Source organism: Glutamicibacter sp. NPDC087673 (assembly GCF_044743255.1).
GTDB lineage: Bacteria > Actinomycetota > Actinomycetes > Actinomycetales > Micrococcaceae > Glutamicibacter.
Genome location: NZ_JBIUWB010000001.1, coordinates 453,882 through 566,642 on the forward strand (window position 1 = coordinate 453,882; position 112,761 = coordinate 566,642).

Genomic DNA, 112,761 nt, shown 5'->3' on the forward strand with positions numbered 1-112,761 from the left:
GGCCCACGGCAGCCGGGACGTCTCGAGTTAGGCCAATGCATCGCTGGCCTGTAGACTGGAAGCATGGCTCTGGTTGTCTCAACGCATGCGCAGCGGCTTCTCGCTGCCGTTTTCCCCAAGGGAAAACTGCTGACCAAGCTAGCCAGCGGCACCAATGGGTGGTTGAGTTCCTGGGGAACCAACGCCCACGGCGAGATCGCCGGCTGCCCTCCACCGCGCCACTAGTTGCGCGGTCCCGATTCCTGGTTTTTCTCCGGTGGATTCCGCGCGCCCTCGTGCCCTTTTCCCGGATCCCAGAAAGACCCGTTACTTTGCCATACCCCTCAACTGGCGTATCCCGCCAAGCACCCCACGCCCTGTGGCGTGGAATCCGCCAAACCCTCAAGCAGGACTCGATGGGCGGGCTGCTGCTGCTCTGCGCCACCCTCGCCGCCTTGGTCCTGGCCAATTCCCCTGCAGCCCCATGGTACGAGGGGTTGCGCGACTTCCGTTTCGGCCCCGAGTCCCTGCACTTGAATCTCTCGGTCGGAGCCTGGGCCGCTGACGGCCTGCTCGCCATCTTCTTCTTCGTTGTCGGCTTGGAACTCAAGGAAGAATTCGTTGTCGGCAAATTGCGCAATCCGCGCACGGCGATCGTTCCGGTGGCCGCAGCCGTAGGCGGCGTGGCGCTGCCGGCACTGTTCTACGTCCTTGTCATCTCCGCATCGGGAAGCTCCGCCATCAACGGCTGGGCAATCCCCGCAGCCACTGATATCGCCTTCGCGATCGCCGTGATCGCAGTGGTGGGCAAGTTCCTGCCCCCTGCCCTGCGCACCTTCCTGCTCACGCTGGCGGTGGTCGATGACCTGCTGGCCATTTCCATCATCGCCATTTTCTACACCGATGACCTGGCCTGGCTGCCGCTGCTCCTCGCGCTGCTGCCACTGGCGGCATTCGCGCTGGCAGTGCAGCGCGGGGTCCGCGCCTGGTGGGTCCTGATCCCGCTCGGCGCCACCGTCTGGGCATTGGTGCATGCCTCGGGAATCCACGCCACGGTGGCCGGCGTGCTGCTGGGCTTCATGGTTCCGGTGATTGCCACCCAGCGGGCGCATGTGCGCACTGGGAGCACCGAGCAGGGCGAAGCGATCCACGAAGGCCTGGCCGCCCACTTCGCGGACCGGTGGTCCATTCCCTCATCCATCATCGCCATTCCGGTGTTCGCCTTCTTCGCTGCCGGTGTTCCGGTCGGCGGCCTGTCCGGACTGGGCGAAGCGCTGGCCAGCCCGGTGGCACTGGGCATCATTGCCGGCCTGGTGCTGGGCAAGTCGATGGGCATCACCGTTGCCACCTTCCTGGTCACCAGGCTTCCGGGAATCAAGCTGGATGGCAGCATCAAATGGCCTGATGTGCTGGGGCTGTCCTTCGTGGCAGGCATCGGCTTCACCGTCTCCCTGCTGGTCGGCGAGCTGGCCTTCGGCCAGGGCGGCGAGGAAGCGCAGTACGTGAAGGTCGGGGTGCTGTGCGGTTCGCTGCTGGCCGCGGTCATCGGCGCGGCGCTGCTCGGGTCGCGAAATCGCGCGTACCGCGCGGCGGCCAAGACTGCTGCATAGCTAGCCCTGCTGCATCCTTCCTGCGGATGGATGCAGCAGGGCTGTTCGCCCGAATCAGGAACGCGCGGTGATCGAATCGATGGCTTCACGGGCATCTTCGGCCAGCTGCTGCGGCATCGGTGCGCTCTTGGCCGAGTCGGACGCTGTCTTCTGCCCCTGGTCGCTGACGACGTACTGGCCGAAGGTCTTGGCCAGTTCCACGGTCTGCGGATCCTCGTAGCCGCTGCAGAACAGCAGGTAGGAGACCAGCACCATCGGGTACGCGCCGGCGGCGGTGGTCTTGCGGTCCAGCTCCAGGGCGATATCGTGCTCACCGCGACCGTGGACCCGTTCCGATTCGGCCACTGCCTTGGCCGCTGATTCCCCGCTGACTGCCACGAATTCCTCGCCGACCTTCAGCTTCACCTTACCCAGCGACTTATCCACCAGGGAATCATCGGCATAGGTAACCGCGCCCACGGCGCGGGTCACGGTGGTCACCACACCGGCATTGCCCTGGGCCTTCTCCAGGCCGGTGGCATCCGGCCAGCCGCCATCCGGTTCGTGCGGCCAGGCTTCGGGAGCAACCGCATGCAGGTACTCGGTGAAGTTCTCGGTCGTGCCCGAATCGTCGGCGCGCGCCACCCCGGTGATCGGCAGGTCGGGCAGCTGGACCTGCGGGTTCAGCTGGGCAATGGCCGGGTCCTGCCACGAGCGGATCTCACCGGAGAAGATCCTGGCGATCGTTGGGGCATCCATGTTCAATTCCTTGATGCCCGGCAGGTTAAAGGCGATGCTGATCGGCGAAATATACGCCGGGATATTGATCGCACCCTGCGGGCCGCAGGTCTCGATGGAGCGCTGGACTTCCTCTTCCTTCAGGTAAGCGTCGGATCCGGCGAATTCGGTGCCGCCTGCCAAGAGCCCGGCACGTCCGGCGCCGGAGCCCACCGAGGCGTACTGCACCTGGACCTGGGGATGCATGGTGGAGAATTCGGTGGTCCAAGCGTTCATGGCGGAATTCTGCGCGGTGGATCCGCCACCGGTCAGCGTGCCTTGGAGGCTAGAGGTATTCGATTCAGCGGCCTTGCGCTGCTCTTCTCCCAGCGGGTAGTCCGACCCGCAGCCCGAAAGCAGCAGGACCAGGCCCATGCTGGCAATCGCGGTGAAAGCGGCGGTTCGAGGCAGAGGTGGCCGGGCAGGTCCGGTGGTTCGCAAAACTTCTCCTGGGGTCCAAGGTGAACGGCGGATGAACTTGAAATTCCAGTGAATCATCATCCCTGCACTTTCCGAAATCATTCCTTGGTTACAGCCGATGAATACTCGGCGGGCGCCGTGGGCGTCGAATTGCTTTTCCAGACACCTAGTCCCCTCCGGTGCCAGTCCTCGAGTCAATGGCAGCGAGGTCCTGCGTAGCGGACCCGGTGAGCCCAGGGCACACGACGATGGCGTCATGGGTTGCGCCCGGCTGGAATTGGCCGGTGCCACCGGAAGAACGCTTCGCCTGCCATAACGACTCCATCATCGCTTTCTCCTCTTGCTCAGTTTGCTGCCGCACCCTGATTCCACGGTATGCACAAGCGCCGAGGTTCGGTACGGCCACGAAAAATTAGGCGAATTCACCCAGCTTGGCCAGCAGCCGCGGCCCGCCACGGCCGCCTTGCCGATCCCGCAGGCTGATTTGCGCTGCGGAGAAAACTTAAGTGATAATGATTCTCATTATGACTCTTGAAGAGCCCGGGCTCGCCCGCCAGCCCCGCGCCCCACTCCCGCCCAGCCCGGCCTTGTGCCTGCGTAACGCGCGCCTGGGACTGCCCGGCGCCGCCAGCCCGCTGCTCGACGTCGAGGAGTTCATGCTTCTTCCCGGCGAGCGCGTGGTCATCACCGGCCCGTCGGGTGCTGGCAAGTCGCTGCTGCTGTCGATGATCACCGGGAACTGGGCACCCGGACTGGAATTCACCGGAACCCGCACTCCCGGATCAACGCGCATCGGCTACATCCCGCAGCGCGGCCAGGACGCCCTGCATCCGCTGCTGCCGCTGGGACGGCAACTGCGCAAGGCCACCGGCGCCAGCGCGCAGCAAGTCCGCGGCATCCTGCAAGACGCCGGGCTGGGCGATCCGCAGCTGCTCGCACGACGTCCCGCAGAACTCTCCGGAGGGCAAGCACAGCGCGCCGCCATAGCCCTGGCCGTGCTCAGCCAGGCCCCGGTGATCCTTGCCGATGAACCGACCAGCGCCCTGGACCACACCGCCCGGGACCTCATCCTGGAACTGCTGGGCACCCTGCTGGGCCAGCAGCAGGCCCTGGTGCTGGTCACCCACGACGCGGCAGTTGCCCAGGCGCTGGCCACCCGGCACCTGGTCCTGGACTCCGGGAAGATCGCCAGCACCCGCGCGCCCCGGCTGGAACGGGTACCGGCTTGAGCATCCCCGCATTGGAAGTATCCGCGCTCAGCACACTGCGCGGGCACGGCGCAGCCCGCCGACTGGTCCTGGAGCCCCTTGGCTTCACGCTGGCCCCGGGCGAATCGGTGGCCGTCACCGGGCCATCCGGCGCCGGCAAATCCACCCTGGCCGACATCGTGCTGGGCCTGGAACTGCCGGACTCCGGAGAAATCCGCGTGCTGGGCCAGCACTGGAGCGCACCGAAGCGCAGCCACGCGCCAGCACGCCGCCGGCTGGTCCAGGGCGTGCCCCAGGATCCTGCCGCCGCCTTCGTGCCGCGCTGGAGCATCCGCACCTCGCTGCAGCAGGCCATCCACCGGCTGGCTCCCCCAGCCGGCCCCGGAACGGGCATCGACCGGGCTGCCGAGCTGGCGCAATTCGACACGGCACTGCTGGATCGGCGCCCGCACCAGCTCTCCGGAGGACAGTTGCAGCGGGCCGCGCTGGCCCGCGCCGTGGCAGTGAACCCCTCGGTGCTGGTGGCGGACGAGCCGACCAGCGCCCTGGATCCGGACACCGCCCAGGCAGTCGCCGGCCAGCTGCTCTCCACCGCCGCCAACTCGGGCATTGCCTTGCTGCTGATCACCCATGACCCGCAGCTGGCCGCGCAATGCTCGCGCACCATCGCCATCCGCCCACCGTCCCGATAACCCGCCCACCAGCTGATCACCCATCACCGATCACCCATCCCCAAGGACCTCGCACCCATGAATCGACCCCGCCCCAAGGCCCTGGCTTTGCTCACCATCCCGCTGGCCGGGGCACTTGCCCTCAGCGGCTGCTTCTCCGCAGCCGCCGAGCAGGCCGGAAGCACCGACCGCATCTCCGTAGCCCACATGCAGCCGCCCCGCTCCGGGCTCAGCCCGCTCAGCGACGACGCGTTCAAGCTCTCGCGCTGGTCCACTGCCGAGACCCTGGTCAGCCTCGACGCGTCCGGGGACGCCCAGCCGGCATTGGCTACCAGCTGGGAACGCAGCGGCGAGCTTGCCTGGGACTTCGAGATCCGCGAAGGCGTCAGCTTCCACAACGGCCAGCCGCTGACCGCCCAAACGGTGGCGAACTCCTTGCAGCAGGCCATCGACTCGACCCCGGTGCCGCGCATCCTGAACGGAACCGCATTGAAGGTCGCGGTGCGCGGGGAGCACGGACTGCGGATCACCACCGCGGACCCCGACCCGCTGCTGCCCCAGCGGCTCTCCAGCCCGCAGCTGGCCATCTTCGCCGCCGAAGCCTACACCGCCAACGGGGTGGATCCGGCCGGCCACGGCACCGGCCCCTTCCAGATCGTGGACGTAGACGGGATTTCCGGGGCCACCCTGGACCGGTACGAGGGCTACTGGGGCGAAAAGGCCGCAGCCTCGGGCATCGACGTGAAGTTCGTGCCCGATGGCACCGCCCGCGCCGCCGCGCTGCGCACCTCGGAAGCAGATGTCATCGAGGCCATCCCCGCCGGGCAGGCCGCCACGGTGGACCAGGAGCTGCTCACCGAAGTGCCGATGCCGCGCACCAACACGCTGTACCTGAACACCGAGAAGGGCCCGTTCGCCGACCCGGCGGTGCGCGCCGCGGCCCGCGAAGCCATCGACCGGGCGGCCATCGTGGAGTCGGTGTACGAGAACCGCGCCGATATAGCCGAGGGCCTGCTCGGCCCGGCCCTGCCCTACGCCGCCGGGCTGCGCGATTCTGGAGAATACCGGCAGCTGCTGGCCCAGCGTGCCGAACCAGCCAAGGTCAAGGACGTGGAAATCACCCTGGGCACCTTCACCGACCGCGCCGAACTGCCAGAAGTCGCGGTGATCCTGGAGCAGCAGCTGGAAGCGGCCGGATTCATCGTGAAGCAGGATGTGCGCGAATACCAGTACATCGAGGCCGACGCACTGGACGGCGCTTTCGATGCCTTCATCCTCTCGCGCGCCACCGTGCTTGATTCCGGGGACCCGGTTGCGTACTTCGCCTCCGACTTCACCTGCGAAGGCGGCTTCGCCATCGCCCAGCTCTGCGACAAGGACGTGGACCAGGCCATCGCCCGGGCCTCGGAAACCGAAGCCGGGGAACAGCGCCAGCAGCAGATCATGCTGGCCGAAGCCCGGATCCTGGGCACCGACGCGGCCATCGCACTGCTGCACGAACGCGTGATCCAGGGCGAGGGCCCCGCCGTGCGCGATGCCGCGCAGGATCCGCGCGAACGCGAGCTGATTACTGCGCAGACCCGCCTGGACAGCGACCAGGAGCCGCAACGCTGATGAACTGGTTCGCTCTGAAGGCGCGGCGCCTCTCCTGGCCGTCCTTCGCATCCTGCCTGCTCAGCGCGCTGGCCCTGCTGATGGTAGCCGGCGCGCTGCCCTGGCTTTCGCGCACGGACCCGGCCGCCGCGGTGCTGCGCGCACGCTATGCCGAACTGGAACCCACCGAGCAGGCGCTGGCCGCCGTGCGCGCGCAGCTGGGCCTGGACCAGGGCCCGCTGGCCACCAGCCTGCACTGGTGGTCCGGGGTGCTGCACGGGGATCTGGGCAGCTCCTGGGTCAGCGGGGCAGAAATCGCTCCCGGCGTCTGGCGGGCGCTGTCGGTCTCCGCCACGCTCACCGCCTTCGCCACCATCATCGCGCTCGCCGTGGCCTTCGCCCTGGTGCTGCCCGCCGCGCTGCGCGTGCTGCGCAACCGGCAGCATTCAGGATCCGGGCCGCTGGGCGTGGCACTGACCGCCTTGCCCGAATTCCTGCTGGCCAGCTTGCTGCTGGTACTGGTGGCGGTGCAGCTGCAATGGCTTCCGCCCTACGGGTGGACCGGGCTGGACACCGCGGTCCTCCCCGCACTGGCCCTGGGCATCCCGGCCGGCGGATTGCTGGGCCGGCTGCTGGCCGATGCCATCGCCTCGGTGGCCGCCGAACGCTGGGCCGGGATCTGGCACCTGGCCGGAGCTCCGGCGCCGGCCATCCTCTCCGGGGTGCTGCGCCGGGCCGCCGCGGCGGTCATCGACCAGCTCGGCTTGGTGTTCATCGGCTTGCTCGGCGGCGCCGTGGCCGTAGAGCAGGTCTTCGCGGTGCCCGGACTTGGCCGCTATCTGCTCGGGGCGGCCAATGCGCAGGATATTCCCGCCTTGCAGGCCGGGCTGCTGCTGATGGCGGGATCGGCGCTGCTGATCGGAATGCTCACCGCAGCGGCCCGGCGCGCGCTGCGCGGCGGCGCCCTGCCCGCAGGATCGCTGCCAGCCCCGCCCGAGGCGCGCGGCAACGGCAGGATCCAGCGCTGGACTGCGGCGATCACCTGCACCGCGCTGCTGGCCATCCTGGCTTTCGGACTGCCGCGCGACCCCTACACCCTTGCCTTCCAGAGGCTGCAAGCCCCGGGGGCCGGTTTGCCATTCGGCGCCGATTCCAGCGGACGGGATCTGCTGGCCCGCGTGGCCCACGGAACCTTGGGCACGGTAGGCCCGGCGCTGGGAATCGTGGCCTGCGCAATCCTGATCGGCCTGCTGCTAGCGGCAGCAGGCGAGATCTCGCGCGGGCCGGCGGTAATCGCCAACGCGACTCCGCCGATTCTGGCCGGGGTGGTCATCGCGGCCTTGCTGGGCCCCTCGGTCGGCGGTGCGGCGCTGGCCGTGCTCTGGGTGAGCTGGCCTCCGCTGGCCACGCATGCTGCCTCGCTGCTCGACGAAGCCCGGGCCATGCCGCATATCCGCTGGCTTCCGCTCTCCGGGGTGCCGCGCGGCCGGATCTGGGTCCAGCATCTGCTGCCCGCGGTGCTTCCGGCCCTGCTGAGGCACGGGATGCTGCGGCTGCCCGGGGTGGCACTGGCCTTGGCTGCCCTCGGATTCCTCGGGCTCGGGGCACAGCCGCCCACCCCGGAGTGGGGCCTGCTGCTGGCCGAAGGCATCGGCTATGTCGAGCGGGCTCCGTGGACTGCCATCGCCCCGGCTACCGCGCTGGTGCTCACTTCCGTATGCGCGGTGGCGCTCGCCGGAATCCCGGCGCCGCAGCGTGCCGGTACCCGAGGCGCGGCAAGGCAGCAGGATCCGGCGTCCAGGAACACACCGGTCCCGGTGAGCTGATACGCGGGCCTATCCCGGCGCTCGAAAAGAAAATGGAGCCAAGGGGCAGCGCGACTTATGCCGCGTTGCCCCTTGGCTCCATCGAGTTTCCGTGGCGATCGACCCTTGCCCAAGCTGGCTTACTGGGCGGCCACTTCGCTGTTGCCGTGCAGTGTTCCCGTGGCCAATCCCAGGCTCACCGGCTGCGGCGAGGTGCAGCAGCTGGCAGCTTCGGCGGGCTCGGTTCCGCAGGCGGTGTCGCTGGCCGCGGGGGCATCGCAGGAACCGCCCAGATCCGTGGAGCAGACCCCGGTTTCCGGCAGATCCAGTTCAACCCGGCCCGCCCCTTCGGCATCGCCGGACAAGCCAGCGGCAATGGAGCGCACCTGCTCGTAGCCGGTAGCCATCAGGAACGTCGGAGCCCGTCCATAGCTCTTCATTCCAACGATGTAGAAGTTCTTTTCCGGGTGCGCCAATTGCTTTTCGCCGTGCGCGCTGACCGTTCCGCAGCTGTGGAATTCCGGGTCGATCAATGGCCCGAGCTGGCGCGGGGCTACAACGCATTCATCCAAGTCCAGACGCAGTTCGGAGAGCATCTGCAGGTCCGGGCGGAAACCAGTGGCCGCGATGATGCGGTCAACGGCCAGCTCGCGCCCGTCAGCCAGCGACACGGATAGCTGCTCGCCGGCGCTCATCGAAGCCACGGACACGTTTTCCAGCAGTTCCACATTGCCGTTCTCAACCAGCCGGCGCAGGGACGTGCCCAGCTGGCCCCGGGCTGGAAGCTGGTCAGCAGCTCCCCCGCCGTACAGGCGAATCGGGTTGGCCGCCCCGCGCAGGCCCCAGAGGATCCGGGTGTCCGGGAACTTCTTCTGCAACCGGCCCAGGGCAATGACGGTATTCGCCGCCGAATGCCCGGCGCCAAGCACCAGCAATTTCTTGCCCGCGAGCTCCTGCTCATCGGCGCCCAGCGGATCAGGAAGCCCGCAGATGATGAAGCCGCGCTCGCGCGCCTGCGCTTCACCGATGGCTTCGATTCCGGCCCGGCCTACCGGGCTTGGCTGGTTCCAGGTGCCACTGGCATCAACCACGGCACGGCCGAGAAGATCCACCGGGCCGCCCGGAGTTTCGGTGCGCACCAGGAACGGGGCTTCATCGCGGTGCGCGGTGCGTGCCTTGTCGGCACCGCGGCCGTCGGCCAGCACACGGCTGATCTTCGCCACGCGGTGGCCGTAGCGGATGCGCGGTGACAGGTCCGGGTGGGCGGCCAGCGGCTGGAGATATTCGCTGACCAACTCCGCGCCGGTGGGAAGCTTGGTGATCCGCGGCGCTTCCCAGCCTCCGGCGTATCCCTCGCTGGGGGTTTCCAGCAGCCGGCGGGCGGCGACATCGATATTGAAACGCCATGGGGAGAAGAGCTTGATGTGGGCCCATCGCGAAATCGCGGCGCCTGCGCTGGCTCCTGCTTCCAGGACGAGCACCTCCTGCCCACGTTCGCGCAGGTGGGCGGCGGTGGCTAGGCCGATGGGGCCGGCGCCGATGACGATGACTGGAAGGTTCTCCTGCATGGGTTTCTCCTTGGCTACTGGAATTCTGGAGACGGTCTGCGCTTAGCTGGCCGGCAGCAGGTCGGCGATGAGGTTCTCAATCCGGGCACGGATTTCATCACGGATTGGCCGCACGCCGTCAATGCCCTGCCCTGCGGGGTCTTCCAGCTTCCAGTCTTCATAGCGCTTGCCCGGGAAGAATGGGCAGGCATCTCCGCAGCCCATGGTGATCACCACATCGGAGTCCTTCACGGCTTCGGTGGTCAGCACCTTGGGGATTTCCGCGGACATGTCGATGCCGACTTCTTTCATGGCTTCCACGGCGGCCGGATTGACCGAATCGGCCGGGGCGGATCCGGCCGAGCGGACCTCGATCCGCCCTCCGGACAGGTGGGAGAGGAAGGCGGCGGCCATCTGGGAACGCCCTGCATTGTGCACGCAGACAAAGAGAACCGAAGGCTTTTCGATAGCAGTCATGAGTTTTTTCCTTAGGCAGAAGTAGCGGGAGCCTTGGCAGCTGGGAAGAATTTCCGGGACCACAGGGCCACGTAGACCAAGGCAACCAGGATCGGCACCTCGATCAGCGGGCCGACCACGCCGGCCAGGGCCTGGCCGCTGGTGGCACCGAAGGTGGCGATGGCTACCGCGATGGCCAGCTCGAAGTTGTTGCCGGCGGCAGTGAACGCCAGAGTGGTGGTGCGCGGGTAACCCAGCTTCAGCCAGTGCCCGATGAGCATTCCGGCACCGAAGACCACCACGAAGTAGATCAGCAGCGGGATCGCCATGCGCAGCACATCCAGGGGCTTGGAGATGATGTTATCGCCCTGCAATGCGAAGAGCAGCACGATGGTGAACAGCAGCCCGTACAGTGCCCACGGCCCGATTTTCGGCAGGAATTTTCCCTCGTACCAGTCGCGGCCCTTGGCCTTTTCGCCCAGGGTACGGGTCAGGTAGCCGGCCACCAGCGGAATGCCCAGGAAGACCAGCACCGAGGCGGTGATGGCGGCAATGGAGAACTCGGCGCTGGTGGTTTCCAGCCCCAGCCACGATGGCAGCAGCTGCAGGTAGAACCAGCCCAGGGCACCGAAGGCGATGACCTGGAAGACCGAGTTGATGGCCACCAGCACCGCGGCCGCTTCCCGGTCCCCGCAGGCCAGATCATTCCAGATGAACACCATGGCGATGCAGCGGGCCAGGCCCACAATGATCAGGCCGGTGCGGTATTCGGGCAGGTCTGCCAGGAATACCCAGGCCAGGACGAACATGAACGCCGGGGCCAGGACCCAGTTGATCACCAGCGAGGTGATCATCAGCTTCTTGTCGGCCAGCACGCGGCCGGTTTCGTTGTAGCGGACCTTGGCCAGCACCGGATACATCATGACCAGCAGGCCGATGGCGATGGGTACCGAGACCCCGGCCACGGTGAAGCGGTCCAGCAGCTCGCCCAGCTGAGGGAAGATGCGGCCCAGACCCAAGCCGACGCCCATGGCCAGCAGGATCCACAGGGCCAGGTAGCGGTCCAGGAAGGAAAGTTTTGCCGCCACGGGGGCAGTGTCTAGCGCAGGCGCGGGTGCCACTGATTCATCACTCCAAGAATAGGCATCGACGATTGTCGATGTTTTGAGTATGATGAAACATATCGACGTTTGTCAATCTCTGGCACCAGAAGAAAAGAGCCAAGGCCCGTGAGCACAGCCACCGTGAATCCTGCCGGAGAAACTTCCCCAGTACCGGCAGCCGACGCCTGCTGCACGCCATCCCAAGGCGAGGCAATCCTCAACGCCGGGCAGGCCGAAGCGTTGGCGCTGCGCTTCAAGGCCCTGGGCGATCCCAACCGCCTGCGCATCCTGTCCATCGTCTCCGCCAGCGAATCGGCCGAGACGTGCGTCTGCGACCTGCCCGAACCATTGGGCCTCAAGCAGCCGACGGTCTCGCACCACCTGAAAATCCTGGTGGAGGCCGGAATCCTGCACCGCGAAAAGCGCGGGGTGTGGGCGTACTACTCCGTCGTCCCTGGCGCTTTGGAATCCCTAGGATCCAGCCTGGCACCCAAGGGCTAGGCCGCAGACCCACCTGGGCAGGGCGCTACCTAGAGCCTGAGCTCACACAGGACGGTATCCAGCCATTGCCCCGCCACTGCCCCGCGGGCACCCCGGGCAATCCGCTCGCGCCGGCCAACCTCGCGGAACCCGGCCCTGGCATGCAGTACCCTGCTGGCTTCGTTGCCGGCGATGACTGCCGACTGCACCATCCAGTAATCTTCTTCCCTTGCCCGGGCGATCAGCTCGGCCAGCAGCCGAGTGCCAATGCCGCATCCGGCATGATCCGGATCAATGTACACCGAGTGCTCCACCACGCCGTGGTAGGCCGGGCGGGCCGAAACCGGGCTGGCCGCAGCCCAGCCGAGAACCTTGGCATCGGGCGCAATGGCCACCAGCGACAAGGCAGGAATTTTCGCCGCGAAGAACTTCTCGCGTGCCGGCACCTCGGATTCGAAGGTGGCCAGGCCGGTCTCGATGCCGCTGGCATAGATGCGGGCGACATCCGCCCAGTGGTTCTGCGCCATCGCGGCTAAGCGGATCTCCATGCTTCAGGCCTACTTGGTGCGAAGATCCGCGATGAAGGACTCGGCACGCTGCAAGTTCAGCGCGAGCTTGTCGCGCTTGGCGCTGGCACGCTGGGTGTAGTCATCGAGCTTGGCCCGGGCGACGGAGTCCTGCGGATCTGCCGCGAGCGCGTCCACCGCGTCAAGCAGCTCCCCCATTTCCTCCAGCGAGAAGCCCAGCGGCTTCATCGAGCGGATCACCAGCATGCGGGCCAGATCCGAGTCGGTATAGATCCGGAAACCGCCTTCGCTGCGGGTGCTCGCCGGCAGCAACCCCACCTCGTCGTAGTGGCGGATGGTGCGATGCGACAGGCCGGTAGCCTCGACCATGTCACCGATATGCATCGAACCGCCAGCACCTTCGGTCTTCGCTTGATCCATGAAGTCCTCCGTTTCCTCCAATTACAACCCTACCCTTACGTTAGGTTAGAGTTGTATTCGATGGCATCAGGTCTACGACCGCTCCGGCAGCTCTTGCCTCGTCTGCGGCGCAATGATGCCCATCCCATGAATTCTACGCACTGCACGTGCCCCACGCTTACTGGCTTGAAAAGAAGGGAGCTCACCTATGAGCACCAGCACCACAGCGGATCCTTCCGCACTGAGTCCCACCGAACGCCAATCGGTGTTGCGCACCCTGAAATCCCCGCGGCTGCTGAAAACCGAGGTCCTGGCAGGCCTGGTCGTGGCCCTGGCCCTGATCCCCGAGGCCATCGCCTTCTCGATCATCGCCGGAGTTGACCCGCGCATCGGGCTCTTCGCCTCCTTCACCATGGCCGTGTCCATCTCCTTCTTCGGCGGACGCCCCGCGATGATCTCCGCGGCCACCGGCGCCATCGCGCTGGTCATCGCACCGCTGGTAGCCAGCCACGGCGTGGACTACTTCATCGCCGCAGTCATCATGGCCGGCGTCTTCCAGGTGGTACTGGCCCTGCTGGGCGTGGCCAAGCTGATGCGCTTCATCCCCCGCCAGGTCATGGTCGGATTCGTCAACGCTCTGGCCATCTTGATCTTCCTCTCCCAACTCCCCGAGCTGCTCGGCGTACCCTGGCTGGTCTACCCGCTGGTGGCCCTGGGCCTGCTGATCGTCTTCGGCCTGCCCAAGCTGACCACCGCCATCCCCGCCCCGCTGGTGGCCATCGTGGTGCTGACGCTGATCACCGTATTCGCCTCGGTTGCCGTACCCACCGTGGGCGACAAGGGCCAGCTGCCCGAGTCCTTGCCAACACTGTTCTTCCCGGATATCCCGCTGAACCTCGAAACCCTGCAGGTACTCTTCCCCTACGCACTGGCCATGGCCTTCGTCGGCCTGCTCGAGTCCTTGATGACCGCCAAGCTGGTCGATGACGTCACCGACACCCACTCGAACAAGACCCGCGAATCCTGGGGCCAGGGCGCGGCGAATATCATCACCGGATTCTTCGGCGGCATGGGCGGCTGCGCGATGATCGGGCAGACCATGATCAACGTCAAGGCCTCCGGGGCACGCACCCGCATCTCCACCTTCCTGGCCGGAACCTTCCTGCTGATCCTGGTCGTGGCACTGGGCGACATCGTGGCGCTGATCCCGATGGCCGCACTGGTCGCGGTAATGATCTTCGTTTCCATAGCCACCTTCGACTGGCACAGCATCCGCCCTTCCACGCTGCGCATGATGCCCAAGAGCGAAACCACGGTCATGCTCATCACCGTGGCTTTCACGGTCGCCACCCACAACCTGGCCATCGGCGTCGGGGTGGGCGTGCTCACCGCGATGGTGCTCTTCGCCAACCGGGTGGCCCATCTGGTCACCGTGGAACGCCGCCTGGCGGAGCACTTCGGGGAGCAGATCGCCAAGTATGAGGTCAATGGCGAGCTCTTCTTCGCCTCCTCCAACGATCTCTACACCCAGTTCCACTACGCCGAGGATCCGGACCGCGTGGTCATCGACATGTACAACTCGCACCTGTGGGACGCCTCTACCATCGCATCGCTGGATGCCATTACGGAGAAGTACGAGAAATACGGCAAAACCGTTCAGATCGAGGGTCTGAATACCGCCAGCCTGAAGATGCGCGAACGCCTAGGCGGAAAGCTCGGCGGCGAGCACTAAGAGGGCGCAGGCAAGCACGGGCAGCCAGGCTGCCGATAAAAATCCGTGCAAATGCTCGGCGGGGGTTTTGAACTGGTCCTCGATAGTTGGCCCAGTTAGAAGAATTCGAACCGCTCTTGGCGCAGGTTCTCGCTTACCAGCCGGTGGCCTCACCGTTTTCCCGCGGCGCCTCGGACTCGATCTGAGCGCAGAAATTCGCGGTAAGAGCTGCAATTGAAGCCCATGCAAACTAGCTGGGTGCTGCGCGCCGGGTTCTGCGAAAGCTTTCTACTATCCGCACTAGGGAGTCTGCGGTTTCCAAACCAAAAGGCCTGGCAGACGCCAGGCCTTTTGGCGTTGAACTAGGACTCACTGGAAGCATGGAAGCCATGCCTGCCTGGCTCCTCGCCAAGAGCGAGACTAGGTGCCCTTGATACGCTCCCACAGATCGTTAACGCGAGTCTCGATATCGCTGAAGATCTCGCTGGTCTTCTCGAATGTCACATCCTGCGGATCGGCGATTTCCCAGTCAAGGTATTCTTTGCCCGGGAAGAATGGGCAGGCATCTCCGCAGCCCATAGTGATCACCACATCGGAGTCCTGCACGGCTTCGGTGGTCAGCACCTTCGGGGCTTGCGCCGACATGTCGATACCGACTTCTTTCATGGCTTCAACGGCGGCCGGATTGACCGAATCGGCCGGGGCGGAACCGGCCGAGCGGACCTCGATCCGCCCTCCGGACAGGTGGGAGAGGAAGGCGGCGGCCATCTGGGAACGCCCTGCATTGTGCACGCAGACAAAGAGAACCGAAGGCTTTTCGATAGCAGTCATGAGTTTTTTCCTTAGGCAGAAGTAGCGGGAGCCTTGGCAGCTGGGAAGAATTTCCGGGACCACAGGGCCACGTAGACCAAGGCAACCAGGATCGGCACCTCGATCAGCGGGCCGACCACGCCGGCCAGGGCCTGGCCGCTGGTGGCACCGAAGGTGGCGATGGCTACCGCGATGGCCAGCTCGAAGTTGTTGCCGGCCGCGGTGAACGCCAGAGTGGTGGTGCGCGGGTAACCCAGCTTCAGCCAGTGCCCGATGAGCATTCCGGCACCGAAGACCACCACGAAGTAGATCAGCAGCGGGATCGCCATGCGCAGCACATCCAGGGGCTTGGAGATGATGTTATCGCCCTGCAATGCGAAGAGCAGCACGATGGTGAACAGCAGCCCGTACAGTGCCCACGGCCCGATTTTCGGCAGGAATTTTCCCTCGTACCAGTCGCGGCCCATGGCCTTTTCGCCCAGGATACGGGTCAGGTAGCCGGCCACCAGCGGAATGCCCAGGAAGACCAGCACCGAGGCGGTGATGGCGGCAATGGAGAACTCGGCGCTGGTGGTTTCCAGCCCCACGATGGCAGCAGCTGCAGGTAGAACCCGCCCAGGGCGCCGAAGGCGATGACCTGGAAGACCGAGTTGATGGCCACCAGCACGGCAGCCGCTTCCCGGTCGCCGCAGGCCAGGTCGCTCCAGATGAACACCATGGCGATGCAGCGGGCCAGGCCCACAATGATCAGGACTGCTCCGTCGTCCCTGACGCTTTGGAATCCCTGGGCGCCAGCTTGACGGCCAAACCCTACGCAGGCTTGCCGCAACTGCGTTCCAGGCGGCTGGGATCGCGCCACCCGGGATCCACCAACTAGCCGCATTCCCGCGTCCGCGCAGGCAGCTCGGCGAACGGCATCAAACGCTGCAGGTCCCGGCAGTGCCGGCCCGCTGCGGACCGGATGCGCAATAGCCCGTTTCAGGAGCCAGTGTCCTACTTCGGGCGCTCGAACTTCATCAGCTTGTGCGTGCCATCGCAAAAAGGCTTGATGGCAGAGCCCCCGCAACGGCATAGCGCGACCGGCCCTTTCCGGGCCTCGATGGATTGCCCCTCGGCATCCACGATTTCAAATTCTCCCCTGAGCAGCAATGGGCCCTGCGGGCAAACAGTAATCATGGCCGCTTCCGAAGCGCTGCGCCCCTCGCTCATACCACTGCCCCCGCTCCGGCATGCAACGCCGACCTTCCAGCTTCCCACGCGTCCAAGTACTTCGCGCCTGCCAACGCGTCAACCGCTGCCGCGGCTTGGGCTCCGAAGAGTATGTCGGGCACCAGATCCGGTTCGTCTTCAGCCAGTCCGCCCGCGAGGTCGCGGCCGGCAATTTGCTCATGGACAGCATCAGCTTCCACATGCTCATCGAAGTAATCGGTCACCGGGGATTCATATCCCAGGCGCCGGAACCCGCGGGCATAAGCGGCCTGGGGTATTGAGGAAGTCATCTCGTACAGTGCCAGGTGGCCAGTGATGGCTCCCCGAAGGCGCCGGTGCATGCCGAAGAGCGAAATCATGTTCACTGCCGCCAGCGTCACCGCCGGTATGCGGTCCACGTACGCGCCGAAATCATCACGCAACCCCACGCCCTTCATGGTCTGCCTGAACAGCTCGCTATGCATTCGCGGCAGCTGCCCATTTCCGTATTCATCAGCCTGGATCTCCACCATGGCGGCTTTTGCACGGCCTTCGAGTTTCGGGATCGCCCAGGTATGCGGATCAGCTTCCTTGAGCTGGTAAATCGACTTCAGTATCAGGAATTCGCGTGCTTGGCCGGCAGTGGCCTTGCGCTGGATGAACTTCGAGACCGACGGCCCAGCATCATCAGCAGCAAGCTCGAACAGGGCTTGGGCCACTTTCGCGGAGCTGGGTTCCACGCTTGGAATCGAGCCTGCCGCCTCGCGCAGCGCTTGCTCGAAAGCCTCCTCGATCCGGGCCCGAAGCGAAAGGAGCCCGGGGTCCCATTCCCAGCGGTCATCGACTTCTTCAAATCCCCGATAGTGCAGTTCGTAGAGCACGAAAAGGCTCAGCTGCAGGTCCCCGTCATCCAGCACATCCGAAGCCGCAGCCAACCGATCAGTTGCGACCGTTGCCAAATAGGCTGCGTATTCCTCCGAGGGGTTGCACAGCAACGCATTGTTCAGCGCTTGGGACAGGTCTCCGCGGGGTACGGGCAGATGCATGATGCTCCTTTGTTCACGCTGATCGCACGGTCAGCAATAGTGGCAGTAGGATGATCGTGACAGCATCCCCGGGATATAACCACCATTGGGAGGAAAAGCCAAGGTAAGCCCCTGATCGTGCTCCCCAGCTATGTTCTCGACAGCACCTTATCCCTGAGGAACATAGGGCTGTCGGCCGGCCAATCTCGACATGATGTCTTGTCCCAGCTTTTCCATAGCCAGTGGGAGCTGCGACCGGGATTGGGTTGGGATCATGATGGCAACCGATTAGAGGCAGAACTTACCGGAGTCGTCAGGGAGCACCTGTCGCCGCCCACTCTTATTGGCACATTCAATCTGGCAAGTAAGCAGGTCATGCCGTGTAAAACTGCCGACAATACTGGCGCCCAGAAGTTGCTCGCACCTCTGACAACAAACCCGGTCCAGAATCTTTTGCTCCATGTCCACACCCAACTGCTAGGTGTCGACTCGTTCATTTCCCCAAGATGAAAAACAGGTTCCCTAGGGCTGTCGCGTTGCCACTTTAGTATCGAGTAGGCCCGTCTGCTACTCCAGCAAGGGACCAATTACTTGGCATCAATCACTCGCTCGCACTTTCGAATAACGAACTTTCAGGGCCGCACTGGTCGTCAGGTCCGTGCTCGCTAATCAAGGAGAGTCATGCCCCTAAGCCACTAATATCACAGCTTTGAAGCAGTGGGCCCGGGCACTTCAGAGGCACTGGAAGTTTCACAGAGTTACTACAGTTGCTCCATGGGCCCTACTGCGATCGATTATTCGGGATCCAGCGCTGGGCGCTTGGCAGGCGCTGTATTACGAGAAGCTGCTCCCTCAATACCCTGCTAGGCTCAAGATGCTGCCGACGTTGCGCCGCGTGTACGGAAGAAACATCCGAATTTATCTTCATCGATGGGAATATCTCATGGGCAACAGCCCTGAAGCAGCACTAGGTATCGCACTACTGACATCACTGGTCCGCCAAGACAGAGAAGCCTTCCTGATCATCGCCTCCGAGCTGGAAGGAGGCAACGCGCAAGCCGTGGCGATCCTTGCACGGCTAGGTGAAGCAATGGTCGCGATGATCGCTGAGCTGCTGCAGATCGGCAACGAGGAAGCGCTCACACGCATCGCAGCGTCACTGGCCCTCAAAGCTGGATAGAACTCAAAGAAATATGTGAAAGAGCAGAATCTGACAGCGGAAGAACAGCGAGAGCGGCCGTGAACCTGAGTAGAATGGGGGTAATAGGCTCGGTCGGGTAATTTATTGTTCACGACGCAGCGAGCTCTTTCAATCAAGGATTATATTTGCCTCGCAGTTCTCTGCTGGACGTTCCAGCACCCACCGTTAAACCCGGCGATCCCAAGAGCTTCTTCCACGTCAAGAAGCTGGTCACCGAAGCTGGACTGGTCGGCCGCCGCCGCGGGCACTATCTCGGGTTGGGCATCGTGCTGACGGTGCTGCTAGCCGGCACCGTTACCGGTTTCATCCTCCTGGGCGACAGCTGGTTCCAGTTGCTGATGGCCGCAGCCTTGGGCCTGCTGCTCACCCAATTCGCGTTCCTGGCGCACGAGGCGGCACACCGCCAGATCCTGGCTTCGCACAAGCGCAATGACAAGCTGGGCCAGTTCCTGGCCAATATCGTCGTGGGCATCAGCTACCAGTGGTGGATGAACAAGCACAACAAGCACCACGCCACCCCCAATACCGTGGGCAAGGATCCAGACATCGAGTGGGACACCATCTCCTTCCAGACCGAGGACGCCAAGCGCCAGCGCGGCCTGCTCAAGTGGATCACCAACCGCCAGGGCTACCTGTTCTTCCCGCTGCTCACCCTTGAGGGCTTGAATCTGCATATGCATTCGATCAAGTACCTGTTCAAGGCCGGCCGGGTCAAGAACCGCAAGCGCGAGATGACCGGCATTGCACTGCGCATCGCCATCTACCTGGCGATCGTGTTCTACTTCCTGCCAGTGGGCATGGCTTTCGCCTTCCTCGGCGTGCAGCTGGCAGTCTTCGGCGTCTACATGGGTGCCTCCTTCGCCCCGAACCACAAGGGCATGCCGATGGTTCCCCAGGACGCCCGCATCGACTTCTTCTCCCGCCAGGTACTGACCGGACGCAATGTCATGGCCAAGTCCAGCTGGGGAAACCGCGTGCTCTCCCACGTCTACGGCGGATTGAACTACCAGGTGGAGCACCATCTGTTCCCGTCCATGCCGCGCGCCAATCTGGCCGGCGTCTCGCGCATCGTGCGCCAGTACTGCGACGAGCACCAGGTGCCGTACACCGTGGCCAGTGTCCGCGAATCCTACGCACAGGTGATCACCTACCTGAACAAGGTCGGGCTATCGGCCCGGGATCCTTTCGAGTGCCCAATCATCTCCGGATACCGAATCCCATAACGGTCTTGCTGCAGGCACAGAACAACGAAATCAGCTCCCCTGGCAGGACTTCGGCTTCCCCTCACAGCAAACCGGCGAGATTAAGTGAGCTCCTCATGGTAGTCTAGATATTAGAGCCAATAAGGAAAATTGAAAATTCCTATTGTTCCTCCCTTGGATTTTTAATAAGCGTTTCCTCGGAATTTTTCCCATGAGAGCGAATCGCATCACTTGAAATATTCGTCCCCACTTCCGTGGTGGGGCAGTCGGTTTGAAACTGCGTTTCTATAGAACCTCTTCGACCGCTATTACATGCGTCTCCAGTGAATTCTTACTCCAGAACTCAGAATTCGATGTTCTGGCTCTCCAAGCTATTCATGCTTGATTAAGTTTCACGGGATGCAACAAAAATAATGGCTTCAGTGCTGCTACGGTGGCACAAGCTCAAATCGCGACATATCGCGAATTACGATTTAGGAATACACATGGCTACTGGCACTGTAAAGTGGTTCAACTCCGAAAAGGGCTTCGGTTTCATTGAGCCTTCTGATGGATCCGCTGACGTTTTCGCGCATTACAGCGCAATTCAGAGTTTCGGATTCAAGAATCTTGAAGAAGGACAATCGGTCGAATACAAGCTTGAATCCGGTCCAAAGGGACCTCAGGCTGCGGACATCCAGGCACGCTAAGCGCGTTTAGGCCGATCACCCCAAAAGCGGGGCAGGCGGTCGACGGGTTCTAACGGTCGTTGCAACATCCTGAACAATCAGGCGTTGCAACGACCGTACCTTTTTACGCCAAAGATCAGCACCCAGCAACCCGACACGGTCCTGAAGAGCAAGACCAACACCGGGCTAGACGCAACGCTTCGATCATGAGCCGGACTAACGAAAGATTTCAAGCCAAGCGAGACCAACGAGGGTTATATAGCCTACAGTTATATTCCTTCCAAGCACTTGACCGGCTCGTTGATACGCGCCGCTTCAGGCATCTGAAGCTTTTCCGGGACCTGCGCGGTCCAAAACGCTCTGGGTATTGAGTGCAGAATTACTTCGATCCACAGCTTTAAGAGGCGAAACAGGAAAGTGCCCATTCGCTATTCATTCAATTCTTCGACTCTAGTTAACCCGGCAATCTCGTTCTGCTAAATGGATCTCTGCTCCACTGCTTGCGCAGGGACATCCCACTTGAAAACCTGCGAATTGCACCACATTGGGCATGTGTCCACATAAGGCGCCGCTCGGCGGTTGGAAACAAGATGTATTATCAGAAGAACACTCCACGATGAACACCGAGCGCCAAAGGCGAAACCCGGGGGATTCCGCGGCTTTATGCCGCAGAACTTCGTGGGCGGTCACCTTTCGGAGAGCTGCCATCAGCGGAGGATTAAATGAACATGCCTGAACTAAATATGCGCGCCATGCACCGCGTCGAAAAACTTTTGCATTGCCCCGAGGCCAGAACCCATCTCACTGCGTACGGCTGGATGGAGGGCATGCCCGTGGTATTCGCGCAACGCACTGATCCAGTAGATGAAGTAATGGGCTTCGTATCGGTCCATGGCCGGGCTGTACTCATGGTTCTTGACGATGACCAAACCGATGACCTGCAGCTATGGCACATCACGGTACCCAGCCCGCTGTTTCCCAAAGTTCCCCATTTGCCAGCTGGAACCACCATCAGCGAACTCTGCTCCCGGCAGCACACGGAGAAAATGATGCCCTTTCGCGTCGCTTTCTGGTCCCATAGCGCGGCAATCCATGAGATTCCCTGCTTTGTGCGCAACGACTGGCCTGGCCAAGTAGCCACGTCACCCACCGATATCGGCTAGTCCGGCGGGGCAGCCGAGGCGGGCTGCTAGCTCCAGCGCCAGCACCCTGCCTCGCCGGTTTTCCTCGCCGGATCGCCGTGCTTCCACTGCGCTCCAGGCGGGGGCCTAGACCTCGAATTTCAGCCCTGCTTGAGGAACTCAGGCAGCTCGGGAACTATCGTCACCACCACGTCATGCGCTTTCCAGTCGGTTCCCTCTAGCACTTTCCGCGCTTCCTCGGATTGGGCAAGCGTCACGGTATCGGATTCCGGAACGATGAACGCTTCCGTGTGCTGGACCTGGCCGAGTTCGCGGACCCTCAATCCCGCAGTGCGAACCCAATCCAGGGCATGGAGCTGTTCCTCCATGGCCGGGATCAGCGGGTGCGGATCCGTGCCGTCGACACCTTTGGAACGGCGATCCAGCAAATCCGAGGTTGCGGACTTCGTGCTGTCCCAGCCGTCCTTGAGAATGCCGGCAGCGATCACCAGCGCCGCGGTGGAATCAAGCCACCACAATCCAACGCCGATTCCGGCGACACCGACGATCGAAGCAGCATTGGTCTGCCAGTCGGCCTTGGCCATCTTGGAGTCGGCGTAGAGCAGCTTATTGTGCAGCGGTTGGGCAATCTTGATTTTCAACCGTCCCAGCACCACGGCCGGTGCCGCGATCAGCGCCATGACCGCCATCATGATCCATCCTTGCCATACCGTATGGCCAAACAGGTTCATGGTTCCGATGGTCGGGTGCTCCAGTTTAACCAGAGCCGATACCGATTCGTACGCGAGCATCGCTCCGACGACCAGCAACGCCACTCCTGCGACCAGATGCCCGGCTCCCATGGACCGGTGGTAGCCGTAGGGGTGCGAGCGCCGACGAGCCCTCCGGGTGAACTGCAGTGATGCCAAAAAGGCCAGCTGCGGCAGGACTGAGAGCATGTCTTCGATCCACGCTGTGCGCATGGCCTGCGAATTTCCCACCACTAGTGCCACAAGGGTAATGGTGAGCGCCGTGTATCCGATGCTGATCCACTCGAGCTTCGCAGCGCGCGCCATGAGTTCGCGTTGCTCGGGAGGCAAGTGCGTTCCGGCAGCGTTTTTCATGGCATCTCCTGCGTCTGGTCCAGGAAGTACTCCAGCTCGGACAGGAAAGCATTTTCGCCTGGAGGCACGAGCAGGACTATTTTCCTTTCCTTGCCCTTGGCGTCAATGGCGGTCGTGTAGGGACGAGTGACTCCAGCCTTTTCCGACCACGGCGTCTTGGAGGTGATGCCTCCCGCCACCAAATCCAGCTGGCCTGCTTCCAGCTGCTTCACTAGCTGTTCTTCGCCACCAATGGTCCATTGGATTTCGGCACCTGCATGCTGGGCAAAGTCTTCTATGAGCGCTGGTTCGGCGCCCTGGGATACTCCATCCCGGATTTCCACGAAATCCGAAGCAGGAGATACTCCGGCCCGAAGCGTCCCGGAACGAACCGTGTCCAGGGTTCCTTCGGGGTCCACCGGCACCGCTGGGAAGCAGGCTGTCGCCATGAAGACGCATCCAAGAGCCGCTGCTGCCTTCACTTGCCGGGTGCGGGACGAACTGTGCCGGAACATCATTCCTCCTGAGCTTGATCGGCCGGGTTGGCCTCCAAACTACTCCGAGGACTCGTGCTGCAATGCAACGCCCGGGAAATATCGGCGAACTCTCAGCTCGCACCTGCAACCTGCCGAAGGAGAATTCGCCCTGGGCTAGTGGATCCAGCCCGGAGTTCCGCCGGCAGGGATTCCCGTTCAATGACACGAATGCCGGATCGCTGCCCGGCCCGTGCCACAATCCGAAGTGGACAATAGCGCCGAGCACCAGTTGGCGCGTCCTATGCGAGGAGGCATCGGCGGCAGTGCAAGCCAAAATGGAACAAGTCCAGCAACGGACCAACGCGGCCTGGATCATCATCGTGGCCTCCGGCGTGGTGGCCGGCCTGCACATCTGGAAGCTCGCCCCCGCGCTGACCGTGATCCAGGACGAATTGGGCTTCTCGCTGATTTTCTCCGGCGTGCTGCTGGGCGTGGTCCAGGTAGCCGGCATGGCCGGCGGCCTGGCCGTTTCCCTGCTTTCGGAAGTCATCTCCCAGCGCCGCACACTGATCCTCGGCTTGCTGCTGCTGGTGCTGGGCAGCGCGCTGGGCGCCTTGTCCCCCAGCGCTCCGCTGCTGCTGGCCACCCGCGTCCTGGAAGGGGCGGGCGTGATCATGGCTACCGTCATGGGGCCGGGGCTGGTGCGCCTCCATGCCCCCATCCGGAACCTGAACATGGCCGTGGGGTGGTGGGCCGCCTACATGGGCATGGCCACCTTCATCGGGGTCTTCTCCACGGCGCTGGTGCTCCAGCACCTGTCATGGCACCTGTGGTGGGGCATCCTCGCGTTCATCACCCTGCTGCCGATTCCGCTGATCCTCAAGTTCGTGGGTGCGGATGAACCCGCCGGATCGGCGGCCCTGCGTGAGGCCGCCCGGCGCATCGCCATCACCGCCCGGGCATCGCGCGTGTGGATCAGCGGCCTGATTTTCGGCTGCTACACGGTGCAATGGATGGCAGTAGTGGGGTTCCTGCCCACCATCTACGAGGAATTCGGCCTGGATCCGGTGGCCGGTGGTTTGGCTTCCGCCGTGGTGGGCGGGCTGAACGCGGTGGGCGCGATCATCTGCGGAGGGCTGCTCCAGCGTGGCGCCAATGGGCGCACGCTGCTGCTAGCCGGCTTCGCGCTGATGTCCCTGGCATCGTTCTGCACCTTCGCCTTCGACTACCCGCCTGGGTTGCTGTGGATCCAGATGATCTGCGTTGGCTTCTTCTCGCTGGCCGGAGCGGCCATCCCGACCACCATGACCCGCGTGGTGGTCGATCTAGCTCCGCCCGGCGGTTCGGCCCCTGCCTCGATGGGCTTGACCCAGCAGATCTTCAACATCGGCAACTTCACCGGCCCGATGCTGCTGGCATCCATGGCCACAATCACCGGCGGCTGGAATGCCACCTGGTTGCTGACCACAGGCTTCGCGCTGCTCGGGGCAATGCTGACCTTGCTGCTTTCGCGCAAGAACTCGCCCTTCGAGTCCGCTCGGCGATCCCGGTAGCTGATGCCAGCCCGCGGCGCTTGACCACTGCACAAAAGGCTGCGGGAACTACCCCGTTAGCCAAACTTGCGCACCAAGAGCCCCGGCTATCCGGACCGGTTCCCAAGCAGTCAGGAAGCTCGTATCCAGCCCGGTTCATGGGATGGTCTCTAAACTCCCCCACCAAGGCTCAACCAAGCGACCGGGTTCTTGCCCATGGCAGCATCTTGCGCCGTGGGCCACCCCGGATCCGAGCTATCAATCGACTGATTTCGGCGCGGACTCGTGACGCAGCCTGCCGGGGACGGCGACCATCATCGGACCGGATGTCACCGGATCGGGGTGAATCTCGCAGTGCACGCCAAATGCCTCGCCAAGGCTCTGCGCCGTAATGACATCTTCTGGTGCGCCGGAAGCCAGTATCTTTCCGCCACGCATCATCACCACGGTGTCGGCGTATCGCACTGCCTGATTGATGTCGTGCAGCACCGCGACCACGGTTTTTCCCGCATCGCGTTGCCGGGCGAACAGGTCCAGCAGCTCCACCTGATGGGCGACATCCAGATAGGTTGTCGGCTCATCCAGCAGCAGAATGGGTGCCTGCTGGGCCAAGGTGGTGGCCGCCCAGACCCTCTGGCGCTGGCCGCCGGAAAGCTCGGCCAGCCGGCGGGTGGCCAAGGGAAGGGTTCCGGTCGCGGCCAGTGCAGCGTGGACCGCCGCTTCATCCTGCTCGCTATGCTGGGCCAGCAGCTTCTGATGCGGGAAGCGGCCGCGGGCTACCAGCTGGGCAACGGTGATCCCCGAGGGAGCGATGGCTTGCTGGCTCAACAGCGACACTTCCCGTGCATAGGCCTTGGGCTTGTAGGATGCGATGGGGTTGCCATCCAGCAGCACCCGGCCGGCCATGGGCTTCAGCAACCTGGCCAGCGCGCTGAGCAGCGTGGACTTGCCGCAGCCGTTGGGCCCGATGATCGCGGTGAATTTGCCCGCTTCGAAGGACGCATCGAGGCAATCGATGACTGGCTCACGGCCATATCCCAGCTGCACCCCCTGCACCTCAAGCCGAGGCGCTGGCTTCCGCGCCACCATGCCCGCTCTTACCGCGTCGGCTGCCTGCTGAGCGGGTTCGGTTCCCAATGCGCTCATGCGCGACTCTCCCTTATCAATAGCCAAATCAAATACACTCCGCCAAGGCAGACGGTCACAATGCCGACCGGCAGCTGGATCGGCATGAAAGCTATGCGTGCCACGGTGTCCGCCGACACCAGCAGCAACGCTCCGAAGCATCCAGCCGGAACGAGGTCCAGCTCGGCACGGCCGCTGAGCCGGGCCGAGATCTGCGGGGCCACCAGGGCCACGAAGGCGATCGGCCCAGCCGCCGCGGTGGCCACCGCCACGAGGCCAACTCCTACAACCACCATCGACGCGCGCACCAGCTTGGCATTCACGCCCAGCGAAATGGCCAGCGGATCCCCGCATTCCAGGATCCGGGCATGGCGTTGCAGCAGAACCGCGGCAAGCGCGAAAATGCCAATGCCCAGCAGCGAAGGACCCACTACGGCATTGCCGACCGAGTTCAGCGAACCAGCACCCCATACCGCTGCAGACATGGCTACCTGGCGTTGAGCTGCCAACAGCATGAACGTGTTGGCCGAGGCCAGCATGGCGCCAACGCCAATACCGACCACAATGAGCCGGAACCCTGTGGTCCCGTTGCGGCTGGCGATCATGAAAACCAATGCCGCGGCCGCCAGGCCTCCGGCAATGGAACCCACGGCAATCTGTGCGGCACTCGCGGTGGTGAAAAGCATCAGTGCCAGCGCCGCGGTGTAAGCCCCCGAGCTGAAGCCAATCACGTCCGGGCTGCCCAGGGGGTTCCGGGTCAACGATTGGAAGAGTGCACCAGAGATTCCGAGGGCGAATCCGAATGCCAGTGCCAGGACCACCCGGGTCAGCCGCCAGTCGCGGACCACCACTTCATAACGGTGCTCGGAGTTTCCCAGCAGCGCGGGAATCACCTGGTCCATCGGCACACGCACATCCCCGAGGGCCAGGGATATGAGCCCAACCAGCAGCCCGCACAGGGCCAGGGCCGTACCCACCAGCAGCGAGGTGCGATCAAGCCGCCAACTCCAACGGCCACGACCGATCCGCACTTCCCGTCGTCCGGTTGGCACCTGGCACCCTTGCACACGCGCACCGGCTGCCTCAGCCGGTGCTGGGATCAGGGGCTTGAGGCTCATAGGGTACTCGCGTTCTTGCGCCGGGCCAAGGCCAAGGCCAAGAGCACAGGTGCACCGGCAAAGGCGGTGATGATTCCCGCCGAGACCTCCGCATTGGGCAGGATCACCCGGCCCAGGATGTCGGAACCAAGCAGCAGCACAGGGGCCAGGACGATGGTGAAAATCAGGATCCAGCCCTGTTGCACGCCAAACAGCCAGCGCACCACGTGCGGAATCATGAGTCCGACGAAACCAATCGGGCCTGCCAGCGCGGTTGCCGCGCCGCAGAGCAATGTCACCGCGGCGATGACCGCGATCCGCACCGGGGCGATGCGCACGCCCAGCGCCTTGGCCGGAGCATCCCCCAGGGCAATCGCATTCAGCGACCCGGCGCAGCACAGCGCGATGGCAAGGCCCACTGCCACGAAGGGGACAATCAGCAGCACTGCTGGAAGCTCGTGGCCGTTGAGATTTCCTGCGGTGTATACCCGCATCATGTCGAAAATCTGCGGACGCAGCAGCACCAGCGCGGTGGTGATCCCCGACAGCACCGCGCCGAAGGCCACACCAGCCAGCACCAAGGTCGACGGGTCGGCGGCGCGTCCTCCCTTGGAGAGGGTTAATCCGTATACCGCCAAGGTTGCGGCGAGCGCACCGCCCAAGGCCCACCAGATGGCACCGAGCACACTCAGCGAACCGAAAGCAAAACTTGCCATCACCAAGGAGAATTGGGCTCCGGCGTTGACGCCCAGGATGCCTGGATCCGCCAGCGGGTTGCGGGTCAGCGCCTGGATCAAGGCCCCGGCTACGCCCAACGCGACCCCGGCCAGAACGCCCAGGACCGTACGTGGAACCCGCAACTGCCGGATGACCTGCGCCTCATCGGTATTGAAGGAGGGATTGGTGATGGTCTGCCAGGCCACGGGCAGGTCGATCTGGCGGCTGCCGAAGGCCAGCGAGCACAGCACCGTGAACGCCAACAGGGCAATCAGGCCGGCAAGCCATACCAGCTTGGCTCCCGGTGAACCCACCAGCACCCGGTGCCGTTGGTCCGCATCGGTACCGGCCGCGCTGCCCGGTGGTGCTGCGCCGGGTGGGGCCAGCAACAGCCCGGGGTCCCGTGTGGTTGCCACCGTGCTCAGAGCCCCAGGCGTGCAAGTTCGGACTCGTATGCGATCAATGCCTCGTCCTGGTCCTCGAAGCTGTCCCAGAGGGCATCAAGTGCTGCCTTGGTGCCGGTATCCAATGCATCCCATTGGGCACGCCACTTCTCGGCTTGCTCGACCCAGTAGCCGATCACCTTGTACTGGGTGCTTGGCCACCGCAATTCCCGGTGCAGCATCTTGCGGATCTCACGCAGCGCCGCGGACTGACCGGCCACCCAGACGTACGGGCGAGGATCGGCTCCGGCCGCCGCCTCAACCGCCTTGCGTGCCACCTTGGGCAACACGCTGGGGGCCACGCCGTTTCCGGCCACAATCCACTGCACGCCCAGGTTCGGCAAACCCGACAGGTCCAGGCGCGAGGCCTCATCCGGGATCTCCACCACCAGCTCGGTGCGCACCCGTTCACCGGTCAGTTCCACCAGCCGTACCGCGGCCGGCAGCCCGGTCAGGTCGCAGATCAGCACCTGCGAGGTTGCTTCCGGCGGGCAATCGTACAGCCCGGTCGGTGAGTTCAAGCCGATCCGGTCTCCTGGTTCGGCGGCCAGTGCCCACGCGGCGGCAATGCCTCCGTCATGGACCACGAAATCGATATCGATCCACCCCTCGCCGCAGTCGCGGATGGTGTAGGTGCGCATTGGCGCGTCCGGCTGCCCCGGAGGCGTGCGCCAGGTATCCCCATCGGCGACCGGAAGGCACAGCAGGCTGCGGTCCTCGGTATGCGGGAAAAACAGGCGAACATATTCGTCGCCGACCCCCGTGCTGGTGAAGCCCTGCACCGCGAAGCGCAGCCGCTTCAGCGTAGGCGAGAGCAGGCGGGTGGATTGCACGGTTGCTTCAAAAATTTCCATGAAAGGATCCTGAATCTGGGGGCGTCGGCTGCTTGAAGTGCGAACGCAGGAGGGGTGGTTGAGCTGCGCTCAGGCGCAGGCAATGGCCGTATCCGTCCGGCCGGGAAACTTGACGGGGCCGGACGGATGCGGCCATGGCTGGATTATCCGGCGAGGTCGCTGCGGACCTGCTGCAGGAACGCTGTGGCGCCCGACGGCGAACCGTAGGCCATTTCCATGTTGTAGGTGTAGATCCGCTCATTCTTCACAAAGGGCAGATCCTTCCAGTAGGGCGACTTGGCCATGGAGGCGATGGACTTGTCCAGCTCGGCCTTCGCATCCTCGCCAACGCCGGTGGACATCCACACCGCGTCCACGTCCTTGAGCCGGTCCAGTTCCTCCAAGCTCAGCGACAGGCCTTTTTCGCGGCTCATCTCGGTGGTCTCCAGGCCAATGGTGTCAAAGACTCCGCATTCGAGGTAGGCGTAGCAGTCGACGTTGACCTTGCCATCCCAGTACCCCAGGGTGGCGACGGTCAGGTCGCCGTTTCCGGCTTCGTCGATAGCGGCTTTGGCTTCGGCACCCGCCTGCTGGTAGTCCTGCAGCCACCGGTCGTACTGGGCCTGCCGGTCGAGGTCCTTGGCGGTCCGCTCGAAGTGCGACTGCCACGTTTCGCCGTCAAAGGCGTTGGTCGTGTAGGTCGGGGCAATGGCCGCGAGCTTCTCATGCACCTCGGCGTCATACCCTAGGCCGTTGAGGATGAAGTCCGGGGCGGCGCCGAGGACGCGCTCGTAGTTGAATTCCGAGTAGTTGGCGAACGGGGTGACCCCCTCCAAGGCTTCTTGGTCGAAGTAGTCCGGGAAGGTAGTGAAGCCGGAGTCGCCGCGAATCGGCTGTTCAGCGGCCAGTGGCACCTCCAGGATGGTCAGGATATCCACGTCGGTGGTGTAGAAACCCAGGGCTGCGGCGGGTTGCTGGTCCAGCGAAACTTCGTGGCCTTGCGGGTCCACGGTCTTCAGCGGGGTTCCTTCGGCCGCCGGGGACGATGGCGCCTGGGAGGCCTCGGAGGACTGGCCGCAGCCGGTCAGGGCCAAGGCCGTGGCGGCAAGCAGCGCGGCCGGGGCCAACAAAGTGCGAGTGATCTTGCGGGTCATGCGGGTGATCCTTTAACGTTCGGCCTGCGGGTGCGTGGACGTCGATGTCCTTCGGAGCGCACCACGAATTGGCACTGAGCATAGGCTAACCTATGTGAGTTACGAACATAATTAATAGCATATTATGGGTAGCATGTCCTCATCTACGCTCACCGGGCGCACTCTGCTGCGCGGCATGCTGCGAGCCGAACGCGGCCGCATCATCGGCGCCATCGCCCTCCTTTCCTGCTGGACAGCGGGCGAAGCGCTTGTCCCCGCGCTGGTCGGTGCCACCATCGACCACGCCATCGCCGGGCAGAGCTTGCCGCTGCTGGTGGTGTGGCTCGCCGCCCTCGGCCTGTGCTTCCTCATGCTGTCCTCCGGCTACCGCTTGGGTGCACGGCTGGGCAACTCCGGAATGAACCGCCAGGTGCACCTGATGCGAACCCGGATCGCCGAGCATGTCATGGACCCCGGCTATCGGCCTGCCACCGCACGGATGCCCGGGGAAATTGCTGCCATCACCTCGGTGGACACCACCGTCACCGCGACGATCATCCGCCAGGCTTCCCTGGGCTTCAGCGCCTTGGCGGGCCTGCTGGTCTGCGCCGGATACCTGCTCTGGGCCAACCTCTGGGTTGGCCTGGCGGTGCTGGCCATCACGCCACTGGGCATGGCCGCCCTGCGCTGGCTGACCCCCAGATTGAGCCGGGCCAGCGACCGGTTGCAGTCCGATATCGCCGCATCCGGCGCGGCGGCCGCCGATCTCATGGCAGGAGTCCAGGTACTGCGTGGCATCGGCGGCCAGGACCAGGCATCCGAGCGCTACCGTGCCGCCAGCCGCAGCGCCGCCACCGCGGGGGTGGCCTCCGCTTCGGCCACCGGACGGATCGAGGGCGCCCAGGTATTGATCTCGGGGCTGGTGCTGCTGTCCGCCGCCAGCCTGGGCGCCTGGCAGGTTGCTGAAGGAGCCATGGGCATCGGCACCTTGCTGGGTGTGCTGGGCGTGGCCCAGTTCTTGTCCACGCCGCTGGGCACCCTGGTCTCAACGGTGGAAGCCGGCACCCGGTCCATCGCCGCGGCGGATCGCGTTGCCGCATTGCTGGCCGACGGCGGGCGGCAACCCGGAACCCGGCGTCCGGCGGCCCAGCCGGATGCAGCACTTGCCTTGGATGTGCCCGGGCTTGGCGAACGCCCGCTGGTTTTCGTGCCCGGCAGGTTCACCGTGCTGGTCTGCGCCAACGACAGCATGCGCCACCGGCTGGCCAAGCTGCTCAGCGAAGGCTCGGAAAATCCTGGCACCGCGGCAGTCCGCGAAGGTACAGCGGCGGCGGCTGCCGCGCGGCTGCTGGTTGATGGAATCGACGCCGCGCAGATCGATCCCGCCTACCTGCCGCAGCTGCTGCGCATGGCCCCGCATCAGGCGCACCTCATCGAGGGCAGCGTGAAGGAAAACATTGTGGGCGACGCAGCGCTGCCCGACCCGCAGACCCTGCAGCTGCTGCTGCGCGCCAGCGGCGTCGACGAGCTGCTGGGCACGCTGCCCGATGGGCTCGAACACCAGGTCCAGGGCCGTGGACATAACCTTTCCGGCGGACAGCGTCAACGCATCGCACTGGCCCGCGCATTATCCGGCGGACCGTTGGCGCGCGTGCTGCACGATCCAACCAGCGCAGTGGATTCGGTCACCGAGGCGAACATCGCCCAGGGCCTGGTCCAACTGCGCGCGCATGCCGCCAGCAACGGAGCCGGGGCAGGCACCTTGCTGGTGCTGAGCACATCCCCCACCCTGCTGCATGCCGCAGATGAGGTGCTTTTCCTCGCGGCCGATGGAAGCATCACGCGTTCCACCCACCGCGCACTTGCAGAAAATACGACCTATGAAAAGGTGGTCGGCCGATGAGCGCTGTTCACGACCGGGCAGAACCCTCCGCTCCCGCCCTGCCGACCGCCAGCGCCGCTGCGGCCTGGCGGGCACTGCGGCGAACGCTTCGCCCGCACCGCCTGCTGATCACCTGGGCATCCGTGATCACCCTGGCTGCCTCCGCAACGGCCATGGTCCCGCCGTTTGCCATTGGCATCCTGGTGGATGCGCTGGGCACCGGCGCACCGGGCTCCGCCCTGGTGTGGTGCCTGGCCTCCATTGCCGTCTCCTTGCTCGGCGGCACGCTGCTGACCTGGTACGCCCGGGTGCTGTACGCGCGCATTGCTGAGCCGACGGTGGCCACGCTGCGCGAGGACGCGGTAGAGCACGCGCTCCACCTGGAGTCGGGAATCCTGGAGCGCGCCGGTGATGGCGAGCTTGTCTCGCGTGTCTCGGATGACTCGCGCCTGATCTCCCAGGCAGTAGCCTGGCTGCTGCCCGCGTTGTTGTCCGCCGGCACGCTGCTGGTGCTGTCGGTTCCAGGGCTGTTCACCCTGCACTGGGTGCTGGGGCTCACCGGGCTGATCGCTGTCCCGATGTACCTGCTCTCGCTGCGCTGGTACCTGCCACGCAGCGCACCGCTCTACCGCGAAGAACGCGAGATCCTCGCTCGACGCACCAATACCTTCTTGAACGCATTCCATGGCCGGGCTATGCTGCATTCGCAAGGCTGGGCGCAAACGCAAATCGATGCCCTTGAACACGCAAGCGACGATTCACGCCACGTCGCGGACCGGGTTTTCCGCATGCTGACCCGCTACTTCGCACGCAACAACCGGGCCGAATTCATCACCATGGCGGCGCTGCTGACCGCGGGGTTCTTCCTGGTCCAGACCGATGCCGCGACGGTTGGCGCCGTCACCACCGCGGCCCTGCTCTACCATCGGCTGTTCGACCCGATCTCCGAGGTGGTCACCTTGTTCGACATGCTCCAGGAAGCGGGGATCGCGTTGCGCCGGGTGACCGGAGTGTTGCTGGCCGCTCGGCGCACCCCGCTGGCCAGATCCGCGGTTCCCTCAGCTTCTTCCCCTGCCGAGGGACTGACTCTAAGTGGTGTCAGCCACCGTTTTGAGACCGGCCCGCAGGTCCTGGGCAATCTCGACCTGCATCTGCGCGATGGCCAGTGCGTCGCCTTGGTCGGTTCGACCGGCGCCGGGAAATCCACAGCAGCCAAGATCTTGTCCGGCGTCATCGAGCCGAGCTCAGGCACCGCCGCGTTGGATGGAACCGCGCTGGCCGCCCTGGACACCGCGACCCTGCGCCGCAACATCGCATTAATTTCGCAGGAGACCCATGTCTTTGCGGGAACTGTCCGGGAGAACCTGCTGCTGGGATCCACGGCGCCGTGCACCGATGCCCGGATTCAGCAGGCGTTGGAAACCTGTCACGCTGGCTGGATTAGTGCACTGCCCGAAGGCCTTGATACCCTGCTCGGCTCCGATGGGCATCAATTGACGGCCCACGAACAACAGCACCTGGCGTTGGTCCGCATTGAGCTGCTCAACCCGCGCATCATTGTGATGGATGAGGCCACGGCCGAGTCCGGTTCCAGCAACTCGCGGACCCTGGACATGGCCGCCGCCGCGCTGGCTGCCGGGCGCACCGCCTTGGTGATTGCCCACCGTCTCTCCCAAGCGCGTTTGGCCCACCGGATCATTGTGATGGAGCACGGTCAGATTATCGAGGATGGCAGCCATGGGGAATTGCTGGCAGCCGGTGGGCGCTATGCCCAGCTCTGGGCCGCATGGGAAGGATAGTTCACGTTCTCCTGGCAGCCATGTTCAGTCCGACGTCGAATAGCTGCTGGCTACGGGCTTCGCACCGCTCGGGGCGGCGATGGCGCTCTCGCGCAGGATTCCCCCTATGCCAAGGCGCCGTGATGCCCTGGACGAGCAGAGCTGGAGGCCCGAGATGTCCCATCCTGCCTCCAGCCCCTGCCCGGTGCTTTATTGTCCGGCTTGCGCGGCTAGCTTGCGCTGCGGTGCTCGTCCCTGATCTGGCCGACCAGCTCTGCGAGCATGTCTTCCAAGGTCACCATGCCGGTGACCTTGCCCGTTTCGCCATCACGCACCAGGGCCAAATGGGCTCCGGAAAGCTGCATTTCCTGCAGCGCGGTGCGCACGCTCTGCTGCTGCCCGAAGGACGGCAACTCGCGGATGCCGCTGGGCTGCAGCGGCCGCGTCCGGGCTTGCGCGTCGGCGCCCAGCACGTCCTTGACGTGGACATAGCCCACCGGGGTGCCGCCGGCATCCACCAGGGGGAAGCGCGAGAAGCCATGCGCGGCCGCCGCCTCGATCTGCTCTATCGTGGCATCCACCGGCAAGGTCTGCACCTCCTCGAAGCTGATCGCCACGGACTCGATGCTCCGGGCATCGAAGTGCAAGGCGCCCAGCAGCAGCTGCTCGTCATGCGCATCGAGCAGGCCTCCCTCCCGGGATTCGGCCACCATGGAAGAGACCTCGTCGCGGGTAAAGGTGCTGGCCACTTCGTTCTTCGGAACGACGCCGAAAATCCGCAGCACCAGGTTGCCCATGGCATTCATCAGCCACAGCACCGGGCGCAGCACCTTGACCAGGATGACCATGCTCGGGCCCAGGATCAGCGCCATGCGCTCGGGTCCGGCCAAGGCCATGTTCTTGGGGACCATCTCGGCGAGCACCACGTGCAGGTAGGTCACCGCGATCAGCGCAATCGCGTAGGACAGCGCGTCGATCATGCCTGCCGGAACGCCGATGGCTTCGAAGGGCCCGGCCACCGCGTACTTCACCAGCGGCTTGGTGACATAGCCCAGCGCCAGCGAGCAGACGGTGATGCCCAGCTGGGCACCGGCCATGACCAGCGAGACGTTCTCGATGGCCCACAGCGTCATCTTGGCGCTGCGGCTGCCTTCCATGGCCTTGGGCTCGATGATGCTCCGGCGTGCGGAGATCAGCGCGAATTCGGCGCCGACAAAGTAGAAGTTCGCTGCCAGCAGCGCGACCGTCACCAGAATTCCCATAAGGTCGCTCATCGCGCGTCCTCCCCTTCTGCCTGCTCGGACACCGTCACATCGACACTGGCGATCCGCTGCCCATCGGTGGCGTGGATGGTGAATTCAAGTTCCTTATGCGGTCCACCGGGCTCGCCCGGGACCATGAGGCGCACGACATCGCCCACCTCGCCGAACTTGCCCAGCTGCACGGTCAGCAGTCCTGCCAAGGTCTCGTAGTCCGAGTCCTCGGGGATCTGGCAGCCCAGCAGCTCATTGGCCTCATCCGGCCGCAGTGCCGCATCCAGCCGCCAGGAGTTCCCGGAGAGCACCTGGATGGTGGAATCCTCCGGGTCGTGCTCGTCGCGCACTTCGCCGACGATTTCCTCCACGAGGTCTTCCAGCGTGAGCATCCCGGCGACGTCGCCGGTCTCGTCGATCAGTACCGCCAGTTGCAGCCCGCCGTTGCGCATCTGGTCCATCAGCTCATCGAGCTCGATGGTATCCGGGACCAGGAAGGCATCTTCTGCACTGTCCCCGGCCGCGGACTGCTGCCGCTGCGCGTAGGGGATGGCGAGCAAGGCGCGGATGTGCACCATGCCCAGCACGCGGTGCCCGCCCTCGTCCACCAGCGGGAAGCGGGAATGCCCGGTCCGCGCGGCAAGCTCCAGCACTTCGTGCACCGTCTCCTGGGCGGTCACGGTGATCATCCGCGATCGGGCGGTCATCACATCATGGGCCCGGCGGTTGCCGAAGGCCACGGTCCGGCGCAGCATTTCGGCAGTTTCCGAGGGAAGCAGTCCCTCGCGGGCCGAGTGCCCCACCAAGGCCACCAGTTCCTCGGCCGAACGGGTCGAGGCCAGCTCTTCTTGCGGCTCGATGCCGAAGCGGCGGACAATCCAGTTGGCGTTGCCGTTGAAGAATGAAAGGAAGGGCTTGGTCACGACGCTGAAGCCGCGCTGGAACCCCACCACGGCCTTGGCAGTTTCGAAAGGCTTGGCAATGGCCAGGTTCTTGGGAACCAATTCGCCGAAGACCATGGTCAAGATGGTGGCCAGGATCAGCGCAATGGCAATGGAGACCGAGCGGGCCAGGGTTTCGTCGAGGCCGAAGTCCTGCAGCGGCCCGACGACCAGGGCCGCGATGGCCGGCTCGGCGAGGAAGCCGATGCCGAGGTTGGTCAGCGTGATGCCCAGCTGGGCGCCCGAAAGCTGGGTGGACAATGTTTCCATGCCCTTGAGGACACCGGAGGCACGGCGGTCGCCGTTCGCGGCGGCCTGCTTGACCTGATTCCGGTTAACCGTGATCAGCGCGAATTCAGCGGCAACGAATAATCCGCAACCGAGAATGAGGAGAAGCGCTATGAGTAGCGAGATCCATTCCAATTACATGCACCCCCTGACCTGCGGAGCCTGGCCGGCATGCCTTCCGGGCAGAGGGTTGGAACTATGAGATCTACTGTCGCCTGAAGCGTCCATCATTCCCTTCCGACCGGAGTATCTTCCTCCGGCCTGCTGTGTTCCATCAATTATCCGGCATGCTGCGCGCCAAATTGGTTGAACCGTACAATTGTTTGCCCAATCCCCTGCTCTTGCATAGAGATTTCACAAGATTACCGGCAGCCGAGCTGATCGGCCATGCCGGAGATTCAACAAACCTGTATCTTCGGTTCAGATCCATTGGCTTCTTTTAAGTCCGCGAAATACGCTGGTCCGGCGCATGGCGCCCAAGAAGGAGAAGCTCTATTTCCGGGCGCTACCGTCTTCGGCGGCTCCTGACGGGCGTGGCTCACTGGCGTATTGCTCTTAGCTTCTTCCAACGACCTGGACACGCAGTTCAACTAGGCCGAAGACCCGCAGAATTTCGTCATCGTCAGGCACGGATCCCAAGAATGCGGACGTCGAAGGGCTGACTACCGCTTGCTTGAAGATGCGCAAATGCCTGGGCGGTGGGCACTGAGCCGGCCGCTTGCCGGCTCACCCAACAGCGAAGAGGTTCGCCGCGGAGCTACAGTGCTCCATGACGAACCTCGTCAATGCCCATGCGTCAGGAGAAGTTGATGCCGCCATCGATCAAGACAGTCTGGCCAGTCATGTGGTCCGAGTCCGGCCCTGCCAAATAACTCACCAGCTTGGCGACGTCCTCCGGCTCGGAAACACGGCCAGCCAGAATGTTGTCCACCTGCGCCTGCAGGGCACTGCCCCTCGGGGTTCCTTCACGCGCCGTGAGCCGCTCGTCAATCAAATCCCACATCGCGGTTCCCACCACGCCCGGCGCATAGGAATTGACGGTGATGTTGTGTTTGGCGAACTCCATGGCGGCCGCTTGGGTCAGTCCTCGCACCGCCCATTTGGTGGCCGAATACGAGGCGAGGATTGGAAACGGACGGAAAGCAACGATGGATGCCGCGCCAATGATTTTCCCGCCGCTGCCCTGCTCAATGAAGCGCTTGGCCGCCAGCTGGTAGGAATAGAAGACGCCTTTGATGTTCACGTCGAGCATGCGGTCCAACGCCTCGGGTTTCACGTCCAGGATCTCGTCAACCTGCGCAATGCCGGCGTTGGCCACGAACACCGTCAGGTCGCCCAAGGCTTCGGTGCCCTCCTTGATCATCCGTTCCACGTCTTCGGGGTTCGACACGTCTCCGGCTACCCCGACCGCACGGCGCCCGCGCTGCTGGACGGCGGCGATGACCTCATCCACGTTCTCCTGGGCTCCCGGGACATCGGCAACGATGATGTCCTGCCCATCATCAGCCAGGCGCTCGGCGATGGCCCTTCCAATCCCTCGTCCTGCTCCGGTGATGGGTGCGACCCCTGCGGTGGATCCTGCCATGGTGATTCCTCCTGTTAGATGCTGCTCGGACTTTGAAGCGGCCCCTTGGCCCGTCGAGTCTGCCCAGCTTGGGGCCCGCGCTCGCTCCGGGGATAGCTTCGTTCTCGCAGAGCGATAATGCCCGCAACGTGGCGCCGAGCGCGTTGCCGGGCCATTCTCACTAGCCGATAACGACGCTGGCAGCACTGTGACGTGTACTACATAATCCAAGTAAGGCTTCACTGCCGGTTTCCCTGCAGAATCAGCGCAGGAACTGACCTAACCGTCTAATAATCGAGGTGACAACAATGGTGTTCCCAGCAAAATATTCATCTCTCAACGCCCTGGAGCTCTCGGATGAGGCTCGGCGGATCTTGACCCGGATCATTCGGGTTTCGTTTCCGCACCCGCAGTTCCCGGATGGGCCCTACGAGCGCATGACAGAGAAAATCATCGAGGCTTCAGCCGAATCCAGCTGGTTCCGCATGGCTTTGGCCCAGGGCTTGATGACCCTCGATACGCTCAGCGAAGAGCATTTCCTGGATCTTCCCGATGACCGTGCACTGGCGGTGCTCAAGCGCATCGCGGATCTGGAGTTCTTCGCCTTCATCCGCCGCACCGTAGTCCTCAATTTCTACGATGACCCCGAAGTGCATCAGGCCCTGGGCTACGAAGGCGAATCCTTCTCCAAGGGCGGCTACGTGAACCGCGGTTTCAATGATCTGAATTGGTTGCCCGAACCGCGCATCGAGGAAAGCGGAGAGCCCGTACAAGACCAGGGCCCGCTTCCCTACGCCGTGAAAGCCTACGCACCGGAAACCAGCAGCAAGCCCGTGGACAACGTCCTGGGTGATTCAGGAATCCTCGAGGAAGGGACAACCCGATGAGCACCGAAGAGCAATCGGCAGTGCACGACCATGACGACGACTCGGTAGTTGTCGTCATCGGCTCCGGCGCCGGCGGCGGAACTTTGGCCCATGAGCTGGTTTCCAAGGGCGTCAAGGTGGTCATGCTGGAGGCCGGCCCGTATCTGAAGAATGAGGACTACCACCAAGACGAATGGGCCGCCTTCAACCAGATGGCTTGGCTGGATCCGCGGACCACCTCGGGGTCATGGCGCGTGGCCCGCGACTTCCCCAATCTGCCGGCCTGGATCGTCAAGGCGGTCGGAGGCACCACCACCCACTGGTCCGGGGCCACCCCGCGATTCAAGGCACATGAGTTCAAGGCGCGCAGCACCTACGGCCGGGTCGACGGGGCCAACCTGCTGGACTGGCCCATCACCCTGGACGATTTGGCACCGTACTACGACCGTGCCGAGCAGAAGATGGGCAGCACCCACCGCCACGGGCGTCCCGCGCTGCCGGCCAACAACAACTACAAGGTTTTTGCCAATGGAGCCCAGCGCCTGGGCTACCGCCAGTATGCCACAGGGCCCTACGCAACCAATGCCGAACCCTACGACGGCCGCCCAGCATCCATCCAGGATGGGTTCAACTTCCAGGGCGACAAGAACAAATCCAAATGGTCCACAATGGTCTCGGAAATCCCGAAGTCGCTGCGCACCGGCCTGCTGGATTTGCGTCCCGAATCGCATGCTGTTCAAGTTACCCATACTGCTGCCGGCAAGGTGGACGGAATCATCTACATAGATTCCGAAGGGAACCCGCAGCGCCAAAAAGCCCGCATCGTGGCGGTGGCCGGCAACGCCATTGAAACCCCTCGCTTGCTGATGCTGTCAGCTTCGCCGCTGTTCCCCGATGGATTGGCGAACTCCTCGGGCCAGCTGGGCCGCAACTACATGCGCCACACCACCGGCAGCGTCTATGCCAAGTTCGACCAGCCGGTGAACATGCACCGGGGCGAGACGATGGCCGGGCTGATTGCCGACGAATCCCGCCATGATCCGGATCGCGGATTCTGCGGTGGCTATTACATGGAAACCATCGCGTTGGGGCCGGCGTTCCTCGCCAGCTTCGTGGAGCCCGGCGGCTGGGGACCGGAATTCACTACGCTGCTGGACGACTACTTGAACACTGCGGGCATGTGGATTACCGGTGAGGATATGCCGCAGGAAAGCAATCGAATCACGCTGAACAACACGGTGAGCGACCGCTTGGGCCTGCCGGTGCCGAATGTCCACTTTGACGACCACTCCAATGACCTCGCCATGCGAACGCACGGCTACCAGCAGGGTTCACTGCTCTTCGAGGCAGTGGGCGCGCGGTCCACGCACCACACTCCCCCGTACCCGTCGACGCATAATCTCGGTACGGCGCGAATGAGCCAGCGTCCTGAAGACGGGGTGGTCAACGCTTTCGGCCAGGCCCATGATGTTGCGAATCTGTTCATCTCCGATGGCTCGCAATTCACCACTGGAGCCGCGGCCAACCCGACCTTGACCATCGTGGCGCTGGCCATCCGCCAGGCCGAGTACATCGTCGAGCAAATGGCCCAGGCCAAGTTGTAGGCTGTCCGGGCACCTCGTTAGTCGGCGCAAGCTGCGCCTAGCATCGAGGTGCCCCGCAGCGCGCGGCTCACCCGCGAAGCCACATCGCGCAGCAGGACGGAGACGTCTCGGTGGCGGGTCTGGAATTCGGCCGGGTCCATGGAAACTGCCACCGATCCGATGACTTGCCCGGCGCCCGTGGTTACCGGGGCGGCCATGCAGGAGGCGCCTCGGATGAATTCTTCGCGTTCGATGGCAATGCCGGTCTCGCGTACGGCGTCCAGTTCTGCGGCAAAGACCTGCGGATCGCAGATGGTCGCGGAGGTCATCCCGGGCATGCCGTGCTTGTCCAGGTAGGCGTGGCAGCGTTCGGCATCCATGGCCGCCAACAGCACTTTGCCGAAGGCGGTGGCATGGGCACCATTGTTGAACCCGAAGCCCATGGGGGTGATGCGCGGGCGCAGTGGCGACTCAACGACGTGGGCCACCACGATATCTTCTCCGCGGTGCACTGCGTAGTAGGCGGCGGCATCGGCCCGCACATGCAATTCGCGGATCAAGCGCGCCACCGAAGGCGGGGTGCCTACCTGCCGGCGCAGCGAGTTATCCAGGGCGTGAAGCTTGTAGCCCAGGGCATAGAGCCCTTCATCGCGCAGGTGGACCAGGTGGCCCGACAGGGTCAAGGTCTTGAGCAGGCGATAAACGGTAGGCAAGGGCATCTGCAGTTCTGCAGCGATCTCCTTGGCAGCCATACCCCGGTTATGCGCGGCCACCACGTCCAGCAAGGCGAATGCTTTTTGAACTGAAGCAAGGCCAGCTAGTGAATCGTTATATCCCATAACCCCATCTTGTCGAGGTGAGCTGGGAACTTCAATATGAGTCGCAGCTGCCGCTGGCCTTGCCCCAGCAATTTCAGGGTTCATCGCAAAAGTTGCTAGCTGATTTCCAATTCGCCCATGCGGTCCCAGGTATCGCCTTCGATCTGCCGGCTGACAATGCGCGGAGTTTCAACCAGGGCCGGCGCCATGTCGATCATGGCCTGCTTGAAGTGGTCGCTGCCCACGTGGTCTCCAGCTGCGTCGTCCTGGAAGGCTTCAACCAGAACGAATTCGTTGGGGTCTTCAAGGCTGCGCGACCAATCAAACCAAAGGTTGCCTGGTTCCGCACGGGTTGACTCGGTGAAACTGCGCACCAGATCCGGCCAGCGGTCTGAGCAATCCGGCTTGACTTTGAATTTAACGACAATAAAGTACACGATGACGTCCTTTCGGTAAGCAGCACATCCCTGCAGAAACAGGGCCTACTGCCAGTTTCCCCGGTGCCACGCGGCTGGGCCTATACGCATTATCGACAGGCGAGAATGCGGCAATCCCAAGAGGACAACAGTGTCCTGCAGCAGCCATCCTGTCCGAGACTCCAGGCGCGATAGTGGCAGTGAAATCCAAATCAGAGCAGCCTCAGCAGCGAGTGGTTGCCGGCCAGATCCTCATCGCCCATCACGGCATCCTTCGGCGGTCCCGCTTCAATCTTGTATTCGACTGATTGGCCTTCTTCGACGCTCATGAATCCGAAGCTCTGAATTGCACTGCAATGCGCGAAGGCATCGGCAAATCCGCCAGAAGGCTGGATGAATCCGAAAGTGCACGCATGATCAGCCTGCATTTCATGATCTCTCTCCTTATGATCGGGGCCAGCTTTCTGTCCCCATAGAAGTCGCCGCACGGCAAAGCCCTGCGCGGCTGAACGTCCCAGAATTCCAGCAACTTCTGCAGGCACTTTCTGACCGGCCGTAAGCATGGGTACACGGCATAGGGCGCTCTTGCCGATAGGGTGGGCCGTAACCGGAACAATGGCAGAATCCACCCGAGATCCAAGAGGAAATGGCACCATGAAGAATCCGATTCCCGATTACCTCCACGAAGTGCTCGATGCGCTGCGCGACGACACCTCCGGGCAGCGCGCCGGCTACATTCCCGAACTGGCCGACGCCAATCCGGATTTCTTCGCCCTGGCCGTGACCACCGCTATGGGCAGCACCTACAGCGCCGGGGATGCCGGGATCGAGTTCACCATCCAGTCCATCTCCAAGCCCTTCGCCTACGCGGCGGCCATCATGGACCGCGGGCTGGAGCATGTGCTGGAACATATCGGGGTGGAGCCTTCGGGCGAGGCCTTCAACGAGCTGTCGCTGGAGGATGGCACCAATCGGCCGAAGAACCCGATGATCAATGCCGGGGCGATCGCCGCCCACGGCCTGATGGTCGGCGCCGACGCCACCGGCGAGCAGCGCGTTGACCGGGCACTGGATTTGTTCTCCGCACTGGCCGGGCGCCGGCTGCGCATCGACGAAGCGGTCTTCAACTCGGAGCTGGGCACCGCGGACCACAACCTGTCCATGGCCCACATGCTGCGCAAGCACGGGATCATCGACGATGACCCGCATGAGGTGGTCACCGGCTACACCCGCCAGTGCTCCATCCTGGTCACCGTGGCGGATCTGTCGGCGATGGCCGCCACCTTGGCCAATGGCGGGGTGCAGCCGTGCACGCACGAGCGGATCATGGACGAGGCCACGGCCCGCCAGGTGATGTCGGTGATGGCGGTGGCCGGAATGTACGACGGGGCCGGCGACTGGCTGACCCGCGTCGGGATCCCCGCCAAGAGCGGGGTGGCCGGCGGGCTGGTGGGCGTGCTGCCGGACCAGGTGGGCATCGGCGCGTTCTCGCCGCGGCTGGATTCGCACGGCAACAGCCAGCGGGCGCGGCGGGCCTTCGAGCGGCTGTCCACGGACATGGGCATGCACCTGCTGGCCCCGAGCCATGGCCGGCTCGATGTCATCGACGTGCAGCGCGGCGGCACGCGCGAGACCTTCTCGCTGCAGGGCAACGTGCAGTTCACCGCTGCTGCCGAACTGCTCGATATCATGTCCGAGTCGCGTTTCGACGGAGACGTGCATGTGGATATTTCCCGGGTCTTCTCCTTCACCGATGTGGCCCGGCGAATGACCTTGGAAGGGCTGCGCCGGCTGCGCAATGAAGGGCGTCGGGTGTTCTTGCATGATCCGTTGCAGTCGCTGGCAAATCCGGATTTGGGCGATGGCACCTATCCGGAGACGCCCTGAGCGCCGGAATCTAGCGGAAGATGTCCAGGTACGCCAGCGCGGAACCCACCCGGTACTCCGCGGCGGGGTTGTTGGCCACCAGGTAGCGGTCCCGGATGGCCAGTTCCACGTTGTCGGTGACGATGCCGTCCACGCCGAGGCCCAGCAGCTCGCGGATGGTGGACTCGTCATTAACGGTCCAGGCATACACCTCCCGGTCCAGCGCGTGGGCCTGCTCCAGGAATTCGCGGGTGAAGGAGGCCTGCTCCAGGGTGTAGAAATCGGCGTTCGCCTTCGGCAGCCCGCCCACGCTCATGGCCACGGTCAGCCCGACCCGCAGCTCGGGGCGCTGCGCCTTGATTTCCTTGACTGCCCGGGGGCTGAGCGAATGGTAGATGTTCTGCGTGGTGGTCCCGGTCGCGTCCAGCTGCGCCAGGAAGCGCTCCAGGTAGCCCTTGGATTCGTGGCCGGTGACCTTCAGCTCCACGAGCACCGGGATGCCCAGCTCATCGGCGTGCTCCAGGTACTCCTGCATGGTGGGGATGCGGTCGGCGAAGCCGCCTTCGCGCACGGTGACCTTCCGGACTTCGGCCAGGGTCATCTCGTGGATGTTCCGGTTCACCCCGGCGACCACCAGCAGGTTGGTATCGTGGCTGGCTACGAAATGCCCGTCCGCGGTTTCCTGGAAATCGGCCTCGACGATGTCGGCCTGATGCGTTGCCGCGGCTTCCAGGGCTCCCAAGGTGTTTTCCACCCCGCCCGCCGAGTAGCCGCGGTGGGCCAGGATCTGCGCGTCCCCGGCTCCCGTTGCGGTCTGCCCCAAGGCAGGGGATGCGGCAAAGCTCGCTGAAAGCACCAAGGCCGCGGCCGCGGTCCCGGCGGTGGCCTTCAGTGCGCGCGACTGCGCGCTGCGATGCCGCTGCGAGCGCTCCTGCAGGGTGACGGGCAGTGCCAGGTGCTCGCGGCTCAGGGCCACCACAATCTGGATCGCCACCACGGTCGCGGCTCCGATCAGCAGGAAACCGAGCGTGTGTCCCACGCCGATGCACAGGGTCGCCACCAGCGCGGAGTTCTGCACGCCGAGCAGGCTGGCGGCCAGATCCGAGGTCCATACCAGCGCCTCGACCAGCAGCGAGGCGCACAGGGCGCAGACTCCCAGCGGGATCCCGATCAGCAGCAGGTAGCGCAGGCTGTTGCGGTGCGTGGCCTTCAGGCTGGTGCCCAAGGCAGCCAGCGGCCGCTTCGGCCCGACAGCCAGCAGCGGCAAGGTGAGCACCAGGCGGAGGTTGGCGTAGATGATCGCCCCGATCATCAGCAGGTAGATCCCCGTGCTCAGCGGCGCCTTGAGGTACTCGCGGGTCACGAAGGGCGGGATCCCCACACCCTGGATCAGCACCGAAGACAGGCCCAAGCCGCCCAGCGGCAGGGCGAGGAAAAAGTACACCATCATCAGCGGCGAGGGGTAGGACAGCATCCGGCCAAGGCAGGCGGCGGTCTCGCGGCACTCGGCCCGCAGGTTGGGAGGCTTCCCGGATTGCTGGCGGTTGACCATCACGATCAGTGCTACGAACTGCACGCTCACCGCGCCCAGTGCCAGCACCGCGATGGCCAGCAGGAGCAGCACCGAGACCGGATGGGCCAGCAGCACGGTGTAGGTCCGGTCGGTGACGTTGTTCAGCTTGCTGATTTCCAGCGCCAGGCCGAAGAGGTACTTGATCGCAGGGATGACCAGCAAGCCATTAGCTGCCTGCAAGGTGGTGATCACCGCCAGGTAGCGGAAAACGCGCACGTGCCCAAGCTTCAGCACGCGCAGGAGGAAACCGAGGATCTGCCTCAGGGCAGGCAGGCCGCGGCCCGAGGGCAGCGCAGCGGCAGGAAAGTTCTGCCTGTCCTTGCGCGATGAAATCCTTGGGTCCACTGCTTTGCTTTGCCTTCCCGCCCGCCGGGTACACCTCGGCTCTCCTTGCAATTCTATCGCCGCCACGTGCCGTTCGCTGTGCGCCTGCTGGATGGCAGCTGCGGGTAGCTTGCTGGACAAGGGGCGAGTGTCGCCGCCAACGGGCAAGACCCAATACGAACTAGTCGAGAAGAACCCATGGATATTTTAAGTTGGATCGTTTTGGGACTGATCGCCGGTGCTATTGCCAAGGCCATCAAACCCGGAGAGCAGGGCGGCGGACGGCTCGCTACTTTGCTGCTGGGCGTCGTCGGCGCAATCGTAGGTGGCTGGATCGGCTCAGCAGTCTTCGGCGAAGGCGTGGACCAGTTCTGGTCCCTGTCCAGCTGGGTCCTGGTCATTGGCGGTTCTCTGATCGTACTAGTCATTAGGGGATTGCTCACGCGCAAGCGTGCCTAACTGCACCTGCAGAGCAACGGTCCACCACGGAATAGTGGTGGACCGTTGCCGTGTCATGAAGTGCCTCTCGCATGCCTGCGCCGGTTGCTCACTGGCGAGAATCGGATTCAAAGTCCCGATCCCGAGCCGAATCAACCTCGGGGCCAGTGTCCGCTTCTCTGGTGGAAGACTCAAACTGTTCCAGTTCATCAGTACTGTGCTCGTGAATCGTCTCGCGTAGACCCTCGACTTCCTGGGCCCGTCCTTCCCAGTAGGCCGGCTCTAAGCCGAAGCCATTAGTCGCTTCTTCGGCCATCTTCTTGAAACCATCTCGATGGTCCTCCAGAGCGTTATTCAGATCCTCGAACTCAGCATGACTGACACTTACATCAACGTGCTTTCGTGGCATTTGCATCATCCTAACTTGTTAGAAAGGCTAAATACTTTCTGGTTTCGTCTAACTTACGCGTCCAAGTTGCCTGCGACAGCTTCCACAAGGTTTTCCTCAGAAACCTGTCTTCAGAAACACAGGAACTAGGCCCCTCGCGCGTCAGACGATCACTCAACTAGAGCACGTGGAGAATCAAAATCACTGAAGGAAACTAAACGGGCTACTATCCCTTGGTCGGTCTGCTAACTAGGGTATCGGTCAGATCTTCCAGCGTGGATAAAGCGGTGCTATGCGCTCTGCACCTACCGGGAAGACGCGGTGCTCTCCGCCATCTGAGATTTCCCCCTGGAAGGCTGGCTTGGCTCGTCCTCGATCTCGACGCTGCGGATCATGGCCTTCAGGAACTTGGCAACCGCAACCCTCTCGGCCTCGGAGAGCGTGCATACGGCATCCATCATCTGCTCATGCATCCGATGCAGCGTTCCTCGAACGTCCGTATCACTGTAGTCAGTGGGCACAATTCCCACAGACCGCCGATCTGCAGGATGCACAATACGCTCGGCATACCCATCGCGGCATAACCGGTCGATCAATACCGACACCGAAGCATTGGAGATCCCCAGTTCCTCAGCAAAATCCCGCTGGCGGGGAACCAACCCCTTACGGTGCGCAGCGAGCAGGAAGCGCAGCGCCGACATATCGGTCTCATTCATTCCCATCGAACCGCGGGTCGCAGCTCGCATCTTGCGCTCCGCCTCGCGGTACTTGCGCATCAGATTCAACAAATCCACCGCCTCGGGCACCGAACGGCCCTCGCCGTACCAATACCCACTGGCTTGATACCTACTCATGAAAACTCCTTCCGCCGGATGCGAACGCCATGCCCGCAACCCCTGGGGTTCCAATACCCTTCTTCGCGAGGTCCAGCTTGCTCAACACAGAAAAAATCATGTAACCTATCTAATAGTTAGCTTGTCTAAAGATATTCTACTACGAAACAGCTATCAGTACCGGAGTGAAAGATGAAAGAATCCTTAGCAGTTCCCGTAGAAACAACGATGCATGACACCAATTCGTGGACCACGCGAATCCACAAGATCGCCGCCTTCGCCTCTGAAGAGTGTCGGAGCCGGGACGCGGTGCATTCAGCAATATGCACCATTACCGGGTCCCCGGAGCAGCTGGTCGTGAATTTGGCCTGCACCGCGAAGAGTGAACGGGACGTATCCTCGCTGATGCAATATGTCAACGACACCCTCATGCCGCAGATGGAGACAGCGCTCGGTGTCCGATTCGAGGTGAAGAATCTGCAGTTCGCCGTCGCCGGCAAGGAGAGCCTGCTCGCAGCACCAGAGCACGCGCCCGAAGCTGGACTCCCAGCACATTGGCTCGATCAGCCTTCCACCGCACCTTCGCTGGCCCCCACCACTGGTTTAGGGTTCGAACCTACCAGTTTGGGAAGTGAATCAGATGGATCCCATGCAGATTTGAGCATGGCCTAGGATCTGCAGCACCCGCCGCACGCCAAGAGCGGCACCACCAAAACGACGGGACCTTTCCGAAGCGCATCTCACTGCGGAGAATTACGTCCACATCGATATTTTTCATGAGCAGTGCACGAAAGGGAAGTATCTAAAATGCCAGGTCGAATCGCACGAACCCGAACCGCAGTCAGAGTCGCTGATTTTCTCGCCACCCGTGAAGGCAAGTCCCACCTGTCCGACTACGGCTGGGCGCAGGGAATGCCGATCGTCATGACGCAGCCTGCCGAATCGCTCAACGATGCCATGGGCATGGCATCAATCCATGGCCGTGCAGTGCTGGTGGCCATGCTCGATCAGCAAAACGAAGAACTGCACATGATGCATGTCACCGTCCCCCAAGCAGCACTGAAAGTCACCAGGGCCTGCGCTGATCGACTCACCATGGAAGAGTTCTTCGAACGCCTGGCGACCGAGCTCATTGCTGAGTTCCGTGTGAAATTCTGGAAGAACACTGCCGTCGCCCACAAGATCCCAGCCTGCCCCGCTATGCAGTCGCGAACCACCTCACCGGCTCGATATCCTCTCCCGGAACGCTGCCACGCAGAAGCGCCCGTCGCGGCGGGCGCCAGCCAGTAAGCCCTTCAGCCCAGCGGTCCTGGCTCATTCTCATGGCTGGTCAATACCCATGTTGGGTTGGACCGCTAATGGGCCAGAACCGGGCTTCTTCTGGGGGCTAGTTGTTGGCCTCGGTCCTCTATCCAGGGTTGCGGATACCAGGATCCAGAACAGCCACTAAGCCACAACAAAGTGCACAAAGCGTGATGGCATTACCCATGAAGCGATGATGCTCCCCTTTCGTAGCCTTCGAACCGGGATCTTCTGCCTGCCAGTTCCCTTTCAATGACGCCTTTTCGTGAAAATCATTAAGAAATGCTCACCATCAGCACGTAAAGTTACCTGGGACGCAGCGTCCACTTCAGTCGACTGCCTCCTTTCGTTGGAACTTCGGCAGTTAAACATTTAAGGACGGATTCCAGGAGCTCAGCGAAAAAGTTCATCCCCTACCGAGTTATGCTCGATATTGACCGCGAAGACGACAGCTACTGCCTCTTTAAAGCGCTCCAGCATTACGGTCGATAGCTTAGCGACCACAGCCGGCTCATGGTCACCGAGCACGGCGTCTAGAGGGTCGACTCCTTGCCCGAAGCACTCCCTCTTCACCGGGCATGAAGACCTCGGTGCCAGCATATTCTCGGTTCTTCCCCTAGAGATCGGGCAATTTTATTCGCCTGGGTGTCGGCGTCTAATCCGAATTGGCCCTTTGACACCGTCAGCTTCCACGGGCTCGCCATTTTGAGTTGCAACGACTTCACCTTGCACGGCCAATGCCGCGGCAATCTGGCGCACTTGTCCCATGTACTTACGCCACCCTTCGTCCGGCCCGCCCACTATGCGTGCAACATCACTCGGGCAGATTGACGTGTTTGCCCTATGGCTCAGCAAGCTGCGAATGGTCGCGCGAATTCGCTCTCCCATTGAATCCGATTCCGGCTCCTCCCACCACGGCTGTCCACGTTCGCCCAGTGCGAGCTTGGCATTATTCACACGCTTGCTAGCGCCGATTTCGCCTTGCTTGACTGCCCGGCGGGCTGACATCAGCTCGTTGACCAGCTCTTGTCGTAATTTCGCAGGGATCGAGGGATCACTGGCTCTCCACCGCCGCCCCTTGATTATCAGGTAGCGCCCGTCGGTGGTGGTTTGTACTGGCTTCTCTGAAGGTGCCATCCTATACCCCATCTCCATTCAAAGTCCGACTCCCGAAGCGCACCGTCGCGCTGATCGCATCCTATGGCGAATGAGTCAACTACTAGAGAATTTGCTTTCTATAAATCGTCGAAAATTAACTTGATGAAGGGCAATTGCATTCGCGGACTGCCGCAGGGTTACAGCTGTTTGATAGCTGCAGGGCTTCGGCATTTTATCTTCGTGGCTAGTGCCAGATAGGCGCTGGCACTCCCCCGACCTCTGGGGATGCTCGCTTGGTTTCGGAGCACGCCAACTACTCATCAAATGCTTCCGATACCCGCTCCGATCATGGTTTGGCTGATGCCGGGTTCAATTTTTCCCCGAAGGCAGGGGTCGTTACGGCGCATTCCACGCGTTCGCCGGGCTTGCCGGTTTGCGCCGCGATCTCCTTTACCCCGTCGAGCAGGATCCGGCAGGTGGCGGTGCTGCCTGCGGCAGGCGTAGCCGCGATGGCTGCATCCTTTTCGGCCGTGATGACGCTCTGCGCAGTCCAGATTGATTCGCTGTTCTTGCCAGCACCGCTGGTCGTGGCCACCGCTTGCTCGGTCACTTCGGCCGAGTCTTCGCCGCGGCTGGGCGAGTCCAGGTAGGACACATCACTCAGCGCATCGGCGGCTTCCCCGCTCACGGTGATCTCGTAGGTCACCGCCCAGGCATCCGCAGTCGATTTGTCGAAGCTTTCAATGGCGCCGCATCCAGTCAGGCCCATGCCGAGGACAAGCGCTGCGGAACTGGCCGCCAGCCAGGTCGAAGTGCGGTTGGATGCTGAACGCGAAGTGCCGTGCATGGGATTCCTTTTCTCAGGTGGACGCAGCTGCTGCTTTCTCTACGTGTCAACACTAGTTCCGCGCGCCGGCGATGTCCTCCCGACCGGGAATGATATCCGTTGCCCCGCCTCCCCCTCAGGGTGGAGGCAAGGATCGCCAGCGCTCCCCCCTGCCTGCCGCGTCTTGGATGCCCCGCAGCCCTGCGCAACGCGGTAAGCTCACTGACTGGACCCTCGCCGTTGAAAGGACATGATCATGCAGCTGCAGCTTGCCCCGGAGAATCGCAAAGCAGGGCTGCCTGCATGAGGCTTTCCATACTTGACCAGGTCCCGCTCATCGAGCATGCCCCCACCGCAGGCCAGGCCTTGTCCAGCGGCCTGCAATTGGCTCAGGATGCGGAAGCGCTGGGCTACCACCGCATCTGGTTTGCCGAGCACCACCACTCGAAATCCTTCGCCAGTGCCGCCCCGGAAATGATGACCGCGCTGGCTTTGGAACGCACGGAGACCATTCGGGTCGGCACCGGTGCCATCTTGCTGCCGGACTACCAGGCGCAGAAGGTCTCCGAAGCCATGGGCCTGCTGGCCGCCGTGCACCCGGACCGGGTGGACATCGGTGTGGGCCGCGCTGCACTCTCGGACCCGCATTACGCGCAGAAGATTGCCACCCTGGTGCATGATCTGGACGCCGTCCACGAGCCCTCGGATACCGAACCGGCAGGCCGCGTCTGGGTACTGGGCGCCGGCGGTTCCACCGCGCCCTTGCCTGGAATGCTCGGGGCGGGCTACGTCCATGGGCACTTCCTGCGCCCTGCTGGCGGCGAGCCTGCCACCCGGGCCTACCGCGAGGCCGCGGCCAACGCAGGGCACGCCGCCCACACCGTGCTGGCCGTTCGCTTTGCCACCGCCTCAACCGAAGAGAAGGCGCAGGCCCTGGCCAATGCGCTCTTGCTCTGGCGCGTGCGCAAGGACCTCGGCCACGATGGACCGATCCCCTCGACGGCAACGGCGGCGAGCCACCCGTGGAATACGCAGGAACTGGCCCGTGCCGAGGAGCGCAGCAAGGCGCTGATCGTAGGCACCCCGGACCAGGTCCACGACCGGTTACTGGCCTTGGCCGAGGAGCACGGTGCCGACGAGCTGATGCTCAATACCTTGGTCTGCGACCCGGCAGACCGGTTGGATGCCTATCGCCTGCTCGCCGAGAGTTTCAACGCCTGAGCTCGGCTTCTGCGTCATTGCCATGCATCCCGGTCAGCTGCTCATGGCCCAGCACGCAGGGATGCACTCCGTATCCCTGGATACCGCGTTCCCGCCAGGGTGCCAAACGGCAATTGGCTGGGTGGCTATCGATTGAGCACGAAGGTGTTCAAATCATCCAGCGTTTGCTGCATGTGGTTGTCCATGGCTTGGCGTGCTTGGGAACTGTCGCGCCGCTGTAGCGCAACGAGGATCTGCTCGTGCTCGGCGATGGCGTGCTGCTGGATCTGCGCGAAGGCGCTGGTCTCGCGCCGCCGTGAGGAGAGCACTCGGCCCAGCGGCTCGTAGAGCGCCGAAACGAAAACATTGCCCGAGGCCCGCAGGATCACGTCGTGGAATTCCAGGTCCGCTTCGACAAAGCCGTCCAGATCGGCGGCCGCGTGTGCTGCGCGCATGGCTTCGAGCAGTTCTCCCATTGCTGCCAGCTGCTCCTCGGTGATCCGCGAGGCGGCCAGCTCGCAGGCGCCGGTTTCCAGCATGCGGCGCAACTCGATCAGCTGCACGGCAGCCGCCGCCGCCCCCACGCCGGCGGTTGTGGCGCGTACTACCGCCTCCAGCGAGTTCCACATGTTGACCGGATTCACATAGGTCCCGCGGCCCCGTTCGACGCGGATGATGTTCTGCGCCGCGAGTGTCTTGATCGCTTCGCGCACCGTCATCCGGCTGACTTCCAGGGTCTCGCAGAGTTCCAGCTCGCCAGGAATCAACTCGTCAACCGACAGTTCACCGCTGACTATGCGGTCCAAGACGCTGTCGGCGACCTCTACGACCAATGACTTCCGGGCCATGCTTCCTCCATCCCCGGGACAATTCATCCCGCCAAAGACTTGTCCAGTCTATGTCCCGCAGGCAGTTGCGGCTGACCGCGATCCATGTAACACTAATCGTCATGACAGATGTCTGACATCTTACCTATGATGCCGAGGCATTGCCCAATGACAAAGGAGTCCTTGACCATGCTTGAGTCCGAGTTGCTCGCCGGATACCTCCCGGAGCGCGAGATCGCGCCCGCGAAAATCGTCGAGGCCGCGCGCTCCACCGGCAGCGTGCTGGTGGTCCTGGATGACGACCCGACCGGAACCCAATCGGTCAGCAAACTTCCGGTGCTCACCAGCTGGGAAGTCGAGGACTTCCGCTGGGCCTTCGCCCTGCAGCTGGATGGCGAACGCCCGCTGGCCGTCTACGTGCTCACCAACACCCGCTCCCTGGACGCCGACGACGCCGCACTGCGCAATGAGCAGGTAGCCCGGGCCGCCTTGCAGGCAGCGGCGGAAACCGGCCTGTCGGTGTCCTTTGTCAGCCGTAGCGACTCCACCCTGCGCGGGCATTTCCCGCTGGAAACCGACACCTTGGCCGCCACCGTGGCCGCCGTGGATCCGGATTCCTCGGTGGATGCCGTGCTGATGGTTCCTGCTTTCGGCGAAGCCGGGCGGATCACCGTGGCCGGCGAGCACTACATGCGCACCATCGATGGCCAGGTCGCCAAGGTCAGCGAGACTGAGTTTGCCAAAGACGCCACCTTCGGATTCAGCACCAGCTATCTGCCGGACTACGTCGCCGAGAAGACCGCCGGGCGCATCGCGGCCAAGGACGTGATGGTCCTGGACTTGGACACCATCCGTTCCGGCGCTTCCTCCATCGCCACCCGCCTGGCCGAAGCTTCCAACGCACAGGTCGCCACCGCGGATATCGTCACGGAAAATGACCTGCTGGCCTTGTCCGAGGGCCTGCAGCAGGCCGAAGCGGCCGGAACCCGCGTGCTGTGCCGCGTGGGCCCGCCCTTCGTGCGTGCCCGCATCGGCCAGCAGCAACGGCAGCCATTGTCTGCCGAGGAGATCTACGCGGGCAACGGTGCCGAGCGGCGCACCGCCGGCGGGCTGATCGTGGTGGGCTCCCACGTGGGCGTGACCACCCGCCAGCTGGCCGACCTGACCAGCCGGCACTCGAATGCCACGGTGATCGAGCTGGACGTCCCGGAAATCCTCGCCGACGGCTCCGAGGCCTACCTGAAGGGCAAGGCCGCGCAGATCAGCGCCGCCCTGGCCACCCAGGATGTCATCGTGCACACCTCGCGCAAGCTGGTGAAAACCGATGACGCGGCGCAGTCGCTGGAGATCGCCCGCACCGTGAGCGCTGCGGTGGTTTCGGTCGTCAACCTGATCCTGCACGCCACTCCCCCGCGCTTCGTGATCGCCAAGGGCGGGATCACCTCCTCGGATGTCGCCGCCCATGGCCTGGAAATCCGCCATGCCATCGTGCGCGGGCCGATGCTCCCGGGCATTGTCTCGCTCTGGGAATCGGTGGACGGACCTGCCGCCGGCATCCCCTACATCGTCTTCGCCGGCAACGTGGGCGACGACAGCTCGCTGACCGCCGTCACCGCCAAGCTGAGCGCCACTTTCTAACCATTCTTTACAATTTCTTGGAGATCCCAATGAGCACTACCAAAGTTGCAGTCCTCGGCCTGGGCGCCATGGGCCTGCCCATGGCAACCCGCCTGGCCACCAAGCTGGAAGTCAACGGATTCGACATCTCGGCCGAACGCATGGCCCTGGCCAGCCAGTCGGGCATCACTACCTTCGCTTCCGCCCGCGAAGCGGTCACCGGCGCTGATGCACTGCTGCTGGCAGTACGCAACGGCGAGCAGCTGGATGCCGTGCTCTTCGGCGAGCAGGGCGTGGCCGGGCAGCTCAAAGCCGGCGCAGTGGTCATCCTGACCTCCACCGTTGGCCTGGAAGCGGTGCCCGCCACCGCCAAGCGCCTGGCCGAACTGGGCTTGGGCCTGGTGGACGCGCCGCTCTCCGGCGGCCCGGTGCGCGCCGGCGAAGGCGACCTGCTGATCGTGGTCGGAGCCGAGCCGGATCAGCTGGAGAAGGTCCGCCCGGTGCTGGAGCTGCTGGCCTCCACCCTGAGCATCGTGGGCGACAAGCCCGGCGATGGCCAGGCCCTGAAGACGGTGAACCAGCTGCTGTGCGGCGTGCACATCGCCGCGGCCGCGGAGGCCCTGGCCCTGGCGGACAAGCTCGGCCTGGACCAGGCCACCACCCTGGAAGCGCTGCAGGCCGGCGCCGCGAACTCCTTCATGCTCGGCAACCGCGGCCCGCGCATGCTCGAGGCCTACTCCGAGGACGGCGCCGAAGTGCTCTCGCGCCTGGACATCTTCGTCAAGGACATGGGCATCGTGACCTCCGCGGCCCGCTCCCTGCACCTGTCCACCCCGGTGGCCTCGGCGGCCGAACAGCTCTACCTGCTGGGCGAAGCCCACGAGCTGGCCGCGGCCGACGATTCCGCAGTCATCAAGGTCGTAGCCCCGAAGGCTGCCCAGTAAAGTCATCAGCGCGCGAGTTCGACACCCGCGCACCGCGTCAAAGGAGACGACACAACCCATGAGCCCGCTAATGCTGCTACTGATCGCAGTGGCCGGAGTAGCCCTGCTGCTGCTCGGCGTCATCAAGTTCAAGATGCCCGCCTTCATCGTCCTGCTGCTGGTCAGCATGCTCGTGGCCCTGGCCGCGGGCATCCCGATCCAGGAGGTGGCCGGCCTGGTGACCACTGGCATGGGCGGCACGCTGGGCACCGTGGCCGTGCTGGTGGGCCTGGGCGCGATGCTCGGCAAGGTCATTGAGATTTCCGGCGGAGCCCAGGTGCTTTCCACCCGCTTCACCGCGCTCTTCGGCCCGCGCCGGGTGATCGCCGCGCTGACCACCGCGGCCTTCCTGCTGGCCGTTCCGGTGTTCTTCGACGTGGGCTTCATCGTCCTGGTGCCGATCATCTACGGCTTCGCCAAGGCCCTGGGCGTCCCTCCGGTGAAGATCGGCCTGCCGGTGGGCGCAATCATGCTGGCCATCCACGTTGTGGTTCCGCCGCATCCGGGTGTCGTCGGCGGCGCAGAGATCCTCGGCGCCGATATCGGCTGGGCCACCATCCTGGGACTGGCGTTCTGCGCCCCGCTGGGCGTCTTGAGCTACTTCGTGGCCAAGCGCATCAACCGCCGCGAGATCACGATGCTTCCCGAAACCGCCGAGCAGTTCGAATCCTTCGGCGCTTCCGGAGCCGGCACCACCCTGGCCAAGACCAAGGCCCCGACCTCGTCCATGGTCATTTCGATGATCCTGCTGCCGATCGTGATGATCATGCTCGGCACCGTGGGTGGTTCGCTGGTGCCCGCGGAATCAACTGCCGCGAATATCCTGGGCTTTGTCGGATCCCCTGCTGTCGCGCTGCTGGTCACCGTGCTGGCGGCCTACTACCTGCTGGGCGTGCGCAGCGGCTGGAGCAGCGAGCAGACCGGCAAGGTCATGGACTCGGCCCTGGCCCCGGCGGCCATCGTGATCCTGGTGACCGGGGCCGGCGGCGTGTTCGGCAAGGTGCTCACCGAATCGGGCATCGGCACCGTGCTGGCGCAGTCGCTGTCCTCGGCAGGACTGCCGATCATCGTGATGGCCTTCATCCTGGCCGCCATCCTGCGCGCCTCGCAGGGTTCTGCCACGGTCGCGATCATCACCACCACCGGCCTGCTGGCCGCAGCGGTGGAAGCCGGCGGCTATTCCACCGTGCAGACCGCGCTGATCCTGGCCGCGGTGGGCTTCGGCGCCTTCGGCCTGAGCCACGTGAACGACTCGGGCTTCTGGATTGTCACCCGCTTCCTGGGCCTGTCCGTGGCCGAGGGACTGCGCACCTGGACCGTGCTGACCACGGTGCTGGGCGTGGCCGGATTCGCGCTCACCGCCATCACCTACGCCATCATCACCGCTGCAGGAGTGTAATCATCCCGATGCTCACCCCCATGAACCAGATGGTCGCCCAGGCCGTTGCCGCAGGGCATGCCGTCCCGGCTTTCACCTGCTACGACTTCACCACTGCACTAGCCGTGGTCGCCGAGGCCGAAGCCCAGGACTGCGCGGTCATTCTGAATGTCGCGCCGAAGTCCGCCGCCTCCACCGCGGGCCTGCGGCTGATCACGGCCCTGCGCACCCTGGGCGAGCAGGCCGCCGTTCCGGTAGCCATCCAGCTGGACCATGCCAGCGACGCGCAACTGATCGCCCGCGCCGTGCAGGCCGGCGCCACCGCGGTGCTGGCCGACGGCTCGGCCGGGACGCTGGAGGAGAATACCGCCTTCGTCCAGCAGGTGCGTTCGCTGATCGGTCCGGACGTAGTGCTGGAAGCCGAGCTGGGTGCCCTGCCGGGCAACGAGGACAAGGCCTTCGAGCAGAGCGCCTCCCAGCTGACCGATCCGGCGCAGGTGGCCCGGTTCGTCCAGGACAGCGGCGCGCAGCTGCTGGCCGTGGCCATCGGCAATGTCCACGGCCGCTACAAGGGCGAACCGAAGATCCATTGGGATGTGCTGGAAGCCATCAATGCCGAATCACCGGTACCGCTGGTGCTGCACGGGGCGTCGGGCATCGCGCCTGCGGACCTCTCGCGTTCCATTTCCTTCGGGGTGGGCAAGGTCAATTTGAACACCGAGCTGCGCACCGGGACCCTGGCCGCGCTGGCCGGGCAGCTGGACGCCCGGCGCGCCGATGGGCAGAACGTCCTGGGCCTGCTCGGCGACTGGGAGCGTGCGGTCACCGAGGTCGCTTCGGCGACGTTTGCCGCGCTGCGCGCCACCTAGCTTGCTGCCGTCGAAGGCCGCGGTACAGGGACTCTATGGTTCCGGCACCGCGGCCTTCGTCTTATCCGGCGGCGGAAGTGCCGGCACGGTCCAGCGATTGCTGGTGGGTGCGCAGCTGGAGCAGCGCGGCATCCAGCAGCGGGGCGGCCACACCCAGCTGCTGTGCCCGGGCGGCCAGATCCCCGATGATGTGCTCGGCCTCGACAGGAGTGCCGTGGCCCAGGTCGCGGTAGAGCGAGGCGGTGAACGAGCTGCCCGGCTCGGTCAGCAGCCCGATGGACTGCTCATGCCCCGCCTCGCTGACCGGATAACCGGCCGCGGACGCGATCCGTTCGCATTCGCCGACGGCTTCGCGGATCTTGGGCTCTCCCCCGGCGGCGAGGATATCGCCGATATTCCCGCGGAACAGGCAGGTGATCACCCCGGCCGCGGCGATGAAAGCCCACTTCTCCCAGAGCCGGGCGAGAACATCGTCGAGCACTCCAAGCTCGATGCCACCCACATCAAGAGCCTCGATGATCGGCTCGGGGATCTCCTGTCCGTGCAGACCGCCGAGACCCAGCTGGCACAGGCCGGTCAGTTGCTGGACGACTGCCTGCTCATCCAGCGTGGCAACGATCTTCACAATGCCGCCGAGCACCCGCCCGCCGAAGGCCTGCTCCAGGGCGTCGATATGGGCCATGCCGTTGAGCAGCGGCAGGATGCGGGTGCGATTTCCCATAGCGCCGGCCAGTTCCGGGATCAGCGAGGCCAGAGCCGGGGCTTTGACCGCGACGATCACCAGGTCGAAGGGCTCTTCACCCGCGATAGCGGTGACTGCCCGAACCGGCCAGGTACCTTGGGAATCCGGGGCGCTGAAGCGCAGTCCATGATCGGCAAGCTGGGCCTGGCGGCGTTCACGCACCAGAAAAGTCACGTCCCTTCCGGCCGCCAGCAGGCGTGCTCCCAGCGCGCCGCCGGTCGCACCGGCACCGGCAATCAGAATGCGGGTCATTTGCTCTTCCTTTCCAACAGGCAGCCGATGAGCGCCCTATCGATTTCGTGGTTTACCGGTGCCATCCGGCAATCGGATCAGCCAGCCCCAGCACCGCGGCAGCTAGCAGTCCGAGGGCAATTGCCACCAAGGATACCCCGCCGGCCAAGGTCACGATGCGGCCGGCGGATGGCGATCGATGCACGCCGGAGAACCGGATGACCGTGATGGCCCCGGCCCACCACAGACCGGCCCCGAGGACCACCGTTGCGCAAAGCAACGCGGTCCGGACTGAGGCGCCTTCGGCTTGCCCGATGAACTGCGGCAGGATGGCAGCGAAGAACAGCAGTGCCTTGGGGTTGGTTGCATTGGTGAGCAGCCCGCGGGCGTAGCCGCTCCGGGCCTGTGGGGTCTGGGCCGGCACGGTGCTGTCCGCCCGAGGCAACCCGGCGCGCAGCATGCTGGCCCCCATCCACAGCAGCACCACGGCACCCAGAATCTGGGCGGCGGCCATGGCCCCTGGCGCCAAAATCAGCAGCGCGGTCAACCCGGCCACCGCCAGCAGCGCATGCATCATCAGCCCGGTGACTACTCCTGCAGCCATGGACACGCCTTGCTGGACCGAGCGCGTGGCCGCCTGCACCACCAGGGCCAGGTCGGGGCCGGGCACTGCCAACGCCACCAATAGCGCCAGGGCAAATGCCACCCATGATTCGATCCCCATGCCATCTCTCCAGCCTCAACTGCTATTCCAGATTCAGACTAGGGGTCAAATTCGCTAGAATCAGTCCATGAGTGACTCAGAAATGAAATCAATCAAATCTCCCGAATTGGATTCGGTAGATTGGGCAATACTGGAATTGCTGCAGGTTGATGCCACGATGCCGAACAAGGAGATCGCGGCCGAGGTGGGGGTCGCGCCCAGCACCTGCCTGGAGCGGATCCGGCGCATGCGCCGCAATGGCACCATCGTGGCTACCCGCGCCCATGTACTGCCTAGCCTGCTGGGCAAGGGCGAGCAGGCGTTTTTGGGAATCCAGATCCGTCCGCACGCCCGCGACACTGCCAACGACTTCGTGCAGAAGGCCCTAGCTTTGCCCGAAACCCTGGCGCTGTACAACGTCAGCGGCAGCGAGGACTATCTGGTCCATGTCGCGGTGGCCAACAGCACCGAACTGCAGACACTGATCATCGACAAGTTGCTGGCACTGCCCCAGGTGGCGCACTGCCGCACCCAGCTGATCTTCGGCGAACCGTGGGTGGCATCGCTGCGCCACCGCTAGCGGCAGCGCGTCCGCTCAGTACGGATTCCCGACCGACAGCACTCTCAACCCCTCGGCCACCACGCGACCGTCGTGGATGACCGTGCGGTCGGTGCCCCGGTCCATCACGGTGGAGGAGATAGTCTCGCCATCCACCAGCACCAGGTCGGCGCGGTCTCCAGCAGCCACCCCCGGGCGGTCGGCCACCGAAGCCAGGCGCGGCACCGTGCGGTCCATGATCGAGGCACCGCCCATGGTGGCCACGGCCAGCGCATGCCCGATCAGCTCGTCCTGGCGGAAGCCGTTGACGAAAGCCAGCTGCCAGGTCCGGTCCAGCAGATCGCAGTTCCCGTAGGGGCTCCAGTAGTCGCGCTGCCCGTCCTCGCCCAGGCCGAAGCGCACCCCGGCTCCAACCAGGTCCACCAGCGGCAGATGATTGGAGGTGCTGGGCGCAACGGAAGTCAGCGAGATGTCCAGCTCGGCGAAGGTGTCGATCAGCCGGCGGCTGGCAGCCTCGCTGACGCTGCCCAGCTCGTAGGCATGGGACAGGTTGACCCTGCCCTGCATGCCCAGCGCCCGGGTGCGTTCGGCAATCAGCTCTGCCGAGAAGACGGCGAGCGCACCGGGCTCGTGCAGGTGCACGTCGATATCCAGCTGGTATTTATCGGCCAGCCCGAACACCACGTCGAGGTGGCGGACCGGGTCGCGGTCCAGTGCGCAGGGGTCGATGCCGCCCATGGCATCCGCACCGGCTTCCAGCGCATCCTCCAAATACTTCTCGGTGCCCGGTTCGCGCAGGATCCCGGCCTGCGGGAAGACCATAATCTGCACCTCGGCCTCGTCGGCAAATTTCTCTTTCGCGGCCACCACGGCTTCGTACTTCTCCAGCTTGGCATCCATATCCACCTGGGCGAAGGAACGCACCCGGGTGGTGCCGCGGGCGATCATCCGTTCCAGGGTTCCGGCCACGCGCTCGGGCAAGCTGATTTCGGCATCGCGCCAGTTCTCCCGGTCGTTGCTCATCATTCCCCACACCCCGGGGCGTCCGGTGTGCTCGCGGAAGGGCAAGCCGATGCGCGTGGAATCCAGGTGCACATGCACGTCGGAGAAGGAGGGGATCAGGATGCGCCCGCGGCCATCGACATCGGTGTCCTCCAAGACGCGCTGCGGGTCGTGCGCGCAGATCGCTGAGATCTTGCCGCCCTCGATCAGGATGTCGCTGGGCGAACCGCCCCAGGGGCGGGCATTGCGGATGAGCATGAAATAACAATCCTTTGCCCGCGTATCGAGTTCTCGTACGAGAGTACAGCACTGCCTGGCCTCCGAAGAGGCCAGGCAGTGCCGTGCAGGTCTGGAATTAGCGCGCTTGCGGCTGAGATTCCGCCCTAGCGAGAAGACTGCTTGCGAGTGAAGGCCGAGATTCCGGTGATATCGCGCCCCACGATCAAGGCCTGCATGGAATCGGTGCCTTCGTAGGTCGACACCACTTCCATGTCGGTCAGGTGGCGGGCCACGTGGTTTTCCAGCAGCATTCCGTTGCCGGCCATCATGTCGCGCGCCTCGCGGCACATGGCCAACGCCTTGCGCGAGGTGGTCATCTTGATCAACGAGGCCATCGGTGCGGTCAGCTCGTCCCGTTCCTGCAGCTGCGCCATCCTGGTGCACATCAGCTGCATGCTGGTCAGGTCCGAGAGCATAGTGGCCAGCTTTTCCTGCACCAGCTGATAGCTGGCGATCGGCGCGCCGAATTGCTCGCGCTGCAGTGCATAGAGGCCGGCATTCCTGAGGATGCGTATATCAACCTGCTGGCATCCTCGAAGGACATCGACGCGCTGATCGCATCCAGGCATGTTCAGGGGGTCTCGCTGACCGGCTCGGAGAATGCCGGGGCCGCGGTGGCGGCCCAGGCAGGCAAGCACCTGAAGAAGGTCGTGCTGGAGCTGGGCGGTTCGGACCCGCTTCTGGTGCTCGATAACGGCAACTTGCCGTTGAGCGTAAAGGCCGCGGTCACCGGCCGCTTCGCCAACGCCGGCCAGGCCTGCATCTCATCCAAGCGATTAATCGTGCTGGATGAGGCATATGACGAATTCGCCGATTCCCTCGCCCAGGCGGTCTCCGGCATTGCCTGCGGCGACCCGATGGATCCGAAGACCTTCCTCGGCCCGCTGTATTCGGCGGCGGCAAAGGAGGAAATTCTTGACATTGTCGATGATGCGTTGGCGCAGGGTGCGCAGCTGCTGGTGGGCTCGGCAACCGAACGCACCGGGGATGCTTTCATGGAGCCCATGGTCTTGACCGGAGTCACACCGCAGATGCGCGCATTCCACGAGGAGATCTTTGGGCCGGTCGCGGTGCTGCTCCGCGCGCAGGACACCGATCACGCAGTTGACCTGGCAAATGACAGTCCCTACGGGCTGGGCGCCACGGTCTTCAGCACGGACCTCGATCAGGCACATGCTGTGGCCGATCAGTTGGAAGCCGGCATGGTGGTCATCAACGGCATGGCCGGCAGCCAGCCGGACTTGCCCTTCGGCGGGACCAAGCGCTCTGGCTTCGGCCGCGAGCTGGGGGCCGCGGGAATCATGGAGTTCGCGAACAAGAAACTGATCCGCACCCCGGCGTAGGCCCGGTGCAGGGAGCGGCCGGGTATCGCGGCGGCCGCTCCGGGCTGGCTGCCAGCCAGCGGGAACTACGCTCCGGCCAGCCGGTACAGCGTCAGGGCCAGGTGCAGGGACGTGCGCGTGTCAGCATTTTCCATGTCCAGCCCGAAGCCTTCCTGCAGCCGCCGGATGCGGGCATAGATGCTCGGCCTGCTCAGATGGATCATCCGCGACAGCTCGGCAATGTTCCCGGTGGATTCCAGGTAGGCCTCCACGAATTCCAGCAGTTCCGGTTCCTGCGCCAGCTGCCCGAGCTGGTCCTGCACGAAGGCCGCTCCTTCCGGGGCGGCCACCAGCGACTGGAGGATCCAGCGGAATCCCAGATCATGCGCGCGATAGTACCGCGGCTGGCGCGTCGCCGTGCTGAGTGCCCCGCGGGCCACCCGATAGGCATCCTGGAGGCCCTCCACCGAGGCCTGTTTCAAGGTGCCGCAGCTGTCGGCAACGCCCATGCTCCACCGAGACGGGCCGCATTCGGCCGCGACCAGCTGGTAGGCCTTGCGCAGCACTGCCTCGGCCTGGCCGCTGCCCGGCACGAAGAACATCATGCCGATGGCATCGGACTCCTGGTCTGCGCCGCGGCGCACGATCACCGGCACGGGCAGCTTGCCGAAGGCCCCTCGCAGCCTGCGGACCAGCGAGGCAGGATCGCTGCCGCCGGCCGGGCCCTCAGGGATACACAGGACCGCGGGGACCAGCTCGGAATAGCCGTCGACGCCGAACAGTCGCAAGCGCAGCGCGGCGACCTTTTCCGTCAGGTTCTGGTTGGATCGCATTTCCCCGATGACATCCGCCAGCAATTCCTGGCGCAGTAGTTGCAACTGCTCGGGATTTCCTGCCAGCTTGCCTCCTAGGATGCGCGAGAGCTGGTCCAGGACCACTGCGAAGCCCGCGGGCTCGCGCCGCAACGGGCAGAGAAGGCGGCCCGCCCTCCGGCCATCGACGAAGACCGGATTCTGCACCCACTGCTCCCCGGCCAGTTCGAAGCCTCCGGCTTCCGGGCCCCTGGCCCGCCGGGAGAGCTCGGAGTACTGGTACATCTGCTCGATGCCCAGCCCGCGCTGGAAGAGCACCACGGACAGCTCGTCCTCCAGGACCAACGGCGTGTTCAGCAATTCTGCCGCAGTCAGCAGCAGATCGACGGCCGAGAGCTGTTCGGCCACCGGGGAAGAAAGGAATTCGGCCACCGCCACAGGACCGGTGGCCGCCGAGGCAGAACGCGAGCTCTCGTTGTAGGCCCCGATGATCTCGATGAACCGCGCCCGATCGTCCAGCAGGATGACCGGGAAGTCCATCGGGGCCGCCGCCGCGCGCAATGCCGACTTGGCCACCGTGTCATCGGATAGGAAGGAAAAGACCACCCCGCAGGCTCCGGATCGACGCAAATCCGCGAGAAATGAGCTGGAGTGCTCCACGGAATCAGTCAGGGCCAGGCCCGAGCACAGGATCAGTTCCCCGCCCTCGATGAGCCCTGCCAGATCTGCGGATTCGGCAATGTGGATGCCCCGCACGGGATCGTCCAGCCGGGGTCCTCCGCTGAGGATGTGCGGACGGGATCGATGCAGGGTCGGGCTGTGCAGGAGTCGACGAATCGTCAGTGGCATTTACAGAGTGTAACACCGCTTTCTGGCAAGCAATTACAGTTCAGGTGTTGTCCACATCACGCGACAGGCAGACCATTGAACCACACCAACAACAACGGAATACATCACGTCATGCACGGGTTTACCCAAGCCGTGGAAGGCGCAGCCGCTGACTGCGCCGGACGGGGATGCCGACCTGCCGGACCGCTGCACCGCAGCCACGGTCCCTGCGAGAACAACGAAACATCACAGAGTAGTGGTCATCATGCAAGTTGCAAGTTCACACAATGCCACGGCGGGCGAACGGGAGTTCCTTGCCGAGCGAGACACCGTATGCGAAGAGTTCGCCACGCACGAAGGGCAGCGCCGAAAAGGCCAGTTGAGCCGCGTCGAATACCTCATTGTCGGATTGCTGGTGGTAGCCACCTTCGTGATCACCCTCGTCATCCAATAGCCATCCGTCCGGGAATTCCACGCCCGGGCCCACTTGAAAACGAGTTCACATGGACTACACCACTGAAGCCGAACGAGGCAGGGCGCCGCTGCCGTCAAGCAAGCGCCTCTGGGGATTCTGGGAGTACACCTGGGCCAACGCCGCACTGGCGATTGCCACCTGGGGCTTCCTGATCGGCGGATCACTGGCCCTGGTGATCGACGTCAGGCACGGCCTGCTGGCCATTGTCCTGGGCAACGTGCTTGGCGTGCTGCTCGTCGGCCTGGCGGTTTCCGTCAGCGCCGGCAAGTACGGCACCGAGCAGTACACCTTCATGCGCAGCGTCTTCGGCCACAACGGCAGCCGATTGATCTATGTCGTGGCCATGATCCTGCTGACCGTGGGCTGGCTCGTGGTGCTGGGCATCATGTTCGGCCGGTCCATCGACTCGGCCGTGTCGGTGCTGGCCGACCGGGCCCCGGAGCCCAACGGCTGGCACATCTACCTGATCACCCTGGTCGCGATCGCCATCACTGCGGTGATCGTGGCCAAGGGCCCCACATCCATCAAGGTCTTCAACACCATCGTCGCCCCGGCGCTGTTCCTGGTCATGGGCCTGATGGTCTACATCTTCCTGCGGGATTCCAGCGTCGCGGAGATCCTCTCCCTGCCGGCACTGGACCAGCCCTTCGACTCCAGCGCCGTCAACTTCATGATCGCCGTGGAGATCAACATCGCAGCGGGATTCTCCTGGTGGCCCTATCTGGGCAACCTCTCGCGCATCACCAAGACCGAACGCGTCGCCTTCTGGCCGAATCTGATCGGCATCGGGGCTGCCGCCTCGCTAGGCGAAGCGGTGGGCCTGGTCGGCGCCATCAAGTTCGGCAGCGCGGACCCCACCCAGTGGATGTCCCACGCCGGCGGCATCTGGCTCAGCGCCATCGTGCTGCTCTTCGTCGCCTTCGCCAATGTCACCAGCATGGCCAACATCCTATACACGGCGGTGGTGGGACTACGGCAGATGTTCGGCTCGCTGCTCAAGAAGGCGAGCTGGGAATGGCTGGTCTTCGGCTTCTGCCTGGTCCCCGCGGTGGTGCTGTTCGTGCTGCCCGGGCTCTACGACGGCTTCATGGTCTTCCTGGTCTGGACCGCCGCGCTCTACAGCGCGCTGACCGGAATCATGATCGTGGACTACTTCATCCTGCGCCGCACCCGGGTGGCGCTGCACGACCTGTTCGTGGAAGGCCGGGCCTCGCGCTACTACTTCACCGGCGGGTTCAACCTCGCCTCCATGGCCGCCATGGTTATCGGGTGCGCGGTGTTCACGTTCACCTTCAACCCGCTGACCTTCGAGCACACCGGCTACTTCCGCTACACCACCGCCTCGCTGCTGGCCGCCGTCGCCGCCGGGCTCTTGTACTGGGTGGCCTCCCGCCTGTTCATCCTGCCCCGCGGGCTGGGCGGCTACTCCCCCATCTGTTCAACAACACCAGTCGCCAAATAGGAGCTGAACCACCATGACCAATACCATGCTTGCCGCCTACTACACCGAGGACGACGCTCCGCTGGAGCTTCGCCAGGCAGCCATCCCCGCACCTGGAAAGGGCGAAGTGCTGCTGAAGATGGAGAGCTGCGGCGTCTGCCATACCGATGTGCACTTCTGGAAGGGCGAGGACGAGCTTCCCCGCGAGAAGCCGGCGATCCTGGGCCATGAGGGCGTGGGCACCGTCGCCGCCCAGGGCGAGGGCGTCGACCTGCCCTTGGGCACCCGGGTCGGCGTCGGGTTCGTCTACGAGGCCTGCGGCACCTGCCGCGAATGCCGCCGCGGACTGGAAACCTACTGCCAGAACTCCAAGGCCACCGGCGTCCACGTGGACGGCTGCTTTTCCGAATACGTGATCGCCCCGGCCGATTGGGTATCGCTGATCCCCGAGGAGCTGTCCTCCGCCGAAGCCGCACCCCTGCTGTGCGCCGGGGTCACCGCCTACAGCGCGGTCCGCAAGGCCCAGCTGGAGCCGGGCTCCGTCGTGGTGGTCTTCGGCCTGGGCGGCCTGGGCCAGTACGCCATCCAGTGCGCGGCCCTGTACGGCGCCAAGGTGATCGGCATCGACCTGGATCCGGCCAAGCTGGAAACCGCCAAGGAACTGGGCGCCTACGCGGCCTACACCCCGGGCGACGGTGCCGTAGAAGCGATCCAGGCCCTGGGCGGGGCCGATGCCTGCCTGAGCTTCGCCCCGGCCCCGCAGGTCTTCCGCAGCATGTTCGAATTGGCCGCCCCCACCGCCCGGTTCATCCAGGTGGCACTGCCCAACAAGCCTTTCAGCTTCGCCGCGGCGGAGATCATTGACCTGGGCATCACCATCATCGGCAGCGCCGACGGCACCCGCCTGGAACGCGACCGGGTCCTCGCCCTGGCCAAGGAAGGCAAGATCAAGTCCACCATCAAGACCCTCCCCTTCGCGGACATCAACGACGCCTTCCAGGCACTGGACCAGGGCAAGGCCGAAGGCCGCCTGGTCGTCAACTACTAGAACGCACCCAAGCACGAACCCAATGGAGCACACCATGACTTCGCCAACAAATACCCAACCCGTCGTGAAGACCTTCGAGAACCCGCAGGCCTACCTGGCGGCCTATAACGTCCCGGCCGGGGTACGGGAATTCCTGGCCCGCCAGCATGAGTTGTTCATCGACAACGACTGGAAGCCGGCGTCCGACGGCTCCACCGTTCCGGTGATCGAGCCGGCCACCGGCCAGCAGGTCTCCGCGCTGGCCAGCGCCACCATCGAGGATCTGGAAGAAGCCGTCGCCGCCGCCCGCCGCGCCTTCGAGTCCGGTCAATGGGCCACCCAGACCCCGCTGGCCCGCGAACGCATGCTGCACCGCCTGGCCGACCTGATTGAAGAGAACTTCCAGGAATTGGCAACCCTGGAGTCCATCGACGTGGGCAAGCCGCTGTCCGAAGCAGAGATGGACATCAAGGGCACCCTGGACACCTTCCGCTACTTCGCCGGCTGGGCCACCAAGATCTCCGGACGCAGCGGCGAGCCGGCAGGTTTGGAGGGCAACTACGTGGCCTACACCCGAAAGGAGCCCGTGGGCGTGATCGGCGTGATCGTGCCGTGGAACTTCCCGCTGCAGACCCTGGCCTGGAAGCTCGGTGCGGCGCTGGCCGTGGGTTGCACCACCGTGGTCAAGCCGCCAGAGGTCACCTCGCTGACCACCCTGCGCTTCGCCGAGCTGGCGAAGGAAGCGGGCATCCCCGCCGGCGTGATCAACATCCTCACCGGCAAGGGCTCCACCGTGGGCGCCGCCCTGGCCGCCCACAAGGGCATCGACAAGGTCACCTTCACCGGTTCCACCAGGACCGGCATGTCGGTGGGCCACGCGGCCCTGGAGAACATGACCCGCATGACCCTGGAGCTGGGCGGCAAGTCCGCGGTGCTCGTCTTCGAGGATTGCGATCTGGACAAGGCCGTCGAGGAAGTCGCCTTCGGCATCTTCTTCAATGCCGGCCAGATCTGCGACGCCGGCTCCCGCCTGTACGTGCAGGACTCGATCTACGACGAGTTCATGGGCAAGCTCGTGGAGAACGCCAAGTCCTGGAAGCTGGGCGTGGGCCTGGATCCTGAAACCACCATCGGTCCGCTGGTCTCGCAGGCCCAGTACCGTTCGGTGACCTCCATGATCAAGGCAGGCGTCGAGGAAGGAGCCAACCTGCTGTGCGGCGGCCCGATCGACGACGGGGAAACCAATTTCGTGGCTCCGGCGATCTTCGGCGACTGCACCAACCAGATGACCGTGGTGCGCGAGGAGATCTTCGGCCCGGTCCTAGTGGCCCAGCGCTTCTCCACCCAGGAGGAAGCGCTGGCCCTGGCCAACGACAGCGAATACGGCCTGGCCGCGACCATCTACTCGCAGTCGCTGAACCGCGTCCACCAGCTGTCCAAGCAGCTGAAGGCGGGCTCCGTCTACGTCAACGCGCAGAGCTCCATCGACCCGGCCATGCCGTTCGGCGGCTACAAGAAGTCCGGCTTCGGCCGCGACCTGGGCGCCGAACAGCTCGATGACGTCACCGAAACCAAAACCGTGTGGATCACCCTCCCCTGAGCTGCACAACGAACTAAAAGGAGAACCATCATGGTTGATTTCGCCCCTGTCGGCCCGGTGGCCGCCACCGAGGTCCCGCGCTATGCGGGGTTGGGAACCTTCGCCCGGCTGCCGCAGCTCGGCTCAGTGCCGGACTACGATGTCGCCATCGTCGGAGTGCCCTTCGACGGCGGCACCTCGTTCCGCCCCGGCGCCCGCTTCGGCCCGTCCAATGTACGCGAGGCCTCGCGCCTGCTGCGCCCGGGATTCCACCCCGAGCTGCAGACCACCGCGGTGGAAACCGCGCAGTTCGTGGATGCCGGTGACCTGTCCTGCACCCCGTACGACAATGCGCTGGCCGTGCAGCAGATCCAGGAGCAGGCGACCCGCTTGGTCGCCAAGGACAAGACAGTCATCGCCATCGGCGGCGACCATACCATCGCCCTGCCGATGATCCGTGCGACCTCGGCGGTGCATGGCCCGGTGGCCCTGCTGCACTTCGACGCGCACCTGGATACCTGGGATACCTACTTCGGCGAGGAGGTTACGCACGGCACGATGTTCCGCCGGGCCTTCGAGGAAGGGCTGCTGGTCGAGGACCGCTCCATGCACGTGGGGATCCGCGGCCCGGTCTACGACAAGGACGACTTCATCCGGGATCACGAATTCGGGTTCCAGATCCTGCGGTGCTCGGACATCGACACCCTGGGCATCCCGGCGGTCGTGCAGCGCATCAAGGATCGCATCGGCGATACCCCTGTGTACCTGTCCATCGACATCGACGTGCTGGATCCTGCCTTCGCCCCGGGCACCGGCACCCCGGAGATGGGCGGCCTGCATTCGCGCGAGATCCTGCAGACCCTGCGCGGGCTGAGAGGGCTGAACATCGTCGGCGCCGACGTGGTGGAAGTGGCTCCTGCCTATGACCATGCCGATATCACCTCGCTGGCCGCAGCCACGTTGGTCTTCGAGATGATGTCGCTGCTGACCGCGAACAAGTAACGGGCAGCAATATGCTGGCAGCCGCCTGCTCACCGAACTATCCGGTGAGCAGGCGGCTGCCTCTGCGAGGCAGCACTACCAGCGATGGCCAATATGATGCAGCGCGCGGACCATGTAGCCCACGGCGTCGGGCATGTGCCGCGCCTCGGTAGCCGCGAAGCCGATGAGCAGGGCCGGCGGAGCTGGCTGCTGCAGTACGTAGTCCCCCAGCGCATAGGTGTAGACCCCGCGGTCGGCCAGCTGCGCCGCCAAAAGCTGATCGTCGATTCCCGGCGGCAGTTTGGCGATCAAATGCATCCCCGCGTCCACCGGGCTGGCATGGATGAACGGATCCAACTGCCGGTGCAGTTCTTCCAACAACGCCGCCTGCCGGGCCTCGTAGATTTTCCGGGTGCGTCGGATATGCGAGTTCAGGTGTCCTTCGCGCAGGAAGTCGGCCGTGGCCGCTTGGATCAGTGTGGATGGACTCCGGCCGGTCACGGAGATCGCGGCTCCGAAGGACTGGACCAGGTCCTCGGGCAGCACCGCGTAGCCGACCCGGATGGAGGGGAACATGATTTTGCTGAATGATCCCACATGCACCACGTGCGCGCCGCGATCCAGACCGAACAACGGCGGCAGGTGCGCCCCGCGATAGCGCAGTTCGCTGTCACTGTCATCCTCGATGATCCAGTTGTTGCGCGCATTGGCCCAGGAGATCCACTCCATGCGACGGGCCAGGGAGGTGCGCACAGCCAGGGGGTGCTGGCGGGCGGGAGTCAGGAACATGAGACGGCCAGCCGGGAAGCCTTCCGTTGCGCCCAGGTTCGCACCCTGCTCGTCAATAGGGACGCCGTGCACGGTGCAGCCGTTTGCCAGCATCGCCTTGGCCGCGGCGATGTGTCCCGGGTCCTCCATCCAGACGTGGTCCCCTGGATCGGTCATCAGCAGCATAAGCGCATTGAACGCCTGCTGCGCGCCGGTGGTGATGACGATCTGTTCGGCTGCCGGTGTGATGCCCCGAGAATCGCGCAGGTACTCGGCCACCGCTTCGCGCAGGGGCAGGTAACCCAGCGGCTCGCCATAACCGAGCATGTCGATGGAGCGGCGTTCGCTGTGGCGAGCCACCAGGGTTTTCCAGGTGCGGGCGGGGAACAGGTCGGTCCCGACTTGGCTGGCCACGAAAGTTTCGGAGTCTTCCGGATTCCAGGAGGTCAGCGCCTGCTTGTGCAGCTCGCTGCCGCGGGTTGAGGTGCTCAGTCCTGCGCGCACAGATAGTTCGGGGCGTCGCGACACCGGTGAGAAGCTGAAATCGTTGTGCCATTCGTCGCCCACATAGGTGCCATCGCCAGCTCTGGAGCGCAGGAATCCTTCGCTGGCCAGAGCCTGGAACGCGTTGACCAAGGTAATCCGGGAAACATCGAGCTCGATGCACAGGGTTCGGGTAGAGGGGAGCCTGGTGCCGCCAGGAAGCTGTCCGCTGAGGATCTTGGTGCGGATCTGCGTGTAGATCTGCCGATGCAACGGGCTGTCTCCAGCTCGGTCCAGCCGCAGGTCGCCCAGCAACTTTCCTCCGCTTCCCTTCACCATGGATCCTTCTCCCCCAGTAGCTTCGGACCGCAGGACACGGCCGACGACGGGCCAGCCCCCCAGTATACCTTCGTATTCTGTGGGCCAACCCGCCGTGAAATGCGCTGCCGAGGTCGCTAGACGCCAGTCGTGACCTTTTTCGCCTTCTTAGCGGTCTTGGCCACCAGCATGGCGATCACGCTGCCGATTACTGCCAGCCCGCACATGACCGCGAAGACCAGATGGAATCCGGTGGCTCCCGGGTATGCGTCAAGGATCGCTCCGTAGATCAGGAATCCGAACATGCCCGGTGCATATCCGATGAGACAGGCAACGCCAAAGGCGGTGCCGCTGATCTGATCAGGGATGCCGACCTCATCCATCGGCGCCCAGAAAACACCGCGCATCGAGAACACGATCAACGAGAAGACCAGACAGGCAACCATGGCCGGTACGGTGAATTTCTCGTTCTGTGGCAGGAAGACGATGAGCGCCATGACGGGAAGCAGGGCCAGAAAAGAATAGCTCAGGTACTTGCTGGAGCTCTTGACCTTCTTGTCGGCCAGGTAGCCGCCCAGCGGACCGCCGATGATCTTCAGTCCGTACTGGTTGATAATGCCGAAGATGCCTACCAGAGCCACCGGCAGTCCGTACACGGTAGACAGGTACGGAATGAAGTAGGTCAGCCCCACATAGACGATGTAAACCATGAACACCGTGAAGCTGACCAGCCACAACTGCGGCATGCGCGCAATCAGCTTCAAGGATTCCCTTACGGTCGGCTTGTGCGCCATAGTCTCAGTTGCCGCGGCATCCTGGATGGCCGGCGCAGAATTGCCGCGCAGCAGGAAGAAGAGCAGGATACCGATTACGATATTGATCGAAGAGTAGGCGATGATCGCGGCACGGAATCCAGCGAGGCCCGAGCCCATGGCGATGAAGATTCCCAGGGCCGAGAAGGCCACGATGGTATCGATGACACCGCGGCCACCCTCGAGGAAACCGAACATGCGTCCCTGCTCGTCGCCGTCGCCCAACTGTCTGACGCTCTTAAGCAGCGCTGGCCAGAACAGACAGTCCGAGCACACCGCGAGCAGCGCGAACACAACCATCATCATGTTGAAGTCCGGGAACGAGGCCATGTAGAAGCCGATGGCACCGGCGCCGATCAGGCCTGCACTGATTACGGTGCGGGTCTGGAAGCGGTCAGCCAGGTATCCGCCGACGACAAACAGGGCGGTGGCCACGATCGAGTTGATGCTTAACAGCAGTCCGATTTCGGTGTTGCTCAGCCCGAGGTGCTCCTGCATGGGGACATAGAAAACGTCCTTGAGGTTGGCCAACTTGTAAATGGTGCCGCCGCCCATGATCAGCAGGACGAATTTGCCCCACTTAGCCTTGTTGATCGTTTTCATTGGTAGGTCTCCTGAAGAGTTTCGTTGCGGGCCGTGTCCTCGGACGCCGATTCCAGTCGGCACATGGCAAGTTCACGCAGTTGGGCAAGGACTGTTCGAACATAGGTCAGCTGGTTGACCGCCCACTGCGGCTCTTCAACCAGCATTTCGTCCAAGGTCAGTGAGGCCGGAAGGTCAGTAGTGCTCAGATCGCGGTAGGCGATGAACGGATCTTCCGGGTCATCTGCGCGGCGGAAAGCCGGAGCACGGTAATGGTTTTCCTGCTCTAGGGCGAAGGCGATCAGCTGCGGTTCGTCCTCTCCCAAGAGCAAGAGGTCCATCAGCATGAGCGGGCTCGGCATGTCGTCGTCATCGCTACCTTGCAATACCCCACGGTGGCCGAAGCCTCCATCTTCCGGCATGATCTTGACGCCCTTGAGATGAACTTGGCCGATGTGCGGAGCCAGGTTATTCAGCGCGTCCAACGGGCGCTCGTAGGCGTTGATCATGTTCCCGAAGTCGAACAGTGCATGCAGCCGGGGATGGTTTGCACGTTCCAGGGCTGCTGCGATTTCGAAGCTCTTGAATTCCTCGTGCTGTTCGAAGTAGAATTGCAGGTCGTATTTCTCAGCCAGCACGATCAGGTATTGCAAGTCGCTGTCAACCATGGTGAGAACCTCGGACAGCAGGCCTTCGTAGCGTGAATACACTCGGATGTGCTCGACGTTCAGGATCCGCGCAATGCGCACCACGTCGTCGAGGTCCGTCTTGCGGGTGCTGCTGATTTCCAGATGTACTTTGAGCCCCAGCTGGTGCGCGGTGGCTCCGAACTCCCGAAGCTCCGCGTCGCTGGCCTGCCCCAGGCTGCGCCCTTCGCCATCAAGCAGGTGGATGCAGACACCGTCCAGTTCATGCTCAAAAGCGTAGGTCAGCAGGTCGCTGGGGCGGTAGGTGCCATAAGTGAAATTTCCCAGTAGCGAGTAGGCATGCGCGAACAGAGGAATCGTGTCGATTCGATCGATTAGCTTCTGTGCCAATTGCGGCGTTAGCTCTGGAATCTGCTTCTGTTCGGCGGCATTTAGATTCATTGACAGGATCTTTGCGAATCGAGACTGTACGTTCAAGATTTCCTCCTCGGCTTCGGCGTGCTGCGCATCACCCGGTGTGCTGACTCTCATTTTTAGCAAGATATTAGTCATCGAGGTATGTCCATTATCGAGGCCAGGGTTAATACCAATGGCCAAGTCCAGGAGGCGCAACGCACGGTGCCTTGTGGGCATGGGAGCCATATTGCATCTCTTCCGATGATCTTGGCAGCCAAACGGGCAGAGGGTTAGGCCAACGTGACGTGGGACCATGAGCCGGAATCACGTGATTCAAAGACGAATCCATGTCCTTGCCAAAGCACGAGCCTCAAAGAGCAAGACTTCCAAGCTTCCAATTACCCTCTGAAAAGCGAAGGATGCCGGTCGGCCGGCAACACCGAGGGCTACCGCATCGCGTCAGCTGACCGTTTCCTGCCCCGGGCATATCGACGGGATCTGTGCGCTTACCCGCGGCCTGATCATGAACAGCTCGCAGCGCAATTGCAACCCACCTTCAAGAACTCGAACCTTAGCTGGTATGCCTGCATCGGCTGGGTCCGAGAACTCCAACGCACCAGCACCGACGAGCTTGGAACTGTAGCGGGCCGCCTGCCCGAGCGACTCCATATCGATCGGCAACAGCAGCCAGCTTGTAGCAGCCGACCGCCTTGATACGCCTTTCCCCTTGGGCCGGCGCAACGTGTGAATTGCCCACAGATGTTGGTTCCTGCATTCCCAGTCCGACTTCTGGCGAGCAGTTCACTGCATTCGCGACCCTTCACGAACTTGGCAAGTGCGTATTGCGTCCCAGTTTTCCATAGGCTTGCGCTCTGCTTGTTCCCGACTGGATTCCCGCGGAGAGATGTCGCCCAGGCGCACTGCCAGTTACATCGCGGTGCCCGACTTCAGCAGTCGATAAAGTAGTAGCCGCCGTTCAGTCCGTCCACCATGATGCGGTAGGACTTTCCTTCCAGCTTCGCTTCGATCACCCAGTTGGGTTTCCAGACCTTGGCGACACTGCTCTTTTCGCGGATTCCGCCACGCCAGGCCAGCCGGGCCCGGCGCAGGGCCGCGGTGGACAACAGGGCTTTGGCCCTCTCGCGCGCGGTGTCGAAATCGATAGTGTTCCACTGCGGATCAGCCACCAAGTCCAGTGGCTGGCCAGCTTGATCACCTTGGACTTGCCACGGGTCGCTGACAAAGGCCTTGCCCGAGTAGTAGTCCACCAATGCATGCGCCTGCCCGGTCCGCCCGGCCAGCTGCGGCACCTCGAAGATGAACCCCGCAAAGGGATGGTGGCGCAGCTTGGCCGATTCGACCGTCAATCCAGGTGCCTTGGCAGCAAGGATACGTTGCGCGTCCTGGCCATCGACCAGGGTTTTCAGTACCAGTTCATTCACCGCGGGCCGCCATTTCGGCCTGGCTGGCCAGCAAGGCATCCTGGCCCATCAGCATCTTCTTCGGAATGGGACCGATCTTCGCGGTCTCGTCCAGGGCCCGGCCAATATGCTCCGGCACCGGATGCGACTTCTGGCTGGCCAGGCTGCCAATGACCATGGCCGCGGTGGAGGCCAGGATGCCGGTGACCATCGGATCAATGCCGGTGGCATCCGGCGCGCCGGACACCTGCCAGAGCACCGAGACCAGTGTGCCGGCGGCCATCGAGGAGATCGCGCCAACGGTATTGGCCTTCTTCCACCACACCGCGCAGATATAGGAAGGGACAAAGGCGCTGCCCAGCACGGTCGTTGAGAAGATCACCACGGCGGCCACCGCGGGAGGATCAAAAGCGGCAATGCCATAGCCGATGATGGCCAAGGCCAGCACGGTGATCCGCGAGACCCAGACCATCTGCGCATCGCTCATCTTCTTGTTGATGAACCGGGCGTAGATGTCCTGGCTGGCGATGGTGCCGGCCTGCAGCAGCAGGGCATCGGCGGTGGACATGATGGCTGCCATGATCGCTGCCATGACGATGCCCACGGCGAAGGTCGGCAGCACCGCGTCGGCGACCTCGAAGATCGCGGTTTCCGGGTTGGCCAGGTTGGGCAGCAGGATCAGCGCGAACAGGCCCACCAGGTAGGGGCCGGGGATGAACAGCAGGTTGAATACCAATGAGTAGACCCCTGCGGTGCGTGCCACCGATGGCTTCTTCATGGCCATGTGGCTGACCACCACGTGCGGCCAGCCCATGTAGCCGATGGAGAAGACCAGCAGCGCACCGAGAATGACTCCCCACTGTCCCTGGTAGCCCAGGTCCGCTCCCCACATGGTCAGCAGGTTGGGGTTGATCCCGCCCACGGCTTCATTTCCCTTGGTGAAACCGCCCACGGCCATCAGCGTGGCAACCAGGATCCAGACCATGCCGACCACCATGATGATGGCCTGCACGAAGTCGGTGTAGGCCACAGCCAGGTAGCCGCCCAGGAAGGTATAGAGGACAATCACGCCGATGGCGATCGCCAAGGCCAGCGGGAAGGACACCCCGGAGACCATTTCCAATCCGCGGCCGCCGGCGATGAACTGGGCCAGCACGTAGAAGAACATGCAGAACAGCGCCACGGGAGCGGCGATAAGCCGGATCCACTTCGAGGGATAGCGGTGCTCCAGGTACTCGATGGAGGTGATGGACCCCAGGATCTGGGATAGCTTGCGCATGCGCCGGCCCAGGACCGAGAGGTTCAGGATGCCGCCGCCCAGGTCGCCCAGCGCGTACCACATGCTGAAATAGCCTTGGGTGTAGCCCATCGATCCGGCACCCATGAACATGTAGCCGGACATGGAAGAACTCTGCAGCCGCAGCGCGGTGACACCGGGGCCGAGGCTGCGCCCGCCGAGCAGGAATCCCTCGGCATCTTGCTTGCCGCGCTTCAGCGCCCAGAAGCCGATGCCGGCCATGGCGATGAAATAGATGATCAGGAAAAGGATCTCGATGTTCACTGCTGCTCCTGCGCATCTTCGCGCTTCCAGCCGCGGCTGAGCCACAGGAAAACACCTGTATAGATCACCCAGAGGGCCGGAACCCCGATGATGACCATGGTCGTGAACGCCGGTAGTCCAAACATCGACACATTCCTTCTGGGAGCCGCTGGTTCTTATTTCATGAGCTGGGTCACAAGCACCCGCTTGATCCATAGCCTTGCATAGCCCCAGTGGCCAAGACAAGGATAATTCCTAGGTTAACTTGGGAAAACTTCCGCGCCCTGCATTCGACCGCACGACCATCCCCGCCTCTGCGCCACCGGTCAGGCGCCTCCGGGCCCAAACGGCGGGCAACAGCAAAGGCCCCGGCCGGGTTCGGCGGGCATCGTCATATGATGTCCGTCGAATCCCCGCCGGGGCCTTTGGCCCGGAGGGTGCTAGCGCAGCACCACGGTGCGCGAGCCGCTGAGGAAGACCCGGTCTTCGCAGTGCCAGCGCACCGCATCGGACAGGGCCTTGCACTCGGTATCGCGTCCGGCGGCCACCAGATGCTCGGGCGCGTAGCTGTGGTCCACTTCCTGGACGCGCTGGGTGATGATCGGCCCCTCGTCCAGTTCCGAATTCACGTAGTGCGCCGTGGCGCCCACGGTCTTCACCCCGCGCTCGAAGGCCTGGTGGTAGGGCTTGGCCCCCTTGAAGGAGGGCAGGAACGAATGGTGGATGTTGATGGCCCGGCCGGTGAGCTTGCGGGTGAGGTCATCGGAGAGCACCTGCATGTAGCGGGCCAGCACCACCAGATCCACCTCGAAGCGCTCCACCAGGTCCATCAGCTTGGACTCGGCCTCGGGCTTGGTCTCAGGGGTGACAGGAATGTGGAAGAACGGGATCCCATTCCACTCGACCTGCTGCCGGTGGTCCGGGTGGTTGGAGACTACGGCCGCGATCTCCACCGGCAGCTCCCCCATCCGGGCGCGGAACAGCAGATCGTGCAGGCAGTGGCCGAACTTGGAGACCATCACCACCACGCGCTTCTTGTTTCCTGCCGGGCGCAAACCCCAGGTGGCCTGGTGCTCATCGGCGAGCTGGCCGAGGCCCGATTCGAGCTCGGCGATCTCGGCGGGGATATCCTCCGCCGCGGCGACCTCGAATTCGATGCGCATGAAGAGCGTCCCGGAAAGCTGGTCGTCATGCTGCTTGAGCTCCCGGATGTCGCCATGGTGCTTGAGCAGCAACCCGGTGACCGCATGCACGATGCCCGGGCGCTCGGCGCAGGTGAGGGTCAGGACATACTTGTTGTTCGGTTCGGTCATCGTGCCGCTCCTTGGTTTCGCCGAGATGGCATTAGCTTCGCCATGGCTCGTAGTGGTTTTTCGGGGGATTTTCATGCGGTTGCACCTGGCTTCCGCGCAGTGCTCTGCGCCGCGGATTCAAAGCCGTCCGGCCTGAGTTTTCCCAGCGGAACTGCGCGCTGCCCCTGCCTTCGGAAGCAGCTGCGGGCAGACCCGCCAACCTCTGGCCGGATACTGATATATCAATTGATGATCACAATACTATGTGTGCTTCAGCACAGCGTCAACAACTTTTCCGGCGGTTCTTCCTGGCGCCTTTCCCAGCGCCCCCAGTACAGTTTTCCGCTCTGCCGTTCGCCGGCAAGCCAAGGGCTGTTGAGCGCATCGGCGCAGGAAAAGCGCCTAAATCGAAGCCGGGGCGATACTCTTTGTGTGTCGGCAATTGATTTTTGAACAGTGATAGAGAGCGATATGCCAAGGCCCACCGAACTGACCAGCGTCGCCACCGAGCAAGGCTCGATGGCTGATCGAGCCTACAACGCATTGCGCGACCGGCTGGTGCTGCTCGAAATCGCTCCGACGCACCCGATCCACGAACCGCAGCTGGCCGAAGAACTGGGCATTGGGCGCACCCCGATGCGCGAGGCTCTCAAGCGGCTGGAAACCGACCACTTGGTGGTGTCCTATCCGCGCCGCGGCACCTTTGCCACGGCCGTGGATTTCCATGAGCTGAACTACATCTCCGAAATGCGCCAGGTGCTCGAGCCGCTGGCCGCGCGCAACGCGGCCGCGAACAAGGACCCGCAGATCCGCGAGCAGCTGGCCGGCTACCTGCAGCAGATCGATGCCCTGGATCCCGCCCTGGACCAGCGTTCGCTGCTGCTGCTGGATGTGCGCATCCACCGGCTCATCTACAAAGCGGCGGCCAACAAGTACCTGGAGGAAACCCTGGTGCGCCTGGATAATCTGGTGACCCGGATCTGGTGCCTGGTCATCGACCAGATGCCTCCGATCGCAGAGCATATTTCCGAGCATTCGGCCCTGCTGCGCGCCATCCTCGACGGCGACGCGCAGCTGGCCGCGCGGCTGGTCTCCGAGCATGTGGCCCACTTCGAGCAGGCCCTGCGCCGCGCCCCCTAGCTGGATGCCGGGGACGCGAAGCGGCCGCTAGCGGCCGGCGCCCTCGGGTTCCAGATCCGTTTCGGGCCGCGGCTGCGGTTCGCGCGCCGGGGCTTCCAGTTCCTGGGCCACCGGCCCCGGCCGGTCTCCAGCTGGCAGGCCCGACGCGGCAACAATGGAGTTCTCCCTGGTCATCAGGCTGAACTGCTCGCCTTCGTGGCGGTCGATTCCGTCATCCACCGCCTGTTCCAGCACCTCCATCGCCACCTTGCCGCGCAGCACCAGCGGATCACGGCACAGGTCCTTCCACAGCGCCACGCACAGCAGCAGCATCACCAGCACGAAGGGCAGCGCCGAGACGATAGTGATGTTCTTCAGCCCGTTCAGGGCGGCCGCCGGATGGTCCCCACCGGCCAGCAGCATGACCGCGGCTACCGCTCCCACCGAGACGCCCCAGAAGACCACCGACTTCTTCGAGGGCTCCTGCGCGCCGCGTTCGCTCAGCGCGCCCATCACGATCGAGGCGGAGTCCGCCCCGGTGACGAAGAAGATGGCAATCAGCACCACGGCCAGGGCCATCAGCGCGATGGAGAACCATTCGGGGAACGGCAGTGCGCCCAGCAGCTCGAAGAGCACCGAGTTGAAGTCGATGTCCGGGGCCCCGTCCACCATCTGGGCCAGTGCCTGGCCCATGTCCCCGTTGCGTTCGGCCCGTTCCTGCAGGCCGATGGCGCCGCCGCCGAAGATGGCGAACCAGAACAGCGTGACGGTGGAAGGAACCAGCAGCACCCCGGTGACGAACTGGCGGATGCTGCGCCCGCGCGAGATCCGCGCGATGAACAGGCCCACGAACGGGGTCCAGGAAACCCACCAGGCCCAGTAGAAGATGGTCCAGGAGGAAAGCCAGGCGGCCATGTCGCCGTCCCCGGAAGCCGCGGTCCGCGACGCCATTTCCGGCAGGTCCGCGATGAAGGAGCCCACCGCATTGGGGATCACGTTCAGGATGAACAGCGTCGGCCCGCCGATGAACACGATCAGCGCCAGGATCACCGCCAGCACCATGTTGATATTGGACAGCCATTGGATGCCGCGCTCGATCCCGGAGACGGCTGAGGCCACGAACAAGGCGGTGAGCACCGCAATGATCAGCACCAGGATGCCAGAGCCCACCGAGGGCAGCAGCCCGGCGGACTGGATGCCTCCGCCGATCTGCAGCGCGCCGAGTCCCAGCGAGCAGGCCGAGCCGAAAAGCGTGGCCAGGATGGCCAGGATGTTGATCGTCTTCCCGCCCCAGCCGTGGACGACCCTTTCGCCGAAGATCGAGGTGAACATCGAGGAGAACAGCTGCGGGCGGCCCAGCCGGAAGCTGCCGTAGGCCATGCCCAGCCCGACAATCGCATACATGGCCCAGGGGAACAGCGTCCAGTGGAACATGGTGGTGCCCATGGCCGTGCCCACCGCGGCCGAGGTCTGCCCGCCCACGGTTTCCGGCGGCGGGGACATGTAGAAGTACAGCGGCTCGCCCACCCCGTAGAAGACCAGGCCGATGCCCATGCCGGTGGCGAACATCATCGAGATCCAGGAAACCGTGCTGAACTGCGGCTTCTCCCCGTCCTTGCCCAGCGGGATGCGCCCGAAGCTCTTGGCCGCGACCACCAGCACGAACAGGGTGAAAACGGTCGCGGCGATCACGAAGACCCAGCCGGTGTTCGTGATGACCCAGTCCAGGGCCTTCCCGGCCGTGGAGCCCAGCCCTTCGGGCGAGGTGAAGCCCCAAGCGATGAACGCCAGGGCGAGGAGTCCGGCAATGCCGAAGACCCAGTAGTCGGTGCCGGAGGACAGGTATCTTCTGGGCCGGCGCCGGCGAGCCGAGTGCAGCTCGCTGACCAGGTCGTTCACGGGTTGCTCAGTGCGTTTCATTTCGGTTTCCTTCAATAAAGGCAATAGGCGGCGGGCCGGCAGGGGAATGCGGGCGCGCCGAATCAGCCGGGGTCCCCGGGGTTGCTCGTGAGTGGTGGCCGGGGCCGGCGAATCGGCCGGGCTCAATAGCCGGCCGGAAGTGCGCCGTGCGGGCCGGGAATTGTTCCCGGCCCGCACGGCGGGCAGCGGTTAATTGCGCGTCAAGCGCGGATCAGGCGCTGATCAGCCCGTGCGGGTCGAGCACGAACTTCTGCGCGGCGCCTTCGTCGAAGGCCGCGTAGCCCTGCGGGGCCCGGTCCAAGCCAATGGCCGTGGCGTTGACGTTCTTGGCAATCGAGACCTTGTCCGAGAGGATCGCCTGCATCAGCCCGCGGTGGTACTTCATCACCGGGCACTGGCCCGTGACGAAGGTGTGGGACTTGGCGAAGCCCAGGCCGAAGCGCATGGACAGCGAACCGACCTTGGCCGCTTCGTCCTCGGCGCCCGGGTCCCCGGTGACATAGAGCCCCGGGATGCCCAGGCTGCCGCCGGCACGGGTGATTTCCATCAGCGAATTGAGCACCGTGGCAGGCTGCTCCTTGCCAGCGTCGTGCCCGTGCCCGCGCGCCTCGAAGCCCACCGCGTCGATGCCGCAGTCGACCTCGGGCACGCCCAGGATCTGGGCGATCTGCTCGGCCGGGTCGCCCTGCGAGACGTCCACGGTTTCGCAGCCGAAGCTGCGCGCCTGGGCCAGCCGGTCGGCGTTCAGGTCCCCGACAATCACGGTGGCCGCACCCAGCAGCTGCGCGGAGGTGGCCGCGGCCAGGCCCACCGGGCCGGCGCCGGCCACGTACACGGTGGAGCCGACGGTGACCCCGGCGCCGATGGCTCCGTGGTAGCCGGTCGGGAAGATGTCCGAGAGCATGGCCAGGTCCAGGATCTTCTCCATGGCCTGGTCGCGGTCGGGGAATTTCAGGGCGTTCCAGTCCGCGTAGGGCACCAGCACGTATTCGGCCTGGCCGCCCACCCAGCCGCCCATGTCCACGTAGCCGTAGGCGGAGCCCGGGCGGTCTGGATTGACGTTCAGGCAGATGCCGGTTTGCCCGATCTTGCAGTTGCGGCAGCGGCCGCAGGAGATGTTGAAGGGCACCGAGACGACGTCGCCGACCTTGAGGAATTCCACATCGCGGCCCACTTCCACCACTTCGCCGGTGATTTCGTGGCCCAGCACCAACCCGACGGGGGCGGTGGTGCGGCCGCGGACCATATGCTGGTCCGAACCGCAGATGTTGGTGGCGATGGTGCGCAGGATGACCCCGTGGTGCACCTGCCGCCCGACGTTTGCCGGGTGGACCCCGGGCCCGTCCTTCAATTCGAATTCGGGGTACGGGGTGTCGATCAGCTCGACCTTGCCTGCCCCGGCGTAGCTTACTGCCAAGTTGCCCATAGCGGACCACTTCCTTGAAATATCAGTTGGATACCAAATCGGATGTGCCCAAGTCTGGCTACTGAATGTGATCCATGTCAATAGTCCGGCGAGAAATCCGCCGGGTCCGGCAGCCCGCCAGTGGTCGGCTACCCGTCCAGTTCCTCGGCCGAGCGCAGGGAAATGATGTCCTTGGCGGTGCGCTGCAGGATACCCAGGGATTCCTCGATCAGCGGCGAGCCGCGGCTGCCCTTGCGGGTCACCGCCACAATGCGCCGCGAGGGCTTGGCCGCCCCGGAAATCCGGCGGCGCACCACGTTCTGCGCATCGCCCAGGGTGGCCAGCCGGGGCAGCAGCCCCACACCCAGGCCCGCCCCGATGAACGCGATCATGGTTTCCCACTCCACCGCCTCGTGGGCGATATGCGGGGTGACCCCCAGCGAAGTGAAGGCGGCAACGAACAGCGCCCGGTAGACCGACTGCCCGGATTCGGAGATCCACGGGTCATCGGCCAGGTCCTCCAGGGCCACGGACTTGTGCTGCGCCAGCCGGTGCGTGGCTGGCAGCACCACATCCAGCGGGTCATCGAGCAGCACGGTCTGCTCGAACCGGTCCCTGGCGGCAGAACCCGCGGACGTCTGGCTGGCCACGATCACGGCCAGGTCGATCCGCTCCGCGAGCAGCAAGTCCAGGCAGCGCTGCGGCTGCGCTTCGATCAGCTGCACTTCGGTATCGGGCCGAGTGGCTCGCAGGTTCGCGGCCAGCGGGGCAAGCAGCTGCGCGGCAGCGGTGGAGAAACCGCCCAGGCCGAACTGCCCCTGCACCTGCCCGGAGGCGTTGCGCGCGGACGCCGCGAGCAGCTCCCATTGCGTCACAATCCCGTCCAGGCCCGCAACGAAATGCCGGCCCGCGGAGGTCAGCCGCACCCCGCGGCCCTCCTTGGTGATCAGCTTGATGCCCAGGGTGCGCTGCAGTTCGCGCAGCTGCGCGGAGACCGCCGAGGCCGAGTAGCCGGTCAGTTCCGCGGTGCGCGCTACCGAGCCCGTGGAGGAGAAGACCCGCAGGGTGGCGAAGCGTGGATCAATCATGCACCAATTGTGCACGGTTCCGTTCAATTTCTTGCGCTTTTCTTGCCGACTATTTCTTCCTAGTCTCGATTCATGCGGTGACCGGCCTCACATCGGCCCGCGCAACCACAGCCAGAGGACGCCAGCCGCGTCGTGTTCCAAGGAGTAACAGATGACCGCTTCGGTAAGCGCACCGCGCACTACGCGTGGGAAGCTCGCTACGTCGGTGAACCAAGAACAGCTCGCCGAGATCACCGAACTCTTCCGCAACCGGCGCAAGGGCTACTCGCTCGAAGCCCCGCTGTACACCGACCCCTCAGTATTCGATGTCGAAATGCAGGCCATCTTCGGGACCCACTGGCTGTTCGCCGCGAGCATTGCCGAGATCCCCGAGCCCGGGGACTACGTCACCGTGGACTACGGGCCGCATTCGCTGATCGTGCTGCGCACCGAGGAGGGCGGGGTCAACGTGCTGCACAACGTCTGCCGGCACCGCGGCGCCCGCGTGCTCACCGAAGCCTCGGGCAGCACCGGAAACCTGGTCTGCGGCTACCACTCGTGGACCTACTCCCCCGAAGGGGACCTGATCCACGCCTCCGCCCCGGGCGAAGGCAAGTTCGACAAGAGCTGCTTCGCGCTCAAGCGCGCCCACGGCCGGGTCCACGCCGGGCTGGTCTTCGTTTCCCTGGCCCAGGACCCTCCGGCGGACTTCGACGAGGTCGCCGGCATCTTCGAGCCCTACCTGGCACCGCACGATATCGCCCGCGCCAAGGTCGCCTACCAGCAGGACATCATCGAGGAGGGCAACTGGAAGCTGGTGATGGAGAATAACCGCGAGTGCTACCACTGCGACGGGCACCCCGAGCTGGCCTGCTCGCTGTTCCCCACCTGGGGGCTGAGCGACGACACCGTTCCGCCGCACCTGGAAGAGGTATGGGAACGCAACCAGCAAGCCCAGGCGGCCCTGGAGGAACGCTGCCGCCGCTACGGATTGCCCTACGAGGTCGTGGAGCAGCTGGACACCCGCATCGCCGGCATCCGCATCTCCCGCGAATCCCTGGACGGCGACGGGGAATCCTTCTCCGCCGACGGGCACCGCCTGTCCAAGAAGCTGCTCGGCGAGCTGCGCGACTTCCGGCTGGGCCGCTGCTCCATGCACCTGCAGCCCAACAGCTGGTTCCACTTCCAGTCCGACCACGTGATCACCTTCGCGGCCTTCCCGATCAACGAGCACCAGACCCTGGTGCGCACCACCTGGCTGGTGGCCGATGACGCGGTCGAAGGAGACGACTACGACCTGGAGAAGCTCACCCACACCTGGAAGCAGACCAACCTGCAGGACAAGGCCTTCGTCGAGCTGTGCCAGAAGGGCGCAGCCAGCCCCGCCTACCAGCCCGGCCCGTACATGAAGAGCGAATACCAAGTCGAGGCGTTCATCAACTGGTACACCCAGCGCGTGCTGGAGCACCTGGCATGAGCGCAGGCGCCCAGCTGGCATCGAGCGTAGCGGCCCAGCGCATCCGCGGGCTGGAAATGCCGTGGAACCGGGTCCTGAGCTCCCAGGAAGGCCCGGCGAGCGCGGCCCGCGCGCTGGGACCCTGGCACCCCCAGGAGTTCCTGGCCGAATGCGTGCAGACCATCGAGGAAGCCGGCGGGCTGATGACCTTCGTCTTCCGCCGCGCCGACGGCGCCCCGCTGGCCTTCCGCGCCGGGCAGTACCTGAACATCGCCTTCCCGGTGCATGGCGAAGACCAGGACCCGGTGGACCGCAGCTACTCGATTTCCAGCGCGCCCACCGTGCCCTGGACCTTCAATGTCAGCATCAAGCGCGACCCCAAGGGCCTGGTCTCCTCCTGGGCGCATGAGAACCTGCGCCCCGGCATGGTGCTGGAGATGCTCGGCCCGGTGGGCGCCTTCCACCTGGGCGATTCCGACCGGCGCGCCCGCTACCTGTTCCTTGCGGCCGGAGCCGGGATCACCCCGATCATGTCGATGGTGCGCACCATCCACTCGCTGCCCGGCCAGGCCGATGTGGTGGTGCTCTGCCACGGCACCGTGCCCGGGGACTTCGCCTTCTGGCCCGAGCTGGAATACATCGCCCAGGTCGATTCGCGGATCAAGGTCTTCTACTCGCTGGGCGACCGGGCCAAGCCCAGGAGCTGGAAGGGCTTTGCCGGGCGGCTGACCACGGCGATGATCGACGCGGTGGCCCCGGATGCCAATGGCCGCAAGGTGTTCGCCTGCGGACCGGAAGGCTACCTGAATTCGGCCACCCAGCTGCTGCGCGAGGCCGGGGTGGATGACACCTCGGTGTTCATGGAGTTCTTCTCCGGGGACCGCAAGACGCTGCTCGAATACCAGGAGGAAATCGCCCTGGCCGGGTCCATCGCCGAGGAGGTGGCCGAATCCGTGGAAGAGTTCTACGAGAGCCAGCCGCCGGAGCTGGGGATGTACGAACCCGAGTACGACCAGAGCGGCACCATCGAGGCCAGCGGCCAGAAGCTGGTGGCGGTCGATTCCAATGCCCCGCTGCCGCCGGCCGCGCCGCTGGTTCCCGCGCAGGACCCGCCGGATACCGCTTCCTTCCCCACCGTGGGCGAAGGCGAGCTGACCATGACCTTCCTGCGCACCGCGGTGAATGTCCGGATCAGTTCCCAGGAGCACATCCTGGGTGTCGCCCAGCGGGCCGGGGTGCGCATCGGCGCCAACTGCCAGGAGGGCATGTGCGGCTCGTGCAAGGTCGTCAAGCTCGAAGGCGAGGTGGCGATGAACCACCAGGGCGGCATCCGCGCCCGTGAAATCGCGGCCGGGAAATTCCTGCCCTGCTGCTCCACCGCCCAATCGGATCTGGTCATCGACGCCTAGCCGCGCCGGCCACCACCACACCATCAGCTTTCAAGGAGTCCCCATGTCCCGTCTTTCCCCTCGGATCCTCATCATCGGCGCCGGCATCGTCGGTGCCAACCTCGCAGACGAACTGGCCGCGCTGGGCCATACCAATACCCTGGTCATCGAGCAGGGCCCGCTGGATCTTCCCGGCGGTTCCACCTCGCACGCCCCGGGCCTGGTCTTCTCGTCCAACCCGTCCAAGTCCATGACCGAATTCGCGCAGTACACCATCGAGAAGCTCACCGGGCTGGTGGGCGCCGACGGGCGCGGCTCCTTCCTTCCTGTGGGCGGGCTGGAAATCGCCACCACCGATGAGCGCCTGGCCGACCTGCATCGCCGCGCAGGCTGGAACCGCTCCTACGGGGTCGACGCCGAAGTCATCGACGCCGCCGCCTGCCTGGCGAAGTTCCCGATGCTCAACCCGGAGAAGGTCCTGGGCGGCCTGTTCACCCCGGGCGACGGGCTGGCCCTGGCCGCCAAGGGCACCGCACTGGTCATGGAACGCGCCAAGGCCGCGGGAGTCGAGTTCCGCGACCGCACCATCGTCACCGATATCGAGGTCTCCGGCGGCAAGGTCGCCGCGGTCATCTGCGGCGAAGAGCGCTTCGCGGCGGACATCGTGGTCTCCTGCGCAGGCTTCTGGGGACCGAATATCGGCAAGATGGTGGGCACCTCGATCCCGCTGCTGCCGCTGGGCCACCAGTTCGCCTGGAGCACCCCGGCCCCGTCGCTGGCCGGAGTGAACGAGCTGCCGGCCGGTGCCAGCCGCCCGATCCTGCGCTACCAGGACCGCGACCTCTACTACCGCGAGTGGGGAGATCGCATCGGCATCGGCTCCTACGCCCACCGTCCGATGCCGGTGGATCTGGACACCTTGCAGGCCTACCGCCCGGAAGAGATCACCCACGAGCGGATGCCTTCCTCGCTGGACTTCACCCCGCAGGACTTCGCCGCCGAATGGGAAGCCAGCCAGGAGCTGCTGCCGGATCTGCGCAACACCCGGATCCAGCGCGGCTTCAACGGCATCTTCTCCTTCACCCCGGACGGCGGCTCGCTGGTAGGCCAGTCCAGGGAAGTGGACGGCTTCTACGCGGCCGAGGCCGTGTGGGTCACCCACGCGCCGGGCATCGCCAAGGCCGTGGCCGAGCTGATCACCACCGGCACCTCCACGACGGACCTGAGCGACTGCGACCTGAACCGCTTCGAGGACGTGCAAACCACCAAGGAGTACGTCAGCGAGACCTCGCAGCAGAACTTCGTGGAAATCTACGATGTCCGCCACCCGCTGGAACCGCGCACCAAGCCCCGCGCCGTGCGCACCAGCCCGTTCTACTCCCGCCAGCAGAAGCTGGGCGCCTTCTTCCTGGAGGGCACCGGCTGGGAGCGCCCGCACTGGTACGAGGCCAACGCGGCGCTGCTCGATGAATTGCCGGCGGAGTGGGCGGCCCCGGAGCGCGACAGCTGGTCAAGCAAGTTCCACTCGCCGATTGCCGCGGTGGAAGCCTGGAAGACCCGCACCGCGGTGGCCATGTTCGACATGACCCCGCTCAAGCGCGTGGAAGTCACCGGCCCCGGCGCCGGGCCGATGCTCCAGTGCTTGACCACGGCGAATATGCTGCGTGCCCCGGGCATGGTCAGCTACACCCTGCTGCTGGACCATGCCGGCGGCATCACCAGCGACATCACTGTGGCCCGGCTCTCCGAGCAGGTCTACCAGGCCGGCATCAACTCCAATGTGGATGTCGCCTACCTGGACCGCGAAGCGCGCAAGTTCAATGCGGCCAACCCGGGCCAGTGGGTGGCAGTACGCGATATCACCGCCGGGACTTCCTGCATCGGCCTGTGGGGCCCGCTGGCCCCGCAGGTCATGGCCAAGATCAGCGACGACGATATGGGCAACGAGGGGCTAAAGTACTTCCGCACCAAGCAGATCTCCATCGCCGGCATCCCGGTCACCGCGATGCGCCTGTCCTACGTGGGCGAATTCGGCTGGGAGCTCTACGCCTCGGCGGATGTCAGCGCCAAGCTCTGGGATGCGATCTTCGAAGCCGGGCAGGAACACGGCATCATTGCCGGCGGGCGCGAGGCGTTCAACTCCATGCGACTGGAGAAGGGCTTCCGCTCCTTCGGCACCGATATGACCAGCGAGCACGAACCGGAACAGGCCGGCCTGGGCTTCGCGGTGAAAGCCGCCAAGACCGCGGACTTCGTGGGCAAGTCGGCACTGGCCGAACGTGCCGCGGCGGCCACCAAGCGCCTGCGCTGCCTGACCGTGGATGATGGCGTGTCCATGGTCCTGGGCAAGGAACCGGTCTACGTGGATGGCAAGCCTTCCGGCTACGTCACCAGCGCCGCCTACGGATACACGGTCCGCAAGCCGATCGCCTACGCGTGGCTGCCGATCTCGGTGGAAACCGGAGATCCGGTGGCGATCGAGTACTTCGGCAAGCAGATTGCCGCCACCGTGGTCGATGACCCGCTGTACGATCCGCAGATGGACCGGTTGCGCGGAGTTTCGCTGGCCACTTCGGCCAGCTAGCGGCCAGACACAAGTGACCCGGAGCCGGGCACCGCTCATGCGAGCGGTGCCCGGCCCTTTTCCATCTGCACCGGCAGCCGGCTGGCTGATCCATGCCCCTGGCAACCTTGTCGCCCGATGCGGCCGTAGCACTCTCTGGACTCACTGGCCTTCTAGCCGCGTCCGGGAAAAACCAGCTTGCCCACTTGGAGAGAATACATGTAGCCTATCTAATAGTTAGCCTGTCTAAATAAATTAGGCGATGAAGCAACTCAACACAGCGGAGCAGATGATGAGTGATTCCTTGGCAGTTCCCGCAGAGGCAAGTCGGGTTCACAGCTCGGCCTGGGACGCCCGGATCAGCCAGGTCGCCGCGCTGGCAACCCGGCTGTGCCAAGAGAAGGATGCAGTCCGCTCCGCCTACTGCAGCATTTCCGGATCCCCGAATGAGCTCATCGTGAATCTGGCCTGCACCGCCACGGGCGAAGAGCATGTCCCGATGATCATGCTCTACGTGAACGACACGTTGCTTCCGCAAATGGAAAGCTCGCTCGGCATCCAGTTCGAGGTGCGAAACCTCCAATTCGCCGTTGCCGGCAGGGAAATCCATGCTCCCGCAACCGTTGGGTTGAAGGGCTGCTCGCCCACCATGGATTGGCTGGACCAGCCATTGACCGAGCCCATCCCTGCCACCTCGAAGGATCCCCGGGGTGCCCACGCGGACCTGACGTTGATTTAGCCCCTCGACGAGTGAAGAAATCCGCTCTCGGGTGGCGATTCCTTCGAGCTTGCTTGTTTTCTTATCCAGCGCAAGAAAAGGAAGTAACTGAAATGGCAGGTCGCATCGCTAGAACCCAAACCGCGCTCAGGGTCGCGGATTTCCTCGCGACGCGTGAGGGCAAAACGCATCTGTCGCAGTACGGATGGGTTCCCGGAATGCCCATCGTGATGACTCGGGCCACAGAATCAGCAGATGACGCCATGGGAATGGTCTCGATCCATGGACGTGCGGCCCTGGTGGCAATGCTCGACCCGCTGACCTCGGAACTGCGGATACTGCATATCACCACCCCGCAGCCTGCACTCAAGAAGGTCCGGGTCTCTCCGGCAGGCCGCACCATGGGGGACTTGTTCGAGCAGCTTGCCTCGACGCTGATCGTCGAATTGCGCGTCAGGTTCTGGAACCACACCGCCGTAGCGCACATCATCCCGTCGTGCCCCGGCATGAAGAATGCGAATGACTCCTGGGGCGCTGCCTTCCCACGGACCCAGCGGCCGCTGGAAACCACCGCCTAGGCAGCTGCGCTCCGATGATCCGGCGCGGCTGCCGGTAACTGGGCGAAGGGATCCGGGAATGGAATCGAAGCCAATGCGCGCTGGGATCAACTGCGCCTCCTCGCGCTGAATCCCTGCCAGAGAACCTTCCCTGCCCGCCGCGGAACAGCACCCATGGGAAAGCCGCCGCATCACCAACCTCCCAATCGATGATGCGGCGGCGGCACGTGGTGCACGTGGTGCACGTGGTGCACCTGGCCGGCGGCAGATCCCAGTTCATGTCCCCGCCGGCGTGCACCGTGCCCGTGGTTCGCTTCGCCATGGCAATTGCGGTTCCGGCATTGAGGGTTCCACTGCCTGCTGGCTTGCCCGCAGCGGCACCCGGAACACCGGCCAGCCAGCTACCGGCGTCCGGCCATGTGCGCTCCCTTCGCCGGCGCCGCCTGCTGGCTTGCCGCCGCGGCCTGCGCGGCATGCAGGACCAGCAACGCCGTCGTCACCGTGCCCACGCCGCCGGGAACCGGACTCAGGGCCCTTACCAGCGGGCGCACCGATGCCGCATGGACGTCCCCCACCAGCTTTCCTTCGGCGTTGACGTTGGTTCCGACATCGATCACCACAGTGCTTTCTTCCGCGTCATTGCCGGTGAGCAGGTTCGCCTTGCCCACGGCCATGACAACCACCGCGGCGGACTTCGTGAAATGGGCCAGATCGGCGGTCCTCGAATGGCAGATGCTCACCGTGGCATCGCGCTGCAGCAGCAGCTGGGCCAGCGGCTTGCCCACCACCGCAGAGCGCCCGACCACCGCGACATGCTGCCCGGACAGCGGGATCCGGTAGTGCTCCAGGATCTCGATGACCGAGCGTGCGGTAGCCGGGGCAAAGGCCGGCTGGCCGACACTGAGCCGTCCCAGGCTCAGCGGATTGGCCCCGTCAATGTCCTTGGCCGGGTCGATCAGCGCCACCAGCGCCGCGGCATCCACCCCTGGCGGCAACGGGGTCTGCAAGATGATTCCGTGCACCGAGCTGTCCTCGTTCAAAGCGGTGATCGCTTCGGACAGCTGCTCCTGGCCGGACCCGGTCAGGTCCACGACCTGGCAGTCCACTCCGAGCTGTGCCGCGGCCCGTTCGATCGAGCGCACATACCAGGCGGTGGCCTCGTTGTCGGTGGCCAGCACGACCGCGATCCGGACACTGGTGCCCTCACTGGCCATGCGCACCACCAGTTCTGCGGTGCGGGCGCGGATCGCTTCAGCTACCGGCTGCCCGGCTAGATTGCGTGCCGTCATGCTGCCACCACCGTGCGGGCCTGCGCGCTGAGCTCTTCGGCGTGGGCGATCGCCTCGTTGGCCTGGCTGGCCGCCTGGACCAGCCGGTCGCGCTGGGCGATGTCCTTGATTGAGCTGATGTTCATTTCCAGGGTGGCCAGCGCGGTAGCCAAGGCCGCCCGGGCAGCTTCGGCCGCGGCGGCCACGTCGCTGAGGACCGATCGGTTGCCAATGGGCAGCAGGCGCTGGCCCAGCTTGAGGACCCCAATGGAGGCCTCGACGGTAGAGACCAGCGGTGTGGCGGCGGCGATGGTGGCGTTTTGGATGGCCGCGCTGCGCTCCGACTTCTGCTCGCTGCTTTCCTTGGGCAGCTTGTACGCGGCACCCAGGGCGCCGAACAGTCTTTCGTCTTCCTCCGCGGCGAAGAGCCCCTGGCGCATCAGCAGCCGGGCATGCTCGGAAATCTGCTGGGCCTGCTCCTGGACGTCCGCGTACCGCGGTCCGGAAGTGAATTCGGCAACCATGGACACCAATGCCGCGGCCTGCGCCGCGTGCAGGCCCGCGGCCGCGCCCCCTCCTGGCGTCGGGGCGCCCGAGGCAAGCCGCTCAAGGTAGCTGCTGACAGTTTCATTGGAGATCAATGGGGTTTCCCCTCGTTCGGGACGCATGGAAGTTGATCCCTGCACCGTTCGGCGGGATTTCCGGCGCGCAGGACCACGGTCCAGGCCGCCGGAAATCCCTTAGTATCCGACTGGTATATCAGGTTATCTTGAAGCCTAGAGCACCTCCCGAACGCAGGTCAAGGGTTTTCTGCCGCCCAAAACGCTCCGATTTTCCGGGCTCCCCATGCCCGGTTCCCCAGCTAGTCGATCCAGGTCTTGCCCATGTCCACAAGCAGCGTCTGGAAGGCATTTTCCGCCGGAGCGCGCACCCGGTCCCTCCGCTGGGCCAGGACCACGCTGCGCGAGGCGGCCGCCTGCCCCAGGGAGAGGATCTTGACGCCCGGATGGTGGTTCATCACCGCGGATTTCGGAGCCAGGGCGATACCCAGTCCCACGGAGACCATGGCCTGGGCTTCCTGGTAGTCATTGGCCTGGAAGGAGATCTTAGGGGAGAATCCCGCGGCATTGCAGGTGCGCTCGAGCAGTTCCGCGACCGGATGCTCGTTGGCACGGACGATCCACTGCTCGTGGGCGGTGGCCGCCATGTCCACCTCCTCGCGCTGCGCCAGCGGATGCTCGGTGCCGACCACCAGCACCGTGGGTTCGGTGAATAGGGTAGTCAGCTCGAAATCATCGCGCTTGAGCCGCATCCACTCGTATTCCCACAGCAGGCCCATTGAGATCTCTCCCCTGGCAAGCAGGCCAATGAGCTCCTGCAAGCGGGTGCTTCGCACATCGAGCTTGATGGAGGGATACATCTTGCGGAAGCGGCTGATGACCAGCGGCATGAAGGAGCTGCCCAGCGTGGGGAAGGTGCCCAGGCTCAGGCTTCCGCTCTTCAGGCCGGCGAGCTGGTCCAGATCCGCCATGGCCGCGTCCATCTGCTGCAAGATGGCCCGCGCATGGCCGGCCAGCACGTGACCGGCATCGGTGGGCACCATGCCGCGGGCATGGCGCTGCAGCAGCGGCTGCCCCACTTCCTCTTCGAGCTTGCGCAGCTGCTGCGAAACCCCCGACGGGGTATAGAACAGCTCATCGGCGGCCGCCGTAACCGAACCGCCTTCGACAACAGAGAGCAATATTTGCAATCTCTTGGCATCGAGCATGGTTCCTCCTTGCAGTAGAACTTCAATATATTGCATCAAGCGCACATTTGCTGGATTCTGGCGGATGCTTGGCCGAAATACACTCCCACCGCTTGACGAATCCACCGCATTCGCTGTCGCATTTCCCTAGTGCAATCGCTGAATTAAGCGATGCTTCAGCTTGTTGCACTAGATGTAACTACTAATAAAGTTTCAACTGCCCCATCATCGATACAAGGCAATAGTGCCCGGCGTCACATCTAACGCAGGCGCTACGTTCTCGATAGATTGGGTACGTCCAATGAAACACACGGTTAAGGCCACCTGGATGCGCGGGGGTACCAGCAAATGCTGGGTCTTCGAGCGAAGTGCGCTCGAAGTTCCCGGCTTCACGGTCGACGAGGTGCTGCTGCGCCTCTTCGGCTCCCCCGACCCGCGCCAAATAGACGGCGTGGGCGGCGGCAGCTCGACGACGAGCAAGGCCGTCATCCTCAGCCCCAGCGATCAACCGGGCGTGGATATCGACTACACCTTTGCCCAGGTAGGCATCGAGCAGGGCGTGGTGGACTGGGGCAGCAACTGCGGAAACTGCTCGGCAGTCATCGCGCCGTACGCGCTCAAGCACGGCTGGATCGAAGCCGAAGACGGCTTGGCCAGCGTGCATATCCGCAATACCAACACCGGGCAGCTGCTCATCGAGCGCATGAACCTGGACGGAACGCAGTCCGCCGCGTTCATTCCCGGGGTGCCCTTCCCCGGGCAGGCCGTGGAGATCGGCTTCCTCGATCCGGCCGGCGGCACCACCGGCCAGCTCTTCCCGGCCGGCGACCGGCTAAGCACGCTGCAGGTCGCCGGCAGCGGTTCGCACCCCGGCTTCGAGGCCTCAGCCACGCTGATCGATGCCGGCGCGCCGATGGTCATCATCACCGCTGCCCAGGCTGGCCTGGATGCCGCAGACTTCTCCGATTGGCCCGCCCAGGCGCTGGCCGAGTCCGATCGGCTGGATCGGATCCGCCGAGCTGGCGCCGTGGCGATGGGCCTGTCCAGCAGCGCCGAGGCCGCGCAGCGGGCCATCCCCAAGCTGGCCATCGTGCAGGCCGCGGACGCTGGCGGCGAGGACGACTTCAGGGTCATGATGCTCTCCATGGGTGCACCGCATCCGGCTCTGGCCATCACCGGCAGCGTCGGGCTGACCATGGCCGCGCGCCAGCCGGGCACCACCATCGCCAACCTGCTGCCCACGGCCCCCGGCGAGGTGCTGCGCATGCAGACTCCCGCGGGGCAGATCCAGACCTGGCAGCGCCAGATCGAAGGCAGGACCGCGGTCGGCACCACGCGCACCGCCCGGGAACTGGCCGAGGCGCAGTTGAGCTTCGACCCGGTCGCCCTGCCCGGAGTCCAGGTCACGGCCGCGCTGGCCGATGGAGCCCTACTCGCCCCGGCAGCCGCGCAGCTGCTCGATGACCCGCCGCCGCACAAGCGCCGCACGGTCTTCGCCTCGGTGGCGGTTTTCGCCGCGCTGGGGCTCGGGGCCACCCTGCTCGGCGGCGGGCTGCTCAATCCCCCGGCCACCACCGCCGACGGCGATTACGCCGGCGAGACCCTGGAACTGGTCATCCCGCTGGCCGAGGGCGGCGGCACCGATACCTGGGCCCGCTTCGTGGGCCAGGAATTCGCCCACAGCATCCCCGGCGATCCGGGATTCGCACCGGTGAACGAGGCCGGCGGCGAGGGCATCACCGGAAGCAACCGCTTCGCCACTTCGGCGGCCGGCAACGGCACCGAGCTGCTGGTCAGCACCGCCACCACCGTGGTCCCCTGGGTGCTGGAGCGCGATGTGGTGCGCTATTCCTTCGACAAGCTGGAACCGGTACTGGTCAACGGCACCGGCGGGGTGATCTACGCCCGCACCGCGGCCGGCGTGGACGGGGTCAAGGACCTGGTGGACCGCAAGAAGCCGCTGGTTTTCGGCGGCATCACGGCCACCGGCCTGGACCTGACCACGCTGGTCGCCTTCGACCTGCTCGAAGCGGACGTCTCCGCCACCTTCGGCTTCGAGGGACGCGGACCGGTGAACCTGGCCCTGCAGCGGGGCGAAGTGGATATCGACTACACCACGACATCCTCCTACCACTCGGCGGTGGAACCCATCGCCGAGGAAGGCACCGCCACAGTGCTGATGTCCTTCGGGCAGCTCGACGAGAATGGCTCGGTCGTGCGGGATCCCAATTTCCCCCACGCGCCGACCGTAGTCGAGGTCTACGAGCAGCTGCACGGGCATGCCCCCGAAGGCCCGAAGCTCCAGGCCTACAAGACCCTGCTGGGCTTGACCTACACCTACCAGAAGGGCCTGTGGGCACCGAAGGGCACACCGCCGGAAGCTGTTGCGCTGCTGCGCGAATCGGCCCATGAACTCTCGCAGGATCCTGGCTTCAACGACAAGGCCGAAGAAATCCTGGGCGGCTACCCCATCGTTGCCGATGAGCAGCTCGCCCAGCGCGTCGAAGACGCCTACACCGTCACCGGGGAAACCAAGAGCTACGTCACGGCGCTGCTCAAGGATTCCTACGGAATAGAAATCAACTAAGGAGGCAAGACAATGCTGGAATCCGCACTGGCCGCATTGGCCTCGCTGGCCGACCCGAGCATGCTGCTCATGCTGCTCATCGGCGTCATCTCGGGGCTGGTCATGGGCTTGATCCCCGGTCTTGGCGGCACTGCCGCCGTGGCCATCCTGCTGCCCATCACCTTCGGCATGGACCCGGCCTCGGCCCTGGCCCTGCTGATCGGCGCACTGGCGGTGGTGCATACCTCCGATACGGTTTCGGCCATCCTGCTCGGCGCCCCGGGGTCCGCCTCCGCCTCGGTCACCATGCTCGACGGCTACGCCATGGCCCGCAAGGGGCAAGCCAAGCGCGCGCTGTCCCTGGCCTTCCTCTCCTCGATGGCCGGCGGGCTGATCGGCGCGGTCGGGCTGACCCTGGCCATCCCGCTGGCCCGCCCGCTGGTCCTCTCCTTCGCCAGCCCGGAGCTGTTCATGCTCACGGTGCTGGGTGTCGCCCTGGCCGCGGTGCTTTCCCGCGGCAATGTGATCAAGGGATTGACAGCCGGCCTGGCCGGCCTGCTAGTGGGCATGATCGGCACCGCGCCGACCACCGCAGAGGAACGCTTCACCTTCGGATCGCTGTTCCTGGGCGACGGGCTGTCGCTGGTGGCAGTGGCCCTGGGCGTCTTCGGACTGGCCGAGATCGCCTCGCGAGCCAGCCAGCGCCGCGGCGACAAGCAGAGCGTCGAAGTCACCGGCGGCTGGGGCTCGGGCATCCGCGAGTGGCTGGGCCACTGGTCCCAGGTGCTGCGCGGCGGGCTGATCGGCATCTGGGCCGGCGTGCTGCCCGGCGTGGGCGCCACCGCAGGCACCTGGCTGGCCTACGGCCAGGCCGTGGCTACCGCCAAGGACAAGCGCAAATTCGGCAAGGGCGACCCGCGCGGCATCGTCGGCCCGGAAAGCGCGAACAACTCGGTGGAAGCCGGCGACCTGATCCCGACCTTCCTGTTCGGCATCCCCGGAGGCGTGCCCTCGGCAATGCTGCTGGGAATGCTGCTGACCTACGGCATCCAGCCGGGCCCGAGCATCATCAACGAGCACCTGGACCTGCTGTACATGATCATCTGGGCCTTCGCCATCGCCTCCGTGCTCGGCGCCCTGTTCTGCTTCCTGACCGTGCGTCCGCTGTCCTCGCTGACCAAGGTCCCCTTCTCGATCCTGGCCGCCGGCCTGGTGGTCATCATGCTCCTGGGCTCCTTCCAGGACGGTGGGCAGCTGGGAGACCTGTGGGTCATGGTGCTGCTGGGCGTGGCCGGGTGGGTGCTGAAGTCCACTGGTTTCCCGCGGGCCCCCTTCCTCATCGGTTTCGTGCTGGCGATCCCGATGGAGCGCTACTACTTCCTGACCGACAGCCTGTACGAGGGCTTCGAGTGGATGCTACGCCCGGGAACCATGGTGTTCATCGCCGTGCTCGTGCTGCCGATCCTCTGGAACGTCTTCAAGTGGGTCCGTTCCCGCCGCAAGCTCGGCACCGACGACGATCCGAAGTCGGATAGCGCTCCGGATGCCGAAGCGCCGCTGAAGAACTCGGTGTGGTCGCTGGCCGCGGCCGCGGTGCTCCTGGTGGGCTTCGCCGGTTCACTGCTGCTCTCTTCCAGCTACTCCCCGGATGCGAAACTTGTCCCGCAGCTGGTCGGCTGGGTCGGGGTCATCATGTCCGGAATCCTGCTGGCTCTGGAACTGCGCACCCGCAAGGCCGCAATGGCCTCGGACCGGCAGGTCGTCATCGCGGCCTCCGCCTACCTCACCGCGCCAGCCGAAGCGGTACCCGTGGCCGCAGGGACTGCGCCTGCCGGCGCCGCCCAGGCAACGGCCACAAACCGGCAGCCGGGCATCGATCCGGGTGCCGGCGCGTCGCCGGCTGGCGGGCACCCGGCGGGAACCACCGGAGCGGGCGATGGCCGCAGCTCCGTTTGGGGACCCAAGTGGACCAGCGATGCGTCCTTCGCATTGCGGACCTTCGGCTGGATGGCGGGGTTCCTCATCCTCACCTCGCTGGTGGGATATCTCGCGGCCATCTCGATCTTCGTGCCGGCCTTCCTGCTCATCGTGGCCCGCGCCAAGATGAAGACCACGATGATCTACACGGCGGTGCTGTTCATCCTGATGCTGGCCCTGCCGTCCCTGCTTCCCATCGACCTGCCCCAGGGCCTGCTGGCCACCTGGCTCTGATCCCGAAATCCACTAGGAGAACACCATGGCAATAATCGCTTGCTACAGCGATACGGCCGCGGGCCGCTTGGCCATACGGCGCGGACTGGCCGAAGCCCACAAGGCCCAGGACCGGCTGCTGATCGCGAACCTGGACAAGGAACCGATCACCGAGGAGCACCTGGGCATCGACCTCGATGCCCTGCTGGATCTCGGGGTTCCGCTGCAGATCCTGCCTCACGCCGGCACCGTCCACGACGCCGCCGACTTCGTCCTCCAAGCGGAGCAGGAGCATGCGGCCACGTTGATTGTGCTGGGGCTGCGCAAGCGCTCGCGCGTTGGCAAGCTGCTCATGGGCAGCATCGCCCAGCGCATCCTGATCGAGGCCGACTGCCCGGTGCTGGCGGTCAAGGCGAAGGAGTAGCCGCTCCTCGCACCAGCTGAGCCAGGCAAGAAATCCCTCGCCCGCATCTTCACCAGCTGCGGGCGAGGGCTGCTTTTTTGCGCCCGATGGATCGGGGACAGTGCCCAGTCTCACGACTATTCCACAAGACGCTTGTACAAGTTAATTGTATTCTATAGCTATGGAAATCGATCCCCAGCCCGCAGACCTTCCCCAGCAGATGTTCGAGGCGCTCTCTCCACTGCTGAACCTGATTCGCACGGCGCGGTCCATTTCCCCTGGCAAACTGGGCATCCTGCATGCCTTGGCCACCGAAGGCCGGGCCAGTGCCGCCAAGATGAGCCAGGCCATCGGCGTCAGCCAGCAAGCCATCTCGCTGACAACCAAGGAATTGGAAGGCCTCGGGCTGATCGAGCGGCATCGCGATGAATCCGACCGCCGCAAGCTCTGGTTCCAGCTCACCGAGGCAGGCCGCCAGAAGCTGGAGAATGAAATCCAGCTCGGCCGGACCGCGCTGATGCAAGCCATGGACGATAACCTGAGCGGCGAGGACCTTTCCCTGATCCGCGCCGCTGTGCCCGCGCTCAAGAAGATCAATCCGGCGGTCCGCCCATGAGCCGCATCGCAACTAGCCAGAGCCCGCTGGTGCCCACACTGGTCTTTGCCGCGCTGGCCACAGCAATTGTCTCCTCGCTGGGCATGCTGCTGGTCCCCTCGATTTCCCAGCGGTTCAATGTCGATATTGCCGCCGCCCAGTGGATGCTCACCGTGAATCTCCTGGCCGGCGCCGTGGCAACACCCATCATGGGACGCCTCAGCGATGGACCGCATAAGAAGCGGCTGCTGCTCGCCTCGCTGGCGGCCATGTTCCTGGGTTCGGTCATGGCAGCGTCCGCACCGACCTTTGGCGTGTTCCTTGCCGGACGCGTGCTCCAGGGACTGTCCTACGGCATTGTTCCGGTCACCATCGCCATCGCCAGGCGCTATGTAGCGGCCGAGCACGTGCAAAACACCATCTCCGCCCTGTCGGTGACGGTAGCTTCTGGAATCGGCATAGGCTATCCATTGACCGGCATCATCGCCGGCATTTTCGACTACTCCTACGCTTTCTGGTTTGGTGCGGCATTCGTACTGGCCACCCTCTGCGTGGTGTGGAAGGTAGTTCCGGCGGGCCCCGATACCTACGCCGAGAAACGTCCCTTCGACTACATCGGCTCCGGCTTGCTGGCGTTGGGGCTCGCTTCCCTGCTGCTGACCATATCCGAGGGGCCCAAGTGGGGCTGGGCTTCGCCCACCACCATCGCTTTGGGCGCTTTTTCGGCAATCGTGCTTATCATCTGGGTTCGGGTGGAAAACCGCCGTGGCCACCCACTGGTCAATCTGCGCACGCTCAAGCAGGGCGAAGTCCTCTTGGCCAACATCTCGGCCATCGCCCTTGGCGCAGCACTGTATATCGGCATGTCCGTATCTTCACTGGTAGCCCAAGCAGATGCGGCCACCGGGTACGGGCTGAGCCTCCCGGTCTTCTGGGCAGGCTTTGTCATCTTCCCGCTCTCGGTAGGCAGCTTGGCCGCCAACCGCACGGTTCGCATACTGGCAAAACGCGTTGGCATCCAGGTCATGCTCCCCATTGGAGCGATCATCATGGCCGCAGCAGGCACCATGCTCTGGTTGCTCCACTCCGCGCTCTGGGAGATCTTGCTGAGCATGCTGGTCTTCGGCATCGGCATGGGCGCAAGTTATGCGGCCATGCCGGCGTTGATCGCCCGCAGCGTGGCAACCAAGGAGCTAGGCAGCTCGGTGAGTTTCAACCAGGTGCTGCGTACCGTGGGGTCCTCCTTCGGCACGGCGATTTCCGCCGCCATTATCGCCACCCACCCTGGGTTCAATGGCGAGGCCAGTCCCGAAGGCATCAACATGACCTTCTTGATCGGCGCACTGCTTTGCATCGCCTTGGGTGCTGCGTTGCTGGCCGATTCCGCACGGCGCCGCTTCAAAATGCGCGGGTAGGCAAAAGGCCCTGGATGCAGGCAACGCCCCGATACCACGATGGCATCGAGACGTTTTCCTGCGTACTGGAATGCCTAGAGTTCGACGATCTCGAATTCCAGAAGTTCAGCGCCAGTGGCCACTGGCTTCTTGGCATCGCTGCCAGCATGCGCCGCGTCAGCGCGCTGCGTACGCCAGTTCTCGAAGTCCTCGCGGGTTGCCCACTGGGTGGACACGAAGTACTTGTCTCCACCATTGACCGGGCGAAGCAGCTTGAACCCTTCGAAGCCTGGCGAGGAATCCACCGCATGTTTGCGGGCAGCGAAACGCTTTTCCAGCTCCGGTCCAGCTTCGCCGGGAACCGACAGGACATTGATGACGACAATCGACATGTTCAACCTTTCTTGACCGGGCTTCGTTCACGGGAAGCCCCCTGTCCCCACCCTACGCCAGCGCAGTCTCGGCAGCAGGCGCACGTGACGAAGTTCGGCCGGCTAGTCGGCATGCGCCTCTGGCCAGCAAATTTCAAAGCGCTCCAAGATCAGTTCTCCCCCGGCTTTGCCGGTGTATTCAGGTTTCCAATCAATTCCTATTGATTTCTGCGTACGGCGCCAGAATTTTTCATGTTCTGCGCGCCAGTATTCCAGCGAGAGATCCCCTTCGCCCTCGGCCGCGGCAAACTGCGCGTCTACCTCGAAGAACGAGGAGCGCTCGACGGAGAGCACTCGCAAAATCGCCCGCGGCTGCCCTTGTCCATCGCAAACAATGCAGTGGTCTTCAGGTTGCGGGACACGTTCGTTGTAATAGACGTAGTCGCTAGCCAGAGACGAAGTCGCTCGCTTGGTTCCGTGCAGCATTTCATTCAAAAGCTCATCAGCAAGCGCGGGATGGTCCCCGAAGGATTCGGCGACATGGTGCGGTGCATCGGCCCGCGGAATCCCTTTGCTCGCCAGATACTCAAACCACATCTGTTCAGCAGCTTCTACATCGACGGGAGGCAGCTCAGGAGCACAATTTTCTGTCATGCGTCGATCCTAGCCGCGGCGCGCATTCCGCCTGGGCATGGAATGGCCGTTGCAGGACAGCCGGACTGCCGGACTGCGCCTAGAGTCCTGGAATCTCGAATTCGAACCTCTCCTTCGAGTTCCCTCGGCTCTCAAATGCGATAGTCCGGTCCCCAAGCAGGTAGAACTGCTTCAACTTTAACGTCGCTGGGCCTTCGCAGGTAAGCCTGAATGAATTGGCTCTTACGTGCGAAGAAACGCAATTCCCCTCGTAGGTCATGTTATCCAGCCAAAGCCAGTTGAGCCGCACCTCGAAACTTATGGGATCGCTTTCTGAAGCTCCATTGATATCGAAGGTGTAATTCGCAAAGAATCCGCCTTCCTCTTGTGTCATGGCGACCTGGAATTCAGACCCGTCTTGGCCGTCTTCCGGCTCAGCGCTCGGCTCAGCCGTAGGCTCCACCGTCGGTTCAGGGGTTGGTTCCTGAGTCGGCTCAACCGTCAGTTCCGGAGTCGGCTCAACCGTAGGCTCCACCGTCAGTTCCGGAGTCGGCTCAACCGTCAGTTCCGGAGTCGGCTCAACCGTAGGCTCCACCGTCAGTTCCGGAGTCGGTTCCGGAGTCGGCTCAACCGTCAGTTCCGGAGTCGGCTCAACCGTCAGTTCCGGAGTCGGCTCAACCGTAGGCTCCACCGTCGGTTCCGGAGTCGGCTCAACTGTCAGTTCCGGAGTTGGTTCCGGAGTCGAATCAAAAGTAGATTCAGAGATCTCTTCAGGCGACGGCATAGCCGCTGGCACATGTGTCAGCGGGACAAATAGATTACTGAATGGCGACTCCACTTGGTTTGTGATTGCTGGATCGTCCTTCGCATCAGGAACAATTTGCCCAATCATGTCTCGTAAGAACATGGCACCGCTCATTACGACGGGTGGCTGGGCCCCAGCTATCGGGGCTTCAACACCTTGCACCTGCGGCTGGGTCTGGTCCGCGCTGGACGGTGCGGCCCGTTCCCTTTCCTCCTGAACAATCAGTTTCGGTATCAGGCCGATAGCGGACGCGGTTACGGCGACGCTCACCAACCCAATGCCCAAAGTGACGGCCAGGCTGCTTCCTCCCGTTATGCTCAATCCGGCGCCCGATGCATCAGCGGATGCTGTACCAGCAGTAGCTCCCGCAGACACCGTTGCTGAGGCAGCTGAAAATCCCATTCCAGCAATACCTCCCGAGGCAGGAATCCCCAGCGCAGTTATCCCGCCAACAAACAGAGGAAGGACATAAGCGCGCAACGTGGCACCGATTTCGTTCAATTCCCCGAACACTACTGCGCAGTTCGGGCACGATTTCAAATGCTCTTTGACATCACGCTCGTTCCGGATCCCCAACGTACCTCGGATAAAGGCAGGCAAATGCTCTCGAATGTCGGCGCAATTTGCAGGAACCCCAGACTGACCATTCATGTGCGCGGCCAAATAGGCTTCACGCAATCCCTCGCGCGCCCGTACCGCCAATGCTGAAACCGCGTTGGGTGTCATTCCTAGAATTGGCGCGACGTCTCTCGGCGGCAGTTCCTCTACTTCGGTGAGCCACAGCACCGTCTTCCAGCGTTCGGTCAAGGCATTGAACGCAGCGATGGCAAAGTTGGATTCATGGCGTTCCATCGCTTCGTCCGCGTGTGCATCGCCTGGAAGGAATTCCTGGACATCCTCGACAGCAATTTGCTTCGTGGCCGACTTATTCCTGGAAAAAGCTTCACGGGATACCGCAGTCATTAAATAGGCGCGGAAGAACTCATCCGGTCCTGCCCCACGCTCGATGATGCGGAAGACCCGCAAGAAAGCTTCAGAGACAACATCCTCGGCGTCGGAAGGAGAGTTCGTATGCCTGAACGCTACATTCAGCGCCACTTGCTTGTGCCGTCGATACAGGTGGTCCTGGGCTTCGCGGCTTCCTGTCCTAACACCACGAATTAAATCTGCATCGCCGACTTCAGTAAAGCGTGCCCCAGAATCAATTGTCACTACGTCCCCATAACGTTTCGTGCGACAAGGCAGGTGCTCGCAGCCGCCCCCCAAAGATTCCCCAACCCCTGGGTCCGACTAACGGCAACCTGCGCCCCGTCGACGATGCCGCCCGAGTTTGGGCGCCATTTTCATCCTTTAGAACATATCAGGATTTTTCCAATATATCTGTGAAATGGACCTGAAAATCCCGAAAGGTGGGCGAGTTCCATCCCCCAAACTTGCAACTCGCCCACCCGTCAGCATCTTCCCCATAAGACAACTGGACGTCTCGAAACCTCATAATTCCTTGTTGCCCAGTTCAGCGCCTACACCACTTAGATACGCGGAAAAGGGAATCATGACGCAAGAATCCGTATTAATTTGGAATTTTTTCTTCGAGCCGGAGTTCGTATAGATTCCACGGCTGGTCCGCATCCTGGCGAGTAGCAGGAAATTGGCTCGAAGCCCCCTCCAATGCGGACCCTACGCTGTCGTCCATCAACGAAGTGGGGTAGCGGAGACATGCAGCAGCGAATGGCCCTCGGCATTTCGCAGTTCCTTGCTCACGGATCTGCTGCGCATGGAACCTGCGCCTTCCCAACGCCCGATTTCCAAGGAATAATTTTCAGGTTCCTGCTTCATGTACCGCTACACCAATTCGTCTGTCGAAACCCGATTGGACGATGCGATGCCCCGAAAATTCCAGATGTTCAGGCGGTCAACAACGTTCAGAAGCTGCCCGTAATCTTGGCCGGGATCAGGACGTCCCCCTCGGATCTTCGTTGGCAGGTGATCGCACATCCATGGTGAGCACCGGACCGGCTTCGTCCAGAGTTCCAGCCACTTTCTTCATGATCGAGGTGACCGGGTTTGACCGCTATAGGTAGATTTAATCTGACTTAGAATCGATCGTTCCGTCAGCCGACCTCGGCCAATAAGGGCACTCACTGAACTTCGCGAAATTCTCCAAGTCGTCATCGCCGAACGCGCAACTGGGAAACATCAGCTCGGTGACGTTGATGCCATCGCGCACATAGCGCCGAACGACTTCACTAACCAGCTCGACAAGCCTGGTATCAAGCCCACCCTCTTTCCACGCCGAAATGCTTGCCAGTTTTCGGAAGGATGCCCCTCTCAGGAAGTAGAAATAGCTGCGAGAACGCCCTTCCACCAGTTAATCCGACGTGGGCGGAGGCTATGCCAAATTGGACACCGGACAACTCATCGACGCCCTTGGTCGGGCCTAGGATAGCGGCCCCGAATGCACCCATCGAAATGCATGAGAGCAAACTTTATTACGAAATGTTACTAAGTCCAAAGATGACTATTTATCAACTCCTTGGTAGGTTGATCCCGAATCATACATTCAGGTGTGGGGGCCTGGATTTATTACCTTGGGGATTTTTCGTTAAACGCTTAATGCGAGTTCTCTCTGGTTTTGTTTCCTTTTCCTAGTGACATTCTTCCCCACGCCTTTCATCAGTTGGGGAACGATAAATGCTGGGCAAGCACTACGAGAATCGTCGCACTCGCAAAAGTAACGGCAGAACCAAGTTGCCTAGCGGCCTGCCAGCGCCAAGAAACTCCCAAGGCCGGGATGTTCTTCAGCACCGAAGAGCTCGGAACTGGCTCATTTTCTGCGCAGCTCTCGTTGCAATCGGAAGCCTAAGTTTTCAGTACTCCGGGGCCGCATTTGCCACGCCATTGTCCAGCACCACTTCCGACACTGGCGAACTTTCAGTAATGGCATCCCAGAGTCCAGCGTCCACTGCCGGCCCTGAAGTTTCCGAATCTGCGCAGCCATCGGGCTCCTCCTTGGAAGAGTCGTCGGGCATAACCGACGAATCGCTCCCCTCGGCTCTCCTGAACAATCCTTCGGAAACACCAGCGCCGTCCCCCTCCAGCTCGAAGTCGGTCGAGTCAACCACTGACCCTGAGCCAGAGCCAAGTTCTTCGGAACCAACAGCCAAAGAGTCGGGTGCTTCCGTAGTGGAGTCCAGAGCTCTTAGAGCTGCGGCAACCTATTCCCCAATCTGTGGTCCCGGATATGTCTACGGGCTGACCTCTGCTGGACAAATCCGTGCCGTTGCACCAGATGGAGCTGTTTCAAACCTGGGCAGTGCTGTCAACCAGGCAAACATGCAGATGAACGGCCTAGGAATCGGTGCCGGCGGATCCACAGTATTCGCTTACCACCGCAGCACGGACACGCTAGGTGCCACGGTTTACCGTTTCGACGTCAACACAGGTTCCTGGTCCACCACCGGCGCTGCGGTAAACTCCAGCACACTGAATCGTTCGGCAGTATTCGTTGCAGGAGCAGTCGATCTGGGCACCGGTCGCTATTACATCGGCGGCTACACCCCTACCGGCAATAGCACACGGTCATTCCAGCTATGGGAATACAATCCTGCGACAAATGCGATCTCTTACAAAGGGCGGATCGCTACAGATACTGGATCCACCGCTGCGGCGAACGGCGACATGGGTTTCGATGCGAACGGAAACCTCTTCGTTGTCCGTGGCTCCGGAAGCACTGCGACCATATACTCTGTGACGGCAGCTAATCTGGCGTCTGCGAATGGCGGAATTATAACTTCGTCAGTCAGTAACACGGTTAATAACACCACGACCAACGTCAACGGTGTTGCCTTCGACGCCGACGGCAAGGGTTATCTGAGCTCGGGCGATATTGTGCAATCTTATGACATGCCTGGGTGGAGCAATCCGAAAACCGTCGTGAGCTCGAATTTCGGCGGAAGTACGGACCTCGCATCATGCGGATCACCGCCGACCATCACCATTGAGAAGTTTGTTGAAGGTGGACGTGTAGCATCAGGTGATCAATTCGGTTTGTCCCTACGCCAGGGAAGCGCTAGCGGCACTGTCATCGGCACGGCAACAACTACTGGCAACGCTAATGGGCAGCAGCCCGAGCGTGTTGGTCCCCTGCCGACTGTACGCAATGTCGAACTGCATTTCGCGGAAACCGCCGCAGGAACCACAACCCTAAGCAACTACGCCTCTAGCTACCGTTGTCTGGTCGATGGCGTTCAAACCGTTCAAGGCACAGGTACTGCAGGAAAAATCACGATTCCTTCCAGCGGCCAAGCAGTGGAATGCCGGTTCTACAATTCACCGCTCATCGCGCAAGTGAACGTCCACAAGCAAGTCACCGACTCAAAAGGTGAGAACCCTCAGCCAGGAAGGAACTGGACTGTAGGCGCTGCTGCGCAATCTGTAACCGGCTCCGTATCTTCTAGCCCATCAGCAACTACGCAGCAGACGAATGCGGAAGGATCGTCCTCATGGCGTTTCCAATTCGGTGCAAGCACCCACAAAGCTGACCTGAAAGTACGTGAAGTCATGCAGGACGGTTACAAATTCGCTAGCGGAAAATGCGACGTGACCAAGCTTGACGGAACCAAAACGACTATCGCTTTGACCGGTCCGGACAACAATCCTGCAGCTGGAATCGTTCCTGGGGACGTAGTTGACTGCACGTTCGTCAACAGCTTGAAACCGGCAAGCGTATCAATCGGAAAGCACCTTCAGGATTTCAAGGGACAGAACCCTAAACCAGCCAACAACTGGACCGTAGGCGCCACCCTGGCAGCCGGAAGCAGTTCTGGAACCAGCATCAGCACCCCGGCAACCGCGCTGACTGGTGCCGATGGCGAGGTCGCGACACCATGGGCTATTAATTTTCCGAACAATCCTACGGCCACTGCCAACGTGACTATCAGCGAGACCATGCAAACCGGGTACGACTTCGTCAGCGGTGTGTGCTCGGTGACTAGTGCCGGCGGAGCCAAAGCAGAAAAAAGCCTCTCTTCAGCGGCTTCAGTCCTGACAGGTCTTAAACCAGGTGACGTTGCTGAATGCACCTTCACCAATAAGCCCAAGAGCGGAGCAGTTCACTGGGAAAAGATCGACGAGGCCGGCAAGGCCCTCTCCGGATCGCAGTGGACGCTCACCGGGCCATCGAATTTCAATGGCGGGCAGGGGCTAGCAATCCAGGACTGCACCGCGCAGGAAGCTTCTTCGTGCACCGGTGCAGACCGTGATCCGCGGGCAGGCGGCTTCAAGATACCTGAATTGCCATGGGGAGAATACCAGTTGGAAGAAACCAAAGCACCAGCTGGCTATTACCCACTCGAAAACCCACTCGTGTTTGAAGTATCTGCCGATACCCTGACTCTCGACCTCGGCCCAATTGAGAACACCCGGCGCGAGGGCCCGGCAATACCACTGACTGGCGGGCTAGGCAGTGATTTCTACAGCATGCTCGGTGGCGGGATCCTGGCCGCGGGTCTTGTTGGTGCAGGGCTTATCCGTCTGCGCAAACGCCGTCAGGGGGTTTCATAACATCAATACCTCCTTGTAAAACCCGCATCATGCGCACACTAATCCCTCATCTCGAATCCACTCGAAGAACAATTCATCAGTCCACCCGAACCCGATGCGCGGTGAGGGAACGAAAGGAAAACGGAAAAACAATGACCGTTAAGAATCCGCTCCTAAGGCGCGCAACCGCCGCCATTGGAGCCATCTCGATCGCAGCTAGCGGGCTGCTGCTTCTTGGTTCACCTGCCTTTGCAGCTGTGGGCCCCGACCAGCCGGGCGCTCCGTCTAGCGGCACCCTGACGGTGAACAAGTATTCGGGTTCACCCGTTGGCACTGGGGAAACTCCTGACCCCGAAAACTTGCTTGATGGGGTTGAATTCACCGTGCAGCAGGTCGGTAAGCTCAACGCAGGGAATTCATGTGATCCAATCGATCTGTCTGCGGCTACCGACTGGAACGGCTTGAACGGATTGTTCAACTCAGCACCAGCTGCTCCTTCCGCGCCGTACTGCTTGATTTCAGGTACCGATGTTGCCCAGTCGACAGTGGATGGCTCTACTGTTTTCAACTTGGACTTAGGTGTCTACTTCGTTCGCGAAACTGACCCAGGCCAAAACAACATCGTCTCCAAGGTCCCGGACTTCTATGTTTCGATCCCTACCTCTGAAGGTGCCGAAGGCAGCGGCTGGAACTACAACGTAGTAGCCGACCCGAAGAACCAGATCCTGGATGAACCAACCAAGACCATCGATCCTGCACAGTCCGAACTGACCGTAGGCAGCGATGTGACCTGGACGCTGAACGTTCCAGTACCTACCCTTAACAATGGCGAGAAGTTCACTGAAGCCATCGTTCGCGACGCCCTCGATTCCCGCCTGCGCTACGTAGCTGAGTCGACAGTTGCCACGGTCGGAGGTACGCCACTTGTTCAAGGAACCCACTACAACGTCACTGGAAACGCCGTGTGGACCTTCACCGCAGCTGGCCGCGCAGTGCTCGATGCGAATATGGGCGAAAGCATCGCTCTTAGCTTCGACACCACCGTGCTTTCTGTCGGCAACGGGGCTATCCCGAACGACGATTACAAGAGCACCTTCAACGGCACCACGGTTCCAGGCGAACAAGTTCCTTACACCTATTGGGGACAACTCTCGATTCTGAAGACCGATGATTCCAAGCCCAACGCGCTAAAGCTGGCAGGCGCTGAGTTCCAGGTCTTCAACCTCACCGGTGAGACCTGCCCGGCAGAAGCTCCAGCTAATGGCACCGTGGCCACCGGCACCTCCGATGCCAACGGTCTTGTGCAGTGGAGCCACACCACCCCAGCCAGCAGCCCTCTGGGCCTTTGGATCACCAACGTTGACAACGGTCCAGCGGCGCCTGCCCCATCCAAGGACTACTGCGTTTATGAAACTGTGGTTCCAGCTGGCCACACCGCAACGCCAATCGACAATCCTGTCACCATCACCCCGGGTGAGAACAATGTCAATTCGATGACCGTGGTGAACGCCAAGACTGAAGGTCCAGATCTTCCGATGACCGGTGCTCAGGGCACGATCCTGCTGACCGTAGGCGGACTGGTAATCGTTGCCGCAGGCGGAGGACTCCTCCTCGCAGCCCGTCGCCGTAACAACAAGCAGGATGCCTAAGCTCCAGCTGGCCTGAACGTATAAAGGCCCAGAATTTGGCGGCGGTGCATTCATGTGCCGCCGCCAAATCTATTTCACCACCTATGAGGAAAACTAGTGAGTACATCGAGACTTAGGCGTCACGCACCGCACAGCGGGCGCCATCGGAGTTGGAAGCTGCCCTGGCTGGAGAGCCTCGCGGCCATCCTGATCCTCGCAGGAGTCATGACTTTCATGTATCCTCGCACGGCGTCATGGTTCTCGCAGCGCGAGCAGTCCCGCGTGACTGAGATGGCGCTCAACGAGATGCGAGAAGCTCCGACCAATGACGCAGCATATCGGGCAGAACAGATTAGCCGCGCCCATGAGTACAATGACGCCTTAGCTAGTGGCGCCGTATACCGAGCTAATGAGAACATCGCCAGCAGTGACATCAACGTCGCTGAAGAAAAGTTGGACTACGATTCAATGCTGGACACCACCGGCAACGGGTTCATGGGGCGCCTTCGATATGAATCTCTCGACATTGACCTTCCTATTTACCACGGCACAAGTGACGAAACACTGCAACGCGGCATTGGCCATCTGGAGGGAACTTCGCTGCCGGTCGGTGGAAATGAAACCCGTTCTGTATTGACAGCGCACCGCGGACTACCGGAATCTACGCTATTCACCCATCTGGATCGGGCACAGATCGGAGACCGCCTAACTGTTTCGGTGCTCGATCAGACTTTAACCTACGAAGTTGTAAAAACGGTGGTCATTGACCCAGACGAAACCGAAGCTATACTCCCTGTCGCCAATACCGACATGCTGACACTTGTTACCTGCACTCCTCTCGGGCTGAACAGCCACAGGATTCTCGTCAATGCAGTGCGAGTAACACCGACTCCACTAGCAGATGAACTCGCCGCAGCAGAAAAATCCGAACTACCTGGCTTTCCGTGGTGGGCCGTAGTCCTGAGCGCTGTGCTTCTAGCGGCAGTTGCATTCGTCTGGCGCGCTGGCTACGCGCAGGCCAACAGACATACCCGCGCCTCGAAGCGCATGGCTGAAGAAAACACATGAGTACCATTTGCTGTTTACGGCTTCCAACAGCATGCAGAGTTAGAAGTATTCCGATAACAGCCAAACCTCTCACGAGAGATACGTCTTCGGTATCTCGGCTGAGCGCCCATCCAATCAAATACGCCGCGGATAGTTCTCCGACACGACAATCAAGCAGGAATCATGGATTCTGACAAACAGTTCGTTCCATACTCGCTCACTATCCGGATGGAAGATGATGATTCCAGCTACGCCTTGTATGAAGCGCTGAAAAGATACAGAGATGGTTTGTTATCGGGCCCATCGGAATCACCGGAAATCCTTAGTTCCGTCACTCATTTGATCCAGGTGGTCGAAGAAGCATGGGAAGAATCGCCGAATGGTGATGACACACTGGTATTGGGAGACTGAATGCCAGCCAATGGTCTGCTTGGGAATCTACGGCCTGTAATGCTGAAGAAGAACACTTCTTGGGTGTGTGGCTGCATAACCAGCATCAGTCCCTTGATGAGAAGACCCCCGCTGTCAATGCACGCGGGGTCTTCTCATCGGCAAGGAAAGCAACCCGCAAGTTTTTGGGGAAAACCAGCGGGCCCACTGGGAATCGTTATTCTTGGGGGAAAAAACGATTCGCCGCCCAGTGGTTGGATCTGAAAATCTAGCAAACGAAACTAGCCTAGCTGTAAATCCGTATCTCCGGTTTGCCGACATGCTGGACCGCACGATAAGCGGAGGATTCCGTACCATTTTTGCTGCCAGCGGTGCATGTCGTAACGCATAGAACCTCGAGAATGCGGGCCCGCAGAATCTTTCTGTAGTTCTCATGTCGCTTTGGCTTTTCCAAGAGGCAAATCGGCAGCGCCGTCCAGGCTGCTTATTTGCTCAATGAAACGTAGTCGTGAACCTTGTACGGTGCGGTGTCGGTGAAAGTGGAGAAGAACGTCTGATTCCCTCCCCAGCCCAGGATACTCCGTTCTTGGTGACCCATTGCCAGGTGGCGGTGACCGCAACGGTCTGGCTCGTGGCGCTCTGCCATCAGCTTCACCGAGGGCTTGCTGGTCGCCTTCTTTTCTGCGGCTGTCAACCATTCAACACCGGTCGCGGGCCGTTCCGAGCCGATGACCTCTTTGTCCCGTTCGCTGGTCATGAGCTTGCGGGCGCGCAGTTCAGCTGCGGTGCGGTTGAAGTCCTTGTTCGGTTTCCAGGTGGTCATGAACATTGCTGCTTTGCTTGGCCAATTCGATTTTGGCGGGATCATCCACAGCATCCCCGTGCTTGGGGCCGCTGCTTAGGGAGGGGCTACTGGCAGTTGGTGTCCGCATAGCCGTCATGGGCGGGAAACTGATAGGTTCGGCGTCTGTTCCCGCACTGGTGCATCCGGCCAGCTCTGTAACGCGTGCCGCCACCAGGGCGAGGCTCATGAGTTTGGGGGGGCTTTGGATGTTCACTTTTTGCTGTCGAAGGATCGATACCGGGTCATAGGTATTGCCGTTGTTGATTGCTGGGCGGTCGAAACCTGAGGTTTTCGGGTTGTTGGTCTGGAGGTGGACGTGGATGCCGCTGGAATTGCCGGTAGCACCCGGTTTGCCCAGCGGTTTTCCCTTCTCACCACATTCCCGGTTTTGACCAGCAGGGAGTGACCTTGGGCTTCGTGGAACTCGAATTCCGAATACAATGCTTCGGTCAACTGGGCGACGATGTAGTTGCCATTGGAGTCGTAGAGCTTGTCGATCTTGCCGACTCTGGCATACGTGATTTTCATGTCCGTGGGATCGTGGAAGTAGGGGTCTGATCCTGCCAGGTAAACGCCTTCCTGCATCATCAGGAAAGGCATGCCACAGCAGCTGGCCAGCGGGCACGCACGCGGCCCGAATGGAGAGGTCATCCTCGAATTGGGCATGAGGTGTGCCCATTCATCCGCTTCCAGGTCACCAAAGTTGAAACCACCAGGGGCTTCGCAGGTTGAGGAATAGCCCTGCTGCGGGGTCTGCTGAGGGTTTGGTTGACACGAAGGTTTACTCTGCCAGAGCGACAGACTCGAACATTATAGCCTCGAACTGGCTCGCGGTCATTTTCCCCAAAACCTCGTCGCCTGCTCTTGCGGTTATACCTCCCCTCCAGGTACCCAACAATGGCCAGACGAAGTTCCTGGCGGGAGGACCACCAGCGACGGTCCAACACGTTCTTCTGCAGCATGCTGAAGAACGACTCCGTAGCCGCATTGTCACCAGCTGCCCCAACCCTGCCCATCGAACCAACCAGCCCCTGACACTCGAGAGCCTGGGTGAATTTCCTGGATCGGAATTGGCTGCCACGGTCGCTGTGAACTGTGACCCCACACGGATGGCCTCGGTGCGCCACTGCCATTTCCACGGCGTTGACAGCCAGTTGGGTGTTAATCCGCGAATCCATTGAATAGCCAACGATTCGGTTGATGAAGACGTCTTTGATCGCGCATAGGTATAGTCTTTCCTCACTCGTGTGGTGCTCGGTGATATAGGTCAACCACAACTGGTTGGGTCGCTCGGCGGTGAAGTTCCGCTGCACTAAGGTCATCATGCACCACAGGGCCTGCCGGAACGTGCTTGCGCTTGTGTTGACTGATCACTAAGCGGATTGCAGCCTCACGACACAGCCTCCACACCCGCCGCTCAGAGACGGGCTTCTTCAGCCACTTGTAATACGCCTGGGTGCTGAATCCCAAGACCCGGCGCGTCACCGCCACAGAAATGCGTTTACTGCCTGTTCTGGCGACTAATTCTTGGACGAACGGGCCCAATATATTGGGCAACGGATGTGCGGCTGGGATAAGTAGGCTGCAGCCTTGCGCGGCACTTCGTTCTCCAATTCGAGCTCCCGGATCCGTTTGAGAGCCTGGATCATTTCTTTGCATTCGTCAGCATCGGAGGATGGGGCGAATCCGTGGGATTGGTAGCGGGCATCGCGAACCCAAGTTTGCAGTGCTGTCTTTGAGACTCACAGATCCGCAGCGACTTGCTTCTGCGACATCACTGATTCGACGAGAGCGACTGCGGCCTTCTTGAATTCTTCGGTGAAGATTCTTGGCATGGCTTTTGTTCCTTCGTTTGCGCATAACCAAAGCTTGGTCATGCGGTCGAAGTGTCAACCAAACCCTCAGCACACCGTATGCCCCGGTGCAAGCACCACTGCGGCATGGAGTTGCGGGTCTCGGGCTAGCAGCAGGGAAATCTTCTCGAGTTCTTCCAGCACCTCGAATGGCCGCTCCGAGAAATCATGGACGGCACCCTTCCGGTCCCCCATCCAGGATT

General features: G+C 63.3%; 102 protein-coding genes and 2 pseudogenes (1 of these 104 cut by a window edge). 48 read left to right on the forward strand and 56 right to left on the reverse strand.

Translation table 11 applies throughout. From position 1 onward, the window contains the following. Positions 1-63: 63 nt before the first annotated feature. On the forward strand, positions 64-225 hold the full coding sequence (locus tag ACIOTL_RS02135) for a hypothetical protein (protein WP_166650850.1): 162 nt from the start codon (positions 64-66) through the stop codon (positions 223-225). Between the two features lie 86 nt (positions 226-311). Then, on the forward strand, positions 312-1,589 hold the full coding sequence (nhaA, locus tag ACIOTL_RS02140; RefSeq protein ID WP_400341558.1) for a Na+/H+ antiporter NhaA: 1,278 nt from the start codon (positions 312-314) through the stop codon (positions 1,587-1,589). 54 nt (positions 1,590-1,643) lie between these two features. Here the strand turns inward: nhaA and pstS are convergent, their stop codons facing one another. Beyond that, positions 1,644-2,720, reverse strand: coding sequence for a phosphate ABC transporter substrate-binding protein PstS (gene pstS / locus ACIOTL_RS02145; protein WP_400341906.1), 1,077 nt, complete (start codon positions 2,718-2,720; stop codon positions 1,644-1,646). Positions 2,721-2,931: 211 nt separating this feature from the next. Continuing rightward, entirely contained in the window at positions 2,932-3,093 is a 162-nt protein-coding gene (locus ACIOTL_RS02150) for a hypothetical protein (RefSeq protein WP_166650852.1), read from the reverse strand. A gap of 196 nt (positions 3,094-3,289) precedes the next feature. Between ACIOTL_RS02150 and ACIOTL_RS02155 the strand changes: the two genes are divergently transcribed. The 4 genes from ACIOTL_RS02155 to ACIOTL_RS02170 are packed head-to-tail and all read left to right on the forward strand — an operon-like array spanning position 3,290 to position 8,063. Next, positions 3,290-3,994: an ATP-binding cassette domain-containing protein gene (locus ACIOTL_RS02155; protein ID WP_105662163.1), complete on the forward strand. Its 705-nt coding sequence runs from the start codon at positions 3,290-3,292 to the stop codon at positions 3,992-3,994. Beyond that, positions 3,991-4,665, forward strand: a complete 675-nt coding sequence (locus tag ACIOTL_RS02160; RefSeq protein ID WP_400341560.1) for an ATP-binding cassette domain-containing protein — start codon at positions 3,991-3,993, stop codon at positions 4,663-4,665. The genes ACIOTL_RS02155 and ACIOTL_RS02160 overlap by 4 nt, the downstream gene beginning before the upstream one ends. 57 nt (positions 4,666-4,722) lie before the next feature. Then, positions 4,723-6,258 (forward strand): ABC transporter substrate-binding protein, encoded by a 1,536-nt coding sequence (locus tag ACIOTL_RS02165; RefSeq protein ID WP_400341562.1) that lies wholly within the window; start codon positions 4,723-4,725, stop codon positions 6,256-6,258. Continuing rightward, positions 6,258-8,063, forward strand: a complete 1,806-nt coding sequence (locus ACIOTL_RS02170) for an ABC transporter permease subunit (RefSeq protein WP_400341563.1) — start codon at positions 6,258-6,260, stop codon at positions 8,061-8,063. The genes ACIOTL_RS02165 and ACIOTL_RS02170 overlap by 1 nt, the downstream gene beginning before the upstream one ends. 119 nt (positions 8,064-8,182) lie before the next feature. Here the strand turns inward: ACIOTL_RS02170 and ACIOTL_RS02175 are convergent, their stop codons facing one another. From ACIOTL_RS02175 to arsB, 3 genes are read right to left on the reverse strand one after another with little or no spacing between them, the layout of a single operon-like run. Further along, positions 8,183-9,610, reverse strand: coding sequence for an FAD-dependent oxidoreductase (locus tag ACIOTL_RS02175; protein ID WP_400341565.1), 1,428 nt, complete (start codon positions 9,608-9,610; stop codon positions 8,183-8,185). 42 nt (positions 9,611-9,652) lie between these two features. Beyond that, positions 9,653-10,066, reverse strand: coding sequence for an arsenate reductase ArsC (locus ACIOTL_RS02180; RefSeq protein ID WP_400341567.1), 414 nt, complete (start codon positions 10,064-10,066; stop codon positions 9,653-9,655). An 11-nt stretch (positions 10,067-10,077) separates the two neighbouring features. Then, complete coding sequence (arsB, locus tag ACIOTL_RS02185) at positions 10,078-11,133, reverse strand: ACR3 family arsenite efflux transporter (RefSeq protein ID WP_388023775.1); 1,056 nt, start codon at positions 11,131-11,133, stop codon at positions 10,078-10,080. 141 nt (positions 11,134-11,274) lie between these two features. Between arsB and ACIOTL_RS02190 the strand changes: the two genes are divergently transcribed. Next, complete coding sequence (locus ACIOTL_RS02190) at positions 11,275-11,649, forward strand: metalloregulator ArsR/SmtB family transcription factor (RefSeq protein WP_332489430.1); 375 nt, start codon at positions 11,275-11,277, stop codon at positions 11,647-11,649. A 29-nt stretch (positions 11,650-11,678) separates the two neighbouring features. Here the strand turns inward: ACIOTL_RS02190 and ACIOTL_RS02195 are convergent, their stop codons facing one another. Both ACIOTL_RS02195 and ACIOTL_RS02200 read right to left on the reverse strand, forming a co-directional pair. Continuing rightward, positions 11,679-12,176, reverse strand: a complete 498-nt coding sequence (locus tag ACIOTL_RS02195) for a GNAT family N-acetyltransferase (RefSeq protein ID WP_400341569.1) — start codon at positions 12,174-12,176, stop codon at positions 11,679-11,681. Positions 12,177-12,185: 9 nt separating this feature from the next. Further along, positions 12,186-12,575 carry a MerR family transcriptional regulator gene (locus ACIOTL_RS02200; protein WP_286172296.1) on the reverse strand — a complete coding sequence of 130 codons (390 nt, stop codon included), beginning with the start codon at positions 12,573-12,575 and terminating at the stop codon, positions 12,186-12,188. A 187-nt stretch (positions 12,576-12,762) separates the two neighbouring features. Here ACIOTL_RS02200 and ACIOTL_RS02205 point away from each other — a divergent pair, with 187 nt between their 5' ends. Further along, complete coding sequence (locus ACIOTL_RS02205) at positions 12,763-14,286, forward strand: SulP family inorganic anion transporter (protein ID WP_400341571.1); 1,524 nt, start codon at positions 12,763-12,765, stop codon at positions 14,284-14,286. A gap of 399 nt (positions 14,287-14,685) precedes the next feature. Here ACIOTL_RS02205 and ACIOTL_RS02210 read toward each other — a convergent pair whose 3' ends face one another. The 4 genes and pseudogenes from ACIOTL_RS02210 to ACIOTL_RS02225 form a co-directional block, all read right to left on the reverse strand. Beyond that, positions 14,686-15,096 carry an arsenate reductase ArsC gene (locus ACIOTL_RS02210; protein ID WP_400341574.1) on the reverse strand — a complete coding sequence of 137 codons (411 nt, stop codon included), beginning with the start codon at positions 15,094-15,096 and terminating at the stop codon, positions 14,686-14,688. Positions 15,097-15,107: 11 nt separating this feature from the next. Continuing rightward, positions 15,108-15,826: pseudogene (locus ACIOTL_RS02215) on the reverse strand (arsenic resistance protein); the annotation flags it as partial. 242 nt (positions 15,827-16,068) lie between these two features. Then, complete coding sequence (locus tag ACIOTL_RS02220) at positions 16,069-16,284, reverse strand: CDGSH iron-sulfur domain-containing protein (RefSeq protein ID WP_133834746.1); 216 nt, start codon at positions 16,282-16,284, stop codon at positions 16,069-16,071. Further along, positions 16,281-17,309, reverse strand: coding sequence for an iron-containing redox enzyme family protein (locus tag ACIOTL_RS02225; protein WP_166650851.1), 1,029 nt, complete (start codon positions 17,307-17,309; stop codon positions 16,281-16,283). Before ACIOTL_RS02225 ends, ACIOTL_RS02220 begins: the two co-directional genes overlap by 4 nt. A gap of 922 nt (positions 17,310-18,231) precedes the next feature. Between ACIOTL_RS02225 and ACIOTL_RS02230 the strand changes: the two genes are divergently transcribed. From ACIOTL_RS02230 to ACIOTL_RS02245, 4 genes are all read left to right on the forward strand, one after another. Next, positions 18,232-18,468, forward strand: a complete 237-nt coding sequence (locus tag ACIOTL_RS02230) for a hypothetical protein (RefSeq protein WP_400341577.1) — start codon at positions 18,232-18,234, stop codon at positions 18,466-18,468. Positions 18,469-18,614: 146 nt separating this feature from the next. After that, positions 18,615-19,712: a fatty acid desaturase family protein gene (locus ACIOTL_RS02235; RefSeq protein WP_400341579.1), complete on the forward strand. Its 1,098-nt coding sequence runs from the start codon at positions 18,615-18,617 to the stop codon at positions 19,710-19,712. 464 nt (positions 19,713-20,176) lie between these two features. Beyond that, complete coding sequence (locus tag ACIOTL_RS02240) at positions 20,177-20,380, forward strand: cold-shock protein (RefSeq protein WP_105658961.1); 204 nt, start codon at positions 20,177-20,179, stop codon at positions 20,378-20,380. A 701-nt stretch (positions 20,381-21,081) separates the two neighbouring features. Then, entirely contained in the window at positions 21,082-21,522 is a 441-nt protein-coding gene (locus tag ACIOTL_RS02245) for a hypothetical protein (RefSeq protein WP_105662366.1), read from the forward strand. 119 nt (positions 21,523-21,641) lie between these two features. Here ACIOTL_RS02245 and ACIOTL_RS02250 read toward each other — a convergent pair whose 3' ends face one another. Together ACIOTL_RS02250 and ACIOTL_RS02255 are read right to left on the reverse strand one after the other, a co-directional pair. Further along, on the reverse strand, positions 21,642-22,604 hold the full coding sequence (locus ACIOTL_RS02250) for a cation diffusion facilitator family transporter (RefSeq protein ID WP_400341581.1): 963 nt from the start codon (positions 22,602-22,604) through the stop codon (positions 21,642-21,644). Then, a complete protein-coding gene (locus ACIOTL_RS02255) occupies positions 22,601-23,032 on the reverse strand; it encodes a transporter substrate-binding domain-containing protein (RefSeq protein ID WP_400341582.1) in 432 nt (143 codons plus the stop codon). The genes ACIOTL_RS02250 and ACIOTL_RS02255 overlap by 4 nt, the downstream gene beginning before the upstream one ends. A gap of 350 nt (positions 23,033-23,382) precedes the next feature. On the opposite strand from ACIOTL_RS02255, the gene ACIOTL_RS02260 reads away from it, so the two are divergent. Continuing rightward, a complete protein-coding gene (locus tag ACIOTL_RS02260; RefSeq protein ID WP_388025859.1) occupies positions 23,383-24,612 on the forward strand; it encodes a CynX/NimT family MFS transporter in 1,230 nt (409 codons plus the stop codon). A gap of 237 nt (positions 24,613-24,849) precedes the next feature. On the opposite strand, the gene ACIOTL_RS02265 is transcribed toward ACIOTL_RS02260, so the two are convergent. From ACIOTL_RS02265 to ACIOTL_RS02285, 5 genes are all read right to left on the reverse strand, one after another. Continuing rightward, positions 24,850-25,737, reverse strand: coding sequence for an ABC transporter ATP-binding protein (locus ACIOTL_RS02265; protein WP_286134397.1), 888 nt, complete (start codon positions 25,735-25,737; stop codon positions 24,850-24,852). Beyond that, entirely contained in the window at positions 25,734-26,834 is a 1,101-nt protein-coding gene (locus ACIOTL_RS02270; protein ID WP_105658957.1) for an iron chelate uptake ABC transporter family permease subunit, read from the reverse strand. Before ACIOTL_RS02270 ends, ACIOTL_RS02265 begins: the two co-directional genes overlap by 4 nt. Continuing rightward, on the reverse strand, positions 26,831-27,946 hold the full coding sequence (locus ACIOTL_RS02275; RefSeq protein WP_400341584.1) for a FecCD family ABC transporter permease: 1,116 nt from the start codon (positions 27,944-27,946) through the stop codon (positions 26,831-26,833). The genes ACIOTL_RS02270 and ACIOTL_RS02275 overlap by 4 nt, the downstream gene beginning before the upstream one ends. A gap of 5 nt (positions 27,947-27,951) precedes the next feature. Then, on the reverse strand, positions 27,952-28,827 hold the full coding sequence (locus ACIOTL_RS02280; protein WP_400341586.1) for a siderophore-interacting protein: 876 nt from the start codon (positions 28,825-28,827) through the stop codon (positions 27,952-27,954). A 143-nt stretch (positions 28,828-28,970) separates the two neighbouring features. Continuing rightward, positions 28,971-29,960 (reverse strand): ABC transporter substrate-binding protein, encoded by a 990-nt coding sequence (locus ACIOTL_RS02285; protein WP_400341588.1) that lies wholly within the window; start codon positions 29,958-29,960, stop codon positions 28,971-28,973. Between the two features lie 133 nt (positions 29,961-30,093). On the opposite strand from ACIOTL_RS02285, the gene ACIOTL_RS02290 reads away from it, so the two are divergent. Together ACIOTL_RS02290 and ACIOTL_RS02295 are read left to right on the forward strand one after the other, a co-directional pair. Beyond that, positions 30,094-31,842, forward strand: a complete 1,749-nt coding sequence (locus ACIOTL_RS02290; RefSeq protein WP_400341589.1) for an ABC transporter transmembrane domain-containing protein — start codon at positions 30,094-30,096, stop codon at positions 31,840-31,842. Beyond that, a complete protein-coding gene (locus ACIOTL_RS02295; protein ID WP_400341591.1) occupies positions 31,839-33,620 on the forward strand; it encodes an ABC transporter ATP-binding protein in 1,782 nt (593 codons plus the stop codon). Before ACIOTL_RS02290 ends, ACIOTL_RS02295 begins: the two co-directional genes overlap by 4 nt. A 209-nt stretch (positions 33,621-33,829) precedes the next feature. On the opposite strand, the gene ACIOTL_RS02300 is transcribed toward ACIOTL_RS02295, so the two are convergent. The 3 genes from ACIOTL_RS02300 to ACIOTL_RS02310 form a co-directional block, all read right to left on the reverse strand. After that, entirely contained in the window at positions 33,830-34,873 is a 1,044-nt protein-coding gene (locus tag ACIOTL_RS02300) for a hemolysin family protein (RefSeq protein WP_400341593.1), read from the reverse strand. After that, complete coding sequence (locus ACIOTL_RS02305) at positions 34,870-36,216, reverse strand: hemolysin family protein (protein ID WP_400341594.1); 1,347 nt, start codon at positions 36,214-36,216, stop codon at positions 34,870-34,872. The genes ACIOTL_RS02300 and ACIOTL_RS02305 overlap by 4 nt, the downstream gene beginning before the upstream one ends. A gap of 661 nt (positions 36,217-36,877) precedes the next feature. Continuing rightward, positions 36,878-37,666: an SDR family oxidoreductase gene (locus tag ACIOTL_RS02310; RefSeq protein ID WP_400341595.1), complete on the reverse strand. Its 789-nt coding sequence runs from the start codon at positions 37,664-37,666 to the stop codon at positions 36,878-36,880. Positions 37,667-37,953: 287 nt separating this feature from the next. On the opposite strand from ACIOTL_RS02310, the gene ACIOTL_RS02315 reads away from it, so the two are divergent. Both ACIOTL_RS02315 and ACIOTL_RS02320 read left to right on the forward strand, forming a co-directional pair. Continuing rightward, on the forward strand, positions 37,954-38,532 hold the full coding sequence (locus tag ACIOTL_RS02315) for a hypothetical protein (RefSeq protein ID WP_105658949.1): 579 nt from the start codon (positions 37,954-37,956) through the stop codon (positions 38,530-38,532). Then, positions 38,529-40,115 carry a GMC family oxidoreductase gene (locus tag ACIOTL_RS02320; RefSeq protein ID WP_400341597.1) on the forward strand — a complete coding sequence of 529 codons (1,587 nt, stop codon included), beginning with the start codon at positions 38,529-38,531 and terminating at the stop codon, positions 40,113-40,115. Before ACIOTL_RS02315 ends, ACIOTL_RS02320 begins: the two co-directional genes overlap by 4 nt. 17 nt (positions 40,116-40,132) lie before the next feature. Here ACIOTL_RS02320 and ACIOTL_RS02325 read toward each other — a convergent pair whose 3' ends face one another. The 3 genes from ACIOTL_RS02325 to ACIOTL_RS02335 form a co-directional block, all read right to left on the reverse strand. After that, positions 40,133-40,933 carry an IclR family transcriptional regulator gene (locus tag ACIOTL_RS02325; protein WP_105658947.1) on the reverse strand — a complete coding sequence of 267 codons (801 nt, stop codon included), beginning with the start codon at positions 40,931-40,933 and terminating at the stop codon, positions 40,133-40,135. Positions 40,934-41,028: 95 nt separating this feature from the next. Then, positions 41,029-41,349, reverse strand: coding sequence for a putative quinol monooxygenase (locus tag ACIOTL_RS02330; RefSeq protein WP_105658946.1), 321 nt, complete (start codon positions 41,347-41,349; stop codon positions 41,029-41,031). 191 nt (positions 41,350-41,540) lie between these two features. Further along, entirely contained in the window at positions 41,541-41,957 is a 417-nt protein-coding gene (locus ACIOTL_RS02335; RefSeq protein ID WP_400341599.1) for a cold shock domain-containing protein, read from the reverse strand. Positions 41,958-41,982: 25 nt separating this feature from the next. Between ACIOTL_RS02335 and ACIOTL_RS02340 the strand changes: the two genes are divergently transcribed. Then, the gene (locus tag ACIOTL_RS02340) at positions 41,983-43,215 is read left to right on the forward strand and encodes a glutaminase (protein ID WP_332488118.1); all 1,233 of its coding nucleotides are present in this window, start codon (positions 41,983-41,985) and stop codon (positions 43,213-43,215) included. A gap of 10 nt (positions 43,216-43,225) precedes the next feature. Here ACIOTL_RS02340 and ACIOTL_RS02345 read toward each other — a convergent pair whose 3' ends face one another. Beyond that, on the reverse strand, positions 43,226-45,112 hold the full coding sequence (locus ACIOTL_RS02345) for a glycerophosphodiester phosphodiesterase (protein WP_105658943.1): 1,887 nt from the start codon (positions 45,110-45,112) through the stop codon (positions 43,226-43,228). Positions 45,113-45,289: 177 nt separating this feature from the next. Here ACIOTL_RS02345 and ACIOTL_RS02350 point away from each other — a divergent pair, with 177 nt between their 5' ends. Further along, the gene (locus ACIOTL_RS02350; RefSeq protein WP_400341600.1) at positions 45,290-45,550 is read left to right on the forward strand and encodes a GlsB/YeaQ/YmgE family stress response membrane protein; all 261 of its coding nucleotides are present in this window, start codon (positions 45,290-45,292) and stop codon (positions 45,548-45,550) included. Between the two features lie 88 nt (positions 45,551-45,638). Here ACIOTL_RS02350 and ACIOTL_RS02355 read toward each other — a convergent pair whose 3' ends face one another. Together ACIOTL_RS02355 and ACIOTL_RS02360 are read right to left on the reverse strand one after the other, a co-directional pair. Then, positions 45,639-45,938 carry a hypothetical protein gene (locus ACIOTL_RS02355; RefSeq protein WP_133833959.1) on the reverse strand — a complete coding sequence of 100 codons (300 nt, stop codon included), beginning with the start codon at positions 45,936-45,938 and terminating at the stop codon, positions 45,639-45,641. 284 nt (positions 45,939-46,222) lie between these two features. Beyond that, positions 46,223-46,771, reverse strand: a complete 549-nt coding sequence (locus tag ACIOTL_RS02360) for a MarR family winged helix-turn-helix transcriptional regulator (RefSeq protein ID WP_133833958.1) — start codon at positions 46,769-46,771, stop codon at positions 46,223-46,225. Between the two features lie 207 nt (positions 46,772-46,978). On the opposite strand from ACIOTL_RS02360, the gene ACIOTL_RS02365 reads away from it, so the two are divergent. Together ACIOTL_RS02365 and ACIOTL_RS02370 are read left to right on the forward strand one after the other, a co-directional pair. Then, entirely contained in the window at positions 46,979-47,422 is a 444-nt protein-coding gene (locus ACIOTL_RS02365; protein WP_332488113.1) for a hypothetical protein, read from the forward strand. A gap of 135 nt (positions 47,423-47,557) precedes the next feature. After that, entirely contained in the window at positions 47,558-48,040 is a 483-nt protein-coding gene (locus ACIOTL_RS02370; protein WP_400341602.1) for a hypothetical protein, read from the forward strand. 645 nt (positions 48,041-48,685) lie between these two features. Here ACIOTL_RS02370 and ACIOTL_RS02375 read toward each other — a convergent pair. Next, the gene (locus ACIOTL_RS02375) at positions 48,686-49,189 is read right to left on the reverse strand and encodes a DUF3253 domain-containing protein (RefSeq protein ID WP_105658963.1); all 504 of its coding nucleotides are present in this window, start codon (positions 49,187-49,189) and stop codon (positions 48,686-48,688) included. A gap of 307 nt (positions 49,190-49,496) precedes the next feature. Further along, positions 49,497-49,997 carry a hypothetical protein gene (locus tag ACIOTL_RS02380; RefSeq protein WP_105658936.1) on the reverse strand — a complete coding sequence of 167 codons (501 nt, stop codon included), beginning with the start codon at positions 49,995-49,997 and terminating at the stop codon, positions 49,497-49,499. Between the two features lie 282 nt (positions 49,998-50,279). Between ACIOTL_RS02380 and ACIOTL_RS02385 the strand changes: the two genes are divergently transcribed. Then, entirely contained in the window at positions 50,280-51,197 is a 918-nt protein-coding gene (locus ACIOTL_RS02385) for an MsnO8 family LLM class oxidoreductase (protein WP_400341604.1), read from the forward strand. 125 nt (positions 51,198-51,322) lie between these two features. Here the strand turns inward: ACIOTL_RS02385 and ACIOTL_RS02390 are convergent, their stop codons facing one another. Further along, entirely contained in the window at positions 51,323-52,024 is a 702-nt protein-coding gene (locus ACIOTL_RS02390) for a FadR/GntR family transcriptional regulator (RefSeq protein WP_332498852.1), read from the reverse strand. Positions 52,025-52,192: 168 nt separating this feature from the next. Between ACIOTL_RS02390 and ACIOTL_RS02395 the strand changes: the two genes are divergently transcribed. Genes ACIOTL_RS02395 through ACIOTL_RS02410 form a run of 4 tightly spaced genes read left to right on the forward strand, consistent with a single transcriptional unit; the run spans position 52,193 to position 56,850 of the window. Beyond that, positions 52,193-53,641, forward strand: a complete 1,449-nt coding sequence (locus ACIOTL_RS02395) for a four-carbon acid sugar kinase family protein (RefSeq protein ID WP_400341606.1) — start codon at positions 52,193-52,195, stop codon at positions 53,639-53,641. Positions 53,642-53,670: 29 nt separating this feature from the next. Continuing rightward, positions 53,671-54,564, forward strand: a complete 894-nt coding sequence (locus tag ACIOTL_RS02400) for an NAD(P)-dependent oxidoreductase (RefSeq protein ID WP_400341608.1) — start codon at positions 53,671-53,673, stop codon at positions 54,562-54,564. A 58-nt stretch (positions 54,565-54,622) separates the two neighbouring features. Next, entirely contained in the window at positions 54,623-56,002 is a 1,380-nt protein-coding gene (locus ACIOTL_RS02405; RefSeq protein ID WP_400341610.1) for a GntP family transporter, read from the forward strand. 8 nt (positions 56,003-56,010) lie between these two features. Beyond that, positions 56,011-56,850: a class II fructose-bisphosphate aldolase gene (locus ACIOTL_RS02410; RefSeq protein WP_400341612.1), complete on the forward strand. Its 840-nt coding sequence runs from the start codon at positions 56,011-56,013 to the stop codon at positions 56,848-56,850. 61 nt (positions 56,851-56,911) lie between these two features. Here ACIOTL_RS02410 and ACIOTL_RS02415 read toward each other — a convergent pair whose 3' ends face one another. Next, complete coding sequence (locus ACIOTL_RS02415; RefSeq protein ID WP_388025909.1) at positions 56,912-57,844, reverse strand: 2-dehydropantoate 2-reductase; 933 nt, start codon at positions 57,842-57,844, stop codon at positions 56,912-56,914. Positions 57,845-57,896: 52 nt separating this feature from the next. Then, positions 57,897-58,547 carry a LysE family translocator gene (locus tag ACIOTL_RS02420; RefSeq protein WP_400341614.1) on the reverse strand — a complete coding sequence of 217 codons (651 nt, stop codon included), beginning with the start codon at positions 58,545-58,547 and terminating at the stop codon, positions 57,897-57,899. A 67-nt stretch (positions 58,548-58,614) separates the two neighbouring features. Here ACIOTL_RS02420 and ACIOTL_RS02425 point away from each other — a divergent pair, with 67 nt between their 5' ends. Next, positions 58,615-59,106, forward strand: a complete 492-nt coding sequence (locus ACIOTL_RS02425; protein ID WP_332727784.1) for an Lrp/AsnC family transcriptional regulator — start codon at positions 58,615-58,617, stop codon at positions 59,104-59,106. Positions 59,107-59,121: 15 nt separating this feature from the next. Here ACIOTL_RS02425 and ACIOTL_RS02430 read toward each other — a convergent pair whose 3' ends face one another. Together ACIOTL_RS02430 and ACIOTL_RS02435 are read right to left on the reverse strand one after the other, a co-directional pair. Further along, the gene (locus ACIOTL_RS02430; RefSeq protein WP_400341616.1) at positions 59,122-60,345 is read right to left on the reverse strand and encodes an amidohydrolase family protein; all 1,224 of its coding nucleotides are present in this window, start codon (positions 60,343-60,345) and stop codon (positions 59,122-59,124) included. A gap of 125 nt (positions 60,346-60,470) precedes the next feature. Further along, positions 60,471-60,935, reverse strand: a complete 465-nt coding sequence (locus ACIOTL_RS02435) for an acyl-CoA dehydrogenase family protein (protein ID WP_400341618.1) — start codon at positions 60,933-60,935, stop codon at positions 60,471-60,473. Here ACIOTL_RS02435 and ACIOTL_RS02440 point away from each other — a divergent pair. After that, the gene (locus tag ACIOTL_RS02440; RefSeq protein WP_400341620.1) at positions 60,834-61,709 is read left to right on the forward strand and encodes an aldehyde dehydrogenase family protein; all 876 of its coding nucleotides are present in this window, start codon (positions 60,834-60,836) and stop codon (positions 61,707-61,709) included. The two genes, ACIOTL_RS02435 and ACIOTL_RS02440, sit on opposite strands and share 102 nt — an antisense overlap. Positions 61,710-61,774: 65 nt before the next feature. On the opposite strand, the gene ACIOTL_RS02445 is transcribed toward ACIOTL_RS02440, so the two are convergent. Next, positions 61,775-63,349: a PucR family transcriptional regulator gene (locus ACIOTL_RS02445; protein ID WP_400341621.1), complete on the reverse strand. Its 1,575-nt coding sequence runs from the start codon at positions 63,347-63,349 to the stop codon at positions 61,775-61,777. A gap of 244 nt (positions 63,350-63,593) precedes the next feature. Here ACIOTL_RS02445 and ACIOTL_RS02450 point away from each other — a divergent pair, with 244 nt between their 5' ends. From ACIOTL_RS02450 to speB, 5 genes are read left to right on the forward strand one after another with little or no spacing between them, the layout of a single operon-like run. Continuing rightward, the gene (locus tag ACIOTL_RS02450) at positions 63,594-63,782 is read left to right on the forward strand and encodes a hypothetical protein (RefSeq protein WP_400341622.1); all 189 of its coding nucleotides are present in this window, start codon (positions 63,594-63,596) and stop codon (positions 63,780-63,782) included. Positions 63,783-63,831: 49 nt separating this feature from the next. Next, entirely contained in the window at positions 63,832-65,265 is a 1,434-nt protein-coding gene (locus ACIOTL_RS02455; protein WP_400341624.1) for a purine-cytosine permease family protein, read from the forward strand. Positions 65,266-65,278: 13 nt separating this feature from the next. Continuing rightward, on the forward strand, positions 65,279-66,292 hold the full coding sequence (locus ACIOTL_RS02460) for an alcohol dehydrogenase catalytic domain-containing protein (protein WP_400341626.1): 1,014 nt from the start codon (positions 65,279-65,281) through the stop codon (positions 66,290-66,292). A 34-nt stretch (positions 66,293-66,326) separates the two neighbouring features. Beyond that, positions 66,327-67,871: an aldehyde dehydrogenase family protein gene (locus ACIOTL_RS02465; RefSeq protein ID WP_400341628.1), complete on the forward strand. Its 1,545-nt coding sequence runs from the start codon at positions 66,327-66,329 to the stop codon at positions 67,869-67,871. A 30-nt stretch (positions 67,872-67,901) separates the two neighbouring features. Then, entirely contained in the window at positions 67,902-68,852 is a 951-nt protein-coding gene (gene speB, locus ACIOTL_RS02470) for an agmatinase (RefSeq protein WP_400341630.1), read from the forward strand. A 75-nt stretch (positions 68,853-68,927) separates the two neighbouring features. Here speB and ACIOTL_RS02475 read toward each other — a convergent pair whose 3' ends face one another. The 7 genes from ACIOTL_RS02475 to purU all read right to left on the reverse strand — a co-directional run bounded on the left by ACIOTL_RS02475 (position 68,928) and on the right by purU (position 77,111). Continuing rightward, positions 68,928-70,421 carry a PLP-dependent aminotransferase family protein gene (locus tag ACIOTL_RS02475; RefSeq protein ID WP_400341631.1) on the reverse strand — a complete coding sequence of 498 codons (1,494 nt, stop codon included), beginning with the start codon at positions 70,419-70,421 and terminating at the stop codon, positions 68,928-68,930. 116 nt (positions 70,422-70,537) lie between these two features. Then, positions 70,538-71,815, reverse strand: a complete 1,278-nt coding sequence (locus ACIOTL_RS02480) for an MFS transporter (protein ID WP_400341633.1) — start codon at positions 71,813-71,815, stop codon at positions 70,538-70,540. Continuing rightward, positions 71,812-72,882 (reverse strand): sugar phosphate isomerase/epimerase family protein, encoded by a 1,071-nt coding sequence (locus ACIOTL_RS02485; protein WP_400341635.1) that lies wholly within the window; start codon positions 72,880-72,882, stop codon positions 71,812-71,814. The genes ACIOTL_RS02480 and ACIOTL_RS02485 overlap by 4 nt, the downstream gene beginning before the upstream one ends. Positions 72,883-73,784: 902 nt before the next feature. Then, complete coding sequence (locus ACIOTL_RS02490) at positions 73,785-74,279, reverse strand: hypothetical protein (protein ID WP_400341637.1); 495 nt, start codon at positions 74,277-74,279, stop codon at positions 73,785-73,787. Further along, positions 74,272-75,819, reverse strand: coding sequence for a sodium/proline symporter (locus ACIOTL_RS02495; RefSeq protein ID WP_400341639.1), 1,548 nt, complete (start codon positions 75,817-75,819; stop codon positions 74,272-74,274). Before ACIOTL_RS02495 ends, ACIOTL_RS02490 begins: the two co-directional genes overlap by 8 nt. Next, complete coding sequence (locus ACIOTL_RS02500; RefSeq protein WP_400341641.1) at positions 75,816-75,944, reverse strand: hypothetical protein; 129 nt, start codon at positions 75,942-75,944, stop codon at positions 75,816-75,818. The genes ACIOTL_RS02495 and ACIOTL_RS02500 overlap by 4 nt, the downstream gene beginning before the upstream one ends. A 294-nt stretch (positions 75,945-76,238) precedes the next feature. After that, complete coding sequence (purU, locus tag ACIOTL_RS02505) at positions 76,239-77,111, reverse strand: formyltetrahydrofolate deformylase (RefSeq protein WP_105658923.1); 873 nt, start codon at positions 77,109-77,111, stop codon at positions 76,239-76,241. Between the two features lie 450 nt (positions 77,112-77,561). On the opposite strand from purU, the gene ACIOTL_RS02510 reads away from it, so the two are divergent. Next, entirely contained in the window at positions 77,562-78,230 is a 669-nt protein-coding gene (locus ACIOTL_RS02510) for a GntR family transcriptional regulator (RefSeq protein ID WP_400341643.1), read from the forward strand. A 27-nt stretch (positions 78,231-78,257) separates the two neighbouring features. Here ACIOTL_RS02510 and ACIOTL_RS02515 read toward each other — a convergent pair whose 3' ends face one another. The 3 genes from ACIOTL_RS02515 to ACIOTL_RS02525 form a co-directional block, all read right to left on the reverse strand. Beyond that, positions 78,258-80,129, reverse strand: coding sequence for a BCCT family transporter (locus ACIOTL_RS02515; RefSeq protein ID WP_400341645.1), 1,872 nt, complete (start codon positions 80,127-80,129; stop codon positions 78,258-78,260). Between the two features lie 211 nt (positions 80,130-80,340). Continuing rightward, positions 80,341-81,555: a formaldehyde dehydrogenase, glutathione-independent gene (fdhA, locus tag ACIOTL_RS02520; RefSeq protein ID WP_400341647.1), complete on the reverse strand. Its 1,215-nt coding sequence runs from the start codon at positions 81,553-81,555 to the stop codon at positions 80,341-80,343. A gap of 128 nt (positions 81,556-81,683) precedes the next feature. After that, positions 81,684-82,622: a LysR family transcriptional regulator gene (locus ACIOTL_RS02525; protein WP_400341649.1), complete on the reverse strand. Its 939-nt coding sequence runs from the start codon at positions 82,620-82,622 to the stop codon at positions 81,684-81,686. A gap of 151 nt (positions 82,623-82,773) precedes the next feature. Here ACIOTL_RS02525 and ACIOTL_RS02530 point away from each other — a divergent pair, with 151 nt between their 5' ends. The 5 genes from ACIOTL_RS02530 (at position 82,774) to ACIOTL_RS02550 (ending at position 89,304) form a co-directional block, all read left to right on the forward strand. Further along, positions 82,774-84,078, forward strand: coding sequence for an SRPBCC family protein (locus tag ACIOTL_RS02530; RefSeq protein ID WP_105658918.1), 1,305 nt, complete (start codon positions 82,774-82,776; stop codon positions 84,076-84,078). After that, positions 84,075-85,466 carry a flavin reductase family protein gene (locus ACIOTL_RS02535; protein ID WP_400341651.1) on the forward strand — a complete coding sequence of 464 codons (1,392 nt, stop codon included), beginning with the start codon at positions 84,075-84,077 and terminating at the stop codon, positions 85,464-85,466. Before ACIOTL_RS02530 ends, ACIOTL_RS02535 begins: the two co-directional genes overlap by 4 nt. A 43-nt stretch (positions 85,467-85,509) precedes the next feature. Then, on the forward strand, positions 85,510-88,029 hold the full coding sequence (locus ACIOTL_RS02540; protein WP_400341653.1) for an FAD-dependent oxidoreductase: 2,520 nt from the start codon (positions 85,510-85,512) through the stop codon (positions 88,027-88,029). 241 nt (positions 88,030-88,270) lie between these two features. Beyond that, a complete protein-coding gene (locus ACIOTL_RS02545; RefSeq protein WP_400341654.1) occupies positions 88,271-88,747 on the forward strand; it encodes a hypothetical protein in 477 nt (158 codons plus the stop codon). Positions 88,748-88,839: 92 nt separating this feature from the next. Further along, complete coding sequence (locus tag ACIOTL_RS02550; RefSeq protein WP_400341655.1) at positions 88,840-89,304, forward strand: hypothetical protein; 465 nt, start codon at positions 88,840-88,842, stop codon at positions 89,302-89,304. Between the two features lie 380 nt (positions 89,305-89,684). On the opposite strand, the gene ACIOTL_RS02555 is transcribed toward ACIOTL_RS02550, so the two are convergent. The 3 genes from ACIOTL_RS02555 to ACIOTL_RS02565 form a co-directional block, all read right to left on the reverse strand. Further along, the gene (locus ACIOTL_RS02555) at positions 89,685-90,572 is read right to left on the reverse strand and encodes a bifunctional 5,10-methylenetetrahydrofolate dehydrogenase/5,10-methenyltetrahydrofolate cyclohydrolase (protein ID WP_133833944.1); all 888 of its coding nucleotides are present in this window, start codon (positions 90,570-90,572) and stop codon (positions 89,685-89,687) included. Further along, positions 90,569-91,219, reverse strand: a complete 651-nt coding sequence (locus ACIOTL_RS02560) for a cyclodeaminase/cyclohydrolase family protein (protein WP_400341657.1) — start codon at positions 91,217-91,219, stop codon at positions 90,569-90,571. Before ACIOTL_RS02560 ends, ACIOTL_RS02555 begins: the two co-directional genes overlap by 4 nt. Positions 91,220-91,413: 194 nt before the next feature. Further along, positions 91,414-92,319, reverse strand: coding sequence for a LysR family transcriptional regulator (locus ACIOTL_RS02565; protein ID WP_400341659.1), 906 nt, complete (start codon positions 92,317-92,319; stop codon positions 91,414-91,416). Between the two features lie 280 nt (positions 92,320-92,599). Here ACIOTL_RS02565 and ACIOTL_RS02570 point away from each other — a divergent pair, with 280 nt between their 5' ends. The 5 genes from ACIOTL_RS02570 to ACIOTL_RS02590 all read left to right on the forward strand — a co-directional run bounded on the left by ACIOTL_RS02570 (position 92,600) and on the right by ACIOTL_RS02590 (position 99,467). Beyond that, positions 92,600-94,885: a PrpF domain-containing protein gene (locus ACIOTL_RS02570; protein ID WP_400341660.1), complete on the forward strand. Its 2,286-nt coding sequence runs from the start codon at positions 92,600-92,602 to the stop codon at positions 94,883-94,885. A gap of 12 nt (positions 94,886-94,897) precedes the next feature. After that, on the forward strand, positions 94,898-97,075 hold the full coding sequence (locus tag ACIOTL_RS02575; protein ID WP_400341662.1) for a tripartite tricarboxylate transporter permease: 2,178 nt from the start codon (positions 94,898-94,900) through the stop codon (positions 97,073-97,075). 25 nt (positions 97,076-97,100) lie between these two features. Then, entirely contained in the window at positions 97,101-97,478 is a 378-nt protein-coding gene (locus ACIOTL_RS02580) for a universal stress protein (protein WP_400341663.1), read from the forward strand. A 160-nt stretch (positions 97,479-97,638) separates the two neighbouring features. After that, the gene (locus tag ACIOTL_RS02585; protein ID WP_400341665.1) at positions 97,639-98,073 is read left to right on the forward strand and encodes a MarR family transcriptional regulator; all 435 of its coding nucleotides are present in this window, start codon (positions 97,639-97,641) and stop codon (positions 98,071-98,073) included. Next, positions 98,070-99,467, forward strand: coding sequence for an MFS transporter (locus ACIOTL_RS02590; RefSeq protein WP_388025963.1), 1,398 nt, complete (start codon positions 98,070-98,072; stop codon positions 99,465-99,467). The genes ACIOTL_RS02585 and ACIOTL_RS02590 overlap by 4 nt, the downstream gene beginning before the upstream one ends. Positions 99,468-99,541: 74 nt before the next feature. Here ACIOTL_RS02590 and ACIOTL_RS02595 read toward each other — a convergent pair whose 3' ends face one another. From ACIOTL_RS02595 to ACIOTL_RS02610, 4 genes are all read right to left on the reverse strand, one after another. Next, a complete protein-coding gene (locus ACIOTL_RS02595; RefSeq protein ID WP_388025965.1) occupies positions 99,542-99,838 on the reverse strand; it encodes an antibiotic biosynthesis monooxygenase family protein in 297 nt (98 codons plus the stop codon). A gap of 102 nt (positions 99,839-99,940) precedes the next feature. Continuing rightward, positions 99,941-100,471 carry an ASCH domain-containing protein gene (locus tag ACIOTL_RS02600; RefSeq protein ID WP_400341667.1) on the reverse strand — a complete coding sequence of 177 codons (531 nt, stop codon included), beginning with the start codon at positions 100,469-100,471 and terminating at the stop codon, positions 99,941-99,943. Positions 100,472-100,550: 79 nt separating this feature from the next. Beyond that, a complete protein-coding gene (locus ACIOTL_RS02605; protein ID WP_400341668.1) occupies positions 100,551-102,467 on the reverse strand; it encodes a sigma-70 family RNA polymerase sigma factor in 1,917 nt (638 codons plus the stop codon). A 1,655-nt stretch (positions 102,468-104,122) separates the two neighbouring features. After that, positions 104,123-104,377 carry a hypothetical protein gene (locus ACIOTL_RS02610; protein WP_400341670.1) on the reverse strand — a complete coding sequence of 85 codons (255 nt, stop codon included), beginning with the start codon at positions 104,375-104,377 and terminating at the stop codon, positions 104,123-104,125. Between the two features lie 211 nt (positions 104,378-104,588). On the opposite strand from ACIOTL_RS02610, the gene ACIOTL_RS02615 reads away from it, so the two are divergent. The 4 genes from ACIOTL_RS02615 to ACIOTL_RS02630 all read left to right on the forward strand — a co-directional run bounded on the left by ACIOTL_RS02615 (position 104,589) and on the right by ACIOTL_RS02630 (position 109,882). Continuing rightward, entirely contained in the window at positions 104,589-106,817 is a 2,229-nt protein-coding gene (locus ACIOTL_RS02615; RefSeq protein ID WP_388024917.1) for a SpaA isopeptide-forming pilin-related protein, read from the forward strand. A 131-nt stretch (positions 106,818-106,948) separates the two neighbouring features. Then, entirely contained in the window at positions 106,949-108,445 is a 1,497-nt protein-coding gene (locus ACIOTL_RS02620) for a SpaH/EbpB family LPXTG-anchored major pilin (protein WP_388024915.1), read from the forward strand. Positions 108,446-108,541: 96 nt separating this feature from the next. After that, on the forward strand, positions 108,542-109,492 hold the full coding sequence (locus ACIOTL_RS02625; RefSeq protein ID WP_400341672.1) for a class C sortase: 951 nt from the start codon (positions 108,542-108,544) through the stop codon (positions 109,490-109,492). Positions 109,493-109,654: 162 nt separating this feature from the next. Then, the gene (locus ACIOTL_RS02630) at positions 109,655-109,882 is read left to right on the forward strand and encodes a hypothetical protein (protein ID WP_359195296.1); all 228 of its coding nucleotides are present in this window, start codon (positions 109,655-109,657) and stop codon (positions 109,880-109,882) included. A gap of 463 nt (positions 109,883-110,345) precedes the next feature. Here the strand turns inward: ACIOTL_RS02630 and ACIOTL_RS02635 are convergent, their stop codons facing one another. From ACIOTL_RS02635 to ACIOTL_RS02650, 4 genes and pseudogenes are all read right to left on the reverse strand, one after another. Beyond that, a complete protein-coding gene (locus ACIOTL_RS02635; RefSeq protein WP_400341674.1) occupies positions 110,346-110,684 on the reverse strand; it encodes a hypothetical protein in 339 nt (112 codons plus the stop codon). Positions 110,685-110,915: 231 nt separating this feature from the next. Further along, entirely contained in the window at positions 110,916-111,356 is a 441-nt protein-coding gene (locus ACIOTL_RS02640) for a hypothetical protein (RefSeq protein WP_400341675.1), read from the reverse strand. A 130-nt stretch (positions 111,357-111,486) separates the two neighbouring features. Then, a pseudogene (locus ACIOTL_RS02645) lies at positions 111,487-112,540 on the reverse strand (IS3 family transposase). Between the two features lie 66 nt (positions 112,541-112,606). Next, on the reverse strand, positions 112,607-112,761 hold the 3' portion of the coding sequence (locus tag ACIOTL_RS02650; protein WP_400341676.1) for a hypothetical protein. Its footprint extends 118 nt past the window's final position; 155 of the gene's 273 nt are visible here — the last part of the coding sequence; the start codon falls outside the window, past its right edge; the stop codon is at positions 112,607-112,609.

Bases quoted from the DNA above. Each gene is read 5' to 3' on its own strand.
- ACIOTL_RS02135 (WP_166650850.1), top strand. From the start codon at position 64: ATGGCTCTGGTTGTCTCAACGCATGCGCAGCGGCTTCTCGCTGCCGTT.
- pstS (WP_400341906.1), bottom strand. From the start codon at position 2,720: ATGGGCCTGGTCCTGCTGCTTTCGGGCTGCGGGTCGGACTACCCGCTG.
- ACIOTL_RS02150 (WP_166650852.1), bottom strand. From the start codon at position 3,093: ATGATGGAGTCGTTATGGCAGGCGAAGCGTTCTTCCGGTGGCACCGGC.
- ACIOTL_RS02155 (WP_105662163.1), top strand. From the start codon at position 3,290: ATGACTCTTGAAGAGCCCGGGCTCGCCCGCCAGCCCCGCGCCCCACTC.
- ACIOTL_RS02165 (WP_400341562.1), top strand. From the start codon at position 4,723: ATGAATCGACCCCGCCCCAAGGCCCTGGCTTTGCTCACCATCCCGCTG.
- ACIOTL_RS02170 (WP_400341563.1), top strand. From the start codon at position 6,258: ATGAACTGGTTCGCTCTGAAGGCGCGGCGCCTCTCCTGGCCGTCCTTC.
- ACIOTL_RS02175 (WP_400341565.1), bottom strand. From the start codon at position 9,610: ATGCAGGAGAACCTTCCAGTCATCGTCATCGGCGCCGGCCCCATCGGC.
- ACIOTL_RS02180 (WP_400341567.1), bottom strand. From the start codon at position 10,066: ATGACTGCTATCGAAAAGCCTTCGGTTCTCTTTGTCTGCGTGCACAAT.
- ACIOTL_RS02195 (WP_400341569.1), bottom strand. From the start codon at position 12,176: ATGGAGATCCGCTTAGCCGCGATGGCGCAGAACCACTGGGCGGATGTC.
- ACIOTL_RS02200 (WP_286172296.1), bottom strand. From the start codon at position 12,575: ATGGATCAAGCGAAGACCGAAGGTGCTGGCGGTTCGATGCATATCGGT.
- ACIOTL_RS02205 (WP_400341571.1), top strand. From the start codon at position 12,763: ATGAGCACCAGCACCACAGCGGATCCTTCCGCACTGAGTCCCACCGAA.
- ACIOTL_RS02210 (WP_400341574.1), bottom strand. From the start codon at position 15,096: ATGACTGCTATCGAAAAGCCTTCGGTTCTCTTTGTCTGCGTGCACAAT.
- ACIOTL_RS02220 (WP_133834746.1), bottom strand. From the start codon at position 16,284: ATGAGCGAGGGGCGCAGCGCTTCGGAAGCGGCCATGATTACTGTTTGC.
- ACIOTL_RS02225 (WP_166650851.1), bottom strand. From the start codon at position 17,309: ATGCATCTGCCCGTACCCCGCGGAGACCTGTCCCAAGCGCTGAACAAT.
- ACIOTL_RS02230 (WP_400341577.1), top strand. From the start codon at position 18,232: ATGGGCAACAGCCCTGAAGCAGCACTAGGTATCGCACTACTGACATCA.
- ACIOTL_RS02240 (WP_105658961.1), top strand. From the start codon at position 20,177: ATGGCTACTGGCACTGTAAAGTGGTTCAACTCCGAAAAGGGCTTCGGT.
- ACIOTL_RS02245 (WP_105662366.1), top strand. From the start codon at position 21,082: ATGAACATGCCTGAACTAAATATGCGCGCCATGCACCGCGTCGAAAAA.
- ACIOTL_RS02250 (WP_400341581.1), bottom strand. From the start codon at position 22,604: ATGAAAAACGCTGCCGGAACGCACTTGCCTCCCGAGCAACGCGAACTC.
- ACIOTL_RS02255 (WP_400341582.1), bottom strand. From the start codon at position 23,032: ATGGCGACAGCCTGCTTCCCAGCGGTGCCGGTGGACCCCGAAGGAACC.
- ACIOTL_RS02265 (WP_286134397.1), bottom strand. From the start codon at position 25,737: ATGAGCGCATTGGGAACCGAACCCGCTCAGCAGGCAGCCGACGCGGTA.
- ACIOTL_RS02270 (WP_105658957.1), bottom strand. From the start codon at position 26,834: ATGAGCCTCAAGCCCCTGATCCCAGCACCGGCTGAGGCAGCCGGTGCG.
- ACIOTL_RS02280 (WP_400341586.1), bottom strand. From the start codon at position 28,827: ATGGAAATTTTTGAAGCAACCGTGCAATCCACCCGCCTGCTCTCGCCT.
- ACIOTL_RS02285 (WP_400341588.1), bottom strand. From the start codon at position 29,960: ATGACCCGCAAGATCACTCGCACTTTGTTGGCCCCGGCCGCGCTGCTT.
- ACIOTL_RS02290 (WP_400341589.1), top strand. From the start codon at position 30,094: ATGTCCTCATCTACGCTCACCGGGCGCACTCTGCTGCGCGGCATGCTG.
- ACIOTL_RS02295 (WP_400341591.1), top strand. From the start codon at position 31,839: ATGAGCGCTGTTCACGACCGGGCAGAACCCTCCGCTCCCGCCCTGCCG.
- ACIOTL_RS02300 (WP_400341593.1), bottom strand. From the start codon at position 34,873: ATGAGCGACCTTATGGGAATTCTGGTGACGGTCGCGCTGCTGGCAGCG.
- ACIOTL_RS02310 (WP_400341595.1), bottom strand. From the start codon at position 37,666: ATGGCAGGATCCACCGCAGGGGTCGCACCCATCACCGGAGCAGGACGA.
- ACIOTL_RS02315 (WP_105658949.1), top strand. From the start codon at position 37,954: ATGGTGTTCCCAGCAAAATATTCATCTCTCAACGCCCTGGAGCTCTCG.
- ACIOTL_RS02320 (WP_400341597.1), top strand. From the start codon at position 38,529: ATGAGCACCGAAGAGCAATCGGCAGTGCACGACCATGACGACGACTCG.
- ACIOTL_RS02325 (WP_105658947.1), bottom strand. From the start codon at position 40,933: ATGGGATATAACGATTCACTAGCTGGCCTTGCTTCAGTTCAAAAAGCA.
- ACIOTL_RS02340 (WP_332488118.1), top strand. From the start codon at position 41,983: ATGAAGAATCCGATTCCCGATTACCTCCACGAAGTGCTCGATGCGCTG.
- ACIOTL_RS02350 (WP_400341600.1), top strand. From the start codon at position 45,290: ATGGATATTTTAAGTTGGATCGTTTTGGGACTGATCGCCGGTGCTATT.
- ACIOTL_RS02355 (WP_133833959.1), bottom strand. From the start codon at position 45,938: ATGCCACGAAAGCACGTTGATGTAAGTGTCAGTCATGCTGAGTTCGAG.
- ACIOTL_RS02360 (WP_133833958.1), bottom strand. From the start codon at position 46,771: ATGAGTAGGTATCAAGCCAGTGGGTATTGGTACGGCGAGGGCCGTTCG.
- ACIOTL_RS02365 (WP_332488113.1), top strand. From the start codon at position 46,979: ATGCATGACACCAATTCGTGGACCACGCGAATCCACAAGATCGCCGCC.
- ACIOTL_RS02370 (WP_400341602.1), top strand. From the start codon at position 47,558: ATGCCAGGTCGAATCGCACGAACCCGAACCGCAGTCAGAGTCGCTGAT.
- ACIOTL_RS02375 (WP_105658963.1), bottom strand. From the start codon at position 49,189: ATGGCACCTTCAGAGAAGCCAGTACAAACCACCACCGACGGGCGCTAC.
- ACIOTL_RS02380 (WP_105658936.1), bottom strand. From the start codon at position 49,997: ATGCACGGCACTTCGCGTTCAGCATCCAACCGCACTTCGACCTGGCTG.
- ACIOTL_RS02385 (WP_400341604.1), top strand. From the start codon at position 50,280: ATGAGGCTTTCCATACTTGACCAGGTCCCGCTCATCGAGCATGCCCCC.
- ACIOTL_RS02390 (WP_332498852.1), bottom strand. From the start codon at position 52,024: ATGGCCCGGAAGTCATTGGTCGTAGAGGTCGCCGACAGCGTCTTGGAC.
- ACIOTL_RS02395 (WP_400341606.1), top strand. From the start codon at position 52,193: ATGCTTGAGTCCGAGTTGCTCGCCGGATACCTCCCGGAGCGCGAGATC.
- ACIOTL_RS02400 (WP_400341608.1), top strand. From the start codon at position 53,671: ATGAGCACTACCAAAGTTGCAGTCCTCGGCCTGGGCGCCATGGGCCTG.
- ACIOTL_RS02405 (WP_400341610.1), top strand. From the start codon at position 54,623: ATGAGCCCGCTAATGCTGCTACTGATCGCAGTGGCCGGAGTAGCCCTG.
- ACIOTL_RS02410 (WP_400341612.1), top strand. From the start codon at position 56,011: ATGCTCACCCCCATGAACCAGATGGTCGCCCAGGCCGTTGCCGCAGGG.
- ACIOTL_RS02415 (WP_388025909.1), bottom strand. From the start codon at position 57,844: ATGACCCGCATTCTGATTGCCGGTGCCGGTGCGACCGGCGGCGCGCTG.
- ACIOTL_RS02420 (WP_400341614.1), bottom strand. From the start codon at position 58,547: ATGGGGATCGAATCATGGGTGGCATTTGCCCTGGCGCTATTGGTGGCG.
- ACIOTL_RS02425 (WP_332727784.1), top strand. From the start codon at position 58,615: ATGAGTGACTCAGAAATGAAATCAATCAAATCTCCCGAATTGGATTCG.
- ACIOTL_RS02430 (WP_400341616.1), bottom strand. From the start codon at position 60,345: ATGCTCATCCGCAATGCCCGCCCCTGGGGCGGTTCGCCCAGCGACATC.
- ACIOTL_RS02435 (WP_400341618.1), bottom strand. From the start codon at position 60,935: ATGCCTGGATGCGATCAGCGCGTCGATGTCCTTCGAGGATGCCAGCAG.
- ACIOTL_RS02445 (WP_400341621.1), bottom strand. From the start codon at position 63,349: ATGCCACTGACGATTCGTCGACTCCTGCACAGCCCGACCCTGCATCGA.
- ACIOTL_RS02450 (WP_400341622.1), top strand. From the start codon at position 63,594: ATGCAAGTTGCAAGTTCACACAATGCCACGGCGGGCGAACGGGAGTTC.
- ACIOTL_RS02455 (WP_400341624.1), top strand. From the start codon at position 63,832: ATGGACTACACCACTGAAGCCGAACGAGGCAGGGCGCCGCTGCCGTCA.
- ACIOTL_RS02460 (WP_400341626.1), top strand. From the start codon at position 65,279: ATGACCAATACCATGCTTGCCGCCTACTACACCGAGGACGACGCTCCG.
- ACIOTL_RS02465 (WP_400341628.1), top strand. From the start codon at position 66,327: ATGACTTCGCCAACAAATACCCAACCCGTCGTGAAGACCTTCGAGAAC.
- speB (WP_400341630.1), top strand. From the start codon at position 67,902: ATGGTTGATTTCGCCCCTGTCGGCCCGGTGGCCGCCACCGAGGTCCCG.
- ACIOTL_RS02475 (WP_400341631.1), bottom strand. From the start codon at position 70,421: ATGGTGAAGGGAAGCGGAGGAAAGTTGCTGGGCGACCTGCGGCTGGAC.
- ACIOTL_RS02480 (WP_400341633.1), bottom strand. From the start codon at position 71,815: ATGAAAACGATCAACAAGGCTAAGTGGGGCAAATTCGTCCTGCTGATC.
- ACIOTL_RS02485 (WP_400341635.1), bottom strand. From the start codon at position 72,882: ATGAATCTAAATGCCGCCGAACAGAAGCAGATTCCAGAGCTAACGCCG.
- ACIOTL_RS02500 (WP_400341641.1), bottom strand. From the start codon at position 75,944: ATGTTTGGACTACCGGCGTTCACGACCATGGTCATCATCGGGGTTCCG.
- purU (WP_105658923.1), bottom strand. From the start codon at position 77,111: ATGACCGAACCGAACAACAAGTATGTCCTGACCCTCACCTGCGCCGAG.
- ACIOTL_RS02510 (WP_400341643.1), top strand. From the start codon at position 77,562: ATGCCAAGGCCCACCGAACTGACCAGCGTCGCCACCGAGCAAGGCTCG.
- ACIOTL_RS02515 (WP_400341645.1), bottom strand. From the start codon at position 80,129: ATGAAACGCACTGAGCAACCCGTGAACGACCTGGTCAGCGAGCTGCAC.
- fdhA (WP_400341647.1), bottom strand. From the start codon at position 81,555: ATGGGCAACTTGGCAGTAAGCTACGCCGGGGCAGGCAAGGTCGAGCTG.
- ACIOTL_RS02525 (WP_400341649.1), bottom strand. From the start codon at position 82,622: ATGATTGATCCACGCTTCGCCACCCTGCGGGTCTTCTCCTCCACGGGC.
- ACIOTL_RS02530 (WP_105658918.1), top strand. From the start codon at position 82,774: ATGACCGCTTCGGTAAGCGCACCGCGCACTACGCGTGGGAAGCTCGCT.
- ACIOTL_RS02535 (WP_400341651.1), top strand. From the start codon at position 84,075: ATGAGCGCAGGCGCCCAGCTGGCATCGAGCGTAGCGGCCCAGCGCATC.
- ACIOTL_RS02540 (WP_400341653.1), top strand. From the start codon at position 85,510: ATGTCCCGTCTTTCCCCTCGGATCCTCATCATCGGCGCCGGCATCGTC.
- ACIOTL_RS02545 (WP_400341654.1), top strand. From the start codon at position 88,271: ATGAAGCAACTCAACACAGCGGAGCAGATGATGAGTGATTCCTTGGCA.
- ACIOTL_RS02550 (WP_400341655.1), top strand. From the start codon at position 88,840: ATGGCAGGTCGCATCGCTAGAACCCAAACCGCGCTCAGGGTCGCGGAT.
- ACIOTL_RS02555 (WP_133833944.1), bottom strand. From the start codon at position 90,572: ATGACGGCACGCAATCTAGCCGGGCAGCCGGTAGCTGAAGCGATCCGC.
- ACIOTL_RS02560 (WP_400341657.1), bottom strand. From the start codon at position 91,219: ATGCGTCCCGAACGAGGGGAAACCCCATTGATCTCCAATGAAACTGTC.
- ACIOTL_RS02565 (WP_400341659.1), bottom strand. From the start codon at position 92,319: ATGCTCGATGCCAAGAGATTGCAAATATTGCTCTCTGTTGTCGAAGGC.
- ACIOTL_RS02570 (WP_400341660.1), top strand. From the start codon at position 92,600: ATGAAACACACGGTTAAGGCCACCTGGATGCGCGGGGGTACCAGCAAA.
- ACIOTL_RS02575 (WP_400341662.1), top strand. From the start codon at position 94,898: ATGCTGGAATCCGCACTGGCCGCATTGGCCTCGCTGGCCGACCCGAGC.
- ACIOTL_RS02580 (WP_400341663.1), top strand. From the start codon at position 97,101: ATGGCAATAATCGCTTGCTACAGCGATACGGCCGCGGGCCGCTTGGCC.
- ACIOTL_RS02585 (WP_400341665.1), top strand. From the start codon at position 97,639: ATGGAAATCGATCCCCAGCCCGCAGACCTTCCCCAGCAGATGTTCGAG.
- ACIOTL_RS02590 (WP_388025963.1), top strand. From the start codon at position 98,070: ATGAGCCGCATCGCAACTAGCCAGAGCCCGCTGGTGCCCACACTGGTC.
- ACIOTL_RS02595 (WP_388025965.1), bottom strand. From the start codon at position 99,838: ATGTCGATTGTCGTCATCAATGTCCTGTCGGTTCCCGGCGAAGCTGGA.
- ACIOTL_RS02600 (WP_400341667.1), bottom strand. From the start codon at position 100,471: ATGACAGAAAATTGTGCTCCTGAGCTGCCTCCCGTCGATGTAGAAGCT.
- ACIOTL_RS02615 (WP_388024917.1), top strand. From the start codon at position 104,589: ATGCAGATGAACGGCCTAGGAATCGGTGCCGGCGGATCCACAGTATTC.
- ACIOTL_RS02620 (WP_388024915.1), top strand. From the start codon at position 106,949: ATGACCGTTAAGAATCCGCTCCTAAGGCGCGCAACCGCCGCCATTGGA.
- ACIOTL_RS02630 (WP_359195296.1), top strand. From the start codon at position 109,655: ATGGATTCTGACAAACAGTTCGTTCCATACTCGCTCACTATCCGGATG.
- ACIOTL_RS02635 (WP_400341674.1), bottom strand. From the start codon at position 110,684: ATGACCACCTGGAAACCGAACAAGGACTTCAACCGCACCGCAGCTGAA.
- ACIOTL_RS02640 (WP_400341675.1), bottom strand. From the start codon at position 111,356: ATGACCTCTCCATTCGGGCCGCGTGCGTGCCCGCTGGCCAGCTGCTGT.